The sequence below is a fragment of the Ectopseudomonas toyotomiensis genome, from assembly GCF_900115695.1.
GTDB lineage: Bacteria > Pseudomonadota > Gammaproteobacteria > Pseudomonadales > Pseudomonadaceae > Aquipseudomonas > Aquipseudomonas toyotomiensis.
In genome coordinates this window covers 55,752-142,672 of sequence record NZ_FOXK01000014.1, presented here as the reverse complement: position 1 = coordinate 142,672, position 86,921 = coordinate 55,752, and the positions used below count along the sequence as shown (strand labels likewise).

Sequence of the window (86,921 nt, the reverse complement as noted above, 5' to 3'; positions counted from 1 at the left end):
CGCCACCGAGCAGTCGGTGGGCAAGCTGTTCATGGCCGGGGTGATCCCGGGCGTGATGCTCGGCCTGGTGCTGATGATCGCGATCTACATCGTCGCGCGCATCAAGAAGCTGCCGGCACTGCCGCGTGCCAGCTTCCGCGAGTGGCTGCGTGCTGCGCGTGAAGCGTTCTGGGGCCTGCTGCTGATGGTGATCATCCTCGGCGGTATCTACACCGGCATGTTCACCCCGACCGAGGCTGCGGCCGTGGCGGCGGTGTACGCCGGCTTCGTCGCCCTGTTCGTGTACAAGGACCTGACCATCCGCGAGTGCCCGAAGGTGCTGCTGGAGTCCGGCAAGCTGACCATCATGCTGATGTTCATCATTGCCAACGCCATGCTCTTCGCCCATGTGCTGACCACCGAGCAGATCCCGCAGCAGATCACTGCCTGGGTGGTGGATCTGGGCCTGCAGCCTTGGCAGTTCCTGCTGGTGGTGAACATCGTGCTGCTGATCGCCGGTGCCTTCATGGAGCCGTCGGCGATCATCCTGATCCTGGCGCCGATCCTCTTCCCGATCGCCATGCAGCTGGGCATCGACCCGATCCACCTGGGCATCATCATGGTGGTGAACATGGAGATCGGTCTGATCACGCCACCGGTGGGGCTGAACCTGTTCGTCACCTCGGCGGTGACGGGCATGCCACTGACGGCCGTGATCCGCGCCGCGCTGCCATGGCTGATGCTGCTGATCAGCTTCCTAATGGTGATTACCTACATCCCGGCCGTTTCCATGGCGCTGCCGAACATGCTCGGCATGTAAGGGTTCAACCGAACGATGCTACTTCGGTACCTCGTGTACCCACTCCGCCCGGCCTTAGTGCCGGGCTTTTTTTGCACGAAACAATCTGACGAAAAGTGCTGTAGCCATTTCGCCAACCCAGCACACACATGGCTGCGCAGAATTGCCGGGCCTGGCGTAAAGTCACCGCCACGATCGTCAAGGAAATCGTTACATGCTCAGACGCAGCCTGAAATCCCTCGTTACCACCTGGCTGACTGGTCTACTCGCGCTACTACCACTGGCGCTGACCCTGGCACTGCTCGCCTGGATATTCAGCCTGCTCAATCGCCTGGTCGGCCCCTCGACCCTCATCGGCCAGGTGTTCGCCGCCCTCGGCCAACCTTTCTCCAGCAACGGCTACATGGCCTATCTGCTGGGCAGCCTGGTGCTGCTGGCCAGCCTCTACCCACTAGGTCTGGCCGTGCAACTGGGCCTGCGTCGTCCGCTGTCCTGGCTGATCGATCGCACCCTGCGGCGCACCCCGCTGATCGGTAATTTCTACAACCTGGCCGATCGCTTCGTTGGCCTGCTGGACAAGAACAAGAACCCGGATATCACCACCATGGCCCCGGTCTGGTGCTTCTTCGGCGGCGACGGCGCAGCGGTGCTAGCCCTGCGCCCGAGTTCCGAAACAGTGGAGCTGGAAGGCCGCGCCTACTGCGCCATCCTAATTCCCACCGCGCCGATTCCAGTCGGTGGCGGCCTGCTCTACGTACCGGAGACATGGATACGCCCGGCCGACATGGGCGTGGATCAACTGACCAGCATCTACGTCTCCATGGGCCTCACGCCACCCGACAAACGCAACGTGGAGCAGACCAAACCCGTGGTGATCAAGCCTTAGCAGGTCGTTGAAAAACTACCTGCGTTGCCATTGCTGCGGCTGTTCTTGCCTTGCACTGGCTGCCTCGCCTACGTTTTTCAACGGCCTGCTAGGCGAGCGGCAAGCTGGTGGTGGACTTGATCTCCGATAAAGCAACGATCGAGTTCACCTCCTGGATACCGGGCACCAGTGACAGCTTCTCGAAAAAGAAGCGCTCATAGGCTTCGATATCGCGGGTGACGATGCGCAGCATGAAATCCACCGCGCCCATCAGCACATGACACTCCAGCACCTCGGGAAACTCGCGCATGGCTTCGGCGAACTCGGTCAGGTTGGAGCGACCATGGGCGTTGAGTTTGACCTGAGCGAATACCTGCGTATGCAGGCCGATGCGCTTGCGATCGAGCAGGGTAACCTGCTTGCGAATCACCCCCTCCTCCTTCAGACGCTGGATACGTCGCCAGCACGGCGACTGCGACAGACCTATACGCTCGGCGATCTCCGCCGTGGAGAGACCCGCATCCTCCTGTAGCAGAGCAAGAATGCGTTGATCGTAGGCATCCAGGGAAACGGACATAAAAAATCCCCACTAATGACGAAATTGGGAAATTCTATCCATCAAACACCCATAAACACAGAAAAACAGGCAGAACTTTTGCCGATAGAAGGCGGAAACTTAGGCAAAACCTGCCCGAGCTGCCGCCATGCCTGATACCACTCCGTTCCCCGCCGCCCACAACCGCCGCGATCCCTGGCAGGATCGTCCCGATGCCTACGTCGAATACCAACTGCGCACCGACGCCGAAGCCGACGTGCTGTGCCGACTGCTCGGTCTGTTCGCCCAATTGCAGCTGCTACCCGAAGCCTTGCACATGGAACGCCTGCACGATGACCTGCACATCAGCCTGCACTTGCCCGGCATCTCGCTGCATCGAGCCGGGGTGCTGGCGCAGAAACTGCGAGGCCTGGTCTGCGTATGGGAGGTGACCTGGCAACACCTGGATCACGGCCTGGTGACGGAGGTGGCCTGAAGCGGCTACTCCGTCACGTATGAGCCTTCGCCCTTGTGCCGCTTTTCGGGCATCCTAGCCGGGCTGAAAGGCCGTTGAAAAACGGCCTGCTAACCTTGTTCAGGCCGACCCGAGGAGCCCGCATGTCCGCCTTCACCGCTACCGCCCCTGACCGTGTACTGGATCTTGGCGATCTGCTGCGTGAGCTGGTGGCCCAGGGCCGGGTCGATCAGGATGTGGCTGAGCAGTGCCTGGCGATCCGTCGCAGCTCGCTGAACAATAGCCAGCACCCGCTGGAGTTTCTCGCCGCACAGCAGGTGGACGACCAAAAAAGGCCGGGCAAGAAACTCGACCTGGAAACCCTCACCACCTGGCTGGCCAACTTCGCCGGGCAACCTTACTTGCGCATCGACCCGCTGAAGATCGACGTTCCGTCCATCACCCCGCTGATGTCCTACGCCTTCGCCCAGCGTCACAAGATTCTCGCCGTGGCCGTGGACAGCGAGAGCGTGACCATCGCCAGCAGCCAGCCACTGGTGCACAGCTGGGAAGCCAACCTGATCCACGTGCTCAAGCGTCCGATCAAGCGCGTGGTAGCCAACCCCAGCGATATTCAGCGCTTCACCACCGAGTTCTATCGACTGGCCCGCTCGGTCAGCGGCGCCAATGCCACCGACCAGAAGATCAGCGGTGTCGGCAACTTCGAACAACTGCTCAGCCTCGGCGCCCAGGATCAGGAACCGGACGCCAACGATGCGCACATCGTCAACATCGTCGACTGGCTGTTCCAGTACGCCTTCCAGCAACGCGCCAGCGATATTCATATCGAGCCGCGCCGCGAGCAGGGCACCGTGCGCTTTCGCATAGACGGCGTGCTGCATACTGTCTACCAGTTCCCCGCCCAGGTCACCATGGCGGTGGTCAGCCGCCTGAAGAACCTCGGCCGCATGAACATCGCCGAGAAGCGCAAGCCGCAAGATGGCCGGGTCAAGACCAAGACTCCGGATGGCAACGAAGTGGAGTTGCGCCTGTCCACCCTGCCGACCGCTTTCGGCGAGAAGATGGTGATGCGTATCTTCGACCCGGAAGTGCTGCTGAAAAGCCCGGATCAGCTTGGCTTCTCTCCTGACGACCTGCGCCGCTGGGAGAGCATGACCTGCCAACCCAACGGCATCATCCTGGTTACCGGCCCTACCGGCTCGGGCAAGACCACCACGCTCTACACCACGCTCAAACAGCTGGCGACCGAGGAGGTGAACGTCTGCACCATCGAAGACCCCATCGAGATGATCGAAGGAGCCTTCAACCAGATGCAGGTGCAACACAACATCGACCTGAACTTCGCCAGCGGCATACGCGCACTGATGCGCCAGGACCCGGACATCATCATGATCGGTGAGATCCGCGACCTGGAAACCGCCGAAATGGCCATCCAGGCGGCGCTGACCGGCCACCTGGTGCTGTCCACCCTGCATACCAACGACGCCCCCAGCGCCATCACCCGCCTGCTCGAACTGGGCGTGCCGCACTACCTGCTCAAGGCCACCATCCTCGGCGTCATGGCGCAACGCCTGGTGCGTACCCTGTGCCCACACTGCAAGGCACCGGTGCAACTGGACGAAGACACCTGGAACGGCCTGACCCGGCCCTGGAGCTCACCATTGCCGACCCAGGCGCACCATGCCGTCGGCTGCCTCGAATGCCGTGAAACCGGCTACCGAGGCCGTGCCGGCGTCTACGAGATCATGCTGATCAACGATGCCATCAAGCCACTGATCAACGCCGACACCGACCTTACCGCCCTGCGCCGCGCCGCCTTCAAGGACGGCATGCGCAGCCTGCGTCTGTCCGGCGCGCAAAAGGTCGCGGCAGGGCTGACCACCATCGAGGAAGTGTTGCGCGTCACTCCGCAGAGCGAGCAACGCTGATGCTCGCGCAGTCGCGATAGCGGTCATCGCTCATCTGCGGATGCCAGGCGAACAGGTACTGGCCATCCCTGAGCTGATCCACCAGCACCCGAATCACCTCCTGCTGCACAGCCGGACAGCCCAGGCTGCGCCCCATGCGGCCATACTTCTGCGCCCATGTCGGCGCCACGTAATCAGCCCCATGGATTACCAGCGCCCGGGCACGCGCCTGGTCATTGAAGCCGGGCTCCAGACCATCGAGGCGTAGCGAATGCCCATGCCGGCCGCTGTAGCTTTCACCACCGCGAAACAGACCCAAGCTGGACTGATGGCTACCGGGCAGATTGGAAAAGCGCTCGGCGAACAACTCACCGGACTGGCGACCATGGGCCACGAACTCACGCTGCAGCAGACGTCTGTGCGTCAGATCGAAAACCCATAGGCGCCGCTCCAGCGAGGAATACGAGTAATCGATCACCGCCAACCGCCTGGTCCCACCCGCGCCTTCACGCTCGGCACATCGCAGCGCCTGTAGCGCACCTTGCAACGCTCGCATTTCCAACTGCGGCGCTACATGGTGCAGGGTATTCAGCAGCTCATCGGCCACGGCGCCCTGCCCTGCCAGCAACAGGGCGGTAAGCAAAAACGCCATCAACGAACGCGCAAACATGCCCTGGCTCCCATGGATGGCCCGGCATCTGCCCGCCTTGCGAAGGGGTCGGCGGCAGAGCCCAGGCGACTGTGCTTAGATTGATTGATCTGGCAATGGAGTCTATGCGATGTACACCGAAGGGCGATCAGCTAACAGTCTGAGTATGGGTAGCCGCGTCTTCCCATGATCACCTACCTGCAAAACTTGTCGTTCTGGGATTGGTTGGCCCTGGCCACCCTGCTGCTGATTCTCGAGGTATTCGGCGCCGGGGGCTACCTGCTGTGGATCGGCCTGGTGGCCGTCGTCGTCGGTGCACTGACCTACCTGTTCCCGGAACTGCCCTGGGTCTGGCAGTTTCTGCTGTTCAGCGCACTGGCAATACTCTCGGCGCTGCTTTGGTGGCGTCATCAGCAGAGGGCGCGCAAGCTCAGCAACTGACCGGCCTGGCAACCGGCCATCGCCAGCAAGGAACCACCAGCAGTTTGCGCGACTCCTAGGAGAGGAACCACCCTAAAGGAGTTTCATCATGCGTGTAACGAGCCGTGCCGCACTGGCGTTCAGTGCCTGCCTGATCGCCCAGACTGCAGCAGCCGATGGCCTGCTGCGCGACATTCTTTCCTCGGGCGCAACCACCGCCTCGACCTATCTGACCTTCAAGGATCGCAAGCTGGTTGCGGCGGCCGAAGAGGATGCCAGCAGCTTCGTCGCCAGTAACGGCGAAATCCGCGGCCCGCATCTGGAAGCGGCAATGCAGCAATTGCGTAGCGCCAACCCCCAACTGCAGGACGCCGACGATATGGCACTGGCCAGCGCCATTCTTGCCACCTCGGCAGCGCCAGCTGACAACTCACGCTGAGCCGCCACCAGTCGCCCATAAAAAATGCCCGCATCCAAAGGGAGCGGGCATTTTCAGTCAGTTTTTCGAGACATCAGGCCTTGGCAAGCCTCCCGAAAACCTTTGGTCTTACATCAGCGGCAGGGTGTAGCTGACGATCAGACGGTTTTCGTCGATGTTGCGACTGAAGTTGTTGCGCATAGTAGCGTTGCGCCAGCGAAGACCCAGGTTCTTCAGTGCACCTTCCTGGAAGACATAGGCGATGTCAGTGTTGCGTTCCCATTCACGGCCTTCGGAAACGCCAGCACCACGATCGATGTTGTCACCGGTCAGGTAGCGGGTCATGAAGGTCAGACCAGGGATGCCGATGGAAGCGAAGTTGAAATCGTAACGAGCCTGCCATGATTTTTCGTCCTTGGCAGCGAAGTTACCGATCTGAACGTAGTTGACCAGGAACGGATCGGTACCACCGACATAGGCAAAGCCGGTGTCACCATCCATTTGCTGATAGCCAATACCGAAGGAGTGGCCGCTCAGTGCATAGGTAACCATGGCACCGAAGGCTTTGTTATCAACATTGCTTTGGCCGTCATCAGTGGAGCGAGCGTAACGCAGATCAGTCTTCAGGCTCTGCTTGTCGCCCAGGGGCAGCACATGCACCAGATTGAAGGAATGCTGCTTGTACATATCCTCCAAGTTGGAATAGTAGTAACCAGCCGTCAGATCATTGGTCAGCTTGTAGTTACCACCAGCAAAGATGAACTCGTTGCTCTGATTCAAACCCCTGAATTGAATGCCACTGAACGAGTAAGTGTTCAGCGTCATGTCTTCATAGTCTTGCGAGTTGCGGTTATTTACCTCATCCAGGTAACCCGCATCCAGAGTAAGACCTTCAATTTCCTGAGAAACCAGGTGACCACCACGGAAGATTTGCGGCAGCAGACGGCTATCGCTGGACGCGATTGCAGCGTTCTTGAACTGCATGTGACCAACACGCAGAGTGCTGTTGGAAACCTTGGCCTTGGCCGCTACAGCCAGACCAGAGTAATTGTCCTGAGAACCACCTGAGGAACGGTCAGGGACCAGCAGACCACTGCCTGCGGTGCCATCACCAGAGTCCAGTTTGAAGCCATACATACCAATGGCATCAGCACCAAAGCCAACGGTGCCTTCAGTGAAGCCAGAGTTCATGCGCAGAATGAAACCCTGCGCCCATTCTTCTTGCTTGGACTGACCTGCGCCCTCACGAAAATCACGGTTGAAATAGAAGTTACGTGCTTCCAGGCTGACTTTGGTATCGCCGACCAGGTCGGCGAAGGCGACTTGGCTCAGGCCCAGGGTGCTGGCGGCTACAGCCAGTGCCAGGGAGGTCTTTCTCATTATGTTTCTCTCCAGTGTGTTTAAGGTGACGCATCGTCCGGCGCAGACTTCGGCACGAAGAGGCTGGCCGGCACGAATGGGGCATACGCACCCACAAGCCGGGACAGGGTATGAACCAGGCTCGAATGGATACGTGAAAAACTCAGGAAGAACAGAACAACGGCGAACCCAGGGCGGTGACCGAAATAAGGCGGGCAGAGTGGTGCATGGTGAATGCTCTCTCGTCGTTGTTATTGTGCGCCGACATCCTGGCCGGCATCTGCCGGATGCCTATGCAGATAACGCGCCAGTTCCTTATAGCAGGCCTGCGGGGCCTCTAGAACAACAGGTTACATTTTTCCTGCAGCGCAGTGACCATGTAGTGACAATCAAGATAGGCAAATTTCCGCTTATGAGAACCTGTTCCCAGGCGGAAAATCGCCAGGACCTCAGCCAAGAACGATCTGATTCTTGCCTTGGCGCTTGGCCATGTACATCGCTGCATCGGCACGTGCATAGAGCGCATCGAGGCTTACATCAGTGGCCAGCAGACTGGTCAGCCCCTGACTGACGGTGATGCCGAAGCTGGTGCCCTCGTGGCGAAAGCTGAGGCGTTGCACCTCACGCTGCAGTCGTTCAGCCACCTGCAAAGCCACATCCTGCTCACAGCCGGGGAACAGCGCCGCGAACTCCTCACCACCTATACGCCCGAACAGATCGCCGCGCCTGAGGGCATTGCTGCCGCAATGCGCGAGACGCCGCAACACTTCATCGCCGACCTGGTGGCCGTACTGGTCATTGATCTTCTTGAAGTCGTCGAGATCGAGCAACAGGAAGGCCAGCGGGCTGCCAAACTTGCGCGCATGTTCGAACTCGCGACGGGCACACTCGAAGAAGTGCCGCCGGTTGCTGCTCTGAGTCAGTACATCGGTGGTAGCCAGGCGATGCAGCTCGCCCTCCAGGCGCTTCTTCTCGGTGATGTCTTCAGCGATACCGACGATCACACTGCCGGGCTCAGTGCCCAGCCGGGGGCTGACGAAACACTTGTCGCTGAGCCAGCGCAATTGGCCATCAGCGCGAATGATGCGGTACTCGCGAGACTCCACCGCGCCGGTTTCCAGCACCTTGGCCAGGCTTTCGGCGGCGTAGTCGATATCGTCCGGATAGATGCTGTTGCGCCACTCGCCATAATCGGCCAAAAGCAGCGCGGCGGAACGACCGAAGATGCGCTCATAGGCAGGGCTGACATAAATCATCCGCTGCTCGTTCCAATCGAAGGCCCAGAGCACGGCATTGACGCTACCAAGCAGGCTACTGAACAGTTGTTCGCGCGCGCCCAGGCGCTCTACTTCGGCACGGCTGTGCAGTAGAGCCAAGGTCAGTTCTTCCAACTCGGAAACAGCGTTGCCTTGATCGTCCATTACAGCGGCCATCCGTCCTTCGCCTCGCATTGAAATGAGCATAGTGCGAGCTGTTGGACAAACACAAAGGCCCGCCAGTTCGGCGGGCCTTTGCTTGTAACGAGCGGCGGTCAGGCAGTCGCGCTGGATGGTCGCAGCGAATAGGTCTTGAGCTGCTCGGCAAACTCACGCAGCGACTGGATACCGCTGACCTCGGCCTCGTGTACCCACTGCTTCATGGCTTCGAGCATGTCGTGGCCGTTGCTGCTGGTCTTGACCCAGATCTGCTGCAACGCCAGGCGCTTCTCGTAGATCACCTTGAGTGCCTGACTTTGCGCCAACATGTCGGCGATGTGCGCGTGATGCTGCTCTTCCAGCAGGCTCGGTTCACGTGACAGCAGGCGTTTTGCACGGCGGAAAAGGTGACGAACGGACTCGTCGGCCTTGGCTACTTCCTGCTTGACCAACGGCACGATCACCAACTTGCGGTACTGCGCCATGATCTGGAAACGGTTGTTGAGGATGGCCATGGCAGTGTCCATATCCAGGCTGGCTTTGCCCTCGACCCGATGGGCGATGGGGGCAACACGCTGCACCTGAGCCAGACCGAAGAAGCTGAACAGCTTGATCCAGGCCCAGCCCATGTCGAACTCCCACTTCTTCACCGACAGCTTGGCGCTGTTGGGATAGGTGTGGTGGTTGTTGTGCAGCTCCTCACCGCCGATCAGGATACCCCAGGGCACCAGGTTGGTGGCGGCGTCGCGGCATTCGAAGTTGCGATAGCCGACAGCGTGGCCAAGACCGTTGATGACACCTGCGGCCCATACCGGAATCCACATCATCTGGATCGCCCAGACGGTCATGCCAAGCACGCCGAACAGCGCCAGATCGATGATCGCCATCAGCGTCACGCCGCCAATCGGGTAGCGGCTGTAGACATTGCGCTCGATCCAGTCATCCGGGCAGTTCTTGCCGTAGATACGCAGGGTTTCCTGGTTCTTCGCCTCTTCCTGATAGAGTTCGGCACCTTTGCGCAGCACGGTGCTCAGCCCCTTGATGACCGGACTGTGCGGGTCATCCACGGTTTCGCACTTGGCGTGATGCTTGCGGTGAATCGCGGTCCACTCGCGAGTGTTCTGACCCGTGGTCAACCACAGCCAGAAACGGAAGAAATGCTTGAGCGCGGGGTGCAGTTCCAGTGCACGGTGCGCAGAGTAGCGGTGCAGATAGACAGTCACGCTGACGATGGTCACGTGTGTCATCAGCAAGGTCGCAGCCACCAGCTGCCAGACCGACAGGTCGAGTAAACCGTTGTACCACATGGGCGCTGTTGCCTCTTGAAGGGGGAACGCGGCTTGTCCTACAAGGACGAACCTGATCACATTATCCCTGACCCATGCCAGAAAACCAGTTGGTCTTTTAGATGAGAATGTTTCAGCAGCGAAGCATCTATACTGGCCAGCATTTACAGGGAGCGCTGCCGCTTGCCCATGCGTATCGACATCGCCGCCTTGCGCCTGACCCTGGGCTACCTCCTGCTCGCCGCTCTGTGGATACTTCTCAGCGACCATCTGTTGACCGCCCTGGGCCTGTCCGTGGCGCAGCAGGAGCGCGTGCAGTCTCTCAAGGGTCTGTTCTTCGTCGCGCTCACCAGTTCGCTGCTCTATCTGGTGCTGCACCGCCATGCCCTGCAGTATCGACGTGCACGCCTGGAACTGGCCAGTAACGAGGAGCGTCTGCGCCTGGCGCTGGATGCCACGCGCGATGGCCTGTGGGACTGGGACGTGTCCAGACGCCGCGTGTTCTTCTCCGAAGGTTACGCCAGGCTCCTCGGCCTCACTCCGCAAACCCTGGGCGATACCCGCGAAGACTGGGCCGCGCGCCTGCATCCGGATGACATGGAGCGCGCGCTGCATGCACTCAACGCCGAGCTGAGCGAACAGCACTACGAAAACATCTATCGCCTGCGCCATGCCGATGGCAGCTATCGCTGGATTCACTCGCGCGGCCGCCTGCTGCGTGACGAAAACGGCCAACCGCAGCGCTTCATCGGCATCGCCAGCGACATCACCCAGCAACGCGCCATCGACGACAGCCTGCGCCAGGCCGCAGCGGTGTTCGATGCCACCCAGGAAGGGGTACTGGTTACCGATGCCGAGCAAAGCATCGTGCACGTCAACCCTGCCTTCAGCCGCATCACCGGTTACAGCAGCGAGGAAATCCTCGGCCAGCACCCCAACCTGCTCAAATCCGGCCGCCATGACACCGCCTTCTACCAGAGCCTATGGCACGCCCTGCAGAACCGTGGCGCCTGGAGCGGTGAAGTGTGGAACCGGCGCAAAAGCGGCGAAATCTACCCGCAATGGCAATGCATCCGCGTCATCCACGACGAGCAGGGGCGCGTCAGCCATTACGTGGCGGTGTTCTCCGACATCACTGCGCTCAAGCGTTCGCAGCGTGAGCTGGATTACCTGGCCCACCACGACCCGCTGAGCAACCTGCCCAATCGCCTGCTGTTCACCGAGCGCGTCGCCCATGCACTGGAGCGCAGCAAGATCGAGGAACTGCGCGGCGCAGTGCTGCTGATCGACCTGGACCATTTCAAGCACATCAACGAGAGCCTCGGCCACAACGTCGGCGACCTGCTGCTCAAGGGTGTCGGTGAGCGCCTGCAGCAGGGCCTGCCCAGTGGCTGCACGCTGGCCCGGCTGGGCGGCGATGAGTTCGGTCTGCTCAGCGAAAACTGCGCCGACGCTGCTCAGGCAGCCGAGCTTGCACAACGCCTGCTGCGCAGCCTGGAAACGTTCTTTCGCCTCGACGACCACGAGCTCTACATCGGCGCCAGCATCGGCATCAGCCTGTTCCCCGAAGACGCCGATAGCGTCGAACAGATCCTGCGCAACGCCGACTCAGCGCTGTTCAAGGCCAAGAGCAGCGGCCGCGAGGGCTACGCCTTCTATGTGCAGGAGCTGACTGACTACGCCCGCCAACGCGTGGAACTGGCCAGCAGCCTGCGCCATGCCCTGGACAACCATGAGCTGCGCGTCTACTACCAGCCGCTGCATGACCTGGGTGACGGTAGCCAGGTGGGCATGGAGGCACTGGTGCGCTGGCAGCACCCGCAACGTGGGCTGATTGCTCCTGGCGAATTCATTCCGATTGCCGAAGACAACGGCATGATCGGCGCCATCGATACCTGGGTACTGGAACAGGCCTGCCGCCAGATGGTGCGCTGGAACGCCGAAGGTTGTGGGCTGAGTTTCGTTGCGGTGAACGTCTCCAGCCGCCTGTTCAGCCGCGGCGAACTCGATATGAAAGTGGCACAGGTACTGGCAGAAACAGGCCTGCCGCCCGAGCAGCTGGAGCTGGAAGTTACCGAAAGCGCGATCATGGAAGACCCGGATGCAGCGCAGAAACTGCTCATCAGCCTGCGCGCCCTGGGCGTGCGCCTGGCCATTGACGACTTCGGCACCGGCTACAGTTCCCTGGCGCGCCTCAAGCGTCTACCAGTGGACAAGCTCAAGCTCGACCAGAGCTTCGTGCGCGGCCTGCCTGACGACCCGGAGGATGCCGCCATCGCCCGCGCAGTGATCGCCCTGGGCAAGAGCCTGGGCCTCAAGGTTCTCGCCGAAGGTATCGAACAACCCGCTCAAGCCGCCTTTCTGCGCGAGCTAGGCTGCAATTATGGCCAGGGCTACCACTTCGGCCGTCCGCAACCTGTAGCCAGAGCCGTCGACGCCACTGCACTGAGCGAAGCGAAGGATAGTCAGTCCAGCACCAGGAGCTGAACATGCGCGTGCTGATTCTCGAAGACGATCCCTGGATCGCCGATCTGCTCAAGCAGATCGTACTGAGCCTGCGCCCCGGTGCTCGCGTCGACTGCCAGGTGCGCGTGGCAGACGCCATCTCGGCCTGGCAGCGCGAACCGGCGCAACTGGTGATCGCCGACTGGAACCTGCCGGACGGCAGCGGCACTCTTCTATTGCAGGCGGTACGCAGCCAGGACCGTGACGTGGCGCTGGTGATGATCACCGCGCGCGCCGATCGCAACAGCGTGCTCGAGGTGCGCCCCCTGGGCATCAACGCCTTTATCAGCAAACCCTTCCAGGTGCCCAAGGTTCTGGACTGCCTGCGCAGCCTGTTACCCGAAGATGATGGACCTCACGTGGCGGCAGCCAACGACGAGGACTTTCTTCACCATCTCGGTGCCTTGCCCGACGAGGAGATCGATCTGCCACTGCGCGACGAACTCTTTCAGCAACTGCGCGACACCACGGCAGCACCCAGCACCTTGGAGCAACTCGGCGAACACTGGCAGCAGGACCCAGCCGTACAGGCGCGACTGATCGCTGCGGCCAACAGCAGCCTCTACAACAGCACCGGACAGCCTTGCGTCAGCCTGCCCGATGCCGTGCGCCGACTGGGCTCGGCCACCGCCCTGAATCTGATTCAGGGCCTGGCGCTACGCCCGGCAGCCAGCCTGCAGGACGCCGACCTGAGAACCCTGGGCCAGAACCTGCTACAGGCGCAGTTGTACCTGCAGCACAGGGTCGATGCACTGGCCAAAGCCTGCCAGCTGGACCCGACACCCCTGCACAGCGCCGCCCTGCTGCAACGCATGGGCGAGCTGGCCGTGCTGCAACAGGCGCAGATCTGGCGCAACCGCGGTCTGCCGTTGAGCGAGGAACAAGTGCAACAAGCGCTGCGCCAATACAGCGGCGAACTGGCCAGCCGCCTCAAGGCAGATTGGCGTTTGCCCATCGGGCTACGTGAACTGATCGGCGCCTGTTACGGCCTGGCTCCCGGCAACACGCGCCGCGAGCCCATTCTCATGCGCCTTGCCAGCGCCGAACTGCAGAGCGCCGACAGCCAGGAAGTACAACGCCTGCGCCGCCTGGCCGGGCTCAGCTGAGGCGCGACGAATGGGTAAACCGAGGCTGGGTAATCGCTGGTTCGGTCAATTCAACGCCAGTGGCCGGGACGCCGGCCGCTGGATAGTCATCGGTGGCAGCCTGTGCCTGGCGCTGTTCTTCGCCTTTCTCGGGCGCCAGGCGCTGAACGAGCGCGAAGCGCTCTGGCAACTGCAGATCAGCAAACAGGCAGACATCCAGCGCATGGCCCTGAACAGCACCCAGCATGGGCTGCAGGAACGCACGCAACTGCTGGCGGAAGCCATCGCTGCCGACGCCTGGGTGACAGAGTTGGTGCGCCAGGCTCACGCCCTGCCGGCGAGCGATCTACAAAGCCTGGCCAGCATCCGCAGCCAGCTCTACACCCGCCTGGCGCCGCGCTGGCGCAGCCTGCAAGCGCACCAGCCGTTTCGGCTGTACGTGCACCTGGCGCCAGACGTGAAGGTGCTGCTGCGCGTGCACGAACCCGAGCACTTTGGCGATCTGCAGATTGGCTGGCGCCCGATGGTGCTGGAAGCGCTGCGCAGCGCCAGGAGCCAGGCCGGTCTGGGCCTGACCCGCGGCAGCGTCGGCATGCGCGCCATCGCCCCGTTGCTGGCCGAAGGCAACAACGGGCCCCAACAGGTCGGCGCCATCGAAGTGGCCATGGGCGTGCTCGAGGATCTCGCCCAACTGGACCGTGAGTTCGACAGCGGTGTGGCCCTGCTGCTGCGCGAAGACCTGCTGCTGAGTTCGGACAGCGGCGAAGAACTTCGCGGCCTGGCCGGCGATGCCCAGCGCTGGCAGTTGATGGATCATTCGCGGCCCCAGGTCCTGGCCTGGCAACAGCAACAGCGACTGCCCGCCCCGAGCGAGGGCGATAGCGTGCGCCTGCTGGACGATGGCGAACGCCATTATCTGGTCAATCAGGTGGCACTGAGCAGCTACCGGCAACGTCACGACCCCAGCGCAGCGCCTCTGGCGGTCGCACTGATCTGGCACGACGTCAGCGATCAGTTCAACCTGCACCGCAGCGACAAGCGCTGGCTGGTGATCAAATGGCTGCTCGCCTGGTGCGGCGCCGAGGCCCTGCTGCTGGTTCTGCTACGCAGCACCCGGCGCAGCACGCAGCGCCTGATGCAGCGCCAGCAGGCGGCGCTGCGTGCGCTCAACGAAATCGCCGCGCTGCCCAACCTGAGCCGCACCGAGCAACTGCGCCAGGCGCTGCGCCTGGGCGCGGAACATTTCGGCATGCCGCTGGGCATCATCAGCCGTATCGAAGGCGAGCAGTACCAGGTGCTGGTGCAGGTATCTCCCGACGGCGCCCTCGCCGACGGCCAGCAGTTCGAACTGGGTGACACCTATTGCAGCCTGGCCTTGCAGCAGAACGATGTACTGGCCATCCCCCATATGGCCAACTCGCCGCACAGGCGCCACCCCTGTTATCGCCAATTCGCCCTGGAAAGCTATATCGGCACCGCCGTGCGCGTGGGCGGCAAGCCTTTCGGTACCCTGGCCTTCGCCAACCCCGAGCGACGCAGGCAACCATTCGATGACGCCGACCGTGACTTCCTCGGCTTGTTCGCCCGCTGGGTTGGCGCCATTCTGGAACGCCAGCAGCAGGAACGCGCCGTGCGCGCGGCACGCGCCTATCTGCAAGCGGTGCTGGACTCGGCCACCGGGGTATCGATCATCGCCACCGATACCAGCGGCACCATCAGCCTGTTCAATTCCGGCGCCGAACGCCTGCTAGGATTCAGCGCCGAGGAGATGATCGGACACCAGACTCCGGCGATGTTTCATCTCGCGGACGAAATCCAGACCCGCGCCGCCGAGCTGAGCGAGACGGCAGGTCAGCCTATTCAAGGCTTCGAAGTCTTCGTACACAACGCCCGCGGCGGCGACCCGGAAACCCGCCAGTGGACCTACCGCCACAAGGACGGCAGCCTGCGCCAGGTCAACCTCACGGTCAGCGCCATGTTCGACGAGAACGGGCAGATCACCGGTTTTCTCGGCATCGCCAGCGATATCAGCGAGTTGCAACAGGCCACCCGCGCCTTGCAGAAGAGCGAGAGCCGCTTCCGCGGCCTGGTGGCCAACCTGCCTGGCGTGGTGTATCGCTGCGCCAACGACGCCGACTGGAGCATGCGCTATGTCAGCGATGAAATTGCCAACCTCAGCGGCTATCCAGCCAGCGACTTCATCGACAACCAGGTGCGCAGCTTTTCCAGCATCGTGCACCCCGACGACCTGGCCATCACCTACCGCGCCGGCGAAGCTATCGAACGCCAGGAAAGCTTCGAGCTCACCTACCGCCTGCGCCATGCCGATGGCCATAACGTCTGGGTGCGCGAGAAGGGCCGTGGCGAATACGACAGCCACGGCAGGCTGCTGTGGATCGACGGCTTCATCTGGGACATCAGCGAGCGCCAGGCCATGGAGGACGAACTGCGCCTGAGCCAGCAACGTTTTCTCAATGCCTTCAATACCGCACCACAGGGCATGGCCCTGGTCGGCCCCGACGGCCGCTGGCTGGAGGCCAACGACGAGCTGTGCCGCATGCTCGGCTACGAACGCGAGGAGCTGCTGGCCTGCACCTACCAGCAGGTCACCCATCCGGACGATCTCGATGCCGATCGGCAGAACGTCGCCGATCTGCTGGCCGGGCGGATCAACGCCTATCAGATGGAGAAACGCTACCTGGACAAGCAGGGACGCACGCTCTGGGTACTGCTCAGCGTGTCGCTGGTGCGTGACGGCGAGGGGCGGCCCGTGCATTTCGTCTCGCAGATCCAGGACTTCAGCGACCGCGTCGCTGCCGAGCGCGCGGTGCGTGAGCGCGAGCACTACCTGCGCACCCTGCTCGACAACGTGGTCGACGCCATCGTCACCATCGATGAGCAGGGCCGTATCGAGACCTTCAACCATGCGGCCGAAGCGATATTCGGCTACAGGCAAAGCGAAGTGGCCGGGCGCAACGTCAGCATGCTGATGCCCTCCCCCTACCGCGATGCCCATGACGGCTACATCCAACGCTACCTGCGCACCGGCGAAGCATGGGTAGTGGGCAAGGTCCGCGAGCTGGAGGGCCTGCGCCAGAGCGGCGAGCGCTTCGCCATGGAGTTGGCGGTGTCGCAGATCAGCCACCAGGGGCAGCGCCGCTTTATCGCGGTGATCCGCGACATCGCCGAGCGCAAGCGCACCGAACAGATGAAGAACGAATTCGTATCCACCGTCAGCCACGAGCTGCGCACCCCGCTCACCGCCATCGCCGGTTCGCTCGGCCTGATCAACGGCGGCGCCCTCGGCACCGTACCGGAGAGCATGCGCCAGATGCTGAGCATCGCCCATAGCAACAGCCAGCGTCTCAGCGCCCTGATCAACGACCTGCTGGACATGGATAAACTGGTGGCCGGCAAGATGCATTTCGACCTGCAGGCACGTACACTGCAGCCACTGCTGGAACAGGCGCTGCTGCACAACCAGCCCTATGCCGAGCAGCACCAGGTGGCGTTGCGCCTGCAGGTCGAGGGCGATGCCCAGGTGCGGGTCGACGCCCAGCGCCTGGCCCAGGTAATGGCCAACCTGCTGTCCAACGCCGCCAAGTTCTCGCCAGTGGGCGCCAGCGTCGAGGTGCGTCTGCAGCATTGCGGCGAGGTCCTGCGCGTCAGCGTGTCGGACAGCGGTCCCGGCATACCGGAAGCCTTCAAACCGCGCATCTTCAGCAAGTTCTCCCAGGCCGACTCCGGTGACACCCGGCAACAGGGCGGCACCGGGCTCGGGCTGGCCATCTGCAAGGAAATCATCGAACGCATGGGCGGCCATATCGGCTTCGACTCGTCCCCAGGCCAAGGTGCTACCTTCTGGTTCGAACTACCGATCACAGGGAACGCGTCATGAGCCAAGCCCCGATCCCCGCCAACGAGCAGGAACGCCTGGCCGCCCTGCACGCTCTGGAACTACTCGACAGCCCGGCCGAAGCGATGTTCGACCACATCACCGCGCTGGCAGCGCAGATCTGCGACACCCCTATCGCCCTGATTTCGCTGGTCGATGCCCAGCGCCAGTGGTTCAAGAGCCGGGTTGGCCTGGATGCCGAGCAAACCGCACGCGAGCTGGCCTTCTGCGCCCATGCGGTGGCTGCCGACGCGCCACTGGAAGTGGACAATGCCCTGGATGACGCCCGTTTTCGCGACAACCCGCTGGTCACTTCCGACCCGCACATCCGCTTCTACGCCGGCATGCCGCTGCACGACGGCCGGGGCCTGGCGCTCGGCACCCTGTGCGTGATCGACCGCCAGCCGCGCCACCTCGACAACCACCAACGCGCTCAGTTGCAGCACCTGGCACAACTGACCGCCGAGTTGTTCGAGCTGCGCCTGCAGGCGCGTCGCCAGGCCGAACAGAGCGCCATGCACCAGGCCATGCTGGACAACGCCGGCAGCGCAGTGCTGGTGCTTGACCCACAGGGCCGTGTACTGCGCAGCAACCACGAAGCGCAGCAGCTACTGGGCTATTCGCCCGCTGAGCTGGAGAACAAGTACCTGCCGCAGCTGCTGCTCGAGCCAGGCCAGTACGAGCGCCTGTGCATTGCCTGCAGCAGCGGGCCGCAGAGCACCGAGGGGCAGCTGCGCGCACGCAACGGACAGCACCTGCCGGTGCGCCTGAATCTCTCGCCGATCCGCGCTGAAGGCCAGCCGCTCCAAGGCTACCTGCTGGTGGCCAACGATCTCAGCCAGCGCGAAGAGGCACGCCTGCGCCTGCAGCGCATCGCCGCACAGCTGCCGGGCATGGTCTACCAGTATCTGCTGCGCGCCGATGGCAGCAGTTGCTTCCCCTATGCCAGCGCCGGTATCCGCGACGTTTACGGCTGCACGCCTGAAGAAGTCAGCGAGGATGCCGGCCCACTCCTCGCCCGCCTGCATCCGGATGACGCGCCACAGGTGCACGCCGCCATCGCCCGCTCGGCAGCAAACCTGAGCACCTGGCATCAGGAATACCGTGTCCTGCATCCGCTGCACGGTCCGCTCTGGGTCGAGGGGCGTGCCGCACCGCAGCGCCTGCCTGGCGGCGAAACGCTCTGGCACGGCTTCATCAGCGATATCAGCGAACGCAAGCGCGGCGAGCAATTGCAGAACGAGTTCGTCTCCACCGTCAGCCATGAACTGCGCACGCCGCTGACCGCCATCGCCGGCTCACTCGGCCTGATCAACGGCGGCGCCCTGGGCGCAGTGCCGGAGCAGATGCAGCAGATGCTGGAAATCGCCCAGAGCAACAGCCAGCGCCTGCGCAAGCTGATCGACGACCTGCTGGACATCGACAAGCTGGTCGCCGGCAAGATGCGCTTCGATCTGCAGCCGCTGGCCCTGCGCCCGCTGCTGGAGCAGGCGCTGCGCAGCAACCAGCCCTATGCCGAACACCACCGGGTGCAACTGCTGCTAATGCCGGGCATCGACTGCCAGGTAAGCGCCGATGCCCAGCGCCTGGAGCAGGTGCTGGCTAACCTGCTGGCCAATGCCGCCAAGTTTTCCGCCGCCGGACAGAGCGTGGAGCTGGCAGCCGTGCCCACGGACGGCTGGGTACGCATCAGCGTACGTGACCAGGGCCAGGGCATCGCGTCGGACTTCAAGCCACGCATCTTCAGCAAATTTGCCCAGGCCGATGCCGGCGACACCCGCCGCCAGGGCGGCACAGGCCTGGGCCTGGCGATCAGCAAGGAGATCATCGAACACATGGGTGGACGTATCGGCTTCGACTCCGTGGAGGGACAAGGCAGCACCTTCTGGCTGGATCTGCCGCAAGTCGGGGTGCAGCCATGAGCGACAACATCACGCTGCGCCTGCAACTGCTCGGGCAGCTGTTCAGCCGCAACAATCTGCTGGCCTGGGGCGTGCTGGCACTGGCGCTCGGCACGACGCTGCTGGCCTGGGACAGCTTGCGCCAGAGTCAGAGCGCGTCCGCCTCACGCCAGCTCGGGCTCCTTGCCGACGAAATCAGCGAGGCCATCATCCAGCGCATGCATAACCAGGAAAGCATCCTGCTCGGCGCCGCCGCCCTGCTCGATGCCAGCGAAGCGGTCAGTCGCGACGACTGGCGCACCTACGCACGTCGTCTGAACCTGGAAGAACGCTACCCGGGCATCCAGGGCCTGGGGTTCAGCCAGGTATTGCCCACCGAAAAGCTGCACGCCTTCGAAACCGAGATGCGTGCCGAGGGCTACCCCAACTTCCGCGTGCGCCCGCTTGGCGAGCGCACGCAGTACAGCGCCATCCGCTATATCGAGCCTTTCGCCGGACGCAACCTGGCCGCATTCGGCTTCGACATGCTGTCCGAACCCGTGCGCCAGGCCGCCATGCTCAGCGCCGCACGCAGCGGCCAGAGCCGTCTCTCCGGCCGCGTCACGCTGGTGCAGGAAACCCACGGCAAGGTCCAACCGGGACTGTTGCTGTACACCCCGGTGTACCGGAACGACCAACCGCTGGACACTCCCGAGCAGCGCCTGGCCGCGCTGCGCGGCTTTGCCTACAGCCCCTACCGCGCGCACGACCTGATGCACGGCATCCTCGGTGCACGCCAACGCGACCTGGAGTTCGAGCTCTACGCCGGCCCCGATATGGCCGCCGCCGACCTGCTTTACAGCAGCGCTGACAACGCCATCGATACGCCTGCCGACACCCAACGAGAGCTGGAACTGTTCGGCCAGCGCTGGTACCTGAATTTTCACTACGCCCCAGGTTTTCTCGACGCCGCCCACCGCGGCGAGGGCTCACTGCTGGCGTTGGGCGTCTGCATCAGCCTGTTGCTGTTCTTTCTGATCAGCAGCCTGAGCCTGCGCCGCGAGCAGATACAACAGCTGGCCGAGCGCATCACCGAACAGCTGCACCGCAGCGAAGAGCGCCTTGCACTGGCGCTCAAGGGCGGCAATGACGGTTGGTGGGACATCGACGTCAAGGCCGGCAGCTTCTTCGCCTCGGCCCACGGCTGGCAGATGCTCGGCTATCCGGAGCAGGGCCCGCCGGGTTTTGCCGATGACCCCTGGGCCTGGGAAAACCTGGTGCACCCGGACGATCTGCCCGCAACGCGCGCCCGTCTGAAACAGGCGCTGTCCGCAGGCGCCAGCAACTTCACCATCGACTGTCGCCTGCTACGTGTCGACGGCAGCGAATTGCCGGTGCTGCTGCGCGGTTACATCCAGCGTGACGACAAAGGCTACCCGCTGCGCATCACCGGCACCACCATGGACCAGAGCGAGGCCAAGCGTATCGAGCGCCTCAAGAGCGAGTTCGTCTCCACCGTCAGCCACGAGTTGCGCACCCCGCTGACCGCCATCGCCGGCTCCCTGGGACTGATCAATGGCGGCGCACTGGGCACGGTACCGGAAAGCATGCGCACCATGCTGGGCATCGCCCAGGCCAACAGCCAGCGCCTTAGCCACCTGATCAACGATCTGCTGGACATGGACAAGCTGGAGGCCGGCAAGATGCAGTTCGACCTGCAACCCTACACGCTTGCCGCCCAGCTCCAGGAAGCACTGGACAGCAACCAGGCCTATGCCGACCGCCACCAGGTCAAGCTGCGCCTGCTCGACTGCGTGCCGGCCCGCGTACGGGTCGACGCCATGCGTCTGCAACAGGTGCTGGCCAACTTCATCTCCAACGCCGTGAAGTACTCACCGCCCGGCGCCGAGGTGTGTCTGCGCGCCGAAGGCCGTGGCGCGCGCGTGCGCGTCGAGGTCAGCGACCAGGGCCCAGGTATCGCCGCCGAATTTCGCCAGCGCATCTTCAGCAAGTTCTCCCAGGCCGACGCCAGTGACAGCCGCAGCAAGGGCGGCACCGGCCTGGGCCTGGCGATCAGCAAGGAGCTGATCGAACGCATGGGCGGGCATATCGGCTTCGACTCGGTAGAGGGCCAGGGCGCCTGCTTCTGGTTCGAGCTGCCCACGCTGGCCGAAGCCGCCCTGCCCGCGACCAGCGACGGCCGGCGCAGCCTGCTGGTGGTCGAGGACGAACCGGACATCGCCAACCTGCTGCGCCAGTTGCTGGAAAACGCCGGTTATCGCGTGCGTCTGGCTCACAGCCTGGATGAAGCACGCGCCCGCCTGCGCGAGGAAATACCCGCCGCCATCAGCCTCGACCTGCGCCTGCCGGACGGTGACGGCATGCAACTGGTACAAGAACTGCGCGCCGACGCGCGCTATCGCGAGCTGCCGATTCTGGTGGTATCGGCCGCCTGCGAAGAAGGCCGCCTGGCCCTCGATGGGGTGCCCGCGCTGGACTGGCTGAGCAAGCCGATCGACCCACAGCGCCTGCTCGGCAGCCTCGCCCAGGCCCTGCAGCACTTGCCGCAGAGTCCACGCGTGCTACACGTGGAGGACGATCACGATCTGCGTCTGGTGGTCGCTGAACAGGGCCGTGAGCTGGCCGAATTCGTTCCTGCCGACAGCCTCGCCGAAGCGCGTCGCCTGCTCGCCGAGCAGCCTTTCGATCTGGTTCTGCTTGATCTCGGCCTGCCCGACGGCAACGGCCTGGAGCTGCTCGACGAACTGCAGAACCAGCGGCCGGGACTACCGGTGGCCGTGCTCTCGGCCAGCGAGATGGATGGCCATGAATTGGCTGGGGTGAGCGCGGCACTGGCCAAATCGCGCAATGATGGACAACACTTCCTGCACATGCTCAACCGCCTGTTACCCGCCAAGGAGACCCGCCATGACTGAGCTCAAGCGCATCCTTCACGTCGAGGACGACCCCTCGATCCAGGCCGTGGCCAAGGTCGCTCTGGAAGCCGTCGGCGGCTTCCAGGTGCTGAGCTGCGCCAGCGGCCAGGAAGCGCTCGATCAGGTACAAGGCTTCGCGCCCGACTTCATCCTGCTCGACGTGATGATGCCCGGCATGGACGGCCCGCAAACGCTGGAGAGGCTGCGCGAACTGGTGGATATCGGTGAGGTGCCGGTAGCCTTCATGACGGCCAAGGTCCAGCCCGGCGAAGTGGCCCATTACCGCAGTCTGGGCGCGCTCGACGTGATCGTGAAACCCTTCGATCCCATGCAACTCGCCGCCCAGATCCGGCAGATCTGGAGCCAACGCCATGGATAAACACGACGGCAACGCCATTCCTCAGACTTTGCAAGAGCGCCTGCAGCAGCTCGGCCAGCAATTCGCCGAACGCCTGCGCCAGGAGCTGCCGCAACTGACGCAACAGGGCGAACAATTGCTCGAGGCCGGCGACGAGCAGCGCAGGCATCTGTTGCAGGCGCTACGCGACCAGTTGCATCGCCTGGCCGGCAGTGCCGGCACCTTCGGTTTCGAACAGCTCGGCCAGCAAGCCCGGGAGCTGGAACAACAGGCCGAACGCTGGCTGGAACACCAGCAACGTCTGCAGCACGAACTCGGCGAATTCATCGTGGCGCTGCAACGCCTGGGCAACCAGACCTCCAGCAACGAGGCACCCGGCGCAGTGCAGCAGCAGATACCACAGGCGCTACGTGGAGACACCGAGTCCCGGCTCATCTATATCCTCGAGGATGAAATAGCCGTAGGCGAAAACATGCGCCTGACGCTGAACAACTTCGGCTATCAGGCCGAGCACTTCAACTCCATCGCCGGTCTCGATGCGGCCCTGGAGCAGCAGATACCGGACGCGCTGATCGTCGACGTCAACCTGGCCAACGAAGACTGCAGCGGCCTGGACTACGCTGCACGCTTGCAGCAGCGCCTTGAGGTGCCCCTGCCGCTGCTGGTGCTGACCCACCAGGATGACTTCGCCACCCAGTTGCAGGCAGTGCGGGCCGGGGCATTGGGTTTCTTCGCCAAACCGGTGGACATTCCGCAACTGGAAAGCCGCCTGGAACGCTGCTTCGCCCAGCAAAGCGGCGAGCCCTACCGGGTGCTGATCGTCGACGACGACCGCGATCTGGCCAGCCGCTACAGCCTGGTGCTGCGCGATGCCGGCATGCTGGTGGAATTTCTTCAGGACCCGGCGCAGATCTTCGAGCACCTGCGCGACTTCAATCCCGAGGTGGTGCTGCTCGACGTCAACATGCCGGACTGCACTGGCCCTGAGCTGGCGCAGATCATCCGCTGCAACGACGACTGGCTGCGCATCCCGATCATCTACCTGTCGGCGGAAACCGATATCGGCAAGCAGATGAATGCGCTGATCAAGGCCGGCGACGACTTCGTCACCAAACCGATTTCCGACAACGCCCTGGTCGCCACCGTGTTCTCCCGCGCTCAGCGCGCCCGTCTGCTGTCCAATGCCCTGGCGCGCGACAGCCTCACCGGCCTGCTCAAGCATGGCGATATCAAGGAGCAGGTGGCGATCGAACTGGAGCGCGCGCTACGCAGCGGCGACCGCGCCAGTGTGGTGATGCTGGATATCGATCACTTCAAACGGGTCAACGACGAACATGGTCACGCCGCCGGCGACAACGTCATCCGCGCCCTGGCCAACCTGCTGCGCCAGCGCTTGCGTCGGGTCGACAGTCTGGGGCGCTATGGCGGCGAGGAGTTTCTCGCGGTGCTGCCGGACTGCACCCCGCAACAGGCCAAGCAGATCGTCGACGAGATTCGCGAACGCTTCGCCGAGTTGCGCTTCATCGCCGATGGCGGCGAATTCTCCTGCACCCTGAGTGCCGGTATCGCCGGCACCGATGTGCACAGTGAAGCCGAGCAACTGCGCGAGCGCGCCGACAAGGCGCTGTATGCGGCCAAGCATGGTGGTCGCAATCAGGTGCAGGTCGCAGACGACTGAACGCGACAGACATCGTAGGAGCCCGCTTGCGGACGATTAACCAGGGACGTTGAGCGCCCGCAAGCGGACTCCTACATAACGGCGATCAGGCCTCGGCGCGTTGCATCAGCTGGCGCTGACGCCACTCCATGAAGGTTTTCAGGAACAAGGTGAGCAGCGCCATGCATGCCAGTAGACCAGCGGCGGTGAAGGCAGCCGCAGGCTTGTAGTCATTGTTGAGCTGGTCGACCAACAGCGGCAGGGTCAGGGTCTGGTTGATGATGCTGCCGGACACCACCGACACCGCGCCGAACTCACCAACCGCACGGGCGTTGGTCACCACCACGCCATACAGCAGCGCCCACTTGATCTTCGGCAGGCTGATACGGCGGAAGATCTGCCAGCCGCTGGCGCCCAGGCACATGGCGGCGGTTTCTTCGTCCTGCCCCTGGGTCTGCATCACCGGAATCAGAATGCGCGCCACATAGGGCGCGGTGACGAACACGGTGACCATGACGATGCCCGGCCAGGCGAACATCAGTTGCATGCCGTTATCGTAGAACCAGCGGCCAATGAAACTCTCCAGACCGTAGACCACCAGGTAACAGAGGCCGGCGACCACCGGTGACACCGCATAGGGAATGTCGATCAGGGTGGTCAGCAGCTTGCGTCCGCGAAAGTCGTAATGGGTCACGCACCAGGCCAGGCAGATGCCGAAGCACAGATTCAGCGGCACAGTGAGCACCGCCACCAGCAAGGTCAGGCCGATGGCGTGGAGCATGTAGTCTTCGTTCAGATTGCTCCACAGCAGGTCGAGCCCGCCGGCCAGCGCCTTGCTGAAAATCAATGCCAGCGGCACCAGCAGGATCAGCGCCACCACCAACAGACCGAGGGTTACCAGCGCCCACTGGCGCCAATCCTGAGGTTTTTTCATCGACCTTGCCGTTGCCATGCGAACAGACGCCCCTGCACAACCTGCAGGAGGAACAGAAGAGTCAGCGAGGCAAGCAGGATCACCGAAGCAATGGCCGCCGCCGCCGGGTAATTGAATTCCTGCAGACGGACGAAAATCATCAGCGAGCTGACCTCCGTCTGGTAGGGAATGTTGCCGGCGATCATGATCACCGCGCCGAACTCACCGAGGCTGCGAATGAATGCCTGCGAACCACCGGTGACCAGTGCTGGAGCCAGGGTCGGCAGGATCACCTTGCGGAAGGTCTGCACGCGGCTGGCACCAAGGGTGCGCGCGGCCTCCTCGTATTCCGAGCCGAGATCCTGCAGCACCGGCTGCACGGTACGCACCACGAAGGGAATACTGGTGAACACCATCGCCACCACGATACCGGCATAGGCGTAGGCCACCTTGAAGCCCAGCCACTGGCCGATCCAGCCGTTGGGCACCAGCAGCGCGGCGAGGGTCAGGCCGGCGACCGAGGTTGGCAGGGCGAACGGCAGGTCGACCAGCGCATCGACGATGCGCCGGCCGGGGAAGTCGTAGCGGGTGATGATCCAGGCCAGCAGCAGGCCCAGTACCAGCACCGCCAGGGTCGAGTAGAACGCCGCCGAGATGGTCACCTTGTAGGTCTGCACCACGCGCGGATCGCTGATGGCGAACCAGTACTGCGCCCAGGTCATGTCGCTGACGTACAGCAGCAGCGCCGACAGCGGCAGCAGGATCACCAGGGACAGGTACAGCACACTGACGCCGAAGCTCAGGCCGAAACCAGGCAGCAGCGGGGTCTGCAGGAAGAACAGCGTCGGTTTACTCACGAAAAAGCTCGGCTCTACAAATGCAGTTGGCCGCCAATAAGGCGGCCAACGGACCATTACGATGCTCGCGTAGGACGCGATCAGCGCCCAGTCGCAAGAAGCTGGTCGAGGATACCACCGTTGTCGAAATGCTTGGCGGTGATCTCGTCCCAGCTGCCCAGCACCTCGGTCGGGTTGATCAGGCGTACCTGAGCGAACTGCGCCTTGGTCGCCTCGACCACTTCCGGGTTGTGCACGCGATAGTTGTAGCGGGTCAGCAGCTGCTGGATGTCCTTGCTGTACTGGAAGTCGAGGAAGGCCTTGGCCTGCTCGCGGGTACCGCGCTCGTCAGCCACCTTGTCTACGATGGCTACCGGGAATTCGGCCAGCACGCTGACTTCAGGCACCACGATTTCCAGGTTGGCAGACTTGAATTCGTCACCCTTGGCGATGTTGATCACTTCCGATTCGAAGGTCAGCAGCACGTCGCCCTGGCCGTTCTGGGCGAAGGCCACGGTGGCGCCACGGCCGCCGGTGGGGAAGTTCTCGACGTTCTTCAGCAGCTTGCCGACGAAAGCCTTGACCTTCTCCTGGTCGCCATTGAACTTCTCGTTGGCGAACAGCCAGGCGCCCAGGTAGCTGTAGCGGGCGTTGCCGGAGGTCTTGGGGTTAGGGAATACCAGTTTCACGTCATCGCGAATCAGGTCATCCCAGCTCTTGATGTTCTTCGGGTTGCCTTCGCGTACCAGGAAGGCGGTGGTGCTGTAGTACGGCGAGCTGTTGTTGGGGAACTGCTCGGCCCAATCCTCGCGCAGCAGCTTGCGCTTGGCCAGGATGTCCACATCGGTCACCTGGTTGAAGGTCACCACGTCGACCTTCTTGCCCTGGATGATGTCCTGCGCCTGACGCGAGGTGCCGGCGAACGACTGGATGATCTTCACTTCCTTGCCGCTCTGCTGCTTCCAGTGCTCGACGAACAGCGGGTTGATCTCGCCGAACAGCTCGCGGGCGATGTCGTAGGAGGCATTATGGAATGGGGTATCGGCGGCGGCATGACTCAGCGAGCCAGTCAGCAGGGTGGCGCTGGCCACGGTGGCCAGAACGATCTTCTTCAGCATCTAAGGCATCCTTATCGACAGAGAAACCTGCACGCAGGCGTTTTGATGGCTCGATTCTGCAGAAAAGATATATAGCCGAAAAATATCTTTTTCTTATCTGCTTATAACGGATATCGCAGACGCTGATCGGCCGTGGGGCCGCAAGGATAAGGCATGTCGCCCGGCCAGGCGAACCGAAAGGCGCAAGGCAGCTTGCCCCGGCCATTGCGGCCGGGGCCATGCGAGAGCGTCAGAGCTTGGCGATGGACACCTCGGTGGATTTGACGAAGGCGATCACCTCGCTGCCGACCTGCAGTTCCAGCTCGCGCACGGAGCGGGTGGTGATCACCGACGTGACGATGCCGGCGGCAGTCTGCACATCGATTTCCGACAGCACGTCGCCGATGACGATCTCCTTGATGCTGCCCTTGAACTGGTTACGCACGTTGATGGCTTTGATGGTCATGGTGTTTCTCCTGATGGTCCACTGATGTAGCCCGGATGCAATCCGGGGAATTCTTGAGCCGCCCCGGATTACATCCGGGCTACGGCCTCACAGCGCCCAACGCAATTGCGTGGGCAGAGGTGATACGGGCTCCGGTGGCGTCGGCAATTCCGGCTGCGCCAGCACCCGGTCGAGCACCCGCGCTTCCAACGCAGCCAGCAGCGGCGAGCCATGCGGACGCGGGCGCAGCAGTTGCACATCGAGGTCGAGGCCGATCTGACCGTCCTCGATGAGGATTACCCGATCCGCCACGGCCACCGCCTCGGCCACGTCGTGGGTGACCAGCAGCACGGTGAAGCCATGCTGCTGCCACAGGCGTTCGATCAGCTGCTGCATCTCGATGCGGGTCAGCGCATCCAGCGCACCCAGCGGCTCGTCGAGCAGCAGCAGGCGCGGCCGATGGATCAATGCACGGGCCAACGCCACACGCTGCTTCTGCCCGCCGGAAAGGGCCGCCGGCCACTCATTGGCACGATCCGCCAGGCCGACCGCCGCCAGGGCGTCCTCGGCCTGCTTGCGCCAGTCGCCGGAAAGACCCAGGCCGACGTTGTCGATCACTCGCTTCCAAGGCAGCAGGCGTGAGTCCTGGAACATCAGGCGAATGTCTTCGCGCACGGCATTGAGCGAGCCGCTGCCGGCCAGCAGTTGACCGCCGGTGGGTTGATCCAGACCGGCCAGCAGGCGCAGCAAGGTGCTCTTGCCGCAGCCGCTGCGGCCGACCACGGCGACGAACTGGCCGGCCGGGATATGCAGGTCGATGCCCTTGAGCACTTGACGCTCACCGAAGGATTTCTCGATCTTCTCGATCGCAAGGGGCACGCCCTGGCGAATGCTGTGCAATGCGGTCATTGGCCACCTGCCTTGGTCTGATAGGCCGGATGCCAGCGCAGCCACACGCGCTCAAGACCTCTGGCTGCGACGTCGGCCAGCTTGCCGAGCACCGCATAGAGCAGGATCGCCAGCACCACCACGTCGGTCTGCAGGAACTCGCGGGCGTTCATCGCCAGGTAGCCAATGCCGGCACTGGCAGAGATGGTCTCCGCCACGATTAACGTCAGCCACATAAAGCCGAGGGCGAAACGTACGCCAACCAGGATCGACGGCAACGCGCCGGGCAGAATCACCTGACGGAACAGCGAGAAACCAGACAGGCCATAGCTGCGCGCCATCTCCACCAACGCCGGGTCGACGTTGCGGATGCCGTGGTAGGTGTTGAGGTAGATCGGGAACAGCGTGCCGAGCGCGACCAGGAACACCTTGGCCGCCTCGTCGATGCCGAACCAGAGGATCACCAGCGGGATCAGCGCCAGGTGCGGCACGTTGCGGATCATCTGCACCGAGCTGTCGAGAAAGCGCTCGCCCCATTTCGACAGGCCGGTGATAAAGCCCAGCAGCAGGCCGATACCGCCGCCGATGGCGAAGCCGATGCCGGCGCGCTGGCCGCTGATCGCCAGGTGCTGCCAGATTTCGCCGGAGGCCAGCAGCGCCCAGCCGGCGGCGAGCACCGCACTGGGCGCCGGCAGAATGCGGCTGGACAACCAGCCGCTGGCCACCGCCAGCTGCCAGGCGGCCAGCAGCCCCAGCGGCAAGGCCCAGGGCGCGGCGCGCAGGGCCAGTTTGTGAAGGGTCGTGTTGCTCATGGTTGCCTCGAAAACCTTGTGTAGCGTCTGTGTTCCCCCGGATTGCATCCGGGCTACATATGCCCTCTCCCCAACCCTCTCCCATAAATGGGAGAGGGGGCTGATCGGCGCCGCTGGTTCGTCCGGAGTCCGGTTCGGCTCCCCTCTCCCGCTTGCGGGAGAGGGGCTGGGGGAGAGGGCGCTTTTCAACTCGCCGAAGCCGCCTTCGGCAAAATATCGCTGGAGATCATTTCGCCGAACGGGCTGACATAACCGCGACTCTCCGGACGCGCAGGCGCGGCCACATCCAGGTGCGGGAACAGCAGCTCGGCGACGCGGTACGACTCCTCCAGATGCGGGTAGCCGGAGAAGATGAAGGTGTCGATGCCGAGCTCCGCGTACTCCCTGACCCGCGCCGCCACGGTCGGGCCATCGCCGACCAGGGCGGTACCGGCGCCGCCGCGCACCAGGCCGACACCGGCCCAGAGGTTCGGCGACACTTCCAGGTTGTCGGTCTTGCCGCCGTGCAAGGCGGCCATGCGCTGCTGGCCGACCGAGTCGAAGCGCGCCAGCGAGGCCTGGGCGCGGTCGATGGTGTCCTGATCCAGGTGGCTGATCAGGCGATCCGCCGCAGCCCAGGCCTCCTCATTGGTCTCGCGCACGATCACGTGCAGGCGAATGCCGAAGCGCACTTCACGGCCCTGCGCAGCAGCCTTCGCGCGCACCTGAGCGATCTTCTCGGCCACAGCAGCAGGCGGCTCGCCCCAGGTCAGGTACAACTCGACCTGCTCGGCGGCCAGATCCTGCGCCGCATCGGATGAACCACCGAAATACAACGGCGGACGCGGCTGCTGGATCGGCGGGTAGAGCAGCTTGGCGCCCTTCACCTGGATGTGCTTGCCGTCGTAGTCGACAGTTTCGCCTTCCAGCACACGGCGCCAGATACGGGTGAATTCGACGGACGCCTCGTAGCGTTCGGCATGGGATAGATGCAGGCCATCGCCGGCCAGCTCGTCCGGGTCGCCGCCGGTCACCAGGTTGAACAGCGCACGGCCGTTGGACAGGCGATCCAGGGTCGCCGCCTGGCGCGCGGCCACGGTCGGCGAAATGATCCCCGGACGCAGCGCGACCAGGAACTTCAGGTTTTGCGTGACCGGGATCAGCGAAGCGGCCACCAGCCAGGAATCCTCGCAGGAACGTCCTGTTGGAATCAGCACGCCGCCGAAACCGAGGCGATCAGCCGCCTGGGCAATCTGCGCCAGGTAGCCGTGGTCGACGGCGCGCGCACCTTCAGCGGTGCCCAGGTACTTGCCATCGCCATGGGTAGGCAGGAACCAGAAGATATTGAGGCTCATGGAGTTGTCTCCTTGCAGGAAATCGTCGGCATGGCCCGGACACATCCGGGCCTGGGAACTACTGGGCCTGGGCCACCTTGGCCGGCGGTGTCCAGATCACATCCTTGATGGTCAGCTGCTTGGGGATCAGCTTCAGCTCGGTAAAGGTGTCGGCGATCTTCTGCTGCGCCGCGACCACCTCCGGGCTGATGAACTGCGCGCCGTAACCCTGGCGCTCGACGGCCTGACGGGTGATCTCCGGGGACAGGCCGATCAGCGGCGCGACCTGACTGGTGGCTTCGTCGAGGTTGCCCTTGACCCACTCACCAACACCGCGAATTTCCTCGACCAGCGTGCCGATCACCTGCGGGTGCTGCTCGGCATAGGTGCGGGTTGCCAGGTAGAACTGGTGGTTGTCGACCAGGCCAGTGCCATCACGCAGGGTGCGGGCCTGCAGTTGTTTCTCGGCGGCGGACTGGAACGGATCCCAGATCACCCAGGCATCGACGCTGCCTCGCTCGAAAGCGGCGCGGGCATCGGCCGGCGGCAGGTAGACCGGGGTGATGTCGCCGTACTTGAGGCCAGCATCTTCCAGCGCGCGCACCAGCAGGTAGTGGACGTTGGAACCCTTGTTCAGGACGACCTTCTTGCCTTTGAGCTCGGCCACCGATTTGATCGGCGAGTCTTTCGGCACGAGGATCGCCTCACCACTTGGCGCTGGCGGCTCATGGGCAACGTAGAGCAGGTCGGCGCCAGCCGCCTGAGCGAAGACCGGCGGAGTTTCCCCGGTAACGCCGAAGTCCACGGAGCCGACGTTGAGGCCTTCGAGCAACTGCGGGCCGCCCGGGAACTCCGTCCACTTGACCTCCACGCCCTGCTCGGCCAGGCGTTTTTCCAGGGTGCCCTTGGCCTTCAGCAGTACCAGGGTGCCGTATTTCTGATAACCGATACGCAATGTCTCGGCTTGAGCGTGAGTGATGGCGCCGAAAGAAATGGCCGCGGCAAACAGGGCGACCAGGCTTCGACGCAAAGTAATGGTGCGCATGGCGCTCTCCCTTTGCGGTGATGTCTTGGTTGGCTACCTGCTTGCCCGTTGGCGGGCGAGTAAGGCGGGGTATTACGGGGCTTACAGTCGGGCAAAGCCCGTGTCAGATACTCCAGCGGGCGTTCACCAGCCGGTCATTGAGCAGGTTCGGGTCGATCGGCCTCGGCCGTCGCGCCAGGGCTGCGCCCAGTTGTTCCAGTGCCTCGTCGAGGCGTTCGCGCAGCTCGTCGTCAATCTGCGCGGGTCTGTCCCCTTCCGGGTAGGCGATCTGCTTGTCCACGGCGAACACGCCGGAGAGCATTTCCTGCGCCTTCAGCGCGGCCAGCACCGGCTTGAGGGCGTAGTCCACCGCCAGCAGGTGCGCCGGGCTGCCACCACTGGCCAGGGGCAGCACTACCTTGTGCGCCAGGGCACGCTCGGGCAGCAGGTCCAGCAGCACCTTCAGCGCGCCGGTGAACGATGCCTTGTACACCGGCGTGCCGACCACCAGGCCATCGGCGCTGGCCACCACGGCCTGCAGCTGGCGGACAGCCGGGCTGTCGAAGCGCGCATGCAACAGATCCTCGGCGGCAAAATCACGCACCCGCAGCAGGCTCACTTCCACCTGCTGCGCCTCCAGGCGCTGGCGTACGTAATCCAGCAGCAGCTCGGTGCGCGAACGCGCCGCAGGGCTGCCGGAGAGCAATACGACATGCATGCTCGATCCTTACTTGTTGGGCTGTGGCGTCAGACGCAGATAGGGCTTCACGGCGCGGTAGCCCTTGGGGAAGCGCTGGGCGATCTCGGTTTCATCCTTCAGCGACGGCACGATCACCACCTCTTCACCGTCCTGCCAGTTGGCCGGGGTGGCGACCTTGTAGTTGTCGGTCAGTTGCAGCGAGTCGACCACGCGCAGGATCTCGTGGAAGTTGCGCCCGGTGCTGGCCGGATAGGTGATGGTCAGGCGCACCTTCTTGTTCGGGTCGATGACGAACAGCGAACGCACGGTCAGGGTGTCGTTGGCGTTGGGGTGGATCAGGTCGTAGAGGTCGGACACCTTGCGGTCGGCATCAGCGATGATCGGGAAGTTGACCGCGGTGTTCTGCGTCTCGTTGATGTCGTCGATCCACTTGATGTGCGAATCCACCGGGTCGACCGACAGGGCGATGGCCTTGACGCCACGCTTGGCGAACTCATCCTTGAGCTTGGCGGTGAAGCCCAGTTCGGTGGTGCACACCGGCGTGAAGTCAGCCGGGTGGGAGAAGAGGATGCCCCAGCTGTCGCCCAGCCACTCGTGGAATCGAATGCGGCCTTCGCTGGAATCCTGTTCGAAGTCAGGGGCGATGTCGCCCAGACGGATGGTCATGATCGTGCTCCTTGGCAGTAGCTTGCGTGGCGCTCACTATGCTCAGGAACCAATCGAAATAAAAAGAATAAATAATGATTTATTTATAACCAAAAAGCTATTCGAGGAAGGTTCGTCATGTCCACCCCAAGCCTGCACAAGGTTCCCAGCGAACAGGTACCGATGGCGCTGCTGCTGGAGGCCGACCCCAGCCCCAGCGTCATCGCCCGCTATCTGCAGGAGGGTCATTGCGTGGTCGCATGCCTGGACGACGCGATCATCGGCGTCTACGTGATCAAGGCCATGACCGCCGCTGCCTGGGAACTGATGAACATCGCCGTGGCGCCCGAACACCAGGGTCAGGGTATCGGCGCCCTGCTGCTACGTCACGCCATCGACCAGGCCCGGCAGCTCGGGGCGCAGCGCCTGGAGCTGGGCACCGGCACATTCGGTCACCAGCTGACCTTCTACCAGCGCGCCGGTTTTCGCGTGGTGGCGGTTGAGCCGGATTATTTCCCGCAGCACTACCCCGAGCCGCTGTTCGAGAACGGCCTGCAGCATCGAGATCGTTTGCGCCTAGCCTTGGTACTTTAGGCGGGCTCGCGCAGGCGATAACCCACACCGGCCTCGGTGATCAGGTAACGCGGCGCGGCCGGGTCGTCGCCGAGCTTCTGCCGCAGGTGGCCGACCACCACACGCAGGTAATGGCTGTCGCTAACATGGCTTGGCCCCCAGATATCACGCAGCAGTTGCTGCTGGGTCACCACCCGGCCGAGGTGCTGGGCGAGCAGCGCCAGCACCGCGTATTCCTTGGGTGTCAGGGCGATCTCGGCGCCGTCGAGGCTGACCCGGCGATAGGCCAGGTCGATGTTCAGCGCGCCACAGGCGATGCTCGCCGGCAGTGCTTCGCGCCCCTGGCCCTGGCGCAGCAGCACGCGCACGCGGGCGAGAAATTCCTGGATGCCGAAGGGTTTGGTCACGTAGTCGTTGGCGCCGCCGTCCAGCGCCAGTACCTTCTCGCCCTCGCTGGCACGCACCGAGAGCACCAGCACCGGCACCTGGCTCCATTCGCGCAGGCCGCGCAGCACCTGCTGGCCGTCGAGATCGGGCAGGCCGAGGTCGAGCACCACCACATCCGGATTGTGCAGCGCCGCCTGGGCCAGGCCTTCTTCGCCATTCGCCGCCTCCAGCACCCGGTAGCCCTGGGCACTGAGGGCGATACGCAGGAACTTGCGAATCTGCGCTTCGTCGTCGATCAGCAGAATGCTCGGCCCCTGGCTCATCAGTCTTCCTCGGCGGCTTGCGGTTGCGTGGTCAGCGGCAGGTGCAGGATCAGGCTGGCGCCACGGCCATCGAGGCCCTCGCCCACCGTGACGCGACCACCATGGGCGCCGACCATGCCCTGGCAGATCGCCAGGCCCAGGCCGGTGCCCTGGCCACCGCGATCACCCCGTGCTGCGGTATAGAACATGTCGAAGATCTTCGCCCGTTCCGCCTCGGGAATGCCAGGGCCCTGGTCGGCGACGACGAAGCGCAGCTCCTGTTCGTCGTACTCCAGCGCCACGCACAGACGCCCGCCAGGCGGTGAGAAGCGCGCAGCGTTCTCCAGCACGTTGACCAGCGCCTGCTCGATCAGCGCCGCATGCACGTGCAGCAGCGGCGGCTGTGGTGGCAGCACGCACTGGACCTGCAGCGGCGCGAGCACCGCGCGCAGGCGTTGCAGGGCGCTGGCGACGATGTCGCTGGGTGCCACCCAGTCGCGCGCCAGCTTGAGCCCGCCGTGGCCGAGGCGGGTCATGTCGAGCAGGTTCTGGATATAGCGGTCGAGGCGCTCGGCCTCGTCGCGGGTGCCTTCGAGCAGTTCACGACGATCAGCCAGGGGGATCGCCTCGCCCAACGCCAGCAGGCTGTCGATGGAACCGCGCATGGCGGTCAGTGGCGTGCGCAGGTCGTGCGAGACCGAGGCCAGCAGCGCGCTACGCAGCTCCTCGGTCTGCCCGTGCAGGCGCGCCGCCTCCAGCTCCTCGGCCAATTGCGCACGGGCCAGGGCCTGCGCCAGCGGCTGGCCCAGGGCGGCGACCAGGCGTCGGCGCCCGTCCGCCAGCGGCGCGCCGTCGACGCGCTGCAGGCCAATCAACAGTAGCGGCCCCTCCTCGCCGCACAGCGGCCACCACCACCAGCGGCTGCTGGGCAGGGTGTCGGTGCCAAGTCCCGCTGGCTGCTCGTGCTGCCAGGCCCAGTCGGCGGCGGCACGCTCAGCATCGGGCAACTCGGCCTGCAGACCACCCTCATGCTGCCACTGACCATCCGCCGAGCGCGACAACAGGGTCAGCTGCATCTCGGCCCAGCCGCCCAGTTGTTGCTCAGCAACGGCCAGCACGGCCTGGCGGTCGGCAGCGACGGTGAGCTTGCGCGACAGCTCCAGCAGCGCGGTGGTTTCGCCCTGCGCCTGACGCAGCGCCTGCACCTGGCGCCGCTGGCGGCTGGCCAGGTTGCCGGTCAGCCCGGCCATGAGCAGGAAGAACAGCAGGGTCAGCACGTCCTCCTGACGCTGGATTTGCATGGTCAGGGTCGGCGGAATGAACAGGAAGTTGTAGGCCAGGAACGACAGTCCCGAGCAGGCCAGCGCCGGTCCCAGGCTGCTGCGCACCGCCACCAGCAGCACAGCGGCGAGAAACACCAGGGAGATGTTCGGCAACTCCAGCACCCGCGCCAGGCCGAGGGAGATCAGCGTGGCGCAGGCAGTCGCCAGTGCGGCCAGCAGGTAGTCGCGCCAGCGCGGGGCGATGCGCGCACGGCGGCCAGCCCGTGGCTGATCAGCCGCCGCATCCAGCACGCTCACTTCCAGCCCGGCACCGGCGGCCAACAGACGTTCGCCGAGGCCACGCCCGAACCAGCGCCGACGTAGGCGTCGCGTGCTGCTGCCGACCAGGATCAGGCTGGCGCGGCGCTCGCGGGCATGGTCGAGCAGCGTGCGCGCCACCGAGTCGCCGTGCAGCGTCACCACCTCGCCACCGAGGCGCTCGGCCAGGCGCAGCGCGGTTTGCAGGCGGCCGCGCTGGTCCTCGTCCATGGCCTGGCGGCCGTCCACGTGCACCACCGACCAGGGCAGATGACGCCGCTCGGCGACCCGACAGGCGTGACGCACCAGGCGCTCGGCCTCGCCATCGCCATCAACGCCAACCAGCAGGCGCCCGAGCACGCTGGGCGCGGCTTGGCCGAGCTGACGGTAACGCTGGTCGAGGTCGGCATCGACCCGCGCGGCGGCTGTCTGCATGGCCAACTCGCGCAGCGCAGTCAGGTTGGTCGGCGAGAAAAAGGCGTCGATGGCCGCACGCGCCTGCTCGGGCATGTACACCTTGCCATCGCGCAGGCGTTCGAGCAGCTCGCGCGGCGGCAGGTCGACCAGCTGGATCTCGTCGGCCTCCTGCAGCACCCAATCGGGCACGGTTTCGCGCACCTGCACACCGGTGATATCGCGGACGCGGTCGTTGAGGCTTTCCAGGTGCTGGACGTTGACCGTGGTGTAGACGTCAATGCCGGCTGCAAGCAGCTCCTGCACGTCCTGCCAGCGTTTGGCGTGGCGGCTGCCGGGGGCGTTGCTGTGCGCCAGCTCATCGACCAGCGCCAGCTTGGGCGGGTCGGCGAGCAGACCGTCGAGGTCCATCTCGCTGAGTTCAAGACCGCGATACGGCAGGCGCAGCGGTGGCTGCTGTGGCAGCCCCAGCAGCAGCGCCTCGGTCTCGCTGCGGCCGTGGCTTTCCACCACCCCGGCGCGCAGCAACACGCCCTGGCGCAGTTGCGCATGGGCGGCCTGGAGCATGGCGTAGGTCTTGCCCACGCCCGGCGCCGCGCCGAGAAACACCTTGAGCCGGCCACGGCCTTCGCGGGGCAGGTCGGCGAGCAGCGCTTCGGCGCGCAGGCTGTCGTTCATCGAACACTCGTCACTGGGAAGAAGTGGATGGATTGTCGACCAGCGCCAGGTTCAGAGCCAGCACATTGACCACAGCCGGGCCGAACAGCGGGCGCTCGGTGTGCGCTTCGACCAGGCGCAGCAGCTCGGCTTCGGCCATGCCTCGGGCCTGGGCGATACGCGGCACCTGCCAGGTGGCGGCCTCAGGTGACAGGTGCGGATCGAGGCCGCTGCCCGAGGCAGTGACCAGTTGCATCGGCACTGGCGTGTCACCGGCAAGGCCGGCGCTGGCCTGCTCGATGCGGGCAAACAGCTTCGGATTGCCGGCCGACAGGTTGCTGGCGCCGCTGGCCACGGTGGCGTAGCTACCTGCCGAGGGGCGCGGCTGGAACCATTGATCGCCGTCGAAGGACTGGGCGATCAGGCGGCTGCCGCGTACCTGGCCGGCGTCGTCGCGCACCAGGCTGCCAGCGGCCTGATCGGGAAAAGCCAGGTGCGCCACGCCGGTGACGGTCAAGGGATAGGCAACCCCGACCAGCAAGGTCATGAAAGCCAGTGTGGTGATGGCGGGACGAAAATGTTCGAGCATGATGAATCTCCGATATCGATTCGTTGCTTGTGTAGGAGCGAATTCATTCGCGATTGTCTTGGCATCGTGCCCGGCCATTTCGCGGATGAATCCGCTCCTACAGAACGTTCAAACAACGCACTTACACCCAGCCCAACCCCACCAGCAGCAGGTCGAGCAGCTTGATGCCGACGAAGGGCGCGACCAGCCCGCCGAGGCCGTAGATCAGCAGGTTGCGCCGCAGCAACTGGCCGGCGTCCAGCGCCTGGATGTGCACGCCGCGCAGCGCCAAGGGGATCAGCGCGACGATGATCAGCGCGTTGAACACGATGGCCGAGAGGATCGCGCTCTGCGGGCTGTGCAACTGCATCAGGTTGAGCGTGCCAAGCTGCGGGTAGATGCCGGCGAATAACGCCGGGAGGATGGCGAAGTACTTGGCCACATCGTTGGCCACCGAGAAGGTGGTCAGCGCGCCGCGCGTCACCAGCAGCTCCTTGCCCACCTGCACGACGTCGATCAGCTTGGTCGGGTCGCTGTCCAGGTCGACCAGGTTGGCGGCCTCACGAGCGGCCTGGGTGCCGTCGTTCATTGCCAGGCCAACGTCGGCCTGGGCCAATGCCGGGGCGTCGTTGGCGCCGTCGCCGCACATCGCCACCAACTTGCCTTCGGCCTGCTCGGCGCGAATGCGCGCGAGCTTCTTCTCCGGCGTGGCCTCGGCGATCACGTCGTCGACACCGGCTTCGGCGGCGATGGCGGCGGCGGTCAGCGGGTTGTCACCGGTGACCATCACGGTGCGGATGCCCATGGCGCGCAGCTCGGCGAAGCGTTCGCGGATGCCCGGCTTGACCACGTCCTTGAGGTGGATGGCGCCGAGCAGGCGACCATTGCCGGCCACCAGCAACGGTGTGCCGCCGCTCTGGGCGATCTTCTCCACCTCGCGCGCCAGCGGCGCCGGCAAATCACTACGACCCAGGCCGAGGTAGGCCAGCACGGCGTCCACCGCGCCCTTGCGGTAGGCCACACCGTTCACGTCGGCGCCGGACAGGCGTGTCTCGGCGCTGAAGGCGATCAGGGTCATGCCGCTGCGCTCGGGCACCGCCATCGGGTGCAACGAGGCCAGGTATTCGATGATGGACTTGCCCTCCGGCGTGTCGTCGCCCTGCGAGGCCAGCAGCGCCGCCTCGGCCAGCTCCGGGGTGGCCACGCCCGGCGCCTTGACCATGGCGCTGCAACGGCGGTTGCCGAAGGTGATGGTGCCGGTCTTGTCCAGCAGCAGGGTGTGCACGTCGCCGGCCGCCTCCACGGCGCGGCCGGACTTGGCGATGACGTTGAGGCGCACCAGGCGATCCATGCCGGCGATGCCAATGGCCGAAAGCAGGCCGCCGATGGTGGTGGGGATCAGCGTCACCAGCAGCGCCGCCAGGTAGATCAGCGGCAGATCGCCACCGGCAAAACGGGCGAACGGCTGCAGCGTGGCCACCACCAGCAGGAAGATCAGGGTCAGGCCGATCAGCAGGATATCCAGCGCCACTTCGTTGGGCGTCTTCTGCCGGCGCGCTCCTTCGACCAGGGCGATCATGCGGTCGAGGGTGGACTCGCCGGGGTCGGCGCTGATGCGCACCAGCAGCCAGTCCGAGACCAGGCGAGTGTTGCCGGTGACCGCCGAGCGGTCGCCGCCAGACTCGCGGATCACTGGCGCGGACTCGCCGGTAATCGCCGCTTCGTTGACCGCTGCGACGCCTTCGATCACCTCGCCGTCGCCAGGGATCAGCTCACCGGCCTCGACCCGCACCACATCGCCCTTGCGCAGGCTGCTGGCAGGGACGGACTGGAACTGCGCGCCGACCTGCTTGCTGGCCATCAAGCCCTGACTGCCGGACTTGAGGCTGTCGGCGCGCGCCTTGCCACGGCCCTCGGCCAATGCTTCGGCGAAGTTGGCGAAGAGCACGGTGAACCACAGCCACAGGGCGATCTGCACACCCAGGGCGGTACTGACGGTAGGGCTGGGGACGAAGCACAGCACGCTGGTGACCAGCGCCGTCAGCTCCACCACCAGCATCACCGGCGAGCGCACCAGTTGCCGTGGGTCGAGCTTGACGAAGGCCTGCTTGAGGGCCGGGCGCCACAGCGCGCCGAGGCCGGTCTGCGGCTGGCTGCTGGACGATTGGGCGCTGCGTTGCGCCGTTACGGGGGCATTCATCACGGTTTCTCCTTCAGAACGCCAGGTGTTCGGCCAGCGGGCCCAGAGCCAGCGCCGGCATGAAGGTCAGGCCACCCACCAGGAGGATGGTCAAAGTCAGCAGCACGACGAACAGCGGCCCATGGGTGGGAAAGCTGTTCTGCCCCTGCGGCGCGGCGCGCTTGGCCGCCAGGCTGCCGGCAATCGCCAGCACCGGCAGGATGTAGCCGAAGCGCCCGAGCAGCATGGCCAGGCCGAGCATCAGGTCGTGGTAGGGGGTGTCGGCGCTGAAGCCGGCGAAGGCCGAGCCGTTGTTGCCGGTGGCCGAACCGTAGGCATACAGCGCCTGGCTGAAGCCATGCGGGCCAGGGTTGCCGATGGACGCCGCCGGCCCGGCGAAACTCACCGCCAGGGCACCGAACACCAGTACGCCGAGCGGCATCACCAGCAACGTGGCAACCAGCAGGCGCACCTCGCGGGCTTCCAGCTTCTTGCCCAGGTAGGCTGGGGTGCGGCCGATCATCAGGCCGGCGAGGAACACCGCGATCAGCACGAACAACAGCATGCCGTAGAGGCCCGCGCCGACGCCGCCGAAGATGATCTCGCCGAGCAGCATATTGACCAGCGGCACCAGCCCGCCGAGGGCACTGAAGCTGTCATGCATGGCGTTCACCGAGCCGTTGGACGCCGCCGTGGTGGTGGTCGCCCAGAGCGCCGAAGCGAAGCTGCCGAAGCGCGCCTCCTTGCCCTCCAGCGAGCCGACCTGCTCGATGGGCAGCCCCGCCAGCGCCGGGTTCGGCTGCAACTCCGCCCAGGCACAGACACCAAGGCCGATGACGAACAGCAGCAGCATACTGGCGAGGATCGCCCGGCTCTGACGCAGGTCACGCACGTAATGGCCGAAGGTGAACACCAGCGCCGCCGGGATCAGCAGGATCGACGCCAGCTCCAGCAGGTTGCTCAGCGCCGTGGGGTTCTCGAACGGATGCGCCGAGTTGACGCCGAAAAAGCCGCCGCCATTGGTGCCCAGTTGCTTGATGGCGATCTGACTGGCCGCCGGCCCCATCGGCAGGGTCTGCTCGTTGCCTTGCAGGGTGGTGGCCGAGACGTAATCGCTGAAGTTCTGCGGCACGCCCTGCCACACCAGCAGCACGGCCAGCACCAGGCACAGCGGCAACAGGCCGTAGAGCACAGCGCGGGTGATATCGACCCAGAAGTTGCCCAGACGGTCGCTGGACTGCCGCGCCAAACCCCGGCACAGCACCACCAGCACCGCCAGGCCCACCGCCGGGCTGACGAAGTTCTGCACGCCAAGGCCGAGCATCTGGCTGAAGTAGCTGAGCTGCGCCTCACCACTGTAGGCCTGCCAGTTGGTGTTGGTGACGAAGCTCACCGCCGTGTTGAACGCCAGCGGCAGGCTCATTCCCGCCACCTGCTGCGGGTTGAGTGGCAAGCCGCCCTGCAGCAGCAGAATGCTCATCAGCGCCAGCAGGCAGACCAGGGTGAAGACGAGCAGCGCCAAGGAGTAGCCGCGCCAGCTCTGCTCCTGCTCAGGGTCGACGCCAGCCACGCGATAGCACAGGCGCTCTACCGGCTGCAGCAGCGGGCTGAGCCAGGTGCGCTGGCCCTCCATCACACGGTAGAAATAGCGCCCGAGAAAGGGTGCCGGTGCCAGCACCAGCAGGAAAAAGGCCGCCAGCAGCAGCCAGTCGTAGTCGTGCATGGCCGCCTCCTCAACCACGTCCGGCAGTCAGCAGCGCCGACAGCAGGTAGGCGAAGAGGCCGACCACCAGGATCAGCGACACACCATCGATTGCGTTCATGTCCAAAGCTCCACGATGCGGGGAATCCGCTCGCGAGCATTGTCGAAAGGCAGGCCGTAAAAATTCGATTGGCGCCCCAATGCCGAGGCGTAAAGAAATCGTATTGATGCAGTGGAGTCAGCCCTGTGGGAGGCGCTTCAGCGGCGACTTATCCAGGCCTCACGGCTGCGGCTGCATGAACGCATACCCGTAGGGTGGGTTAGCGGCGCAAAACACCGCTACCACAGCCACGTACAAACTTGGCGCGCCGCGTAACCCACCAAGCGATGCCAAACCTATCCATCAAACCAACAGATGCGCCACCAGCCCGACTACAGCGCACCCTGCAATGGTCTCGATCACCCCGCGCTTGAAAGCGAACAGAGCCAACGCCGCGCCAAGGGTAATCAACGCCGACACCCAGTCGAACGCCCCGGCAAAGCCCTGCGGCCAGAGCACGTGATAACCGAAGAACAGCGCCAGATTGAGGATCACGCCAACCACCGCAGCGGTGATCCCGGTCAGCGGCGCGGTGAACTTCAACTGCCCGTGGGTCGATTCCACCAGCGGCCCGCCAGCGAGGATGAACAGAAACGACGGCAGGAAGGTGAACCAGGTGACCAGCACCGCCGCCAGCGCTCCACTGGCGAAGGCCGAATCGCCGCCGAACAGCGGCTGGCCAAAGGCACCGACGAAGGCGACAAATGCAACCACCATGATCAACGGCCCCGGCGTGGTTTCACCCAGCGCCAGGCCATCGATCATCTGCCGGGGCGTCAACCAGCCGTAGTGGTCGATGGCGCCCTGGTACACATAGGGCAATACCGCATAGGCGCCGCCAAAGGTCAGCAGCGCCGCCTTGGTGAAGAACCAGCCCATCTGCGTCAGTGTGCCCTGCCAGCCGAACGCCAGGGTCAGCAGGCCCATAGGCAACAGCCAGAGCAGCACGCCGACCAACAGGATCAGCGCCAGGCGGCTGGAGCGAAAATGCGTGTGCGCCAGGCGCGTCTCATCATCGATCAAGGCTGGCGCATGCGCCCCGCCCTTCTCGCCATGCCCGGCGCCGACCGCGAAGTGCTGCGGCGCCAGTCGCCCGCCGATATACCCCACCAGCGCCGCACCCAGCACAATCAGCGGGAACGGCAGCCGCAGCGCGAAGATGGCCACGAAAGCCGCCGCCGCGATGGCCCACAGCCAGGCGTTCTTCAACACCCGCCCGCCGATACGCCAGGCCGCCTGCACCACGATGGCCGTCACCGCCGGCTTGATGCCATAGAAGATCCCCGCCACCAACGGCACGTCGCCGAACACCAGATAGACCCAGGACAGCGCGACCAGAATCAGCAGCGACGGCAGCACGAACAGCACCCCGGCAATTACTCCACCCCAGGTGCGGTGCATCAGCCAACCGATATAAGTCGCCAACTGCTGCGCCTCCGGCCCGGGCAGCAACATGCAGTAGTTCAGCGCATGCAGAAAGCGTCGCTCGGACAACCAGCGGCGCTTCTCCACCAACTCCTGATGCATGATCGAAATCTGCCCCGCCGGCCCTCCGAAACTGATCAACCCCAGCTTTAGCCAGAACCAGAAAGCCTGCAGCAGACTGACCGGGGCGAGACGCTCAGGGGACTCGGACATCGAAGGGCTCCATGGTGGACAAAATCGACCGGCCACTATAGCCGCAGAACATGACCGCCGCGCGACAGCGCACGAAAAATCACCATCGCCGCGCAGCCCTTGTCCCACCTGGCCTGGGCGAGTTTTCCCGCATCTTATCCACAGCACTTTCCCCAGATTCTGTGCACGACGCCCGGTAACCCGCCCGCACCCTGCCCTGCTGTTGAAAACCCCAGCCAAGTGATTGATTAAAAGCGATATTCCGCCTGGCGATAACGCCAGCAAAGCGTCATTGGGCAAAAACTGAACGGCCTGCTACGGCCCGCTTGAATGCTAGGCGCGGAGGGCTTTTGCAAAGGTTATCCACAGCGCTGTTAACAGAATTTGTGGGTGGTTATGGAGAGGTCTGGACCCGGGCTACGAAGGGCCAGCACGTGCGTCGCTGAGGTAGGAGGCTTCGTCGAGGTCATGGGTGACCAGCAACATGGCGATCTCGTAGCGGGCGGCCAGTTCCACCACCAGATTTATAGCCTTTTGAACTCATTCTGCAGCAGCTCAGCAAATGCATCCTTGGCTCGGTGAAAACCAACATGCTTGTTCCATACGAAATAATTCTGCACAGGCGATAACTGGCTAAAGGTATAGCCACTGATATTCCCAATTTTCTTGAACTGTTCGAAAACCCCTACAGGTACCAGGGAAACGCCTGCCCCGGCACTGACGCAACCGAGGATGGTTCCATAACTGGCGATGCTGGTGATGGCAGTCGATACGTGGTGCTCATTCAGCCATCCTTCAAGTGCACGTCGATACGGGCACCCCTCAGGCCACATGAATATGTTCATCTGCTCCAAATCCTGTGGCGCACATATTGCACCGACAGAGGGAGATGCAATCATGACCAGCGGTTCCTTATAGACCTCCACCTGAGCAATATCTGGATGTATTGTATTGACTGCGATGATTGCACCATCCAGGTTATGCCCTACCACATCATTGATTAATTGAGACCATGTTCCGGTGCTGAATTGCATCTGCACATCGGGATAAAGATGATGGTACTTGGATAATAAAATCGGTAATCGCCCTGTGGCTGCGGACTCGATAGCACCGATCTTCAGCACACCAGAGGGCACTGCATCCGTGGCGAGTGCTCTTTTAGCTTCCTGACATACTGCCAGAATCTTATTGGCATAGCCGAGAAACAACTCGCCCGAGGGACTGATGACAAGCCCTCGACCTCTGCGAATGAACAGCGCCACCCCCAACTCCTGCTCAAGGAGCTTGAGGCGATTCGTAATATTCGAGGGAACGCAGTGCAGCACTTTAGCGGCCTGTACGATGCTGCCGTGGTCGGCAACCACCTTGAACATTTTCAGCTGTGACAATTCCATTGCAACACCGCTCACTAAAAGTGAATAGACAACTAACTATAAGTTACTTGTTCAGCGCACTCAACCAACTTAGCGTTGTCGAGCCAACTCAGCCGTATTGAGCAAGCACCGCATTTAATATGCGATTCCTTTAAGGATAATGCCTTCCGTGGACTTCACCATGCGCTAACCGCATGACGACGTCCGTTTAAATACCCACACCCTTACCTGTAAATGGATAGCCCTGTATGTCACCGCCCCTAATATCCCCAAACTGGGAAATGCATGATGAGTTTTGAGTACGTCATCGTTGCACTCGGTTTCTTTGCGTTCTGCGGTGGACTGATTGATGCGGCAGTTGGTGGTGGCGGCCTTGTGCAAGTGCCTGCACTTTTGCATGCATTACCGCAACATAGTTTGGCCACCGTGTTCGGCACGAACAAACTGGCGGTATTACTGGGAAATATTTCGTCTATCTCGGGCTACCTGAGAAGAATAAATATCGTCTGGACGCTCATGCTACCCACGATGATTTCTGCCTTCGTATTTTCTTTCCTAGGCGCCCTTTCGGTGTCGCTCATTCCCAAAGCACTCATGGAATATGCCGTCTTTGTGCTCCTGATCGCCATGGCCATCCATACCTTTGTCAGGAAGGACTTTGGGCAACACCAAGGCAACCTGCAACATGGCAGGCGAGAAATTCTGCTCGGCATATTCTTCGGTGCACTACTCGGTTTCTACGATGGCGTATTCGGCCCCGGCAGTGGCAGTATTTTGCTTTTTGTATTCGTCAGGTTCTTCGGTTTTGATTTCCTGAACGCTTCGGCTTCCGCCAAGCTCATCAACTTGGGGACGTTCAGCGCGGCGCTGCTGTTCTTCGCGCCATCAGGCAATGTGTTATGGCTGGCAGGTGGCATCGTAGGCCTGTGCAATATCGCTGGGTCTCTGACAGGCGTTTTCCTGGCACTGCGTTATGGAAGCGGATTCATCCGTATCTTTTTCCTGATTTTGCTGTTGTTTCTGATCGGCAGAATGGGGCTATCCCTATTTTTCTGATCATTCAAACCTCCTGAAAGGCATCGCTATATAACCAGGTCGATGGACCTTCAAGATTGAAGGTCCACAGCAGTGGAATTATCGGTTTCATACATGCACTCCCCCCACAGCCCCATAGGAAGAGCCCCCGGATTTCATCCGGGCTACGCCGCATCGATGCACGCGACACGGGCAAAAAATCGGGCCTTACGGCCCGAAAAAGTACTCCACCTTGAAGAGTTCGTTTACAGCACGTGTGACTGGTACAGCTCAGTCAGCGCCTCGCCACGCAGGTAGGCCAGTTCGGCCGAGCGGCGGTCGCGGGGACGGGTCAGGGGGACGGCTAGTTCGCGTTGCAGGCCGCTTGGTGTGCCGCCAAGGATCAGCACGCGGTCGCTGAGGTAGAAGGCTTCGTCGAGGTCATGGGTGACGAGCAGCACGGCGATCTCGTAGCGTGCAGCCAGCGCCACCAGCAGATCCTGCAGCTTCATGCGGGTGAAGGCGTCCACTGCGCTGAAGGGTTCGTCGAGCAGCAGCACCTGCGGTTTACCGTACAGGGCGCGGGCGATGGCCACACGCTGGGCCTGGCCGCCAGAGAGGTGCTTGGGTAGCGCCTCGCCACGCCCGTGCAAGCCGACGTCACGGAGCAATTGTTCAACCCACTGGTCGTCAGCCACCCAGCCATCGGCGAAGCCAACATTCTGCGCCACGCTGAGCCAGGGCATCAGCCGGGGTTCCTGGAACACCACGCCGATGCCGCTGCCACGCCCGAAGTTGAGCAGCGGGTTGAGCTCCAGCCCTCCCTGATAATCCTGATCCAGCCCGGCAGCGATGCGCAGCAGGGTGCTTTTACCGCAGCCGGAGGGGCCGAGCAGGCTGACCACTTCGCCAGCGGCCAGGCTCAGGCTGACGTCTTCGAGCACACGTACCTCAGCGAAGGCCTTGTGGATATTCTGCAGTTTCAGCAGCGCACTCATGCTCCGCCCTCCCCGCCCTTGAAGCTGTCGCGCCAGCGCAGGGCGCGGGTTTCCCAGGCCTTGAGCAGGCTGTCGCTGAGTTTGCCGAGCAGCGCCAGCAGCAGGATCGCGGCGATCACCAGATCCGGTCGCAAGGTTTCCCGGCCGTCGCTGAGCAGGTAGCCGAGGCCACGGGTGGCGGCGATCAGTTCGGCGGCGACGAGGAACATCCAGCTCAGGCTGAGCGCGCCGCGCAGGCCGGTGAACAGGCTCGGCAGCGCAGCGGGCAGCAGGATGCGGCGCACCAGCGCCAGCGGCGACAGGCCGTAGAGCCGGCCCACTTCCACCAGTTTGCGGTCGATATTGCGGATGCCGGCGAGCAGCGCCAGGTACACCGGGAAGAAGGCGCCGAGGGCGATCAGCACGATCTTCGGCGTTTCGTCGATGCCCAACCAGAGCAGCAGCAACGGTACCCAGGCCAGGCTGGGAATCGCCCGCAACGCCTGGAAGGTCGGCTCCAGATAGGCTTCGGCGCGGCGGCTGAGGCCCACCCAGGTGCCGATGACGATGGCCAGCGCGGCGCCGATGGCAAAACCGGCGCCGACGCGCAGCAGGCTGGCGTTCAGGTGCCGCCACAGCTCGCCGCTCTGCGCCAGCAAGTACAGGGTTTGCGCCACTTGGCTCGGCGCAGGCATCTGGTGCGCGGGCAATACACCGCTGCGCACCAGGGTTTCCAGCAGAGCCAGAATCAGCAGGGGCACCACCCAACCGCGCAGGTCGGTCAGTGCCGGCCGCCAGCCTGGAAGCCGTTCGGCCCAGCGACCGATGACGAGATTGAGCGCGCCCATCGGTCAGTTCCCCGCCTTGGCCACGTTGCTGCCGATCACCTGAGCGGCCAGTTGCGGCTGGCTCAGTTGGTCGACCACCTGAGCCACGTCGGTACCCGGACGCACCAGTTGCTCGTCGAGCAGGATGGGCGCAGAGGCTTTCAGCGCCTTGATATGTTCAGCGCCCGGCTGCGGGTTGCTGAAGTCGGTACGCGACAGTTGCAGCTTGGCCACTTCCAACGGCAGCTTGGCTTCGTCGGCGAGCAACTGGGCCAGAGCATCGGGGTTGGCGATGGCCCACTGGCGCGCCTGCTCGTAGGCGGCGATCACCTGCTGGATCAGCTCGGGCTGCTCCTTGGCGAAGGTCTCGGTGACGCTGAGCACGCTGTAGCTGTTGAAGTCGCGGTTGCGGTACAGCAGGCGCGAACCGGCCTGCAGTTCGCTGGCCGCCATCAACGGGTCGAGCCCGGCCCAGGCCTGCACGTCGCCGCGCTCCAGAGCGACGCGACCGTCGGGGTGTTGCAGGTGGACGATGTCCACGGCGTTCTTGTCCAGCCGGGCCTTCTGCAGGCTTTGCAGGAGGAACAGGAAGGGGTCGGTGCCCTTGGTGGCGGCGACCTTCTTGCCCTTGAGGTCGGCCAAAGACTGGATGGGCGAGTCCTTGGGCACCACCAGCGCTGTCCATTCCGGGCGGCTGGCGACGTAGACGGTGTTGATCGGTGCGCCGTTGGCGCGGCTGAGCACGGCGGCCAGGCCGGCGGTGGAGGCGAAATCGGTGCTACCGCCGTTGAGGTATTCCAGCGAGCGGTTGCTGCCCTGGCTGAACACCCACTTGACGGCGATGCCCTGCGGCGCGAGGGCTTTTTCCAGCAAGCCCTGCTGCTTGAGCACCAGGCTGGTGGGGGCGTAGTAGGCGTAGTCCAGGCGGACTTCTTTCGGTGGTGCAGCATGTACGGCGGCTGGCAACCAGGCGGCGAACAGGGCCGCCAGGCCAACGCGCAAGGCATTCTTCTTCATGGTCATCTCCTCACTTGGATGAAATACCTTCCGGCCCGTTGGCGAGCCGGTCAGGAGATGTCACAACTGGGTTAGTGGATCAGAGCAGCGTCAGGGTGTAACTCAGGATCAAACGGTTCTCGTCGGCGTCGGTGCTGACGTTGCCGCGCTGGGTCGCATTGCGCCAGGACACGCCGAGGCCTTTCAGCGGACCGTCCTGCAGGGTGTAGTCGAGGCGGAAGTCGCGCTCCCACTCTTTCAGGTCACCGTTGGCGGAGTCGACGTTGTCACCCTTGAGGTAGGCGACGCTGGCCTTCAGGCCCGGCACACCAAGCTTGGCGAAGTCATAGCCGTACTCGGCCACCCAGGTGCGCTCGCCGGCGTTCTGGAACTTGCCGATCTGGCGGTCGGTGATCAGGTAGGACGAGCTGCCGCCGCCCTGGTTGAGGAACGGGAAGGCGCTGTCGCCTTCGACCTGCTGGTAGCCCAGGCTGGCGAAGTGGCTGCCCAGGGTGTAGGTGAACAGCGCACTCCAGGTCTGGTTGTCGACCTCGCCAGTGCTGCTGTCGCCGGCACGCCAGTAGCCGGCGCTGCGGTAGCCATCGGCACGGCCGGAGGCGCTGCCATTCTTGCCGTCGGAGCCACTGTCGAAGTAGCGCAGGTCGGTCTTCAGCGAACCTGGGCCGATCGCCCAGTTGTGCACCAGGCCGAGGAAATGCTGTTTGTAGAAGTCTTCCAGATTGCCGTAGTAGTACTGCAGCGTCAGGTCCTTGGTCAGCTTGTAGTCGCCGCCGGCGAAGTAGAACTTGTTGGTGTCGGCGTCACCGGTGGCGCCGGCGATACGCAGGGCGATGTCGTCGGTGGAGCTGCGGGTCTTGGTGCTTTCCAGCTGGCCGGCGGTCAGGGTCAGGCCGTCGATCTCGTTGGAGGTGATCTGCCCGCCTTCGAAGGTCTGCGGCAGCAGACGGCCGTCGTTGAAGGTCACCACCGGCAGCTTCGGCAGCAGGGTGCCGATGCGCGCCTCGGTCTTGGACAGGCGTACCTTGGCGGTCACACCGGCCTTGCTGTAGTCGTCCACGGCGCTGCCGTCGCTATCGAGCGGGAACAGCTGGCCGGGAGTGCGATCACGGCCGGCCTTGCTCGCGGTGCCGCCGGAGTCCAGTTTGACGCCAAGCAAGCCGATAGCGTCGAGGCCGAAACCGACGGTGCCCTGGGTGAAACCGGAGCTGTAATTGAAGATGAAGCCCTGCCCCCACTCCTGCGCCTCGCCGTTGTTGTTGGCGGTGTTCTTGTTGTTGAGGTCGTAATAGAAATTGCGCAGGCCGATGCTGGCCTTGCTGTCTTCGATGAAACCAGCGGCGGTCGCTTCGGTGGCCAGTGCGGCCAGGGCGACGGCCAGCGCCAGATTGGACTTGTTCATGCTCGATGCTCCAGGTGCTGTATGTGCTGTTTTAGGTTTTGGCACTGCACAGGGGCTCGGCAGGACAGCGGACATGGCGCTGGTCTCGGCGGATTGGCATACGAACCTGGTCACGATCTGCTGCGCGTCGGCCATGCTGCGTTGAAACCAGGCTCAAAATGCTCATTTACAACTCGTAAACTGCGCTTTTTCGCCTGATTTCGCCTTGCCTGACTCTCGCTCGCGAGACCGTGAACAGGTTCTAAGAGCCCCTGATTCGGGCCCGATGCGGTGGTCCGCTGTCGGCTGGTGACTAATCTACGAGACGAGCGTTAATCCCTAAAAAGAATTATTTTTCACTTTGTAGTAACAAAAAAGAATATATGGAAATGGATTGAGGCTCGTAGGGCGTACCGGGCCGCCCTACACAATAACGAGCAGCCGACGTCCCGGGCTTCACTACGTTCGCTCGAATGGCCGATGTTTCGGGCCGATATGCGCCTAAGCTAATTCCCAAAAATTATTTGTTGGCTATTTTTTAGATCGTCTAGCTTCTCTCCACCGGATCACCGGACTTCTTTCCCTCAACACTGAAGTACGCGTGATCCGCCGCAATCTCATGGCCGGCACGTGTTCGTATCGAGAGCCGCCATGTCCAAGACCCATTCCAAACGCAGCACACTGATCGCCGCCTCTCTTGCCATCGGCCTGCTCGTCGCCCCGCTCACCGAGGCCGCCGAGCAACTGCGCATCGGCTACCAGAAATCCTCCACGCTGATCAGCCTGCTGAAGAGCCAGGGCACCCTGGAGAAGGCACTGTCCGACCAAGACATCACCATCAGTTGGCACGAATTCCCCAACGGTCAGCCGCTGCTAGAAGCGCTCAACGTCGGCAATATCGACCTCTCTGCCGACGTCGCCGACACCGTGCCTGTGTTCGCCCAGGCCGCCGGCGCCGACCTCGCCTACTTCGCCCAGGAAGCGCCCTCGCCCAGCGCGCAGGCGATCATCGTGCGCGAGGATTCACCGATCAAAACCCTGGCCGACCTCAAGGGTAAAAAGGTTGCTGTGACCAAGGCGGCCGGTGTGCACTACCTGTTGATCGCTGCGCTGCAGCAGGCCGGCCTGAAGTTCAGCGATATCGAACCGGCCTACCTGACCCCGGCCGACGGCCGCGCCGCCTTCGAGAACCGCAAGGTGGACGCCTGGGTCACCTGGGAGCCCTTCCTCAGCGGCGCCCAGCAACAGTTGCCGACGCGCATCCTTGCCGACGGCAAGGGCCTGGCCGACTACCAGCGCTACTACCTGACCAGCGCCACGTTTGCCAAGAGCCACCCGCAGGTGCTGCAGACCGTGTTCGCCGAGCTGGTGAAGACCGGCGACTGGCTGCGCGCCAACCCGCGCCAGGCGGCTGAAATCCTCGGCCCGCTGTGGGGCAACCTCGACCCGGCCATCGTCGAGAAAGCCAACGCCAAGCGCAGCTACCAGGTACGCCTGGTGCAACCAGACAGCCTCGCCGAGCAGCAGAAGATTGCCGATGCCTTCTACGGCGCCAGCCTGCTGCCGACCTCGGTGGATGCTCGCGAAGTCAGCATCTGGAGCCCGCAATGAGTGCCGAAGCCCGTCTGCACCCCAGCCTGCGCGACGAACCATTGTTCGCCGCGCACCTGTTCCCCGTGGACTTCGGCAGCCGCACGGCCAAGGTCGAACGCCTGGCCCGGCGCCTGGCAGCCAGCGCGGTGGAGCGTGATCGTGCTGGGGGCAGCGCCCAGGCCGAACGCGAACTGCTGCGCGACAGTGGCCTGCTGACCCTGGCCGTGCCGCAGCAGTACGGTGGCCAGGGCGTGGCCTGGCCGGAGATCTACCGCATCGTGCGCTACCTGGCGGCAGTGGACAGCTCGCTGGCCCACCTGTTCGCCTTCCAGCACCTGCAGGTGGCGACCATCCTGCTGTTCGGCAACCCCGATCAGCAGCGCCACTGGCTGAGCTGCACAGTGCAGGAGCGCTGGTTCTGGGGCAACGCCACCAACGGCCGCGACACCGGCCTCAAACTCAGCCCACGCGAGGAACATTACGAGCTCAATGGCAGCAAGTCGTTCTGCTCCGGCGCGCTGGGCGCCGATGCGCTGGTGATCAGCGCACCGCGCGGCAAGAACCCGGAAGATCGCGTGTTCATCGTCCTGCCCAGCCAGCGCGAGGGGCTGGCGGTGAACAGCGACTGGGACGGCTTTGGCCAGCGCCAGACCGACAGCGGCACGGTGCAGTTCGAGCAGGTGTTCGTCGACGCCAGCGAGCTGCTCGGCCCGGTCGGCCCCAGCCCGCGCACCACGCTGCGCGCCTGCCTGTCGCAATTGATCCTCACCCAGCTCTACCTGGGTAACGCCCAGGGCGCGCTGGATGCAGCGCTGCGCTACACCCGCGAACAGAGCCGCGCCTGGCCGGCATCCGGCGTGGCCACTGCCAGCGACGATCCATTTATCCAGCAACGCTATGGCGAACTGTGGCTGCGCTACCGCAGCGCCCTGCCCCTGGCCGAGCACGCCGCCCAACGCCTGCAGAGCGCCTGGGAAAAACCGGCGCTGACCGCCGCCGAACGCGCCGAGGTGGCGCTGGCCATCAGCGAGGCCAAGGTGGTGGCGGTGCGAGCTGCCCTCGATATCACTAGCCAGATCTTCGAAGCCATGGGTGCCCGCGCCACCAGCTCGCGCTACGGCTTCGACCGCTTCTGGCGCAACGTACGCGTGCACAGCCTGCACGATCCCATCGACTACAAGGTGCGCGACCTCGGCCACTGGCTGCTCAGCGGCCAGGGCCCGCAGCCGTCGCTGTACAGCTGACAAGGAGGAGCGAACCACAGGGAATATGCATAGAAAAAAGCGGTATCTCGCATCGAAGAAGGCTAGCTAGCCTGAACACTGCCAACCATCAAAAGGTCGTAGAAAATGACTATCAAGACTCTCCTGGGCGCAGGCCTGCTGGCCGCCGCCGCCCTGCTGCAAACGGTCACGGCGCATGCCGCCAGCGACTATCTGGTCAGCACCGAGTGGCTGGAAAAGAACCTGAAAGATCCCAAGGTGCGCATCATCGAGGTCAGCGTGGCGCCCGGCGTCTATGAGCGCGGGCACATCCCCGGTGCGGTCAACTTCGCCTGGCACAGCGACCTGGTCGACCCGGTACGCCGCGACATCGCCAGCCAGGAAGCCTTCCAGCAACTGCTGCGCAAGGCCGGGGTGAATGACGACAGCACCACCATCCTCTACGGCGACAACAACAACTGGTTCGCCGCCTGGGGTGCCTGGGTGTTCGACGTGTACGGCGTGGATAACGTCAAGCTGCTCGACGGCGGCCGCGCCAAGTGGGAGGCCGAAGGCCGTCAGCTGGACAGCCGCGCCAGCACGCCGAGCGCTGGCAATGTCACGGTGAAAGCCGCCAACAAGGATCTGCGCGCTTTCCTCCCGGACGTACTCGCCGCCGCCGAGAAGCGCAGCGACGTGCAACTGGTGGATATCCGCTCGCCGGACGAATACAACGGCAAGGTCTTCGCCCCGCAGGGCGTGCAGGAGCTGGCCGTGCGCGCTGGCCACGTGCCTGGCGCGGTGAACGTGCCCTGGGGTCAGGCGGTGGCTGCTGACGGCACCTTCAAATCGGCTGAAGAGCTGAAGAAGGTCTACGCCGCGGTGGGCATCGACGGCAGCAAACCGATCATTACCTACTGTCGCATCGGCGAGCGCTCCAGCCACACCTGGTTCGCCCTGAAGAAAATCCTCGGCTATGACGTGCGCAACTACGATGGCTCTTGGACCGAATACGGCAACGCCGTGGGCGTGCCGGTGGTGAACGTGGCCGGCACCGTCTGGGGTGGCAAGTAGGCTTGAACCGATCCAGGCGTAGGGTGGATCACGCCTCACCGATCCATCGCTATGAAGGCTGATGCCTCCTGTAGGAGCGGATTTATCCGCGAGTTTCGCGGCCGCAGCCGCTCCTGCAAAACAAACGCCAGTCACGCAAAACACAGCCCCGGCCTAAACACCGGGGCCGCTTTCGTCGGGCAAGGACAACCCATGACCGCCAGCATTGCCTCCCCTCGCGCAACGCTACCCATCGCCACAGCTGGCGTGATCGCCATAGCCCTGCTCGCCTTCATCTGGCAGCTGGCCGACGGCAGCAACGAAGGCCGCGCCTTTAGCTACTCGCTGGCCAGCGGCGCGCTGTTCGGCCTGCTGCTGCAGCGTTCGCGCTTCTGCTTCTTCTGCGTGACCCGCGACTTCGTCGAACGCCGCATACCGGACGGCCTGCTCGGCCTGCTCGCCGCCCTGGCGGTGGGCACCCTCGGCTATCACGCGGTGTTCGGCGCCTTCCTGCCCGACCCCAGCGGCGGGCGCCTGCCCCCGGATGCCCATATCGGTCCGCTGAGCTGGGTGCTGGCTCTGGCCGCCACGGTGTTCGGCCTCGGCATGGCGATTTCCGGCTCGTGCATCAGCGCGCACCTGTATCGCCTCGGCGAGGGCAATTTCGCCTCGCTGGCCGCGCTGGGCGGCGCGCTGCTCGGCTTCGCCCTCGGCTTTCTCAGCTGGAACCCGCTGTATCTGGCCGCCCTGCAGGAAGCGCCGGTGCTCTGGCTGCCCGGCCGGCTCGGTTACGGCGGCTCGCTGCTGCTGCAACTGGCGCTGCTGGGTGCGCTGGCCGCCTGGCTGCTGCGTTATCGCCAGGCGGGCACACCTTCCGAAACACAGAGGCTATGGTCGCTGCTGTTCGGCGCACGCTGGCCGGCCTGGGTCGGCGGCGTGCTGATCGGTGGGCTGGCGGTGCTGGCCTACTTTCGCGTCGCGCCGCTGGGGGTGACGGCCGAACTGGGCAGCCTGGCGCGTACCGGCGCGGACAGCCTGGGCTGGCTGCCCGAACGTCTGGAGGGACTGGACGGCTTTTCCGGCTGCGCCACGGCGGTCAAGGAGACCCTGCTGTCGAACAACGGCCTGTTCGTCATCGGCCTGGTGATCGCGGCCTGGGCCAGCGCCCTGGCCGCCGGCGATTTTCGTCCCAGCAGCGGCGCACCGCGCGACTGGCTGCGCGACCTGTTCGGCGGCGTGCTGCTGGGCTGGGGCAGCCTGCTGGCGTTGGGCTGCACCGTGGGCACGCTGCTGTCCGGCGTGATGGCCGGCGCGGCGTCGGGCTGGGTGTTCGGCCTGTTCTGCCTGGTGGGCATTGTGCTTGGGCTCAAGCTGCGGCCGCTATTGCGCTTGGGCTGATGCACCTTCGTAGCCCGGATGAAATCCGGGGTCTTCTGCTGCAGGTTTCACCGGATTTCATCCGGGCTACGGTTGCATCCGATCTGGCGCTGGGTGGGGGCGGTGCGCGCGGCGCACCCTACACGATTACCCCGTAGGGTGCGCTGTGCGCACCACGTCAAGCTGCGACACCAGCGCTCAGGCCGCCTTGCTCGGCGACGCATCCTCGAAGCGATTCACCTTGCGCAGGCTCTTGAAGCCGAGCATCCAGCCGCCGGTCACGGTCAGGGTGCAGGCGCAGCCGATCAGCGCCGCCGGCACCACGCCAAACCAGGCGGCGCTGGTGCCGGCGCGGAACTCGCCCAGTTCGTTGGAAGAGCCGATGAACAGCATGTTCACCGCGTTGACCCGGCCGCGCATAGCGTCCGGGGTGGAGAACTGCACCAGCGAGGAGCGGATGTACATGCTCACCATATCCGCGCCGCCGGCCACCACCAGCGCGGCGAAGGACAGCCAGAACAGGCTGGACAGCGCGAACACCAGGTTGGCCACACCGAACAGCGCCACCGCACCGAACATCACCAGGCCGACATGGCGATTGAACGGCTTCATGCTCAGGTACAAACCGACCGACACTTCGCCGATGGCCATGGCGCTGCGCAGCAGGCCGAGCCCCGTCGGCCCGACTTCCAGCACTTCCTGGGCGTAGATCGGCAGCAGCGCGATCACGCCTCCAAGCAGCACGGCGAACAGGTCCAGCGAGATGGTGCCGAGGATGATCGGCCGCGTGCGAATGAAGTGGATGCCAGCGGTAAAACGCGTCCAGGCGGTGGCTTCCAGCGCCTGCATCTTTTCCGCGTAACGCACCGGTACCAGCGGCAGCAGTGCGGAGCCAGCGAGGAAGCAGACCAGGCAGACCGAATAGGTCAGCCCGCCACCGCCGATGGCGTACAGGCCGCCGCCGATCACCGGGCCGGAAATGGTCGCGCCACGCATGATCATGCTGTTGGCGGCGATGGCCGCGGCCAGGCGCTCGCGCGGCACGATCTGCGGCAGCAGACTGGATAGCGCCGGCCCGGTGAAGGCGCGGCCACAGCCGTAGAGCACCAGCACCGCGTAATACCAACTGACGGCCGCTTCGCTCAGCGACAACCACAGCAGCGCCGCCGCACACAGGCCTTCGACCAGCCAGCTGAGCATGAGGATCAGCTTGCGGTCGTAGCGGTCGATGAGGTCGCCGGCCGGCATCAGCAGCACCAGCATGGGGATGAACTGGGCCAGGCCGACATAGGCCAGCGACAGCGGGTCACGCGTCAGGTCGTAGACCTGCCAGGCCACCACGATGGCCTGGATCTGAACGGCGAACACCACCACGATGCGAGCGATGAGAAACGGCAGGAAACCGGGAAGTCGGTAAACGGAAACAGGAGCAGCGGACACGGCGAAAATCTCGAGGCAGAACCGGCCAGTGCCGGACGAGGTAAGCCGGCCAATCTACGGGAAAGCTCCGCTACGGGGCAAACCCGGGAACAGGCTGTTGCGCAGATCGCGCCCTGGACCGTGCCAGGCGTCAGACGCACACGAGCGCCTTACTGGACAACGCCGGGTGCCGCGCCTGGTTCGGTCACTGTAGAAGCGCCGCCCCGGCGCGAAGACGGCTGCGGCCGTATCGCAATATCGAGTTGCCGGTTCCATTCGCCGCGGGGCGCGGCTCCTACAGGTCTTGGCAGCGCGGGCGGATGCGGGAGGTCGTTCCTCCCGCCAATATCCAGGCTAGACGAATGCCTGGTCGCCGAAACCACGCGGCAGACGCTGCGGGCCTGGCAAGGCAGCCAGACGCGCCTCCCAGGAAGTGCGCCAGTCGTTGACGGCGCGGGCAGCCTTTTCGCGGCGGGCGGCACGGCGCGCGGCATTGCGTGCGTTACGTCGAGCTTCGGTGAACACTTCGGTCTTGCGGCAATTGCGGCATTTGACCTTGGCCAGCTCGGTGGTGGCGGGCAGCTTTTCACCATGAGAGCCACAGGCGAGGTGGCCAGAGACTTTGTAGTGCGTAACCATCGCGTTATCTCCTTGATTGTGGGCGCCCGGCTGCTGACAGCCGGTCTACACCCCTCAGGAAATGGGACTGTGCAAGCGGTACGCAGGTTCATTGGCTACCGACCAAGGACCACGCCGCCTCTGGCCGTGCGCCCCGCCAAAGGGTTTTAATGCGCTCTTTTGCCGGAACCTCACCATGCCCCTGAGCCCCGATGAACTCGCGCAGATCAGCGCCCTCACCCTGGCCCATTACCAGAGCAGCGCCGAGGATTTTCGCGAGGGCACGCGCGACCACGACGTGAGCCAGAACATCGCCGCGCTGCTGCGCCATATCGAGGGCGAGAAGCCCTGGCGCATCCTCGATTTCGGCTGCGGGCCGGGGCGGGATCTGCGTACGTTCAGCAGCCTCGGCCATACCGCCGTCGGCCTCGATGGCTGCGCCGAGTTCGTCGCCATGGCGCGTGCCGATAGCGGCTGCGAGGTGTGGCAGCAGAGCTTTCTCGAACTGGACCTGCCGGCCGGACATTTCGACGGCATCTTCGCCAACGCCAGCCTGTTCCATGTGCCCGATCAGGAGCTGCCGCGCGTGCTCGGCGAGCTGCATGCGGCGCTCAAGGCCGGCGGTGTGCTGTTCAGCTCCAACCCACGCGGCGAGAATCAGGAAGGCTGGAACGGCCCGCGCTACGGCAGCTACCACGACCTCGAACGCTGGCGCGCGCGGCTCACGGCGGCCGGTTTCGTCGAGCTGGAGCACTACTACCGCCCCGCCGGCCTGCCACGCGACCAGCAACCCTGGCTGGCCAGCGTATGGCGACGAGTCGCTTAGCTCACCACCACAGGCATGCGTCGCCCTAGTCGAATACGGGCCGGAAGAAGCTGCGCTCGTAGCTGAGGATGCAACGTGTCTCTTCGGCGTAGCGAAAGGCCGCCTGGCATTCGGCGTCGGCGAAGGAATCCTGACGATAACGCTCGTAGTCGGCCAGGCTGGGGAAGCTGAACAGCGCCAGGGCCACGTCGTTGGCGCCCTCGGACGGCAGGAAGTAACCGTGGTGCGTGCCGCCGAAGCGCTCTACCAACGGAATCCACAGCTTCGCGTAGTGCTCGAATTCCTTGAGTTTGTAGGGGTCGACGATATAGCGCAGATAGCAGGTGATCATGGCTGTCCTTACTTGCAGGTGGTGAGCGGCTACTGTTTTTTGAGCGACGGCAGCAAAGCCGTGAGGATACCCAGTAGCGGCAGGAAGGAGCAGATCAAGAACACCTCCTCGATGCCGTGGATGTCCGCCAGATAACCGAGCAGCGCCCCGCCGATGCCACCGAAGCCAAACATCAGGCCGAAGAACAGCCCGGCGATCATGCCGACGTTGCCCGGCATCAGCTCCTGGGCGAAGACCACGATGGCGGAAAACGCCGAGGCCAGGATGAAGCCGATCACCATGCTCAGCACGCCCGTCCAGAACAGGTCGACGTGCGGCAGCAGCAGGGAGAACGGCGCCACGCCGAGGATGGAGAACCAGATCACCTGCTTGCGCCCGATGCGGTCGCCAATCGGCCCGCCGAAGAAGGTGCCGGCCGCCACCGCGCCGAGGAACAGGAACAGATAGAGCTGCGAGCTGGCCACCGACAGGTCGAATTTCTCGATCAGAAAGAAGGTGAAGTAACTGGTGAAGCTGGCCATGTAGAAGTACTTGGAGAACACCAGCAGCGCCAGGATCAGCAGGGCGAACTTCACCCGCCCTGCCGACAGGCCGTGGGTGGCCACGCCGCCCTGCTTGAGCTTGAACAGCGTCAGGTGGTGGCGGTACCAGCGGCTCAAGCCGTATAGCACGACGATGGCGAAGGCGGCGAACAGGCCGAACCAGGCGACGTTGCCCTGGCCGTAGGGAATGATGATGGCCGCCGCCAGCAGCGGGCCGAAGGCGGTGCCAGCATTGCCGCCGACCTGGAAGGTGGACTGTGCCAGGCCGTAGCGCCCACCCGAGGCCAGGCGGGCGATGCGCGACGCTTCGGGGTGAAAGGTCGACGAGCCGATACCCACCAGCGCCGAGGCCAGGAGAATCGCCGGGAAGCTGCCGACGAAGGCCAGCATGAGGATGCCGACCAAGGTGCACAACGAGCCGGCGGGCAGCAGCCAGGGCTTGGGATGGCGGTCGGTGTGGTAGCCCACCCAAGGCTGCAGCAGCGAGGCGGTGAGCTGGAAGGTCAGGGTGATCAGGCCGATCTGGGCGAAGCTCAGGCCGTAGTTGAGTTTGAGCATCGGGTAGATGGCGGGCAACACCGCCTGGATCAGGTCGTTGATCAGGTGCGCCAGGGCGCAGGCGCCGATCACGCGTATCACCAGAGGGCTGGCCTGACTGATGGGCGAGGCGCCGGCCAGGGTCGTAGCGGCAGGACTGCTGGACATGCTTGAAGCTTCCGGACGAGGTGAGGGACGGCGCTATGCTAGGCTGCGCCCAATCGCCTGTCTCACGAAGACAGGGCAGCAACCCTCGCAAAAAAGGCACATCCATGCGCTTAGCTGACAAGCTGCTGGCCGAGATCGACGCTTCCCCCTGGCTGGTCAGCAGCAGCGCCACCGATTACCCGATCAACGCCATCATCGAGCCGCACTCGCACCGCAACAAGCACCAGCTGATCTACGCCATTTCCGGGGTGATGGTGGTGACCTCGGCGCTGAATCAGTGGACGGTGCCACCGAGCCGCGGTATCTGGATGCCTTGCGGCCAGGTGCACGCGATCCGCTGCATCGGCAGCGTGCGAATGCGCAGCGTCTTCGTGCGCCCCGACAGCCTGGCGGATATGCCCGCCGAGTGCCGCGCCGTGGCCATCTCGCCGCTGCTCAGTGAACTGATCCGCGCCGCCGTGGCGATCACCCAGCCCTACGCCGACGACTCCCGCGAGGCACGGGTGATGCGCCTGATCCTCGATGAACTGCGCATCCTGCCGACCCTGCCGCTGCACCTGCCGCAGCCGGCCGACCCGCGCCTGCAGCCGATTTGCACCACGCTACAGAACGACCCTGGCGACGCCTCCACCCTGGCCGACTGGAGCACCCGCCTGGGCCTGGACGAGAAGACCATCCAGCGCCTGTTCCAGAAGGGCACCGGCATGACCTTCGGCCAGTGGCGCCAGCAGGCGCGCCTGTTGCTGGCGCTGGAGCGTATCGCCCTGGGCGAGAAGATCATCGACATCGCCGGAGAGCTGGGCTACGACAGCCCCAGCGCCTTCGCCACCATGTTCAAGAAGCAGTTCGGCACCACGCCCAGCCAGTTCTTCAAGTGATGCCCGGTGGAGGTGCTTGCGCGGCAACTGTCGCGGCTACGACTGCATGGATGCAGGAGGTAGAGCGAAGCAGGATGCCAGAGCCGAAAGCCCCTCCCACCTCGTCACGCACCCATGCTGTCGCCAGCTGGCCGCTCGGGCGAGAGATAGCTGACCAGCTGCCGTGCATGGGACGACAGCGACTCCCAACTGCGCACGCACAGGCGCAGTTCGCGGGTGGCCCAGATATCTTCCAGCATCACCACCGCCACCGGCAGTTCCTGGGCGAAGCGGGTCGCGGCTACCTCGGGCAGCATGGACACGCCAACGCCCTGCGCCACCAGTTGGGCGATGGCATCGAAGCTCGGCGCGCGTACTCGCACCTTGAGCGGCAAGGCATTGCGCACCGCCATGTATTCGATGAAACGCTGCATCGCGCGCTCGGCCGGCAGGCAGACGAAGGGGTAGTTGAGTGCATTGCGCAGCGAGGCCGGGCGTTGCTCAATCAGCGCATGGCCATGGGGCACCAACAGCACCAGGCGGTCGTTGCGAAACGGCAGCGACAGCAGGTCATCGGTGGCCAGGTTGCCGTCGTAAACGCCGATGTCGATGCTGCCTTCCCTGACGATTTTCAGCACGTCCTTGCTGTTGTACTCGGCCAGTTGCAGATCCACCTCGGGGTAGTCGGCCAGGAACGGCCCGAGCGCCGCCGGCAGGAAGGTGCTGTTGGCCACCGTGGAGGCCGCCAGGCGCAGGGTGATGCGCCGCTCGCCGTTGAGTTCCTGCAGGGTGTCGCTGAGCTGGCGGGCCTCCTTCAGCACGCCCTGGCAGGCCTCCAGTACCAAGCGGCCGGCGGGGGTCAGGCTCATGCCGTCACTGCTGCGCACGAACAGCGTCAGCCCGCAGCGCTCCTCGAACAGACGCAGGCGGGTGCTGGCCGCCGACACGGCGACGGGGAAGGTCGCCGCCGCCTTGCTCAGGCTGCCGGTGGCGGCAATCGCCGCGATCAGGCGCAGGTCGGGCAGGTCGAAATGCATGAAGCCTTCTCCAAATCAGAAAGCCATCTTCGTGAAATTGCGATTCTGGCCGTGTAGCTTTCCGCTCAGAATAACAGCTCACTCCCCTGCCGCAGCCCCGCTCATGAATGCTCTGACCGCCTCGTACCGGCGCAGCCTGGACAACGGCGTGCTGTTCGCCGTGCTCTCGGCCACCGGTTTCAGCCTGAAAGCCATCTTCGTCAAACTCAGCTATGCCGCCGCGCCGGTGGATGCCATCACCGTGCTGAGCCTGCGCATGGGCCTGGCCTTGCCGCTGTTCGCCTGGCTGCTGTGGCTGAGCCGGGGCATCGGGCAAGCGCGCTTGTCGGCGAAGGACTGGGCGCACGTCCTGCTGCTGGGGATGCTCGGCTACTACCTGTCGAGCCTGTTCGACTTCTACGGCTTGCAGTACATCAGCGCCGGGCTGGAACGGCTGATCCTGTTCACCTACCCGACGCTGGTGCTGCTGTTGCAGATGCTGGCGCTGGGCGAGCGGCCGGGCCCGCGCACCTTCCTCGCCCTGGGCCTGTGCTACCTGGGCCTGAGCATCGCCCTGGTACATGACATCCGCGTGGAGGGCGACAGCGAGCAGATCCTGCTGGGTGCCGCCTGGGTGTTCGCCAGCGCGGTGACCTACGCCCTGTACTACCTGGGCACCGGCGTGGTGATTCGCCGGGTCGGCTCGATGCGCCTGGCGGGACTGGCCGGCGGTTCCTCGGCGATCATGGTGTTGATCCACTACGCCATTAGCGGTGACCCGACGCAACTGGCGAACCTGCCGAGCGAGGTATGGCTGTACGGCGCACTGATGGCGCTGCTGTCGACGGTGCTGCCGATCTACTGGCTGGCCCTGGCCGTGCAGCGCATGGGCGCCAGCCATGCCGCCATGTTCGGCAACCTGGGCCCGGTGCTGACACTGTTTGCCGCCTGGGTGCTGCTCGGCGAGGCCATCACCCTGTACCAGATCGCCGGCCTGGCACTGGTCCTGCTGGGTGTCTCGCGCCTGTCTTCAGGCAAGCGCAAGACGAGCTGAGCCGGGCTCAGCCCTGGCGAATCAGATCGGCCGCCTTCTCGCCAATCATGATGCACGGCACGCAGGCATAGAGGATGGTCTCGCGGGTGCACCGCTAGGTGCGCCACTGGCCGTTCTGACGCAGCTCCAGACCAGTGACGCGCTAGCCATCGAGCAGCAGGCGCTCAACTTCGCAGATGGTGCGCACGAAGATCGTGCATGGAAACAGTCCGCAATAGCGCTATATACAAAAAAACATAACGAGGTAGGATTGCCCAACCCACAATGGCCCCTACACCTGCACTCGACAGGAATCTCCATGCTCAAGCCTCTCAAGCACAGCTTGCTCGCCCTCAGCCTGATCTTCACCAGCGGCGCCATCGCCGACGAGGTCAAGGTCGCCGTGGCCGCCAACTTCACCGCACCGATGCAGGCCATCGCGCCCGCGTTCGAGAAGGCCACCGGGCACAAGCTGGTGGCGTCCTTCGGCGCTACCGGGCAGTTCTATGCACAGATCAAGAATGGCGCGCCGTTCGATGTGCTGCTCGCCGCCGACGACACGACGCCGGCCAGGCTGGAGAGCGAAGGTGCAACAGTGCCCGGCTCGCGTTTCACTTACGCCATCGGCAGCCTAGTGCTGTGGTCAGCCGATGCCAGCTACCTCGACGGCACCGACGCGGTGCTGAAAGCCGGCCAGTTCAGGCACCTGTCCATCGCCAATCCCAAGGCCGCGCCCTACGGCCTGGCCGCGATGCAGGTGCTGGACAAGCTGGGCCTGAGCGAGGCGGTGAAAGCCAAGCTGGTGGAGGGACAGAACATCACCCAGGCGTACCAGTTCGTCTCAACCGGCAATGCCGAGCTGGGTTTCGTCGCGCTGTCGCAGGTGTACAAGGACGGCCAGGTCAGTAGCGGCTCGGCCTGGATCGTGCCGGACACCATGTACGACCCGATCAAGCAGGACGCGGTGATCCTCAAGCAGGGCGCGGACAATCCGGCCGCTGCGGCACTGGTCGAGTACCTGCAGAGCGCGGAAGCGACCAGGGTGATCGAATCGTTCGGCTATAAACTGCCGTAGCCGGATTGCATCCGGGCTACGTTCGCCACTTCCGGAATCCCTGCATGCCGCTGTCCAAGAATGACCTCGACGCCATCCTCCTGACCCTGGAGCTGGCCACGCTGACCACCGTGCTGCTGCTGATCATCGGTACCCCCATCGCGCTGTGGCTGGCGCGCACCGAGTCCTGGCTCAAGCGCCCGGTCGGTGCCATTGTCGCGCTGCCGCTGGTGCTGCCGCCGACGGTGATCGGCTTCTACCTGCTGGTGAGCATGGGGCCCAATGGGTTCTTCGGCCAACTGACGCAGAGCCTTGGTCTCGGCACCTTCACTTTCACCTTTACCGGTCTGGTGATCGGTTCGATCTTCTATTCCCTGCCCTTCGTCGTACAGCCGTTGCAGAACGCCTTCGAGGCCATCGGTCGCGGCCCACTGGAGGCCGCCGCCACCCTGCGCGCCAACCCCTGGGATACCTTCTTCAGCGTGGTGCTGCCGCTGGCCCGCCCTGGTTTCATCACCGCCGCCATTCTCAGCTTCGCCCATACCATCGGTGAGTTCGGCGTGGTGCTGATGATCGGCGGCAATATCCCCGGCAAGACCCAGGTGGTGTCGGTGCAGATCTACAACCACGTGGAAACCATGAACTACGCCCAGGCGCACTGGCTGGCCGGCGGCATGGTGGCGTTCTCCTTCATCGTTCTGCTGGCGTTGTACGGCGGGCGTAATGCCCGGATGAGGGCACTGTGATGTTCGGGTTCGGCAAGGCACCGATACCTGCCATCCACGACGATGGACGCATTCGCGCGCGCTTTCTGGTCAAGCATCCGGGCTTCACCCTGGATGTCGACCTCGACCTGCCCGGACGCGGCATCAGTGCGCTGTTCGGCCATTCCGGTTCGGGCAAGACCAGTTGCCTGCGCTGCTTCGCCGGGCTGGATCGCCCGCAGCAGGGCTACCTGCAGGTGGCTGGAGAGCTCTGGCAAGACAGTGAGCGCGGTTTCTTTCTGCCGGCGCACAAACGCGCCATCGGCTACGTGTTTCAGGACGCCAACCTGTTCCCGCACCTGAGCGTGCGCAAGAATCTGGAGTACGGCCAGCGGCGCATCCCCGCGTCGCAACGCAAGGTGGCGCTGGATCAGGCGCTGGAGCTACTGGGCATCGCTCATCTGCTCGAACGCATGCCCTCGGCGCTGTCCGGCGGCGAACGCCAGCGCGTCGGTATTGCCCGCGCGCTGGTGACCAGCCCACGCCTGCTGCTGATGGACGAGCCGCTGGCTTCGCTGGACCTCAAGCGCAAACAGGAAGTGCTGCCGTATCTGCAGCGCCTGCACGAGGAACTGGACATCCCCGTGCTCTACGTCAGCCATGCGCCGGACGAGGTGACGCGCCTGGCCGATCATCTGGTGCTGCTCGACGAAGGCCAGGTGCGCGCCAGCGGCCCGCTCAAGGAGTTACTGCTGCGCGCCGACCTGCCCTTCGCCAGCGACGAGGATGCCGAGGCGGTGATCGACGGCCAGGTCTGCGCTCACGACGGCGACTACGACCTGCTGCAACTGAGCCTTCCTGGCAGCGAAGCGTACCTGCGCCTGCCCCATGCGGCGCTGCCCAGCGGGCATCGGGTAAGGGTGAAAATCAAGGCACGCGACGTCAGCCTGGCGCTCAATCGCGCCGAGGATTGCAGCCTGCTCAACCTGCTGCAGGCGACGGTGGAAAGCTGGCAGGCGCTCGATGCGCAGATGCTGCTGACCCTGCGCCTGGGTGAGCAGCGCCTGCTGGCGCGGATCACCCGCTACTCCTTCGATCAGTTGGGCATTCATGCCGAACAGACGATCTGGGCGCAGATCAAGTCGGTATCGCTACTCGCGCCGTAGGGTGCGGGACAAACGATCCGGTCGACCGTAGGATGCGCCGCGCGCACCAAGCACACGCAGATGCCCCTGTCTCGTAGACCGGATGCAATCCGGGGCGATTACCAGATGCCCGACAATTGCGGCATACCCGGTGCGCATGGCGCACCCTACGTCAAGACCGATGCACGCCGTAGGGTGCGCCGCGATGAGAAAGGTGGTGCAGCAATGACAGTCTCAGGCGCGCAAGCGCGACTGCTGTTCGATGCGGCTCTGCAGGCGATACAGATAACCGAAGCCCTGCTCCCAGTAACGGTGCCCGGACTTCACGTTGATATGCCCTGCACCGCTCAGAATCGCCGCCTCGCTACCCCAGGCCCGCGCCAGCTCCATGGCGCGCAGGGCGCTGGCCGCTGCGTCGTTGTCGGAACCCACCAGCAGGCTGGGAAAGGGCAGCAGATCACGCGGCATCGGTGCGAAATTCTGCAGCGCCTCGGGGCAGCCCGGCCGCTCGACATCGGCCGGCGCCACCAGCAGCGCGCCGCGCACACGGCGCAGCAGTTCGACCGGTGCCTGCGTGGCCCAATGCGCCACCGTCACGCAGCCCAGGCTATGGGCGATGAGGATGAGCGGACGCGGATCGTCGGCGACTGCCTGGTTCAACGCGGTGACCCAGTCGCTACGTTGCGGGTGGAGCCAGTCCTTCTGCTCCACACGCGCACTGTTCGGCAGGCTGCGCTGCCAATGGCTTTGCCAGTGCTCTTCGGGGGAGCCCTGCCAACCCGGCAGGATCAGATAACGGATTGCTTCGCTGCCCATCACGGCGCCTCCTTCAATCGAATGGCGTCAGTCTAGGCAGTACGAATTAATTACAAAAAGAATAAGAGCTTATTTGCTTATTCCAAAAATTCAAGGCAAACACACGACGCCTTATATTTCCAAAAAGCATATAAATGTTCTTAAACAATATTTTTAAGAATATTTCCGCCTCTCTACTATCCGCTCCACGCCAGCGTCGGTACTCCATACCGCCGCCGTGGCGACCTATTCACAAGGAGCCTGGAAATGACCGCGACGCTGAGAAACCTCGAAGGCCAGGATGAAGCCAGCATCCTGCGCGAGATTCAGACCGCCCTGCATGGCCTGAAATTCGGCTCGGTGGAAATCACCGTGCACAACGGCCAGGTCGTGCAGATCGAGCGCAAGGAAAAGATTCGCCTGCAACAACCGAGCACCAAGAACAGCTGAAACATGATGCGGCCCGACTGGACCACCAGAGGGCTCGAGAAAGATCGCCCCGCCTGACACCCAATACGCCAACACAAGAATTTCACAGTTAGGAGCTGCACCATGTCCCTTCGTCGTTTTGCCCTGGCCGCGCTGGCCAGCAGTCTGATCGCCGGCCCGGTGGCCGCCGCACAAACCCTGCTCAACGTGTCGTACGACCCGACCCGTGAGCTGTACACCGAATTCAACGCCGCCTTCAACAAGCACTGGCAGGCCCAGGGCAACGAAGCGGTGACCATCCAGCAATCCCACGGTGGTTCGGGCAAGCAGGCCCGCGCGGTTATCGACGGCCTGCGCGCCGACGTGGTGACCCTGGCTCTGGCCGGCGATATCGACGAGCTGTACAAGCTCGGCAAGCTGATCCCGGAAAACTGGCAGGAGCGTCTGCCGGACGCCAGCACCCCCTACACCTCGACCATCGTGTTCCTGGTGCGCAAGGGCAACCCGAAAGGCCTGAAGGACTGGGATGACCTGGTCAAACCGGGCGTGGAAGTGATCACCCCGAACCCGAAAACCTCCGGCGGTGCGCGCTGGAACTTCCTCGCTGCCTGGGCCTATGCCCAGCAGAAGTATGGCAGCGAAGCTGAGGCCAAGGCCTTCACCGAGAAGCTCTACAAGAACGTCCCGGTGCTCGATACCGGCGCCCGCGGCTCGACCATCACCTTCGTCAACAACGGCATCGGCGACGTGCTGCTGGCCTGGGAGAACGAGGCCTTCCTGGCGCTCAAGGAAGAAGGCGGAGAGAACTTCGAGATCGTCGCGCCTTCGCTGTCGATCCTCGCCGAACCGCCGGTGAGCGTGGTCGATCAGAACGTCGACAAGAAAGGCACCCGCAAGGTCGCCGAGGCCTACCTCAACTACCTGTACAGCGAGGAAGGCCAGCGTATCGCCGCCAAGCACTTCTACCGCCCACGCAACCAGGCGGTGGCGGCCGAGTTCGCCAAGCAGTTCCCGCAGCTCAAGCTGGTAACCATCGACGCTGACTTCGACGGCTGGAAGAGCGCGCAACCGAAGTTTTTCAACGATGGCGGCATCTTCGACCAGATCTACCAGGCGCAGTAGCCCTTAGGGTGCGCCGTGCGCACCAGTGCACGGCCCACCAGATCGTCGCAGCCAGTGGCGGGTTCCACCCGCCCTACCAAGGAGCTTGCATGTCTCGCCGCACTTCCCCCGTCATACCCGGCTTCGGGCTGACGCTGGGTTACACCCTGGTGTACCTCAGCCTGTTGGTGCTGATTCCCCTGGGTGCCATGTTCGTCCACGCTGCCCAGCTCACCTGGGATCAGTTCTGGGCAATCATTTCCTCACCGCGCGTGCTGGCCGCCCTGAAGCTGAGCTTCGGCACCGCCTTTCTCGCTGCCATCATCAACGGCGTGATCGGCACGCTGCTGGCCTGGGTGCTGGTGCGCTACACCTTCCCCGGTCGCAAGGTCATCGAAGCGATGATCGACCTGCCGTTCGCCCTGCCCACAGCCGTTGCCGGTATCGCCCTGACCGCGCTCTACGCGCCCAACGGTTTGATCGGCCAGTTCGCCACGGCCCTGGGCTTCAAGATCGCCTACACCCCGCTGGGCATCACCCTGGCGCTGACCTTCGTCACCCTGCCCTTCGTCGTGCGCACCCTGCAGCCGGTGCTGGCCGACATCCCCCGCGAGGTCGAGGAAGCCGCCGCCTGCCTCGGTGCCAAGCCGTTGCAGGTGGCTCGCCATGTGCTGCTGCCGGCGTTACTGCCGGCCTGGCTGACCGGCTTTGCCCTGGCTTTCGCCCGTGGCGTTGGCGAATACGGCTCGGTGATCTTCATCGCCGGCAACATGCCGATGAAGACCGAGATCCTGCCGCTGCTGATCATGGTGCAGCTGGACCAGTACAACTATGCCGGCGCCACCGCCATCGGTGTGCTGATGCTGGTGGTGTCGTTCATTCTGCTGCTGCTGATCAACCTGCTGCAGCGTCGCATCAGCCGTTCTTGAGGAGCCAGGCATGTCATCTGCAACCCTGACGGCCAGTGCCGCCAACAATGCCGCACGCCGTGGCAACGCCCTGGGCCGCCGCCTGCTGATCGTTTCGGCCTGGCTGGTGTTCGCCTTCTTCCTGCTGCTGCCCTTGTTCGTGGTGGCGACCGAGGCGCTCAAACAGGGCGTCGGCGTGTTCGTCACTTCGATCCTCGAACCTGACGCCATCAGCGCGCTGAAACTGACCCTGCTCGCCGTGGGCATCGCCGTGCCGCTCAACCTGGTGTTCGGCGTGGCCGCCGCCTGGTGCGTGAGCAAGTACGAGTTTCGCGGCAAGAGCATGCTGGTGACCCTGATCGACCTGCCGTTCTCGGTGTCACCGGTAATCGCCGGTCTGATCTATGTGCTGCTGTTCGGCGCCCAGGGCTTCTTCGGCCCCTGGTTGCGCGAGCACGACATCCAGATCATCTTCGCCCTGCCCGGCATCGTCCTCGCCACCGTGTTCGTCACCGTGCCCTTCGTCGCCCGCGAGCTGATCCCGCTGATGCAGGAACAAGGCACGCAGGAGGAAGAGGCCGCGCGCCTGCTCGGTGCCAACGGCTGGCAGATGTTCTGGCACGTGACCCTGCCCAATATCAAATGGGGCCTGATCTACGGCGTGGTGCTGTGCACCGCGCGGGCGATGGGCGAGTTCGGCGCGGTTTCGGTGGTCTCCGGGCACATCCGCGGCTACACCAACACGCTGCCGCTGCATGTCGAGATTCTCTATAACGAATACAATCACGTCGCCGCCTTCAGCGTTGCCAGCCTGCTGCTGCTTCTGGCGCTGTTCATCCTGCTGCTCAAGCAGTGGAGCGAATCCCGTATCAACCGCCGCAAAGCCAGTGCTGGCGAGGAATAAAACATGAGTATCGAAATCCGTAACGTCAGCAAGAACTTCAACGCGTTCAAGGCGCTGAACGAGATCAACCTGAACATCCAGAGCGGCGAACTGGTCGCCCTGCTCGGCCCGTCCGGCTGCGGCAAGACCACCCTGCTGCGCATCATCGCCGGCCTGGAAACCCCGGACAGCGGCACCATCGAGTTCCATGGCGAGGACGTCTCCAACCACGACGTGCGTGATCGCAACGTCGGCTTCGTGTTCCAGCACTACGCGCTGTTCCGCCATATGACGGTGTTCGACAACGTCGCTTTCGGCCTGCGCATGAAGCCCAAGGGCCAGCGCCCGAGTGAAGAGGTGATCCAGCAGAAGGTGCACGAACTGCTCAACCTGGTACAGCTCGACTGGCTTGGCGATCGCTACCCCGAACAGCTCTCCGGCGGTCAGCGCCAGCGTATCGCCCTGGCCCGCGCCCTGGCGGTGGAGCCGAAAGTGCTGCTGCTCGACGAACCCTTCGGCGCGCTGGATGCCAAGGTGCGCAAGGAGCTGCGCCGCTGGCTGGCGCGCCTGCACGAAGACGTGCACCTGACCAGCGTATTCGTCACCCACGACCAGGAAGAAGCCATGGAAGTGGCCGACCGCATCGTGGTGATGAACAAGGGCGTGATCGAGCAGATCGGCACGCCGGCCGAAGTCTACGAGTATCCGGCCAGCGATTTCGTCTACCACTTCCTCGGTGACGCCAACCGCCTCTACGTCGGCAACGATCACCACGTGCTGTTCCGCCCGCACGAGGTTGACCTGTCCAGCGAACCGAGCCCGGAGCACAAGGCCGGCGAGGTACGCGACATTCGTCTGCTCGGCGCGATCACCCGCATCACCCTCAAGGTCGAGGGCCAGGACGAGCTGATCGAGGCCGAGGTGGCCAAGGATCACGTCAGCCTGGACAACCTCGCCCGCGGCACCACCCTGTACTTCAAGCCCAAGGGCGGCAAGCCGGTCAGCGCCCAGGTGTAGCTCTTCGTAAGGTGGGCCGGGCGGCAGTACGTAGGGTGGGCTTCAGCCCACCGCTCAGAGCTCAACCTTTGTTTGGTGGGCTGAAACGAATCGTCGCTCAGCCCACTCTACGGAGCCGCGATCGCCATGATCGCCCTACGCCCTTGGGGTGAGACCTGCAGCGCACGCGAACCCGTGCTGCGCCGCAACCAGCCCTCGCCTTCGCACAGACCCAGCAACGCCGCGCCCAGCGCACCACCGAGATGCGGCTTGCGCTCGCTCCAGTCCGGGCAGGCACAGAGTCGCTGGCGGCGCTGACGGTTGACCTGGTGCAGATCGATCCCCAACGCCTGCAGCCCCTGCTCGCCGCTTGCCGTCAGTTGCAGTGCATTGCCCTCCTCGCTCAGCCAGTCAGCCGCGTGCATGCGCGCGAACACGCCGACCGCCAACTCGCCGGCCAGATGGTCATAGCAGGTGCGCGCCTCGCGCATGGTCTGCGGAGTACCGCGTGAAGCCGGCACCGCGCGTGGTTGCCGTGGCTGCGCGGCCAGCGCGGCACTGGCCAGAGCCTCGACCAGTTGCCCGACTTCCGGCCCGGCCAGGCGGTAGTAGCGATTGCGCCCATGGCGTTGCTGCGCCAGCAGGCCGCCTTCTACCAGCTTGGCCAGGTGCGCGCTGGTCGACGAAGGCGACAGCCCCGCCAACAAGGCCAGCTCGCCGGCCGGCCGCGCGCTGCCATCCATCAGCGCCCAGACCATGCTGGCGCGCCCGGCATCGGCGAGCAGCGCGGCAATCGAACTGAAACCCGGTGCGTATTCCATAGTTCACCTCATGACGAAACATGGCGTGCAGTAAATATGGATACTGGCAGGCAATTTCAGCCAGAGCCAGCCAGGGAGAAACCGATGCTCGCCGTGATCTTCGAAGTTCAGGCCAAGCCAGACCAGCAGCAGGACTATCTCGACCTCGCCGGTGAGTTGCGCCCGCTGCTCGCCGAGCAGCCGGGTTTCATTTCCATCGAGCGCTTCCAGAGCCTGACCCAGCCGGGGAAGATCCTGTCGCTATCGTTCTGGCAGGACGAAGCCGCGATCCAGGCCTGGCGCCAGCGCGAGGAACACCGGCGCGCACAGACGGCAGGACGCGAGGAGGTCTTCAGTCACTATCGGTTGCGCGTGGCCCAGGTGCTACGCGACTACTGCATGCACGAGCGCGAACAGGCGCCGGCCGACAGCCGCGCGATCCACGAGTAGGGGGCAGCTCGATGACTGAGCACCTGCTCCTGATCCTCGTCACCTTCCTGCTCGCCGGCATGGTCAAGGGTGTGGTTGGCCTTGGCCTGCCAACCATCGCCGTCGGTCTGCTCGGCCTGGTGATGGCGCCATTGCAGGCCGCCGCGCTGCTGATCATCCCGTCGATGGTGACCAACATCTGGCAGCTGTGCGACGGTCGCAGCCCACTGCCGATGCTGCGCCGGCTGTGGCCGATGCTGCTGGGCATCCTGTTCGGCACGCTGCTGGTCGCCGCTGTACTGCAGAGTCTCGACCTGCCCGGCGCGACCCGCTGGTTGGGCGTCGCCCTGGTGGTCTATGCACTGCTTGGCCTGGCCAAGGTGCACTTTCGTGTGGAACGCGCGAAGGAAGGTTGGTTGGGCCCGGTGATCGGTGCGCTCACCGGCGCGATCACCGCGGTTACCGGTGTATTCGTGATTCCCGCCGTGCCCTACTTGCAGGCCATCGGCCTGGAGAAGGACGATCTGGTTCAGGCCCTGGGGCTGTCCTTCAGCGTCTCCACCCTGGCTCTGGCGGCAGCGCTCGGTCACAGCGGTGAACTGCTGCAACCGGCGGTGCTGGGCGTATCGGCCCTCGCCCTGGTACCCGCACTGCTGGGCATGGCCGGCGGCCAGTGGCTGCGCAAACGTATCAGCGCGGAGCGCTTCAAGCGCTGGTTCTTCATCGGCCTGTTGCTGCTTGGGGCAGAACTGGCGCTGCGCGGTCTCTGAACCTGACCATCAAACGGCGGCAGCCTGCGAGTGCTTGAGGCCGAACCATTGCAACTCGGCCAGCAGCGCCACCGCCAGCGCCTGAGCGATAACGAAGGCGTAGCCGAACAGGTTCGGCGACACCCAGCCGATCACCAGTACCAGCAGGCTGTCGATCACCCACAGCGCGTTGACCGCGATCACCGCCCAGATCGCCTGGCGGCTGATTTCGGCGCGGTTGGACAACCACACCAGCAGCGCTGCGAACGGCAGCAGGGCGCTACCGGCGACCAGCAACAGCATGCGCGGTAGTTCGAGGAAGGCGCCCAGCCAGCCGGCCGCCAAGACCAGTAGCAGACCGGTGACACCGCTGAGCAGGCCATCGAGCAAGAGGGCGTTGCGCAGCACCGGGGTGGGTTGCAGTGCGTTCATGGCGAATCCTCCGTAGGGGCACCGGAGTGGTGCCTGGCCTACAGATTTCGCCGAAAACAGCAGCGCGTCGATTACCTGCCAGGTAATGGCCGACATGACCTGACTGAACTATCGTGCTGGCCATGAACAATACCCAGACCGCCGGCGCCCTTTTGCGCCAATGGCGCCAAAGGCGCCGCCTGAGCCAGCTTGACCTCGCCTGCGAGGCGGAGATATCCACCCGCCACCTGAGCTTCGTCGAGACCGGACGTGCGCAGCCCAGCCGCGAGATGCTGCTGCATCTCGCCGAGCAGTTGGAGATTCCCCTGCGCGAGCGCAATCGGCTGCTCAGCGCAGCCGGTTTCGCCCCGCTGTACAGCCAGCACGAGCTGAGCGACCCGGCGCTGGCTCCAGCCCGCCAGGCGATCGAACAGTTGCTCAAGGCCCATGAACCCTATCCGGCGCTGGCCATCGACCGACAGTGGAACCTGCTGGCAGCCAACGCCTCGGTCGGCCCCTTTCTCGCCGGCATGCCGGACTTTCTGCTCGGCCCGCCGCTCAATGTGATGCGCCTGTCGCTACACCCCGAAGGCCTGGCACCGCGTATCGCCAACCTCGCCCTGTGGCGCGCACACCTGCTGATGCGCCTGCAGCGTGACGCCGAAATCAGCGGCGACGAAGCCCTGTTCAGCCTGCTCGATGAGCTGCGCGGTTATCCGGCGCCGGCTGAAGTCCCTGCGCCACCGAGCGACGCCGTGCTGGTGCCGCTGCAACTGCACAGCGAACAAGGTGTGCTCAGCCTGATCAGCACCATCACGGTGTTCGGCACCCCGAATGACGTGACCCTCGCCGAACTGGCACTGGAAACCTTCTTCCCCGCCGACGCTTTCACCGCCGAGTACCTGCGCAATCTGGCGAACAGCACCTGAACGGTAGCGATTTCCGACGAAATCACTCTTTCGGGTCATGCTCTGCAGCGCGTCACGCAGTAGTCTTGGCGCTGCGTCATTGACGCTGCCCCACTGCATACCTGCTCAAAACAATAACAAGGAGCACCCCGGATGCGCTGTAAAGCACTGTTGCGCCATGCTTTTTTCTGGTCGCTCGGACTCTTCGTCGGGCTCTCGCCAGTGGCCTTCGCCGAGGCCGTCAGCCCGCAGGAACAGATTCAGGTACACGCCAGCCGCGCCACCAGCAGCCTGATGCTGTTACGTGGCGAAGGTTTCCAGAAGACCCATCAGCAGCGCCTGGAAGCCGACCTCGCCGCGCTGGCCGGTGCCATGCAGAGCCTGCCGCAGGGCAGCGCCGCACTCACCAGCGCGCATCAGGCCCTCGTTACCCAATTGCGCAACGGTGTTTCCTATGGCCCCGGTGACGAGAACGTGCCCTGGCGCTTCCCCGAGGACCTCAGCCGCGCCCTGCGTGACTTCCTCAGCACGGCCCGGGCCCTGCCGGGCGCCGAAGGCGAGAGCGAGCTGGCGGCCAAGGTCGAGTACCTCTGTGTGCAATACCTCAGCCGCTCCTACCTGGGTACCTTCGAGATCGCTCGCGAGCAACCCGGCACCTACCTCGGTCAGGATGAACGCCTGCTGCTGCCCGCCATCGACAGCGAGCTGCAGGCAATCGAGGACCAATCCGCCCCGCAGGTGACCAAGCTGCAGACGCGCTGGAGCTACCTGCGTGCCGCGCTGGCCGACATGAACAGCCAGAGCAACACCCTGCAGAGCGTCTCCGGTCGTCCCTTCGCGCCCATTACCGTGGATCGTCATGCACGCTTGATGACGGCGCAGTGGATGGAGATGTTCTAGAAAGGCTCGCGGCTGAAGCCCCTCCCACACTCCAGTGGGACCGTGGGAGGGGCTTCAGCCGCGACAGATAGCAGAAGCAGCGCTTGCTCAGGCCAGCGCCTTCTTCTCGCGGATGCAGGTCGGGCCGGCGATCTCCACCACGGCATGTTCGACTTCCTTGCGCAGGCCGAGCAGGAAAGCCAGTTCAGCGGCCACGAACAGCGGGCCGATCACCAGCCCCATGACGTCATCGACGAAGGCCGGCTTGCGTCCTTCGTAGTAATGACCGATGAACTGGATGACCCAGCCGACCACGAACAGGCCAATGCCTGCCGTCAGCCACAGGGCAGTGGAAGCGACCGCCAGGCTGGCACCGGCCCACAGGCACAGCCCCAGCAGCACGGCCATGAGCAAGCCGAAACGGGTGTCCAGACGCAGGTAGAACCACGCCGACGCCAGCGCCACCAGCGTGGCAGGCGCCAGCCACAGGCCGGCGAGATGGAAACCTGGCCGCGACAGCAGCACGGCGACGGCCAGCACGATCATCGGGATGCCGAGGAAATGGCTGGCGATATTGCGCCGGTCGCGATGGTAGGCGGCATATTGCGCCAGGTGATCGACGAGGGTTTTCATTATTATCGTCCTCAGGTGTGAAACGGGCCCGTACATGATCCCTCCACCTTGGCCAGTCGCACTGTCGGCTAGCCGACAATGGCAGGGATCGCCGCACCGCCGCGCAACCTCACAGGAGCCGCAATGGCCGATCCTCATCATTACTTCAGCCAGCTGAACCAGGGTCACTGGTTCGCCGCATTGCCCCCAGCGCTGAGCCAGAGCCTGTTGGAAATGGCCCAGGTGCAACGCCTGGATGCCGGCCAGCGGTTGTTTCGCCGCGGCGAAAAACCCAGCGGGCTGTATGCGGTAGTCGAAGGTGCAGTGCGTATCGGCGCGGTTAGCGAAAACGGCAAGGAGGCATTGCTGACCCTGGTCGAGCCGCCCTACTGGTTCGGCGAAATTTCTCTGTTCGATGGCCTGCCACGCACCCACGATGCCTTCGCCGAAAGCGCCAGCACCCTGCTGCTGCTGCCCCAGCACGACCTGCTCGCGCTGCTCGAACGCGAGCCGCAGTACTGGCGCGACTTCGCCCTACTGATGAGCCACAAGCTGCGCCTGGCCTTCCTCACCCTGGAAGACATGAGCCTGCTACCCGCCGCGCCGCGCTTGGCCCGACGGCTGCTGCTGATCGCTGAGAACTACGGTGAAAGCGAACCGCGCCGGATTCTGCACCTGGCCCAGGAACAGCTGGCGCTGATGCTCTCGCTGTCACGCCAGACCACCAACCAGATCCTCAAGGAGTTGCAGGCGCAGGGCGTGGTGCAGCTCACCTACGGTGAGATCGAAATTCTCGATTTCGAGCGTCTGCGCCAGCTGGCCTCCTGAACCGCTGGCGTCCTGCCACTGTCCAACCCCTGTCGTTTTTCTTGCAGGAAGTACCGCACCGATGCCAGACAATGCCCCCGCTCCGCTGCCCGATGTGCTCGCCGGCCCGCTTCTGCGCCGCCTGGAGCCAGGTCGCCTGGTGCTGTGGCTGGTGGCCAGCCGCGAGCTGAGCCTGCAACTGTGGCTGCAACCCGAGGGCCTGGCGCCGCAGACGCATGCGCTGGACGAACACTGCCAACAACTGCCGCTGGGCCAGCACGCCGTGCTACAACTGATCGACCTGCCCCTTACGCAGGTGCTGCCGCAAGATATACGCATCGCCTATGACCTGCAGATCCTCGACGACGATGATCCGCAAGGCATGCGCGACTGGGCGCCGCACCTGCTTCACGACGGCGCCGAGCATGCCGATTTCGTCCTGCGCTCACGTGTCGACCACCTGCTCCACGGTTCCTGTCGCAAGCCACACCACGCCGCCGATGACGGCCTGCTCTGCGCCGACCGCCTGCTGGCAAGTCAACCCGAAGCCAAACAGCGCCCGGCGCTGTTGCTGATGAGCGGTGATCAGGTCTATGTCGACGATGTCGCCGGCCCAATGCTGTGCGCCATTCATCAACTGATCGCCCGCCTCGGCCTGTTCGACGAGTTTCTCGACGGTGCCGTGGTCGAGGACAGCCAGGCGCTCTACGCCAACCCGGTCGGCTACTACCAACGCGCCGACCTGCTGCCAGCGGTGAAGAGCAACCAGACCCTGCGCGATAAATTCTTCGGCGGCGTGGAGAAGCCGGTCTTCACCAGCAGCAGCGCCGACAATCATCTGGTGACCTTCGCCGAGATGATCGCCATGTACCTGCTGGTCTGGTCGCCGCTGCCCTGGACGCTGATCAGCGAAGAGCAGCCAGCGCTGGACGAGGAACAGCAGCAGCGTTACGCCCGTGACCGCGAACGCATCGACGCCTTCCGCCAGACCCTCGGCCAGGTCGCGCGGGTATTCGCCCACCTGCCGACACTGATGATCTTCGACGACCACGACGTCACCGATGACTGGAACCTCTCTGCGCGCTGGGAGCAGACCGCTTATGGCCATCCGTTCTCCAAGCGCATTATCGGCAACGCCCTGCTCGCCTATCTGCTGTGCCAGGGCTGGGGCAACAACCCGGATGTATTCGATGAGCCGCTGCAGGCCTTTGCCGACCTGCTGCAGCAGCGTCAGAACCATCACTTGCAGGCTGCAGCGCAGGACGCACTGATCGACCAGTTGCTGCATTTCGAGCAGTGGCACTACGTGCTGCCGACCACGCCCGCGCTGCTGGTGCTGGACACCCGTACACGCCGCTGGCGCAGCGAAGGGCACCTGTCGAAACCCTCGGGGCTGATGGACTGGGAAGCGCTGTGCGACTTTCAGCAGGCGCTGCTCGATCACCCCAGCTGCATCATCGTCTCGCCGGCGCCGATGTTCGGCGTGAAACTGATCGAGGGCATCCAGAAACTGTTCACCTATGCCGGCCACCCGCTGATGGTCGATGCGGAAAACTGGATGGCGCATCGCGGCGCGGCAAGCGTGATGATGAACATCTTTCGCCACTCGCGTACGCCGGGTGATTTCGTCATCCTCTCCGGCGACGTGCACTACTCCTTCGTCTACCGCGTGAGCATCCGCCACCGGCGCGCCAGCCCGACCATCTGGCAAATCACCAGCAGCGGCATCAAGAACGAATTTCCGGCCGAGCTGCTGGACTGGTTCGATCGCCTCAACCGCTGGCTCTACGCGCCCTGGTCACCGCTCAACTGGCTGACCAAGCGGCGGCGCATGCGCGTCACCCCGCTGATCCCCGACCGCAGCCGCTCGGGCGAACGCCTGTGGAACAGCGCCGGCCTCGGCCAGGTGTTCTTCGACGAACAGGGCCGGCCCAAGCGCATCCTCCAGCTCAACGCCGATGGCTCACCGCCGGCGACCTTCGTTGCCGAGCGAGAATCAGGCACGGCGACGGCACCACTGCTCGGGCATCCCGATCACAGGGCAACGTCGCGGGACAGCGGCGCAAGCCACCCGTGAGCCGAGCGCATACGCCAAAGCTCAACGCCATATGGCGCCGAAGCAGATGGCATGCGAATTGACGACAGTTGGCAGGATCGAAAAAAGCAGGCGTTACTGGGGGGCTCCGATTTGCTCAATGAACCCTCTGCACTCTCTAATTGGGTTCAAACTGGCGCGACAAGAATTCCTCTGATTCGGAGATTCCATTGAGCATTTACTCCTGCCTGTTAGAAACGCCATCCGTTCAGGTCTATCAAGCGCTTCGAGTTGGCTCTGGCCTTAGCGCAAAGACCGATGAGGCCGCCGCAAGGGGCTTACCTAACAGCCTCTTTGCCGTGCAAATCCTGCATGGCGCCCAACCCGTGGGAATGGGCCGCGTGATCGGTGACGGAGGCTGTTTCTTTCAAGTCGTGGACATCGCCGTTCTCAGGGAGCATCAGGGCAAGGGCCTCGGCAAGCGCATCATGGGCGAAATCCTGCGGTTCATCGAAACCCATGTGCCGGAAAGCGGCTACGTGAGCCTTATTGCGGATGGGCCAGCACAAGACCTGTACGCGCAGTTTGGCTTCGTTCATACCGCGCCGCGCTCTGTTGGTATGGCTTACAAACGCCCGAGGCCTGCAGATACCTGATGTAAGAGTCAGGCCGCTTTAGAAATGACTCCAATCATCTCTACGTCGATGACCTGAACGGAGCACGACTGCCGCCAATCGCTACCACCCAGGTCATCCCCTGCGCTTCAGCGCAGCTTTTCCAGCATCTGGTAGTACCACATGCCCGCCGCCAGCATCGGGTTGCCGAGCTGGTCGCCCAGCGGCACCTTGATGTGCTTGCAGGCGGCAAAGGTGTCGTATTGCTCCAGATCGCCAGTGATGGCCTTGGCCATGATCTCGCCCATGATGTGGGTGGTGGCGATGCCATGACCGGAGTAGCCCTGGCAGTACCAGACATTGGACGAGAGCTTGCCCAGCTGCGGGATGCGGTTCATCACGATGCCCATTGCGCAGCTCCACTGGTAGTCGATCTGTACGCCCTTGAGCTGCGGGAAGGTGCTCTCGATGCACGGGCGCAGCTCGCCGGCGATATCGCGCGAATCACGCCCGGAATAGTTGCAACCACCGCCGAACAGCAGGCGGCCATCGGCGGTCAGGCGGTAGTAGTCGAGCACGAAGCGGCAGTCGTACACCGCCAGGTCCTGCGGGTTGATTTCCTTCGCCAGGTCGCCCAGCGGCGCGGTGGTGACGATGCCGCCCATGGCCGGAAAGATCAGGCCCTTGAGCTTGCGCTGTTCGAGCTTGTGATAGACGTCGCCGGCCAGCAGCACCTGCTTGGCCTCGATGCGCCCGCCCGTGGTGACTACTGCCGGACGCGGGCCGTGGACGATATCCAGCACCTCGGAATGTTCGAAGATCAGCGCGCCCAGGCTCTCGGCGGCCTTGGCCTCACCGATGCACAGGTTGAGTGGATGCAGGTGCATGTTGCGGGTGTTCTTCAGGGCACCGCAATAAAGATCGCTGCTTAGCTGGGCACGTACACCAGCCGCGTCGAGCAGGGTGACATCGTCGCCCATGCCGCGGCGCAGCGCCTCGTCGTAGGTCGCCTTGAGCTCGTCCATATGGCTGGCTTTCATCGCGGTATGCAGATGGCCGTGCTTGAGGTCGCAGTCGATGCCGTATTTGGCCACACGGTTCTTGATGATCTCGTGGCCGCGCCAGCGCAGGTGCCAGATGAAATCATCCACTTCATCGCCCAGCGTGTTGCGCATCTGCTTGCGCATGGCCTCGTCGCCGGACAGGCTGCCGGTGACCTGGCCACCGTTGCGCCCGCTGGCACCCCAGCCGACCTTGTTGGTTTCCACCACGGCGACCTTGAGGCCGCGCTCGGCCAGCTCCACGGCGGTGGCGATGCCGGTGAAACCGCCGCCGATGATGGCCACGTCGACGGTGACGCTGCCCTGCAGCGTCGGGTAGTCGGTCTCGAAATTGAGCGAGGCCGAGTAGTAGGAAGGCGCGCGCTCGGCGGCGGGTTTGACGGGTTGCTTGATTGTGTTCATTGCAAAATCCTTGTGGCGGTTTCCGCCGTAGGGTGCGCCGTGCGCACCAGTAAATCCGGAGAATTCGCGGCTAAAGCCGCTCCTACATGGGGTGCACACTTCGTAGGAACGGCTGGGCGGCACTCCGCTTTAGCCGCGATGCTGTTCAGTCAGGCGTTGCTCAGGTACCAGCGCCAATCTTGCTCGCCAACCTCGCCCATGAACTGGCGATACTCGGCACGCTTGACCGCGAGAAAGACCTTGAGAAAGTCCGCGCCAAAGGCGTCGCGCGCCCAGTCGGAGCGCTCCAGCGCCTGGATCGAAGCCAGCCACTCGGTCGGCAACAGGGTCTTGGCCTGGGCATAGCCATTGCCTTCCACCGGTGCGCCAGGATCGAGGCGATCAGCAATGCCACGGTGAATCCCGGCGAGAATCGCCGCCGCCGCCAGATAGGGGTTGGCATCAGCACCGCAAATGCGGTGTTCCACATGCCGAGTGGGGGCCGGGCCACCGGGCACGCGCAGGCTCACAGTGCGGTTGTCCACGCCCCAGGTCGGCGCCAGCGGCGCATAGCTGTTGGCCTGGAAACGTCGGTAGGAGTTGGCGTTGGGGCAGAACAGCAGCAGCGAGTCGAGCAGGCTGGCGAGCATGCCGCCGACCGCTTGGCGCAGCAGCGGTGTGCCGGCACCCTGCCTGATATCAGAAAGCTCGCTGGCGAACAGGTTGTTGCCCTGCGCATCGGCCAGACTGACGTGCATATGCATGCCGGTGCCGGCCAGGTGGTCGAACGGTTTGGCCATGAAACAGGCCTGCATCCCGTGACGGTGCGCCACGCCCTTGACCAGCCGCTTGTAGCGCACCGCCTGATCCATCGCTGCCAGCACCGGGCCATGTTCCAGGGTGATCTCCACCTGGCCGGGGGCATATTCGGAAATCGCCGTGCGCGCGGGAATGCCCTGTGCCTTGCAGGCGGCATAGAGGTCGCGCAGGAAGGGTTCGATCTGCTCCAGCTCGCGCAGACCGTAGACCTGGGTCTGCCGCGGGCGGCCACCGTCGGCATCCAGTGCCGGCTGCGGGCGACCCTCGGCATCAGGCTTCTGGTCGAGCAGGTAGAACTCCAGCTCGCAGGCCATCACCGGGTAATAGCCCTCGGCTTCGAGCTGCTCGATCACCCGGATCAGCAACTGGCGCGGATCGGCCGGTGTGGCCGGCAGGCCTTCGGTGGGGTGCATCGACACCTGCACGGCAGCGGTGGGCATCTGCCGCCAGGGCAGGCGCACCAGGCTGCCGGGCAGCGGATAGGCGCGGCAATCGATATCGCCCACCTCCCAGACCAGGCCGGAGTCCTCGACATCCTCGCCCTGGATGGACAGGCCGAGCATGGTGCTCGGCAGCGGCCGGCCACTCTGGTACAGCGCCAACAGTTCTTCGCGGTGTAGCAACTTGCCGCGCGGCACGCCATTGGCATCGAGAATGAACAGCTCGATCAGCTCGATATCGGGATTGTTCGTCAGGAAGTCCTGAGCTTCCTGCACGGGGGCGAAAGTCGTCATGTTGCGCTCGCTTGCGCCAGTTGGGCGCTCGGTGTCCGCACGGCCCGTTCGATTCTTGAACAGGTTGCACAGGCAGACAAGGTGATAGCAGCGGCTGCGGGCATGGCGCAGCCATCGGTATTCAGCGGGCGGGGACGACGTCCGGCGGGCGGGCGTGACGGCAATGCCACAGCGCCCAGAAGGCGAGAATGATCGTCAGCAGCGGGTTGAGCCGCTCCAACAAGCGCCGCCGCGCGGGAGCGCGGTACAGCAGAACATGGACTTGGCAGGCCAGGGAGATCATGGCTTGGCAGCGTCGCACAGGGTTTGAGGTGCGTTAAATCGGGTTTTTCATACGCTTGGTTGTGCACCCACTAAACAATCCACCGCTCACGCTTAGCCATGGCTCAGGCCAGATCGTAGGGTGCGCGATGCGCACCAGCTTTCAAGCGGCGCTCAGCCAGAACGCAAACAACTCAAGGCTCCGGCCGATAGCCCAGACGCAAACCGCCCCAATGCTTGCCCTGCACCATGATCGGCACCGACAGGTCGTGCATCAGCTCGCCGGTATCGCGCATGTAGGTCTGTAGCAGCAGTGCCTGCCTGTGGCTACCGCAGCGGATGCCGGTGCGGTCGTTGAACAGGCGCTTGCCACGGCTCTTCGTCGCATCTACCGCCGGGTCACCGCTGGGCGGGTGATTGAACGCGGCGTTATGGGTCGGCACGTAGCCTTCCGGGGTGGTGGAAATGGCGAACACCAGCCCTTCATGGCGCTTGAGCAAGGGCTCCTGCAACGCCGGCAGCACCTGGTCGGCGTACTGATCGAAGCGGGTGCGGTACTTCTGCGGCTGGGTGCCGGCGATTGGTTGGTAGCGACGGTCGAACAGATCGTCGAGGCCGATGCGCCCGGCCTGCAGGTCCTGCTCGAACTGCGCTGCGATGGCCGCGGCGCCTTCACGGGCCAGGTCATAGGCACGCTGGTGGTAATCATCCAGACCCACTTCGGCGAGCTGCTCACTGACGGTCTCGGCCTGGCCGACCAGTTGCTCGGCAGCATCAGCCAATTGCCGCGTCTGCCCTTCGCTGCCTTGCACGTCGTCCTGCAATTGCAGTGCAGCGGCCGACAGGCTGGCCAGGCGCTGGTGGTTGTCCGCCGTGCCGGCGCTGATCTGCGCCACCTGCTGCTCGACCTCCTCGGCCTGGTCAGCGATGCCGTGCAAGCGGCTGCCGGCCGTCTCGATCTGCTGCGCCGCCTGCTCCAGCTCGACGCTCTGGCGCTGGATATGGGTAACCACCGCCGTGCTCTGCTGGCGGATATCGGCGACCATCTGGCTGACTTCCTCGGTGGCGCTGGCGGTGCGCGCGGCAAGGTTGCGCACCTCGTCGGCGACCACGGCAAAACCGCGGCCCATCTCACCGGCACGCGCCGCCTCGATGGCCGCGTTGAGCGCCAGCAGGTTGGTCTGGCTGGCGATGGACTGGATCACCTGGGTGACCTGCTCGATCTGTTCGGTGCGACTGCCCAAGCCATCGATCAACTCACGGCTGGCCAGGGTCTGCGCGCTGAGCTGCTGCATGCGCGCGATGGCCTGATTGAGTTCGGCCTGGCCGTTGGCGCTGGCTTCTCGCACATACCGGGCTGCGGTCAAGGTGTGCTCGGCACGAGCGGCGCTGTCCTGCTCGGTGTGGGTGATGGCCTCGGCGGCCTGGCTGACCTGCTGCACCGCCGTCAGTTGCGATTGCAGACGACCGGCCAGGTGCTTCACCGCATGGGCCACCTTGGCTGCAGACAGCGCGTTGTGGCAGGTGTGGCGCGATAGCCCGCGGCTGAGCTCGACGAAGTCGGTACCGGCGACTTGCTGAGCGGCAGGCGAACTGTCGTCGCGACGCTGCCATGGTCCCAGCCAGGGCCACAGCGCCAGCAGCAGGAAAGACAATACGCTGACATAGGACGGTAGCTGCACCTGCTGGTAGACCAGCATCAATGCAGCCAGCCCCAGGGCGTGAAGGAGACAGGCAACAGGTGAACGGACAAAGGCAGCTTGCATGACCGACCTCAGAGTTCTTGTTCTGGTGCGCGGCGAGGCGCTGTAGGCGGACGGGGTCACGGCGGGTTCTCTCCTTGAATATCCCACGCAACCTGGGCAGCAGGCTACGTGTACGACAGGCCCGACGAAAAATAAGCGTATGCAGGCCGGGCACGATGACCGGGATTCGAGCAGCTTGGAAGCGCCAGCACCATAAAACTTTGGTAGCAACCTGCCATGAACTTAGGCAGTGCCCAATCAGGCTCAACAAGGCTTCCATAGCTGCCTTTGGCAGAAAATCCGCACCGGAGCGCAGCGCAGCGCCTACACACTCGCTGTATCGACACTTAACTCAGTGGCATTAGCAGGCTGTTGAAAAACAACCTCGGCTCTGGCCTCCGGCACCCGTGCAGCCGTAGCCCAGGTTTTCAGGCCTGCTACCCCACCATGCGATGGCGTTTGACGAAGCGCCGGTCCAGCCAGTCCTTGCAATGCCCGTACAACTGCCCGCCCGCGCTCCAGTCGTGCCAACCGAGCAGCGCCCCGCCATCGCCGGTGGCGAGCAAGGCCAGGCTCTGCCATTGCGCCCGATACTGGCGCAGCGGGCGCCCCTGCAGCGCGGCCTGCAGATTGGCGCTGAGTACCGGCGCCTGACGCACTGCGAAACGCCCGCTGCGGCGCATGCCGTCGAGGCTGGCGCTGTCGCCGACAGCGAAGATCTGCGCATGGGACTCGCACTGCAGGGTCGGACGAATGGCGATGAATCCGGCTGCGTCGCTGGCCAGTTGGCTCGCCGTCAGCCACGGCCAGGGCCGTGCACCGCTGGCCAGCAGCAGGCGCCGTCCGCGCCATACCGGTTCGTCACCACTGAGCAGCCAGTCATCCTCGATACGGCCGATCGGACAATGCTCACGCACCTGCACGCCGCGCTGACGCAGATGCCCCAGTGCGCGCAGCCGCAGCCCCGGCCCCAGTCCGTCGAGCAGGGTTCCGCCGCAGAACAGCGCCAGCGCCGGTACCTTGCCGGCCAGCGCCAGGGCCAGTTCCACACCACCGGCCCCACCACCGAGAATCGCCATGCGCCGTGGCTCGGCCTGCCATTGCTGCCAGCCTTCGAGCATCCGTTCGATGGGCCTGGCAGCCAGCACCTGCATGCCATCGCCCTGCTGCGGTGGAATGGCCATGCCGGCACCGACGTTGAGCGACAGCCACTCACTCTGCAGGCTACGGCCATCCGCAAGTTGCATGATGCGGGCATCGGCATCGAACGACGCGATCTCGCCCTCGATCAGCTCGACCTTGGCCGCTCGGCATAGCGGCTGCAACTCCACACGGCAGTCTGCCGGGCTGAAACGGCCGCTGATCAGCCCCGGCAGCATACCGGCGTACCAGGCTTCCGGGCCAGGGCTGAGCAAGCCGATGCGGCCTGGCGGACGCTCCACCAGCGCCCAGCGGCGCAACACGCCAAGGTGGGCATGGCCGGCCCCGGCCAGAATCAGATCGTACTGGGTCATGCGTTGTTGAATCCGTCGCGGTATTGGCTCGGCGTCTGACCGGTCCAGCGTTTGAAGGCTCGGCCAAAGCTGCTGCTGTCGCTGAAGCCGAGCAGATAGGCAATTTCGCTGATCGAACAGCGCGGGTCGCGCATATGCCGCAACGCCAGGGCGTGGCGCGTCTCGCCGAGCAGCGCCTCGTAGCTGGTGCCCTCTTCAGCCAGGTGGCGCTGCAGGCTGCGCAGGCTCAGGTGCAGAGCCTGGGCGATACGCTCGGCGGAGGGCTCGCCATCAGGCAGTTGAGCCTCCAGGCAACTGCGCACCCGCTCGCTGCAACTGGCTGCCTGAAGTTGCTCCAGGTTGCGTCTGAGCACCGTCTCGTTGTGTTCGGCCAGCTCCGGATTGCCGTCGTCCAGCCGTTGTTCGAACGCGGCGCGGGGAAAGCGCAGCAGGCTTTCCTCGGCATCGAACTGCAGTGGTGCGCGAAATACCGCCTGCCAGGGGGCCGGGTCGGTTGGCTGCGGGCGCTGCAATTGCACCAGCAGCGGCGAGAACTCCCGGTTCAGGCGATTGCGACAGCTGCGCACGTAGATCGCGGCAAAGGCGTCCAGCGCCTCGGGCGCGGGCGCTGGGCTGCCTGGCGGTACGCGAAAACGAAATTCGTAGACGTCTTCCAGCTCGCGCAACTCCAGCTGCAGCGCATCGCTGACCACCCGGTGGTAACGCACGATGCGCTCGAACATCTCGCGCAGGCTGCTGCTGGCGATCAGTGCATAACCCAGGGCGTGGAAGGTGGTCGGGCTGACGAACTGAGAGGTCTTCAGCCCCAGCGCCGGGTCACCACTGGCGGCCACCGCCAGCTGCCACAGGCGCGTGGTGACCGACAGCGGGCAGCGCGCGTTGGGGTCGTCGAGCACTGCCGGGGCGAGCCCCGCCTCGCGGCACAGCGCAGCGCTGTCCAGGCCGAGGGCATCGAGCTGCTTGCGCAGGGCGCGGGTCCAGCTGGCCAGGGTGGTGGGTTCGGCGGTCATGCAGATTGGCGTATCCGGTAGGCAGGTTGGCGTGCACGGTCGGGCGCTCTGACGACCGTCACAGCACAGTGAAGTCACAACCCCATAACAAGAGGATGTCGGCATGTCGCCCTCTCCCGCAAGCCTTAATGACCAGCAACGCGCCGCTTATATCCGTGAACAGGTGATGGCTCACGGCAACGCCCTGCGCCAACGCTACCCGATCCTGCGACATCAGGACGCGCTCGGCGCCGGTATTCTCGCTTTCGCACTGCTCGGCATGCTCGGCTCGGCGGCGTTGTACATCGGCGGCTACCTGGCCTGGTGGGCGTGCCTGCTGCTCAATGCCTTCTTCGCCTCGCTGACTCACGAGCTGGAGCACGACCTGATCCACTCGATGTACTTCCGCAAGCGGCCGCTGCCGCACAACCTGATGCTGGCGCTGGTCTGGCTGGCGCGGCCGAGCACCATCAACCCCTGGGTACGCCGCCATCTGCATCTCAATCATCACAAGGTGTCCGGTAGCGAAGCCGACATGGAAGAGCGCGCCATCACCAACGGCGAGCCCTGGGGCATCGCGCGCCTGCTGATGGTCGGCGACAACATGATGAGTTCGTTGATTCGCTGGCTGCGGGCGAAGAATCCCGAGCACCGCAGGCTGATCCTTACCCGCACGCTGAAGGTCTACGCGCCGCTGGGACTGCTCAACTGGGCGACCTGGTACCTGTTCCTCGGTTTCCATCTGCTGGATTGGGCCGGTGCTGCGCTCGGTGCTCCGATCGCCTGGTCGGCCGGCACCCTGAACGTGATGGAGGTGGTGAACGT

Annotated in this window: 80 protein-coding genes (1 of these 80 only partly in view); 38 read left to right on the top strand and 42 right to left on the bottom strand. The window is 64.2% G+C overall.

Annotation, left to right across the window (positions count from 1 at the left end; all coding sequences use genetic code 11):
- Together BM186_RS24005 and BM186_RS24000 are read left to right on the top strand one after the other, a co-directional pair.
- The coding region (locus BM186_RS24005) for a TRAP transporter large permease (protein ID WP_139228036.1) at positions 1 to 799 on the top strand (799 nt) is incomplete at its 5' end.
- Positions 800 to 992: 193 nt separating this feature from the next.
- Positions 993 to 1,664, top strand: a complete 672-nt coding sequence (locus BM186_RS24000) for a DUF502 domain-containing protein (protein WP_074918880.1) — start codon at positions 993 to 995, stop codon at positions 1,662 to 1,664.
- Between the two features lie 88 nt (positions 1,665 to 1,752).
- On the opposite strand, the gene BM186_RS23995 is transcribed toward BM186_RS24000, so the two are convergent.
- Positions 1,753 to 2,220: an Lrp/AsnC family transcriptional regulator gene (locus BM186_RS23995; protein ID WP_074918878.1), complete on the bottom strand. Its 468-nt coding sequence runs from the start codon at positions 2,218 to 2,220 to the stop codon at positions 1,753 to 1,755.
- A 127-nt stretch (positions 2,221 to 2,347) separates the two neighbouring features.
- Between BM186_RS23995 and BM186_RS23990 the strand changes: the two genes are divergently transcribed.
- Positions 2,348 to 2,674 carry a hypothetical protein gene (locus tag BM186_RS23990; protein WP_074918876.1) on the top strand — a complete coding sequence of 109 codons (327 nt, stop codon included), beginning with the start codon at positions 2,348 to 2,350 and terminating at the stop codon, positions 2,672 to 2,674.
- A 122-nt stretch (positions 2,675 to 2,796) separates the two neighbouring features.
- Complete coding sequence (locus tag BM186_RS23985) at positions 2,797 to 4,581, top strand: type IV pilus assembly ATPase TfpB (RefSeq protein WP_072426246.1); 1,785 nt, start codon at positions 2,797 to 2,799, stop codon at positions 4,579 to 4,581.
- On the opposite strand, the gene BM186_RS23980 is transcribed toward BM186_RS23985, so the two are convergent.
- On the bottom strand, positions 4,556 to 5,230 hold the full coding sequence (locus tag BM186_RS23980; RefSeq protein ID WP_074918874.1) for a murein L,D-transpeptidase catalytic domain family protein: 675 nt from the start codon (positions 5,228 to 5,230) through the stop codon (positions 4,556 to 4,558). The genes BM186_RS23985 and BM186_RS23980 overlap by 26 nt on opposite strands.
- A gap of 165 nt (positions 5,231 to 5,395) precedes the next feature.
- On the opposite strand from BM186_RS23980, the gene BM186_RS23975 reads away from it, so the two are divergent.
- Positions 5,396 to 5,650, top strand: coding sequence for an NfeD family protein (locus BM186_RS23975; RefSeq protein WP_074918872.1), 255 nt, complete (start codon positions 5,396 to 5,398; stop codon positions 5,648 to 5,650).
- A gap of 88 nt (positions 5,651 to 5,738) precedes the next feature.
- Positions 5,739 to 6,068 carry a DUF2388 domain-containing protein gene (locus BM186_RS23970; protein WP_074918870.1) on the top strand — a complete coding sequence of 110 codons (330 nt, stop codon included), beginning with the start codon at positions 5,739 to 5,741 and terminating at the stop codon, positions 6,066 to 6,068.
- A 108-nt stretch (positions 6,069 to 6,176) separates the two neighbouring features.
- Here the strand turns inward: BM186_RS23970 and BM186_RS23965 are convergent, their stop codons facing one another.
- From BM186_RS23965 to desA, 3 genes are all read right to left on the bottom strand, one after another.
- Positions 6,177 to 7,427, bottom strand: coding sequence for an OprD family porin (locus BM186_RS23965; protein ID WP_017675987.1), 1,251 nt, complete (start codon positions 7,425 to 7,427; stop codon positions 6,177 to 6,179).
- Between the two features lie 428 nt (positions 7,428 to 7,855).
- Positions 7,856 to 8,827, bottom strand: a complete 972-nt coding sequence (locus BM186_RS23960; RefSeq protein WP_074918868.1) for a GGDEF domain-containing protein — start codon at positions 8,825 to 8,827, stop codon at positions 7,856 to 7,858.
- A 110-nt stretch (positions 8,828 to 8,937) separates the two neighbouring features.
- Positions 8,938 to 10,128, bottom strand: coding sequence for a delta-9 fatty acid desaturase DesA (gene desA / locus BM186_RS23955; RefSeq protein ID WP_072426241.1), 1,191 nt, complete (start codon positions 10,126 to 10,128; stop codon positions 8,938 to 8,940).
- 168 nt (positions 10,129 to 10,296) lie between these two features.
- Here desA and BM186_RS23950 point away from each other — a divergent pair, with 168 nt between their 5' ends.
- Genes BM186_RS23950 through BM186_RS23920 form a run of 7 tightly spaced genes read left to right on the top strand, consistent with a single transcriptional unit; the run spans position 10,297 to position 24,444 of the window.
- A complete protein-coding gene (locus tag BM186_RS23950) occupies positions 10,297 to 12,594 on the top strand; it encodes a putative bifunctional diguanylate cyclase/phosphodiesterase (RefSeq protein WP_074918866.1) in 2,298 nt (765 codons plus the stop codon).
- 2 nt (positions 12,595 to 12,596) lie between these two features.
- A complete protein-coding gene (locus tag BM186_RS23945; protein ID WP_074918864.1) occupies positions 12,597 to 13,718 on the top strand; it encodes an HDOD domain-containing protein in 1,122 nt (373 codons plus the stop codon).
- 10 nt (positions 13,719 to 13,728) lie between these two features.
- Positions 13,729 to 17,595, top strand: coding sequence for a PAS domain S-box protein (locus tag BM186_RS27040; RefSeq protein ID WP_074918862.1), 3,867 nt, complete (start codon positions 13,729 to 13,731; stop codon positions 17,593 to 17,595).
- Positions 17,592 to 19,514 carry an ATP-binding protein gene (locus BM186_RS23935; RefSeq protein ID WP_074918860.1) on the top strand — a complete coding sequence of 641 codons (1,923 nt, stop codon included), beginning with the start codon at positions 17,592 to 17,594 and terminating at the stop codon, positions 19,512 to 19,514. Before BM186_RS27040 ends, BM186_RS23935 begins: the two co-directional genes overlap by 4 nt.
- Positions 19,511 to 22,408 carry a CHASE domain-containing protein gene (locus BM186_RS23930; RefSeq protein ID WP_074918858.1) on the top strand — a complete coding sequence of 966 codons (2,898 nt, stop codon included), beginning with the start codon at positions 19,511 to 19,513 and terminating at the stop codon, positions 22,406 to 22,408. Before BM186_RS23935 ends, BM186_RS23930 begins: the two co-directional genes overlap by 4 nt.
- Positions 22,401 to 22,787 carry a response regulator gene (locus BM186_RS23925; RefSeq protein WP_021490645.1) on the top strand — a complete coding sequence of 129 codons (387 nt, stop codon included), beginning with the start codon at positions 22,401 to 22,403 and terminating at the stop codon, positions 22,785 to 22,787. Before BM186_RS23930 ends, BM186_RS23925 begins: the two co-directional genes overlap by 8 nt.
- On the top strand, positions 22,780 to 24,444 hold the full coding sequence (locus BM186_RS23920; RefSeq protein ID WP_074918856.1) for a diguanylate cyclase: 1,665 nt from the start codon (positions 22,780 to 22,782) through the stop codon (positions 24,442 to 24,444). Before BM186_RS23925 ends, BM186_RS23920 begins: the two co-directional genes overlap by 8 nt.
- 85 nt (positions 24,445 to 24,529) lie before the next feature.
- Here BM186_RS23920 and cysW (BM186_RS23915) read toward each other — a convergent pair whose 3' ends face one another.
- The 10 genes from cysW (BM186_RS23915) to BM186_RS23870 form a co-directional block, all read right to left on the bottom strand.
- The gene (cysW, locus tag BM186_RS23915; protein WP_072426234.1) at positions 24,530 to 25,357 is read right to left on the bottom strand and encodes a sulfate ABC transporter permease subunit CysW; all 828 of its coding nucleotides are present in this window, start codon (positions 25,355 to 25,357) and stop codon (positions 24,530 to 24,532) included.
- Positions 25,354 to 26,193, bottom strand: coding sequence for a sulfate ABC transporter permease subunit CysT (gene cysT / locus BM186_RS23910; RefSeq protein WP_021490648.1), 840 nt, complete (start codon positions 26,191 to 26,193; stop codon positions 25,354 to 25,356). Before cysT (BM186_RS23910) ends, cysW (BM186_RS23915) begins: the two co-directional genes overlap by 4 nt.
- Before the next feature lie 80 nt (positions 26,194 to 26,273).
- Positions 26,274 to 27,290 (bottom strand): thiosulfate ABC transporter substrate-binding protein CysP, encoded by a 1,017-nt coding sequence (gene cysP, locus BM186_RS23905; protein ID WP_074918854.1) that lies wholly within the window; start codon positions 27,288 to 27,290, stop codon positions 26,274 to 26,276.
- 229 nt (positions 27,291 to 27,519) lie between these two features.
- Entirely contained in the window at positions 27,520 to 27,735 is a 216-nt protein-coding gene (locus BM186_RS23900) for a TOBE domain-containing protein (protein WP_003242436.1), read from the bottom strand.
- Positions 27,736 to 27,822: 87 nt separating this feature from the next.
- On the bottom strand, positions 27,823 to 28,623 hold the full coding sequence (ssuB, locus tag BM186_RS23895) for an aliphatic sulfonates ABC transporter ATP-binding protein (protein WP_074918852.1): 801 nt from the start codon (positions 28,621 to 28,623) through the stop codon (positions 27,823 to 27,825).
- The gene (gene ssuC, locus BM186_RS23890) at positions 28,620 to 29,414 is read right to left on the bottom strand and encodes an aliphatic sulfonate ABC transporter permease SsuC (RefSeq protein ID WP_074918850.1); all 795 of its coding nucleotides are present in this window, start codon (positions 29,412 to 29,414) and stop codon (positions 28,620 to 28,622) included. The genes ssuB and ssuC overlap by 4 nt, the downstream gene beginning before the upstream one ends.
- Positions 29,415 to 29,599: 185 nt before the next feature.
- Positions 29,600 to 30,748, bottom strand: a complete 1,149-nt coding sequence (gene ssuD, locus BM186_RS23885; RefSeq protein ID WP_074918848.1) for an FMNH2-dependent alkanesulfonate monooxygenase — start codon at positions 30,746 to 30,748, stop codon at positions 29,600 to 29,602.
- A 58-nt stretch (positions 30,749 to 30,806) separates the two neighbouring features.
- Positions 30,807 to 31,772: a sulfonate ABC transporter substrate-binding protein gene (locus tag BM186_RS23880; RefSeq protein WP_074918846.1), complete on the bottom strand. Its 966-nt coding sequence runs from the start codon at positions 31,770 to 31,772 to the stop codon at positions 30,807 to 30,809.
- Positions 31,773 to 31,875: 103 nt separating this feature from the next.
- Positions 31,876 to 32,469, bottom strand: a complete 594-nt coding sequence (gene ssuE / locus BM186_RS23875) for an NADPH-dependent FMN reductase (RefSeq protein WP_074918844.1) — start codon at positions 32,467 to 32,469, stop codon at positions 31,876 to 31,878.
- Positions 32,470 to 32,478: 9 nt separating this feature from the next.
- Positions 32,479 to 33,117 carry a peroxiredoxin gene (locus BM186_RS23870; RefSeq protein ID WP_074918842.1) on the bottom strand — a complete coding sequence of 213 codons (639 nt, stop codon included), beginning with the start codon at positions 33,115 to 33,117 and terminating at the stop codon, positions 32,479 to 32,481.
- Between the two features lie 117 nt (positions 33,118 to 33,234).
- On the opposite strand from BM186_RS23870, the gene BM186_RS23865 reads away from it, so the two are divergent.
- Positions 33,235 to 33,690: a GNAT family N-acetyltransferase gene (locus BM186_RS23865; protein ID WP_074918839.1), complete on the top strand. Its 456-nt coding sequence runs from the start codon at positions 33,235 to 33,237 to the stop codon at positions 33,688 to 33,690.
- Here BM186_RS23865 and BM186_RS23860 read toward each other — a convergent pair.
- From BM186_RS23860 to BM186_RS23825, 8 genes are all read right to left on the bottom strand, one after another.
- A complete protein-coding gene (locus tag BM186_RS23860; protein WP_074918837.1) occupies positions 33,687 to 34,379 on the bottom strand; it encodes a response regulator in 693 nt (230 codons plus the stop codon). The two genes, BM186_RS23865 and BM186_RS23860, sit on opposite strands and share 4 nt — an antisense overlap.
- A complete protein-coding gene (locus BM186_RS23855; protein WP_074918835.1) occupies positions 34,379 to 37,030 on the bottom strand; it encodes a sensor histidine kinase in 2,652 nt (883 codons plus the stop codon). Before BM186_RS23855 ends, BM186_RS23860 begins: the two co-directional genes overlap by 1 nt.
- A gap of 10 nt (positions 37,031 to 37,040) precedes the next feature.
- Positions 37,041 to 37,598: a potassium-transporting ATPase subunit KdpC gene (gene kdpC / locus BM186_RS23850; RefSeq protein ID WP_074918833.1), complete on the bottom strand. Its 558-nt coding sequence runs from the start codon at positions 37,596 to 37,598 to the stop codon at positions 37,041 to 37,043.
- Between the two features lie 121 nt (positions 37,599 to 37,719).
- Positions 37,720 to 39,777, bottom strand: a complete 2,058-nt coding sequence (gene kdpB / locus BM186_RS23845) for a potassium-transporting ATPase subunit KdpB (protein WP_074918831.1) — start codon at positions 39,775 to 39,777, stop codon at positions 37,720 to 37,722.
- 13 nt (positions 39,778 to 39,790) lie between these two features.
- Positions 39,791 to 41,479, bottom strand: coding sequence for a potassium-transporting ATPase subunit KdpA (kdpA, locus tag BM186_RS23840; protein WP_074918829.1), 1,689 nt, complete (start codon positions 41,477 to 41,479; stop codon positions 39,791 to 39,793).
- A gap of 10 nt (positions 41,480 to 41,489) precedes the next feature.
- Complete coding sequence (locus BM186_RS23835; protein ID WP_021490657.1) at positions 41,490 to 41,579, bottom strand: hypothetical protein; 90 nt, start codon at positions 41,577 to 41,579, stop codon at positions 41,490 to 41,492.
- 282 nt (positions 41,580 to 41,861) lie between these two features.
- The gene (gene chrA / locus BM186_RS23830; RefSeq protein WP_074918827.1) at positions 41,862 to 43,196 is read right to left on the bottom strand and encodes a chromate efflux transporter; all 1,335 of its coding nucleotides are present in this window, start codon (positions 43,194 to 43,196) and stop codon (positions 41,862 to 41,864) included.
- Between the two features lie 503 nt (positions 43,197 to 43,699).
- The gene (locus BM186_RS23825) at positions 43,700 to 44,569 is read right to left on the bottom strand and encodes a LysR family transcriptional regulator (RefSeq protein ID WP_074918825.1); all 870 of its coding nucleotides are present in this window, start codon (positions 44,567 to 44,569) and stop codon (positions 43,700 to 43,702) included.
- A gap of 267 nt (positions 44,570 to 44,836) precedes the next feature.
- Here BM186_RS23825 and BM186_RS23820 point away from each other — a divergent pair, with 267 nt between their 5' ends.
- Positions 44,837 to 45,604 (top strand): sulfite exporter TauE/SafE family protein, encoded by a 768-nt coding sequence (locus BM186_RS23820; protein ID WP_074918823.1) that lies wholly within the window; start codon positions 44,837 to 44,839, stop codon positions 45,602 to 45,604.
- Between the two features lie 224 nt (positions 45,605 to 45,828).
- Here the strand turns inward: BM186_RS23820 and BM186_RS23815 are convergent, their stop codons facing one another.
- The 4 genes from BM186_RS23815 to BM186_RS23800 form a co-directional block, all read right to left on the bottom strand.
- On the bottom strand, positions 45,829 to 46,560 hold the full coding sequence (locus BM186_RS23815) for an ABC transporter ATP-binding protein (RefSeq protein WP_074918822.1): 732 nt from the start codon (positions 46,558 to 46,560) through the stop codon (positions 45,829 to 45,831).
- Entirely contained in the window at positions 46,557 to 47,387 is an 831-nt protein-coding gene (locus tag BM186_RS23810; protein ID WP_074918820.1) for an ABC transporter permease, read from the bottom strand. Before BM186_RS23810 ends, BM186_RS23815 begins: the two co-directional genes overlap by 4 nt.
- Positions 47,388 to 47,390: 3 nt before the next feature.
- Entirely contained in the window at positions 47,391 to 48,383 is a 993-nt protein-coding gene (locus tag BM186_RS23805) for an aliphatic sulfonate ABC transporter substrate-binding protein (protein WP_074918818.1), read from the bottom strand.
- Between the two features lie 79 nt (positions 48,384 to 48,462).
- The gene (locus BM186_RS23800; protein ID WP_074918816.1) at positions 48,463 to 49,782 is read right to left on the bottom strand and encodes an OprD family porin; all 1,320 of its coding nucleotides are present in this window, start codon (positions 49,780 to 49,782) and stop codon (positions 48,463 to 48,465) included.
- 630 nt (positions 49,783 to 50,412) lie between these two features.
- Between BM186_RS23800 and BM186_RS23795 the strand changes: the two genes are divergently transcribed.
- The 4 genes from BM186_RS23795 (at position 50,413) to BM186_RS23780 (ending at position 55,007) form a co-directional block, all read left to right on the top strand.
- On the top strand, positions 50,413 to 51,372 hold the full coding sequence (locus tag BM186_RS23795) for an aliphatic sulfonate ABC transporter substrate-binding protein (protein ID WP_074918814.1): 960 nt from the start codon (positions 50,413 to 50,415) through the stop codon (positions 51,370 to 51,372).
- Positions 51,369 to 52,598, top strand: a complete 1,230-nt coding sequence (locus tag BM186_RS23790; RefSeq protein WP_074918813.1) for an acyl-CoA dehydrogenase family protein — start codon at positions 51,369 to 51,371, stop codon at positions 52,596 to 52,598. Before BM186_RS23795 ends, BM186_RS23790 begins: the two co-directional genes overlap by 4 nt.
- 105 nt (positions 52,599 to 52,703) lie before the next feature.
- Entirely contained in the window at positions 52,704 to 53,630 is a 927-nt protein-coding gene (locus tag BM186_RS23785; protein ID WP_074918805.1) for a sulfurtransferase, read from the top strand.
- Positions 53,631 to 53,822: 192 nt separating this feature from the next.
- On the top strand, positions 53,823 to 55,007 hold the full coding sequence (locus BM186_RS23780) for a YeeE/YedE family protein (RefSeq protein ID WP_074918803.1): 1,185 nt from the start codon (positions 53,823 to 53,825) through the stop codon (positions 55,005 to 55,007).
- 177 nt (positions 55,008 to 55,184) lie between these two features.
- On the opposite strand, the gene BM186_RS23775 is transcribed toward BM186_RS23780, so the two are convergent.
- Together BM186_RS23775 and BM186_RS23770 are read right to left on the bottom strand one after the other, a co-directional pair.
- Positions 55,185 to 56,426 carry an MFS transporter gene (locus BM186_RS23775; RefSeq protein ID WP_074918801.1) on the bottom strand — a complete coding sequence of 414 codons (1,242 nt, stop codon included), beginning with the start codon at positions 56,424 to 56,426 and terminating at the stop codon, positions 55,185 to 55,187.
- Positions 56,427 to 56,759: 333 nt separating this feature from the next.
- The gene (locus tag BM186_RS23770; protein WP_074918799.1) at positions 56,760 to 57,044 is read right to left on the bottom strand and encodes a hypothetical protein; all 285 of its coding nucleotides are present in this window, start codon (positions 57,042 to 57,044) and stop codon (positions 56,760 to 56,762) included.
- 175 nt (positions 57,045 to 57,219) lie between these two features.
- Between BM186_RS23770 and BM186_RS23765 the strand changes: the two genes are divergently transcribed.
- Positions 57,220 to 57,849, top strand: coding sequence for a class I SAM-dependent methyltransferase (locus BM186_RS23765; protein WP_074918797.1), 630 nt, complete (start codon positions 57,220 to 57,222; stop codon positions 57,847 to 57,849).
- Positions 57,850 to 57,874: 25 nt separating this feature from the next.
- Here the strand turns inward: BM186_RS23765 and BM186_RS23760 are convergent, their stop codons facing one another.
- Together BM186_RS23760 and BM186_RS23755 are read right to left on the bottom strand one after the other, a co-directional pair.
- A complete protein-coding gene (locus BM186_RS23760) occupies positions 57,875 to 58,180 on the bottom strand; it encodes an NIPSNAP family protein (protein WP_074918795.1) in 306 nt (101 codons plus the stop codon).
- Positions 58,181 to 58,209: 29 nt separating this feature from the next.
- Positions 58,210 to 59,427, bottom strand: coding sequence for an MFS transporter (locus tag BM186_RS23755; protein ID WP_074918793.1), 1,218 nt, complete (start codon positions 59,425 to 59,427; stop codon positions 58,210 to 58,212).
- Between the two features lie 104 nt (positions 59,428 to 59,531).
- Here BM186_RS23755 and BM186_RS23750 point away from each other — a divergent pair, with 104 nt between their 5' ends.
- Positions 59,532 to 60,305: an AraC family transcriptional regulator gene (locus BM186_RS23750; RefSeq protein WP_074918791.1), complete on the top strand. Its 774-nt coding sequence runs from the start codon at positions 59,532 to 59,534 to the stop codon at positions 60,303 to 60,305.
- Positions 60,306 to 60,409: 104 nt separating this feature from the next.
- Here BM186_RS23750 and BM186_RS23745 read toward each other — a convergent pair whose 3' ends face one another.
- The gene (locus tag BM186_RS23745) at positions 60,410 to 61,321 is read right to left on the bottom strand and encodes a LysR family transcriptional regulator (RefSeq protein WP_074918789.1); all 912 of its coding nucleotides are present in this window, start codon (positions 61,319 to 61,321) and stop codon (positions 60,410 to 60,412) included.
- A gap of 103 nt (positions 61,322 to 61,424) precedes the next feature.
- Between BM186_RS23745 and BM186_RS23740 the strand changes: the two genes are divergently transcribed.
- From BM186_RS23740 to modC, 4 genes are all read left to right on the top strand, one after another.
- On the top strand, positions 61,425 to 62,354 hold the full coding sequence (locus tag BM186_RS23740) for a DMT family transporter (protein WP_074918787.1): 930 nt from the start codon (positions 61,425 to 61,427) through the stop codon (positions 62,352 to 62,354).
- Positions 62,355 to 62,652: 298 nt separating this feature from the next.
- Complete coding sequence (gene modA, locus BM186_RS23735; protein WP_074918785.1) at positions 62,653 to 63,408, top strand: molybdate ABC transporter substrate-binding protein; 756 nt, start codon at positions 62,653 to 62,655, stop codon at positions 63,406 to 63,408.
- A gap of 44 nt (positions 63,409 to 63,452) precedes the next feature.
- Positions 63,453 to 64,133, top strand: coding sequence for a molybdate ABC transporter permease subunit (gene modB, locus BM186_RS23730; protein WP_074918784.1), 681 nt, complete (start codon positions 63,453 to 63,455; stop codon positions 64,131 to 64,133).
- On the top strand, positions 64,133 to 65,257 hold the full coding sequence (gene modC / locus BM186_RS23725) for a molybdenum ABC transporter ATP-binding protein (protein WP_074918782.1): 1,125 nt from the start codon (positions 64,133 to 64,135) through the stop codon (positions 65,255 to 65,257). The genes modB and modC overlap by 1 nt, the downstream gene beginning before the upstream one ends.
- 213 nt (positions 65,258 to 65,470) lie before the next feature.
- Here modC and BM186_RS23720 read toward each other — a convergent pair whose 3' ends face one another.
- A complete protein-coding gene (locus BM186_RS23720; protein WP_074918780.1) occupies positions 65,471 to 66,052 on the bottom strand; it encodes an RBBP9/YdeN family alpha/beta hydrolase in 582 nt (193 codons plus the stop codon).
- A 246-nt stretch (positions 66,053 to 66,298) separates the two neighbouring features.
- Here BM186_RS23720 and oscA point away from each other — a divergent pair, with 246 nt between their 5' ends.
- From oscA to BM186_RS23695, 5 genes are all read left to right on the top strand, one after another.
- Complete coding sequence (oscA, locus tag BM186_RS23715; RefSeq protein WP_003464528.1) at positions 66,299 to 66,481, top strand: sulfur starvation response protein OscA; 183 nt, start codon at positions 66,299 to 66,301, stop codon at positions 66,479 to 66,481.
- Positions 66,482 to 66,583: 102 nt separating this feature from the next.
- Positions 66,584 to 67,582, top strand: a complete 999-nt coding sequence (locus BM186_RS23710; RefSeq protein WP_072426201.1) for a sulfate ABC transporter substrate-binding protein — start codon at positions 66,584 to 66,586, stop codon at positions 67,580 to 67,582.
- Positions 67,583 to 67,671: 89 nt separating this feature from the next.
- Positions 67,672 to 68,490, top strand: coding sequence for a sulfate ABC transporter permease subunit CysT (cysT, locus tag BM186_RS23705; RefSeq protein WP_074918778.1), 819 nt, complete (start codon positions 67,672 to 67,674; stop codon positions 68,488 to 68,490).
- Positions 68,491 to 68,500: 10 nt separating this feature from the next.
- The gene (cysW, locus tag BM186_RS23700; protein ID WP_074918776.1) at positions 68,501 to 69,373 is read left to right on the top strand and encodes a sulfate ABC transporter permease subunit CysW; all 873 of its coding nucleotides are present in this window, start codon (positions 68,501 to 68,503) and stop codon (positions 69,371 to 69,373) included.
- Positions 69,374 to 69,376: 3 nt separating this feature from the next.
- Positions 69,377 to 70,369, top strand: a complete 993-nt coding sequence (locus tag BM186_RS23695) for a sulfate/molybdate ABC transporter ATP-binding protein (protein ID WP_072426198.1) — start codon at positions 69,377 to 69,379, stop codon at positions 70,367 to 70,369.
- 107 nt (positions 70,370 to 70,476) lie between these two features.
- On the opposite strand, the gene BM186_RS23690 is transcribed toward BM186_RS23695, so the two are convergent.
- Positions 70,477 to 71,169: an ArsR/SmtB family transcription factor gene (locus tag BM186_RS23690; RefSeq protein ID WP_074918774.1), complete on the bottom strand. Its 693-nt coding sequence runs from the start codon at positions 71,167 to 71,169 to the stop codon at positions 70,477 to 70,479.
- Between the two features lie 84 nt (positions 71,170 to 71,253).
- Between BM186_RS23690 and BM186_RS23685 the strand changes: the two genes are divergently transcribed.
- Both BM186_RS23685 and BM186_RS23680 read left to right on the top strand, forming a co-directional pair.
- Entirely contained in the window at positions 71,254 to 71,598 is a 345-nt protein-coding gene (locus tag BM186_RS23685) for an antibiotic biosynthesis monooxygenase family protein (protein ID WP_074918772.1), read from the top strand.
- Positions 71,599 to 71,609: 11 nt separating this feature from the next.
- On the top strand, positions 71,610 to 72,347 hold the full coding sequence (locus BM186_RS23680; RefSeq protein WP_074918770.1) for a sulfite exporter TauE/SafE family protein: 738 nt from the start codon (positions 71,610 to 71,612) through the stop codon (positions 72,345 to 72,347).
- A gap of 9 nt (positions 72,348 to 72,356) precedes the next feature.
- On the opposite strand, the gene BM186_RS23675 is transcribed toward BM186_RS23680, so the two are convergent.
- A complete protein-coding gene (locus BM186_RS23675) occupies positions 72,357 to 72,758 on the bottom strand; it encodes a hypothetical protein (protein ID WP_074918768.1) in 402 nt (133 codons plus the stop codon).
- A gap of 122 nt (positions 72,759 to 72,880) precedes the next feature.
- Between BM186_RS23675 and BM186_RS23670 the strand changes: the two genes are divergently transcribed.
- Both BM186_RS23670 and BM186_RS23665 read left to right on the top strand, forming a co-directional pair.
- Positions 72,881 to 73,666 (top strand): MmyB family transcriptional regulator, encoded by a 786-nt coding sequence (locus BM186_RS23670; RefSeq protein WP_072426251.1) that lies wholly within the window; start codon positions 72,881 to 72,883, stop codon positions 73,664 to 73,666.
- Between the two features lie 132 nt (positions 73,667 to 73,798).
- Positions 73,799 to 74,545: a hypothetical protein gene (locus BM186_RS23665; RefSeq protein ID WP_074918766.1), complete on the top strand. Its 747-nt coding sequence runs from the start codon at positions 73,799 to 73,801 to the stop codon at positions 74,543 to 74,545.
- 87 nt (positions 74,546 to 74,632) lie between these two features.
- On the opposite strand, the gene BM186_RS23660 is transcribed toward BM186_RS23665, so the two are convergent.
- Positions 74,633 to 75,157, bottom strand: a complete 525-nt coding sequence (locus BM186_RS23660; protein WP_074918764.1) for an Mpo1 family 2-hydroxy fatty acid dioxygenase — start codon at positions 75,155 to 75,157, stop codon at positions 74,633 to 74,635.
- Positions 75,158 to 75,280: 123 nt separating this feature from the next.
- On the opposite strand from BM186_RS23660, the gene BM186_RS23655 reads away from it, so the two are divergent.
- The 3 genes from BM186_RS23655 to BM186_RS23645 all read left to right on the top strand — a co-directional run bounded on the left by BM186_RS23655 (position 75,281) and on the right by BM186_RS23645 (position 78,634).
- Entirely contained in the window at positions 75,281 to 75,964 is a 684-nt protein-coding gene (locus BM186_RS23655; protein WP_074918763.1) for a Crp/Fnr family transcriptional regulator, read from the top strand.
- Positions 75,965 to 76,025: 61 nt separating this feature from the next.
- On the top strand, positions 76,026 to 78,020 hold the full coding sequence (locus BM186_RS23650; protein WP_074918762.1) for a metallophosphoesterase family protein: 1,995 nt from the start codon (positions 76,026 to 76,028) through the stop codon (positions 78,018 to 78,020).
- 188 nt (positions 78,021 to 78,208) lie between these two features.
- Complete coding sequence (locus tag BM186_RS23645) at positions 78,209 to 78,634, top strand: GNAT family N-acetyltransferase (protein ID WP_074918760.1); 426 nt, start codon at positions 78,209 to 78,211, stop codon at positions 78,632 to 78,634.
- Positions 78,635 to 78,741: 107 nt separating this feature from the next.
- Here BM186_RS23645 and BM186_RS23640 read toward each other — a convergent pair whose 3' ends face one another.
- The 6 genes from BM186_RS23640 to BM186_RS23620 all read right to left on the bottom strand — a co-directional run bounded on the left by BM186_RS23640 (position 78,742) and on the right by BM186_RS23620 (position 86,117).
- The gene (locus BM186_RS23640; protein ID WP_074918758.1) at positions 78,742 to 80,055 is read right to left on the bottom strand and encodes an NAD(P)/FAD-dependent oxidoreductase; all 1,314 of its coding nucleotides are present in this window, start codon (positions 80,053 to 80,055) and stop codon (positions 78,742 to 78,744) included.
- Between the two features lie 149 nt (positions 80,056 to 80,204).
- On the bottom strand, positions 80,205 to 81,587 hold the full coding sequence (locus BM186_RS23635; protein ID WP_074918756.1) for a glutamine synthetase family protein: 1,383 nt from the start codon (positions 81,585 to 81,587) through the stop codon (positions 80,205 to 80,207).
- Positions 81,588 to 81,708: 121 nt separating this feature from the next.
- Positions 81,709 to 81,870 carry a hypothetical protein gene (locus BM186_RS26690; protein WP_162843957.1) on the bottom strand — a complete coding sequence of 54 codons (162 nt, stop codon included), beginning with the start codon at positions 81,868 to 81,870 and terminating at the stop codon, positions 81,709 to 81,711.
- A 172-nt stretch (positions 81,871 to 82,042) separates the two neighbouring features.
- A complete protein-coding gene (locus tag BM186_RS23630) occupies positions 82,043 to 83,614 on the bottom strand; it encodes a methyl-accepting chemotaxis protein (protein WP_074918754.1) in 1,572 nt (523 codons plus the stop codon).
- A gap of 416 nt (positions 83,615 to 84,030) precedes the next feature.
- Entirely contained in the window at positions 84,031 to 85,107 is a 1,077-nt protein-coding gene (locus BM186_RS23625) for an FAD-dependent oxidoreductase (protein WP_074918752.1), read from the bottom strand.
- Complete coding sequence (locus BM186_RS23620) at positions 85,104 to 86,117, bottom strand: AraC family transcriptional regulator (protein WP_074918750.1); 1,014 nt, start codon at positions 86,115 to 86,117, stop codon at positions 85,104 to 85,106. The genes BM186_RS23625 and BM186_RS23620 overlap by 4 nt, the downstream gene beginning before the upstream one ends.
- Before the next feature lie 103 nt (positions 86,118 to 86,220).
- On the opposite strand from BM186_RS23620, the gene BM186_RS23615 reads away from it, so the two are divergent.
- Positions 86,221 to 86,921: the 5' portion of a fatty acid desaturase gene (locus BM186_RS23615; RefSeq protein ID WP_074918748.1), read on the top strand. Its footprint extends 358 nt past the window's final position; the window shows 701 of its 1,059 coding nt (coding positions 1-701); it begins with the start codon at positions 86,221 to 86,223; its stop codon lies beyond the right edge, outside the window.

Excerpts from the sequence above, each read along its gene's own strand:
- BM186_RS24000 (WP_074918880.1), top strand. The coding sequence starts at position 993 with ATGCTCAGACGCAGCCTGAAATCCCTCGTTACCACCTGGCTGACTGGT.
- BM186_RS23995 (WP_074918878.1), bottom strand. The coding sequence starts at position 2,220 with ATGTCCGTTTCCCTGGATGCCTACGATCAACGCATTCTTGCTCTGCTA.
- BM186_RS23990 (WP_074918876.1), top strand. The coding sequence starts at position 2,348 with ATGCCTGATACCACTCCGTTCCCCGCCGCCCACAACCGCCGCGATCCC.
- BM186_RS23985 (WP_072426246.1), top strand. The coding sequence starts at position 2,797 with ATGTCCGCCTTCACCGCTACCGCCCCTGACCGTGTACTGGATCTTGGC.
- BM186_RS23980 (WP_074918874.1), bottom strand. The coding sequence starts at position 5,230 with ATGTTTGCGCGTTCGTTGATGGCGTTTTTGCTTACCGCCCTGTTGCTG.
- BM186_RS23975 (WP_074918872.1), top strand. The coding sequence starts at position 5,396 with ATGATCACCTACCTGCAAAACTTGTCGTTCTGGGATTGGTTGGCCCTG.
- BM186_RS23970 (WP_074918870.1), top strand. The coding sequence starts at position 5,739 with ATGCGTGTAACGAGCCGTGCCGCACTGGCGTTCAGTGCCTGCCTGATC.
- BM186_RS23965 (WP_017675987.1), bottom strand. The coding sequence starts at position 7,427 with ATGAGAAAGACCTCCCTGGCACTGGCTGTAGCCGCCAGCACCCTGGGC.
- BM186_RS23960 (WP_074918868.1), bottom strand. The coding sequence starts at position 8,827 with ATGGACGATCAAGGCAACGCTGTTTCCGAGTTGGAAGAACTGACCTTG.
- desA (WP_072426241.1), bottom strand. The coding sequence starts at position 10,128 with ATGTGGTACAACGGTTTACTCGACCTGTCGGTCTGGCAGCTGGTGGCT.
- BM186_RS23950 (WP_074918866.1), top strand. The coding sequence starts at position 10,297 with ATGCGTATCGACATCGCCGCCTTGCGCCTGACCCTGGGCTACCTCCTG.
- BM186_RS23945 (WP_074918864.1), top strand. The coding sequence starts at position 12,597 with ATGCGCGTGCTGATTCTCGAAGACGATCCCTGGATCGCCGATCTGCTC.
- BM186_RS27040 (WP_074918862.1), top strand. The coding sequence starts at position 13,729 with ATGGGTAAACCGAGGCTGGGTAATCGCTGGTTCGGTCAATTCAACGCC.
- BM186_RS23935 (WP_074918860.1), top strand. The coding sequence starts at position 17,592 with ATGAGCCAAGCCCCGATCCCCGCCAACGAGCAGGAACGCCTGGCCGCC.
- BM186_RS23930 (WP_074918858.1), top strand. The coding sequence starts at position 19,511 with ATGAGCGACAACATCACGCTGCGCCTGCAACTGCTCGGGCAGCTGTTC.
- BM186_RS23925 (WP_021490645.1), top strand. The coding sequence starts at position 22,401 with ATGACTGAGCTCAAGCGCATCCTTCACGTCGAGGACGACCCCTCGATC.
- BM186_RS23920 (WP_074918856.1), top strand. The coding sequence starts at position 22,780 with ATGGATAAACACGACGGCAACGCCATTCCTCAGACTTTGCAAGAGCGC.
- cysW (WP_072426234.1), bottom strand. The coding sequence starts at position 25,357 with ATGAAAAAACCTCAGGATTGGCGCCAGTGGGCGCTGGTAACCCTCGGT.
- cysP (WP_074918854.1), bottom strand. The coding sequence starts at position 27,290 with ATGCTGAAGAAGATCGTTCTGGCCACCGTGGCCAGCGCCACCCTGCTG.
- BM186_RS23900 (WP_003242436.1), bottom strand. The coding sequence starts at position 27,735 with ATGACCATCAAAGCCATCAACGTGCGTAACCAGTTCAAGGGCAGCATC.
- ssuB (WP_074918852.1), bottom strand. The coding sequence starts at position 28,623 with ATGACCGCATTGCACAGCATTCGCCAGGGCGTGCCCCTTGCGATCGAG.
- ssuC (WP_074918850.1), bottom strand. The coding sequence starts at position 29,414 with ATGAGCAACACGACCCTTCACAAACTGGCCCTGCGCGCCGCGCCCTGG.
- ssuD (WP_074918848.1), bottom strand. The coding sequence starts at position 30,748 with ATGAGCCTCAATATCTTCTGGTTCCTGCCTACCCATGGCGATGGCAAG.
- BM186_RS23880 (WP_074918846.1), bottom strand. The coding sequence starts at position 31,772 with ATGCGCACCATTACTTTGCGTCGAAGCCTGGTCGCCCTGTTTGCCGCG.
- ssuE (WP_074918844.1), bottom strand. The coding sequence starts at position 32,469 with ATGCATGTCGTATTGCTCTCCGGCAGCCCTGCGGCGCGTTCGCGCACC.
- BM186_RS23870 (WP_074918842.1), bottom strand. The coding sequence starts at position 33,117 with ATGACCATCCGTCTGGGCGACATCGCCCCTGACTTCGAACAGGATTCC.
- BM186_RS23865 (WP_074918839.1), top strand. The coding sequence starts at position 33,235 with ATGTCCACCCCAAGCCTGCACAAGGTTCCCAGCGAACAGGTACCGATG.
- BM186_RS23860 (WP_074918837.1), bottom strand. The coding sequence starts at position 34,379 with ATGAGCCAGGGGCCGAGCATTCTGCTGATCGACGACGAAGCGCAGATT.
- BM186_RS23855 (WP_074918835.1), bottom strand. The coding sequence starts at position 37,030 with ATGAACGACAGCCTGCGCGCCGAAGCGCTGCTCGCCGACCTGCCCCGC.
- kdpC (WP_074918833.1), bottom strand. The coding sequence starts at position 37,598 with ATGCTCGAACATTTTCGTCCCGCCATCACCACACTGGCTTTCATGACC.
- kdpB (WP_074918831.1), bottom strand. The coding sequence starts at position 39,777 with ATGAATGCCCCCGTAACGGCGCAACGCAGCGCCCAATCGTCCAGCAGC.
- kdpA (WP_074918829.1), bottom strand. The coding sequence starts at position 41,479 with ATGCACGACTACGACTGGCTGCTGCTGGCGGCCTTTTTCCTGCTGGTG.
- BM186_RS23835 (WP_021490657.1), bottom strand. The coding sequence starts at position 41,579 with ATGAACGCAATCGATGGTGTGTCGCTGATCCTGGTGGTCGGCCTCTTC.
- chrA (WP_074918827.1), bottom strand. The coding sequence starts at position 43,196 with ATGTCCGAGTCCCCTGAGCGTCTCGCCCCGGTCAGTCTGCTGCAGGCT.
- BM186_RS23825 (WP_074918825.1), bottom strand. The coding sequence starts at position 44,569 with ATGGAATTGTCACAGCTGAAAATGTTCAAGGTGGTTGCCGACCACGGC.
- BM186_RS23820 (WP_074918823.1), top strand. The coding sequence starts at position 44,837 with ATGAGTTTTGAGTACGTCATCGTTGCACTCGGTTTCTTTGCGTTCTGC.
- BM186_RS23815 (WP_074918822.1), bottom strand. The coding sequence starts at position 46,560 with ATGAGTGCGCTGCTGAAACTGCAGAATATCCACAAGGCCTTCGCTGAG.
- BM186_RS23810 (WP_074918820.1), bottom strand. The coding sequence starts at position 47,387 with ATGGGCGCGCTCAATCTCGTCATCGGTCGCTGGGCCGAACGGCTTCCA.
- BM186_RS23805 (WP_074918818.1), bottom strand. The coding sequence starts at position 48,383 with ATGAAGAAGAATGCCTTGCGCGTTGGCCTGGCGGCCCTGTTCGCCGCC.
- BM186_RS23800 (WP_074918816.1), bottom strand. The coding sequence starts at position 49,782 with ATGAACAAGTCCAATCTGGCGCTGGCCGTCGCCCTGGCCGCACTGGCC.
- BM186_RS23795 (WP_074918814.1), top strand. The coding sequence starts at position 50,413 with ATGTCCAAGACCCATTCCAAACGCAGCACACTGATCGCCGCCTCTCTT.
- BM186_RS23790 (WP_074918813.1), top strand. The coding sequence starts at position 51,369 with ATGAGTGCCGAAGCCCGTCTGCACCCCAGCCTGCGCGACGAACCATTG.
- BM186_RS23785 (WP_074918805.1), top strand. The coding sequence starts at position 52,704 with ATGACTATCAAGACTCTCCTGGGCGCAGGCCTGCTGGCCGCCGCCGCC.
- BM186_RS23780 (WP_074918803.1), top strand. The coding sequence starts at position 53,823 with ATGACCGCCAGCATTGCCTCCCCTCGCGCAACGCTACCCATCGCCACA.
- BM186_RS23770 (WP_074918799.1), bottom strand. The coding sequence starts at position 57,044 with ATGGTTACGCACTACAAAGTCTCTGGCCACCTCGCCTGTGGCTCTCAT.
- BM186_RS23765 (WP_074918797.1), top strand. The coding sequence starts at position 57,220 with ATGCCCCTGAGCCCCGATGAACTCGCGCAGATCAGCGCCCTCACCCTG.
- BM186_RS23760 (WP_074918795.1), bottom strand. The coding sequence starts at position 58,180 with ATGATCACCTGCTATCTGCGCTATATCGTCGACCCCTACAAACTCAAG.
- BM186_RS23755 (WP_074918793.1), bottom strand. The coding sequence starts at position 59,427 with ATGTCCAGCAGTCCTGCCGCTACGACCCTGGCCGGCGCCTCGCCCATC.
- BM186_RS23750 (WP_074918791.1), top strand. The coding sequence starts at position 59,532 with ATGCGCTTAGCTGACAAGCTGCTGGCCGAGATCGACGCTTCCCCCTGG.
- BM186_RS23745 (WP_074918789.1), bottom strand. The coding sequence starts at position 61,321 with ATGCATTTCGACCTGCCCGACCTGCGCCTGATCGCGGCGATTGCCGCC.
- BM186_RS23740 (WP_074918787.1), top strand. The coding sequence starts at position 61,425 with ATGAATGCTCTGACCGCCTCGTACCGGCGCAGCCTGGACAACGGCGTG.
- modA (WP_074918785.1), top strand. The coding sequence starts at position 62,653 with ATGCTCAAGCCTCTCAAGCACAGCTTGCTCGCCCTCAGCCTGATCTTC.
- modB (WP_074918784.1), top strand. The coding sequence starts at position 63,453 with ATGCCGCTGTCCAAGAATGACCTCGACGCCATCCTCCTGACCCTGGAG.
- modC (WP_074918782.1), top strand. The coding sequence starts at position 64,133 with ATGTTCGGGTTCGGCAAGGCACCGATACCTGCCATCCACGACGATGGA.
- BM186_RS23720 (WP_074918780.1), bottom strand. The coding sequence starts at position 66,052 with ATGGGCAGCGAAGCAATCCGTTATCTGATCCTGCCGGGTTGGCAGGGC.
- oscA (WP_003464528.1), top strand. The coding sequence starts at position 66,299 with ATGACCGCGACGCTGAGAAACCTCGAAGGCCAGGATGAAGCCAGCATC.
- BM186_RS23710 (WP_072426201.1), top strand. The coding sequence starts at position 66,584 with ATGTCCCTTCGTCGTTTTGCCCTGGCCGCGCTGGCCAGCAGTCTGATC.
- cysT (WP_074918778.1), top strand. The coding sequence starts at position 67,672 with ATGTCTCGCCGCACTTCCCCCGTCATACCCGGCTTCGGGCTGACGCTG.
- cysW (WP_074918776.1), top strand. The coding sequence starts at position 68,501 with ATGTCATCTGCAACCCTGACGGCCAGTGCCGCCAACAATGCCGCACGC.
- BM186_RS23695 (WP_072426198.1), top strand. The coding sequence starts at position 69,377 with ATGAGTATCGAAATCCGTAACGTCAGCAAGAACTTCAACGCGTTCAAG.
- BM186_RS23690 (WP_074918774.1), bottom strand. The coding sequence starts at position 71,169 with ATGGAATACGCACCGGGTTTCAGTTCGATTGCCGCGCTGCTCGCCGAT.
- BM186_RS23685 (WP_074918772.1), top strand. The coding sequence starts at position 71,254 with ATGCTCGCCGTGATCTTCGAAGTTCAGGCCAAGCCAGACCAGCAGCAG.
- BM186_RS23680 (WP_074918770.1), top strand. The coding sequence starts at position 71,610 with ATGACTGAGCACCTGCTCCTGATCCTCGTCACCTTCCTGCTCGCCGGC.
- BM186_RS23675 (WP_074918768.1), bottom strand. The coding sequence starts at position 72,758 with ATGAACGCACTGCAACCCACCCCGGTGCTGCGCAACGCCCTCTTGCTC.
- BM186_RS23670 (WP_072426251.1), top strand. The coding sequence starts at position 72,881 with ATGAACAATACCCAGACCGCCGGCGCCCTTTTGCGCCAATGGCGCCAA.
- BM186_RS23665 (WP_074918766.1), top strand. The coding sequence starts at position 73,799 with ATGCGCTGTAAAGCACTGTTGCGCCATGCTTTTTTCTGGTCGCTCGGA.
- BM186_RS23660 (WP_074918764.1), bottom strand. The coding sequence starts at position 75,157 with ATGAAAACCCTCGTCGATCACCTGGCGCAATATGCCGCCTACCATCGC.
- BM186_RS23655 (WP_074918763.1), top strand. The coding sequence starts at position 75,281 with ATGGCCGATCCTCATCATTACTTCAGCCAGCTGAACCAGGGTCACTGG.
- BM186_RS23650 (WP_074918762.1), top strand. The coding sequence starts at position 76,026 with ATGCCAGACAATGCCCCCGCTCCGCTGCCCGATGTGCTCGCCGGCCCG.
- BM186_RS23640 (WP_074918758.1), bottom strand. The coding sequence starts at position 80,055 with ATGAACACAATCAAGCAACCCGTCAAACCCGCCGCCGAGCGCGCGCCT.
- BM186_RS23635 (WP_074918756.1), bottom strand. The coding sequence starts at position 81,587 with ATGACGACTTTCGCCCCCGTGCAGGAAGCTCAGGACTTCCTGACGAAC.
- BM186_RS26690 (WP_162843957.1), bottom strand. The coding sequence starts at position 81,870 with ATGATCTCCCTGGCCTGCCAAGTCCATGTTCTGCTGTACCGCGCTCCC.
- BM186_RS23630 (WP_074918754.1), bottom strand. The coding sequence starts at position 83,614 with ATGCAAGCTGCCTTTGTCCGTTCACCTGTTGCCTGTCTCCTTCACGCC.
- BM186_RS23625 (WP_074918752.1), bottom strand. The coding sequence starts at position 85,107 with ATGACCCAGTACGATCTGATTCTGGCCGGGGCCGGCCATGCCCACCTT.
- BM186_RS23620 (WP_074918750.1), bottom strand. The coding sequence starts at position 86,117 with ATGACCGCCGAACCCACCACCCTGGCCAGCTGGACCCGCGCCCTGCGC.